The sequence below is a fragment of the Streptomyces sp. NPDC029044 genome (genome assembly GCF_040637495.1).
Classification (GTDB): Bacteria; Actinomycetota; Actinomycetes; order Streptomycetales; family Streptomycetaceae; genus Streptomyces.
In genome coordinates this window covers 1-113,009 of the sequence record NZ_JBEZWN010000018.1, presented here as the reverse complement: position 1 = coordinate 113,009, position 113,009 = coordinate 1, and the positions used below count along the sequence as shown (strand labels likewise).

General features: G+C 72.1%; 102 protein-coding genes and 4 pseudogenes (1 of these 106 running past the window's edge). 47 read left to right on the top strand and 59 right to left on the bottom strand.

What is annotated here, in order from left to right:
* A protein-coding gene (locus AB0E85_RS17545; RefSeq protein WP_361927585.1) for an aldo/keto reductase crosses the window boundary here: on the top strand, positions 1-819 show its 3' portion. 48 nt of this gene lie to the left of the window's left edge; 819 of the gene's 867 nt are visible here — the last part of the coding sequence; its start codon lies off the left edge, out of view; its stop codon occupies positions 817-819.
* Positions 820-1,307: 488 nt separating this feature from the next.
* Here AB0E85_RS17545 and AB0E85_RS17540 read toward each other — a convergent pair whose 3' ends face one another.
* Positions 1,308-1,520, bottom strand: a complete 213-nt coding sequence (locus tag AB0E85_RS17540; RefSeq protein ID WP_033312487.1) for a hypothetical protein — start codon at positions 1,518-1,520, stop codon at positions 1,308-1,310.
* A 183-nt stretch (positions 1,521-1,703) separates the two neighbouring features.
* On the opposite strand from AB0E85_RS17540, the gene AB0E85_RS17535 reads away from it, so the two are divergent.
* Positions 1,704-3,431, top strand: a complete 1,728-nt coding sequence (locus AB0E85_RS17535) for a hypothetical protein (RefSeq protein WP_361927583.1) — start codon at positions 1,704-1,706, stop codon at positions 3,429-3,431.
* 60 nt (positions 3,432-3,491) lie between these two features.
* On the opposite strand, the gene AB0E85_RS17530 is transcribed toward AB0E85_RS17535, so the two are convergent.
* From AB0E85_RS17530 to AB0E85_RS17505, 6 genes are all read right to left on the bottom strand, one after another.
* On the bottom strand, positions 3,492-4,133 hold the full coding sequence (locus tag AB0E85_RS17530) for a cutinase family protein (protein WP_361927581.1): 642 nt from the start codon (positions 4,131-4,133) through the stop codon (positions 3,492-3,494).
* A gap of 150 nt (positions 4,134-4,283) precedes the next feature.
* The gene (locus AB0E85_RS17525; protein WP_361927578.1) at positions 4,284-5,504 is read right to left on the bottom strand and encodes a helix-turn-helix domain-containing protein; all 1,221 of its coding nucleotides are present in this window, start codon (positions 5,502-5,504) and stop codon (positions 4,284-4,286) included.
* Between the two features lie 122 nt (positions 5,505-5,626).
* Positions 5,627-6,577, bottom strand: a complete 951-nt coding sequence (locus AB0E85_RS17520; RefSeq protein ID WP_361927575.1) for an alpha/beta hydrolase-fold protein — start codon at positions 6,575-6,577, stop codon at positions 5,627-5,629.
* A gap of 21 nt (positions 6,578-6,598) precedes the next feature.
* Entirely contained in the window at positions 6,599-10,567 is a 3,969-nt protein-coding gene (locus AB0E85_RS17515; RefSeq protein ID WP_361927572.1) for a type I polyketide synthase, read from the bottom strand.
* Positions 10,564-12,321, bottom strand: a complete 1,758-nt coding sequence (locus AB0E85_RS17510; protein WP_361927569.1) for a fatty acyl-AMP ligase — start codon at positions 12,319-12,321, stop codon at positions 10,564-10,566. Before AB0E85_RS17510 ends, AB0E85_RS17515 begins: the two co-directional genes overlap by 4 nt.
* 60 nt (positions 12,322-12,381) lie before the next feature.
* Complete coding sequence (locus AB0E85_RS17505) at positions 12,382-13,944, bottom strand: acyl-CoA carboxylase subunit beta (RefSeq protein WP_361927566.1); 1,563 nt, start codon at positions 13,942-13,944, stop codon at positions 12,382-12,384.
* Positions 13,945-14,209: 265 nt separating this feature from the next.
* On the opposite strand from AB0E85_RS17505, the gene AB0E85_RS17500 reads away from it, so the two are divergent.
* The 3 genes and pseudogenes from AB0E85_RS17500 (at position 14,210) to AB0E85_RS17490 (ending at position 15,581) form a co-directional block, all read left to right on the top strand.
* The gene (locus AB0E85_RS17500) at positions 14,210-15,067 is read left to right on the top strand and encodes an aldo/keto reductase (RefSeq protein ID WP_361927564.1); all 858 of its coding nucleotides are present in this window, start codon (positions 14,210-14,212) and stop codon (positions 15,065-15,067) included.
* A gap of 49 nt (positions 15,068-15,116) precedes the next feature.
* A pseudogene (locus AB0E85_RS17495) lies at positions 15,117-15,218 on the top strand (ABC transporter ATP-binding protein); the annotation flags it as partial.
* 111 nt (positions 15,219-15,329) lie between these two features.
* Entirely contained in the window at positions 15,330-15,581 is a 252-nt protein-coding gene (locus tag AB0E85_RS17490; protein WP_062930948.1) for a DUF5133 domain-containing protein, read from the top strand.
* A gap of 49 nt (positions 15,582-15,630) precedes the next feature.
* Here AB0E85_RS17490 and AB0E85_RS17485 read toward each other — a convergent pair whose 3' ends face one another.
* A complete protein-coding gene (locus tag AB0E85_RS17485) occupies positions 15,631-16,602 on the bottom strand; it encodes a helix-turn-helix domain-containing protein (RefSeq protein WP_361927561.1) in 972 nt (323 codons plus the stop codon).
* A 184-nt stretch (positions 16,603-16,786) separates the two neighbouring features.
* On the opposite strand from AB0E85_RS17485, the gene AB0E85_RS17480 reads away from it, so the two are divergent.
* Complete coding sequence (locus tag AB0E85_RS17480; RefSeq protein ID WP_361927558.1) at positions 16,787-17,236, top strand: hypothetical protein; 450 nt, start codon at positions 16,787-16,789, stop codon at positions 17,234-17,236.
* 141 nt (positions 17,237-17,377) lie between these two features.
* A complete protein-coding gene (locus tag AB0E85_RS17475; RefSeq protein ID WP_361927555.1) occupies positions 17,378-17,581 on the top strand; it encodes a hypothetical protein in 204 nt (67 codons plus the stop codon).
* Between the two features lie 43 nt (positions 17,582-17,624).
* On the opposite strand, the gene tgmB is transcribed toward AB0E85_RS17475, so the two are convergent.
* From tgmB to AB0E85_RS17460, 3 genes are all read right to left on the bottom strand, one after another.
* Positions 17,625-18,608, bottom strand: a complete 984-nt coding sequence (tgmB, locus tag AB0E85_RS17470) for an ATP-grasp ribosomal peptide maturase (RefSeq protein ID WP_361927553.1) — start codon at positions 18,606-18,608, stop codon at positions 17,625-17,627.
* A 16-nt stretch (positions 18,609-18,624) separates the two neighbouring features.
* Entirely contained in the window at positions 18,625-18,816 is a 192-nt protein-coding gene (tgmA, locus tag AB0E85_RS17465; protein WP_031111424.1) for a putative ATP-grasp-modified RiPP, read from the bottom strand.
* Positions 18,817-18,936: 120 nt separating this feature from the next.
* Positions 18,937-19,260, bottom strand: coding sequence for a YkvA family protein (locus AB0E85_RS17460; RefSeq protein ID WP_361927549.1), 324 nt, complete (start codon positions 19,258-19,260; stop codon positions 18,937-18,939).
* Between the two features lie 254 nt (positions 19,261-19,514).
* Here AB0E85_RS17460 and AB0E85_RS17455 point away from each other — a divergent pair, with 254 nt between their 5' ends.
* Positions 19,515-21,212, top strand: coding sequence for a hypothetical protein (locus tag AB0E85_RS17455; protein WP_361927546.1), 1,698 nt, complete (start codon positions 19,515-19,517; stop codon positions 21,210-21,212).
* A 31-nt stretch (positions 21,213-21,243) separates the two neighbouring features.
* On the opposite strand, the gene AB0E85_RS17450 is transcribed toward AB0E85_RS17455, so the two are convergent.
* From AB0E85_RS17450 to AB0E85_RS17430, 5 genes are all read right to left on the bottom strand, one after another.
* A complete protein-coding gene (locus AB0E85_RS17450) occupies positions 21,244-23,343 on the bottom strand; it encodes a xanthine dehydrogenase family protein molybdopterin-binding subunit (RefSeq protein WP_361927544.1) in 2,100 nt (699 codons plus the stop codon).
* The gene (locus tag AB0E85_RS17445) at positions 23,340-24,344 is read right to left on the bottom strand and encodes a xanthine dehydrogenase family protein subunit M (protein ID WP_361927542.1); all 1,005 of its coding nucleotides are present in this window, start codon (positions 24,342-24,344) and stop codon (positions 23,340-23,342) included. The genes AB0E85_RS17450 and AB0E85_RS17445 overlap by 4 nt, the downstream gene beginning before the upstream one ends.
* Positions 24,341-24,871, bottom strand: a complete 531-nt coding sequence (locus AB0E85_RS17440; protein WP_361927539.1) for a 2Fe-2S iron-sulfur cluster-binding protein — start codon at positions 24,869-24,871, stop codon at positions 24,341-24,343. The genes AB0E85_RS17445 and AB0E85_RS17440 overlap by 4 nt, the downstream gene beginning before the upstream one ends.
* Positions 24,872-24,965: 94 nt before the next feature.
* Positions 24,966-26,111, bottom strand: a complete 1,146-nt coding sequence (locus tag AB0E85_RS17435; RefSeq protein WP_361927536.1) for a hypothetical protein — start codon at positions 26,109-26,111, stop codon at positions 24,966-24,968.
* A 450-nt stretch (positions 26,112-26,561) separates the two neighbouring features.
* A complete protein-coding gene (locus tag AB0E85_RS17430) occupies positions 26,562-27,470 on the bottom strand; it encodes a helix-turn-helix transcriptional regulator (RefSeq protein ID WP_361927533.1) in 909 nt (302 codons plus the stop codon).
* 135 nt (positions 27,471-27,605) lie between these two features.
* On the opposite strand from AB0E85_RS17430, the gene AB0E85_RS17425 reads away from it, so the two are divergent.
* The 4 genes and pseudogenes from AB0E85_RS17425 (at position 27,606) to AB0E85_RS17410 (ending at position 29,987) form a co-directional block, all read left to right on the top strand.
* Positions 27,606-28,880 carry an MFS transporter gene (locus tag AB0E85_RS17425; protein ID WP_361927530.1) on the top strand — a complete coding sequence of 425 codons (1,275 nt, stop codon included), beginning with the start codon at positions 27,606-27,608 and terminating at the stop codon, positions 28,878-28,880.
* 74 nt (positions 28,881-28,954) lie between these two features.
* Positions 28,955-29,074: pseudogene (locus tag AB0E85_RS17420) on the top strand (IMP dehydrogenase); the annotation flags it as partial.
* Between the two features lie 100 nt (positions 29,075-29,174).
* Positions 29,175-29,612, top strand: coding sequence for an ATP-binding protein (locus AB0E85_RS17415; protein WP_361927625.1), 438 nt, complete (start codon positions 29,175-29,177; stop codon positions 29,610-29,612).
* 12 nt (positions 29,613-29,624) lie between these two features.
* Positions 29,625-29,987, top strand: coding sequence for a hypothetical protein (locus AB0E85_RS17410; RefSeq protein WP_361927527.1), 363 nt, complete (start codon positions 29,625-29,627; stop codon positions 29,985-29,987).
* A 46-nt stretch (positions 29,988-30,033) separates the two neighbouring features.
* Here AB0E85_RS17410 and ppk2 read toward each other — a convergent pair whose 3' ends face one another.
* The 5 genes from ppk2 to AB0E85_RS17385 form a co-directional block, all read right to left on the bottom strand.
* On the bottom strand, positions 30,034-30,990 hold the full coding sequence (ppk2, locus tag AB0E85_RS17405) for a polyphosphate kinase 2 (RefSeq protein ID WP_361927524.1): 957 nt from the start codon (positions 30,988-30,990) through the stop codon (positions 30,034-30,036).
* A gap of 338 nt (positions 30,991-31,328) precedes the next feature.
* The gene (locus tag AB0E85_RS17400) at positions 31,329-32,069 is read right to left on the bottom strand and encodes an SDR family NAD(P)-dependent oxidoreductase (RefSeq protein WP_361927521.1); all 741 of its coding nucleotides are present in this window, start codon (positions 32,067-32,069) and stop codon (positions 31,329-31,331) included.
* Between the two features lie 239 nt (positions 32,070-32,308).
* Positions 32,309-32,707 (bottom strand): hypothetical protein, encoded by a 399-nt coding sequence (locus AB0E85_RS17395; protein WP_361927518.1) that lies wholly within the window; start codon positions 32,705-32,707, stop codon positions 32,309-32,311.
* A gap of 122 nt (positions 32,708-32,829) precedes the next feature.
* Positions 32,830-33,774, bottom strand: a complete 945-nt coding sequence (locus AB0E85_RS17390) for an MIP/aquaporin family protein (protein ID WP_361927516.1) — start codon at positions 33,772-33,774, stop codon at positions 32,830-32,832.
* 154 nt (positions 33,775-33,928) lie between these two features.
* On the bottom strand, positions 33,929-34,273 hold the full coding sequence (locus AB0E85_RS17385; RefSeq protein WP_361927513.1) for a hypothetical protein: 345 nt from the start codon (positions 34,271-34,273) through the stop codon (positions 33,929-33,931).
* A gap of 106 nt (positions 34,274-34,379) precedes the next feature.
* Here AB0E85_RS17385 and AB0E85_RS17380 point away from each other — a divergent pair.
* Positions 34,380-34,511 (top strand): annotated as a pseudogene (locus AB0E85_RS17380) (GTP cyclohydrolase I); the annotation flags it as partial.
* Between the two features lie 39 nt (positions 34,512-34,550).
* Here the strand turns inward: AB0E85_RS17380 and AB0E85_RS17375 are convergent.
* The gene (locus AB0E85_RS17375) at positions 34,551-35,912 is read right to left on the bottom strand and encodes an aminotransferase class V-fold PLP-dependent enzyme (RefSeq protein WP_361927510.1); all 1,362 of its coding nucleotides are present in this window, start codon (positions 35,910-35,912) and stop codon (positions 34,551-34,553) included.
* A gap of 170 nt (positions 35,913-36,082) precedes the next feature.
* Between AB0E85_RS17375 and AB0E85_RS17370 the strand changes: the two genes are divergently transcribed.
* Positions 36,083-36,565 (top strand): MarR family transcriptional regulator, encoded by a 483-nt coding sequence (locus AB0E85_RS17370; RefSeq protein ID WP_361927508.1) that lies wholly within the window; start codon positions 36,083-36,085, stop codon positions 36,563-36,565.
* 21 nt (positions 36,566-36,586) lie between these two features.
* Here AB0E85_RS17370 and AB0E85_RS17365 read toward each other — a convergent pair whose 3' ends face one another.
* Positions 36,587-38,413, bottom strand: coding sequence for a rhamnogalacturonan lyase (locus tag AB0E85_RS17365; RefSeq protein ID WP_361927623.1), 1,827 nt, complete (start codon positions 38,411-38,413; stop codon positions 36,587-36,589).
* 231 nt (positions 38,414-38,644) lie between these two features.
* Here AB0E85_RS17365 and AB0E85_RS17360 point away from each other — a divergent pair, with 231 nt between their 5' ends.
* The 3 genes from AB0E85_RS17360 to AB0E85_RS17350 all read left to right on the top strand — a co-directional run bounded on the left by AB0E85_RS17360 (position 38,645) and on the right by AB0E85_RS17350 (position 40,521).
* Entirely contained in the window at positions 38,645-38,911 is a 267-nt protein-coding gene (locus tag AB0E85_RS17360; protein ID WP_361927505.1) for a hypothetical protein, read from the top strand.
* A gap of 188 nt (positions 38,912-39,099) precedes the next feature.
* Positions 39,100-39,651 (top strand): DinB family protein, encoded by a 552-nt coding sequence (locus AB0E85_RS17355; protein ID WP_361927502.1) that lies wholly within the window; start codon positions 39,100-39,102, stop codon positions 39,649-39,651.
* A 162-nt stretch (positions 39,652-39,813) separates the two neighbouring features.
* Positions 39,814-40,521, top strand: a complete 708-nt coding sequence (locus tag AB0E85_RS17350; RefSeq protein ID WP_361927620.1) for a GNAT family N-acetyltransferase — start codon at positions 39,814-39,816, stop codon at positions 40,519-40,521.
* A 73-nt stretch (positions 40,522-40,594) separates the two neighbouring features.
* Here AB0E85_RS17350 and AB0E85_RS17345 read toward each other — a convergent pair whose 3' ends face one another.
* From AB0E85_RS17345 to AB0E85_RS17335, 3 genes are all read right to left on the bottom strand, one after another.
* Entirely contained in the window at positions 40,595-43,243 is a 2,649-nt protein-coding gene (locus AB0E85_RS17345) for a SpoIIE family protein phosphatase (RefSeq protein ID WP_361927618.1), read from the bottom strand.
* A gap of 252 nt (positions 43,244-43,495) precedes the next feature.
* Positions 43,496-44,584, bottom strand: coding sequence for an extracellular solute-binding protein (locus tag AB0E85_RS17340; RefSeq protein WP_361927500.1), 1,089 nt, complete (start codon positions 44,582-44,584; stop codon positions 43,496-43,498).
* A 182-nt stretch (positions 44,585-44,766) separates the two neighbouring features.
* Positions 44,767-45,798 carry a saccharopine dehydrogenase NADP-binding domain-containing protein gene (locus tag AB0E85_RS17335; protein WP_361927498.1) on the bottom strand — a complete coding sequence of 344 codons (1,032 nt, stop codon included), beginning with the start codon at positions 45,796-45,798 and terminating at the stop codon, positions 44,767-44,769.
* Positions 45,799-45,899: 101 nt separating this feature from the next.
* On the opposite strand from AB0E85_RS17335, the gene AB0E85_RS17330 reads away from it, so the two are divergent.
* Positions 45,900-46,844, top strand: a complete 945-nt coding sequence (locus AB0E85_RS17330; RefSeq protein ID WP_361927496.1) for a helix-turn-helix domain-containing protein — start codon at positions 45,900-45,902, stop codon at positions 46,842-46,844.
* An 11-nt stretch (positions 46,845-46,855) separates the two neighbouring features.
* On the opposite strand, the gene AB0E85_RS17325 is transcribed toward AB0E85_RS17330, so the two are convergent.
* Positions 46,856-47,512: a 1,4-alpha-glucan branching protein gene (locus tag AB0E85_RS17325; protein WP_361927494.1), complete on the bottom strand. Its 657-nt coding sequence runs from the start codon at positions 47,510-47,512 to the stop codon at positions 46,856-46,858.
* Between the two features lie 130 nt (positions 47,513-47,642).
* On the opposite strand from AB0E85_RS17325, the gene AB0E85_RS17320 reads away from it, so the two are divergent.
* The gene (locus AB0E85_RS17320) at positions 47,643-48,263 is read left to right on the top strand and encodes a dihydrofolate reductase family protein (RefSeq protein WP_361927491.1); all 621 of its coding nucleotides are present in this window, start codon (positions 47,643-47,645) and stop codon (positions 48,261-48,263) included.
* Here AB0E85_RS17320 and AB0E85_RS17315 read toward each other — a convergent pair.
* From AB0E85_RS17315 to AB0E85_RS17305, 3 genes are read right to left on the bottom strand one after another with little or no spacing between them, the layout of a single operon-like run.
* Complete coding sequence (locus tag AB0E85_RS17315; RefSeq protein WP_361927489.1) at positions 48,245-48,562, bottom strand: hypothetical protein; 318 nt, start codon at positions 48,560-48,562, stop codon at positions 48,245-48,247. The two genes, AB0E85_RS17320 and AB0E85_RS17315, sit on opposite strands and share 19 nt — an antisense overlap.
* Positions 48,559-49,107 (bottom strand): sigma-70 family RNA polymerase sigma factor, encoded by a 549-nt coding sequence (locus tag AB0E85_RS17310; RefSeq protein ID WP_361927615.1) that lies wholly within the window; start codon positions 49,105-49,107, stop codon positions 48,559-48,561. The genes AB0E85_RS17315 and AB0E85_RS17310 overlap by 4 nt, the downstream gene beginning before the upstream one ends.
* Before the next feature lie 14 nt (positions 49,108-49,121).
* Positions 49,122-50,663, bottom strand: a complete 1,542-nt coding sequence (locus AB0E85_RS17305) for a sodium:solute symporter (protein WP_361927486.1) — start codon at positions 50,661-50,663, stop codon at positions 49,122-49,124.
* Positions 50,664-50,890: 227 nt separating this feature from the next.
* On the opposite strand from AB0E85_RS17305, the gene AB0E85_RS17300 reads away from it, so the two are divergent.
* Positions 50,891-53,044, top strand: coding sequence for a carbon starvation CstA family protein (locus AB0E85_RS17300; RefSeq protein WP_361927483.1), 2,154 nt, complete (start codon positions 50,891-50,893; stop codon positions 53,042-53,044).
* Positions 53,041-53,229, top strand: a complete 189-nt coding sequence (locus AB0E85_RS17295) for a CstA-like transporter-associated (seleno)protein (RefSeq protein ID WP_107457937.1) — start codon at positions 53,041-53,043, stop codon at positions 53,227-53,229. The genes AB0E85_RS17300 and AB0E85_RS17295 overlap by 4 nt, the downstream gene beginning before the upstream one ends.
* A 49-nt stretch (positions 53,230-53,278) precedes the next feature.
* Here the strand turns inward: AB0E85_RS17295 and AB0E85_RS17290 are convergent, their stop codons facing one another.
* Complete coding sequence (locus AB0E85_RS17290; protein WP_361927480.1) at positions 53,279-53,782, bottom strand: acetoacetate decarboxylase family protein; 504 nt, start codon at positions 53,780-53,782, stop codon at positions 53,279-53,281.
* A 533-nt stretch (positions 53,783-54,315) separates the two neighbouring features.
* Between AB0E85_RS17290 and AB0E85_RS17285 the strand changes: the two genes are divergently transcribed.
* Positions 54,316-54,684, top strand: a complete 369-nt coding sequence (locus AB0E85_RS17285) for a hypothetical protein (protein ID WP_361927477.1) — start codon at positions 54,316-54,318, stop codon at positions 54,682-54,684.
* 10 nt (positions 54,685-54,694) lie between these two features.
* Here the strand turns inward: AB0E85_RS17285 and AB0E85_RS17280 are convergent, their stop codons facing one another.
* From AB0E85_RS17280 to AB0E85_RS17265, 4 genes are all read right to left on the bottom strand, one after another.
* Positions 54,695-55,414 carry a response regulator transcription factor gene (locus tag AB0E85_RS17280; protein WP_361927475.1) on the bottom strand — a complete coding sequence of 240 codons (720 nt, stop codon included), beginning with the start codon at positions 55,412-55,414 and terminating at the stop codon, positions 54,695-54,697.
* Between the two features lie 23 nt (positions 55,415-55,437).
* The gene (locus AB0E85_RS17275; protein WP_361927472.1) at positions 55,438-56,619 is read right to left on the bottom strand and encodes a histidine kinase; all 1,182 of its coding nucleotides are present in this window, start codon (positions 56,617-56,619) and stop codon (positions 55,438-55,440) included.
* A gap of 91 nt (positions 56,620-56,710) precedes the next feature.
* Positions 56,711-58,906, bottom strand: a complete 2,196-nt coding sequence (locus tag AB0E85_RS17270) for an MMPL family transporter (RefSeq protein ID WP_361927470.1) — start codon at positions 58,904-58,906, stop codon at positions 56,711-56,713.
* A 205-nt stretch (positions 58,907-59,111) separates the two neighbouring features.
* A complete protein-coding gene (locus AB0E85_RS17265; protein WP_361927467.1) occupies positions 59,112-60,470 on the bottom strand; it encodes a lipase family protein in 1,359 nt (452 codons plus the stop codon).
* A 436-nt stretch (positions 60,471-60,906) separates the two neighbouring features.
* Between AB0E85_RS17265 and AB0E85_RS17260 the strand changes: the two genes are divergently transcribed.
* The 5 genes from AB0E85_RS17260 to AB0E85_RS17240 all read left to right on the top strand — a co-directional run bounded on the left by AB0E85_RS17260 (position 60,907) and on the right by AB0E85_RS17240 (position 64,833).
* Complete coding sequence (locus AB0E85_RS17260; protein ID WP_361927465.1) at positions 60,907-61,347, top strand: hypothetical protein; 441 nt, start codon at positions 60,907-60,909, stop codon at positions 61,345-61,347.
* Positions 61,344-62,186, top strand: coding sequence for a hypothetical protein (locus tag AB0E85_RS17255; RefSeq protein ID WP_361927462.1), 843 nt, complete (start codon positions 61,344-61,346; stop codon positions 62,184-62,186). Before AB0E85_RS17260 ends, AB0E85_RS17255 begins: the two co-directional genes overlap by 4 nt.
* A 38-nt stretch (positions 62,187-62,224) precedes the next feature.
* Positions 62,225-62,746 carry a roadblock/LC7 domain-containing protein gene (locus tag AB0E85_RS17250; protein ID WP_361927459.1) on the top strand — a complete coding sequence of 174 codons (522 nt, stop codon included), beginning with the start codon at positions 62,225-62,227 and terminating at the stop codon, positions 62,744-62,746.
* Positions 62,747-62,835: 89 nt separating this feature from the next.
* Positions 62,836-63,210: a hypothetical protein gene (locus AB0E85_RS17245; protein ID WP_104782382.1), complete on the top strand. Its 375-nt coding sequence runs from the start codon at positions 62,836-62,838 to the stop codon at positions 63,208-63,210.
* 108 nt (positions 63,211-63,318) lie between these two features.
* A complete protein-coding gene (locus tag AB0E85_RS17240) occupies positions 63,319-64,833 on the top strand; it encodes an FAD-dependent monooxygenase (RefSeq protein WP_361927456.1) in 1,515 nt (504 codons plus the stop codon).
* Here the strand turns inward: AB0E85_RS17240 and AB0E85_RS17235 are convergent.
* The 6 genes from AB0E85_RS17235 to AB0E85_RS17210 form a co-directional block, all read right to left on the bottom strand.
* A complete protein-coding gene (locus AB0E85_RS17235; protein ID WP_361927454.1) occupies positions 64,830-65,804 on the bottom strand; it encodes an alpha/beta hydrolase in 975 nt (324 codons plus the stop codon). The genes AB0E85_RS17240 and AB0E85_RS17235 overlap by 4 nt on opposite strands.
* A 93-nt stretch (positions 65,805-65,897) precedes the next feature.
* Positions 65,898-66,392: a lamin tail domain-containing protein gene (locus AB0E85_RS17230; RefSeq protein ID WP_361927451.1), complete on the bottom strand. Its 495-nt coding sequence runs from the start codon at positions 66,390-66,392 to the stop codon at positions 65,898-65,900.
* Between the two features lie 156 nt (positions 66,393-66,548).
* Positions 66,549-67,913, bottom strand: a complete 1,365-nt coding sequence (locus tag AB0E85_RS17225) for an FAD-dependent oxidoreductase (protein WP_361927449.1) — start codon at positions 67,911-67,913, stop codon at positions 66,549-66,551.
* Positions 67,914-68,041: 128 nt separating this feature from the next.
* A complete protein-coding gene (locus AB0E85_RS17220; protein ID WP_361927446.1) occupies positions 68,042-70,777 on the bottom strand; it encodes a SpoIIE family protein phosphatase in 2,736 nt (911 codons plus the stop codon).
* A 151-nt stretch (positions 70,778-70,928) separates the two neighbouring features.
* Positions 70,929-71,465: a hypothetical protein gene (locus tag AB0E85_RS17215; RefSeq protein WP_361927443.1), complete on the bottom strand. Its 537-nt coding sequence runs from the start codon at positions 71,463-71,465 to the stop codon at positions 70,929-70,931.
* Positions 71,466-71,493: 28 nt separating this feature from the next.
* A complete protein-coding gene (locus AB0E85_RS17210; RefSeq protein ID WP_361927441.1) occupies positions 71,494-71,958 on the bottom strand; it encodes an ATP-binding protein in 465 nt (154 codons plus the stop codon).
* A gap of 359 nt (positions 71,959-72,317) precedes the next feature.
* Here AB0E85_RS17210 and AB0E85_RS17205 point away from each other — a divergent pair, with 359 nt between their 5' ends.
* Together AB0E85_RS17205 and AB0E85_RS17200 are read left to right on the top strand one after the other, a co-directional pair.
* Positions 72,318-72,548: a DUF397 domain-containing protein gene (locus tag AB0E85_RS17205; RefSeq protein WP_062930994.1), complete on the top strand. Its 231-nt coding sequence runs from the start codon at positions 72,318-72,320 to the stop codon at positions 72,546-72,548.
* 153 nt (positions 72,549-72,701) lie between these two features.
* The gene (locus tag AB0E85_RS17200; protein ID WP_361927437.1) at positions 72,702-73,616 is read left to right on the top strand and encodes a helix-turn-helix transcriptional regulator; all 915 of its coding nucleotides are present in this window, start codon (positions 72,702-72,704) and stop codon (positions 73,614-73,616) included.
* A 66-nt stretch (positions 73,617-73,682) separates the two neighbouring features.
* Here AB0E85_RS17200 and AB0E85_RS17195 read toward each other — a convergent pair whose 3' ends face one another.
* Entirely contained in the window at positions 73,683-74,510 is an 828-nt protein-coding gene (locus AB0E85_RS17195) for an SAM-dependent methyltransferase (protein WP_361927435.1), read from the bottom strand.
* A 232-nt stretch (positions 74,511-74,742) separates the two neighbouring features.
* On the opposite strand from AB0E85_RS17195, the pseudogene AB0E85_RS17190 reads away from it, so the two are divergent.
* Positions 74,743-74,988: pseudogene (locus AB0E85_RS17190) on the top strand (hypothetical protein); the annotation flags it as partial.
* A gap of 126 nt (positions 74,989-75,114) precedes the next feature.
* Entirely contained in the window at positions 75,115-76,788 is a 1,674-nt protein-coding gene (locus tag AB0E85_RS17185; protein ID WP_361927432.1) for a hypothetical protein, read from the top strand.
* A gap of 9 nt (positions 76,789-76,797) precedes the next feature.
* On the opposite strand, the gene AB0E85_RS17180 is transcribed toward AB0E85_RS17185, so the two are convergent.
* Both AB0E85_RS17180 and AB0E85_RS17175 read right to left on the bottom strand, forming a co-directional pair.
* Positions 76,798-77,439 (bottom strand): hypothetical protein, encoded by a 642-nt coding sequence (locus AB0E85_RS17180; protein WP_361927429.1) that lies wholly within the window; start codon positions 77,437-77,439, stop codon positions 76,798-76,800.
* A 67-nt stretch (positions 77,440-77,506) separates the two neighbouring features.
* Positions 77,507-78,214 carry a 2-oxoglutarate/malate transporter gene (locus AB0E85_RS17175; RefSeq protein ID WP_361927426.1) on the bottom strand — a complete coding sequence of 236 codons (708 nt, stop codon included), beginning with the start codon at positions 78,212-78,214 and terminating at the stop codon, positions 77,507-77,509.
* A 49-nt stretch (positions 78,215-78,263) separates the two neighbouring features.
* On the opposite strand from AB0E85_RS17175, the gene AB0E85_RS17170 reads away from it, so the two are divergent.
* The 3 genes from AB0E85_RS17170 (at position 78,264) to AB0E85_RS17160 (ending at position 82,797) form a co-directional block, all read left to right on the top strand.
* On the top strand, positions 78,264-78,890 hold the full coding sequence (locus tag AB0E85_RS17170) for a helix-turn-helix domain-containing protein (RefSeq protein ID WP_361927424.1): 627 nt from the start codon (positions 78,264-78,266) through the stop codon (positions 78,888-78,890).
* Positions 78,891-78,991: 101 nt separating this feature from the next.
* A complete protein-coding gene (locus tag AB0E85_RS17165; protein WP_078625313.1) occupies positions 78,992-79,165 on the top strand; it encodes a CsbD family protein in 174 nt (57 codons plus the stop codon).
* 455 nt (positions 79,166-79,620) lie between these two features.
* Positions 79,621-82,797, top strand: coding sequence for a glycoside hydrolase (locus AB0E85_RS17160; protein WP_361927421.1), 3,177 nt, complete (start codon positions 79,621-79,623; stop codon positions 82,795-82,797).
* 58 nt (positions 82,798-82,855) lie between these two features.
* Here AB0E85_RS17160 and AB0E85_RS17155 read toward each other — a convergent pair whose 3' ends face one another.
* The gene (locus tag AB0E85_RS17155) at positions 82,856-84,301 is read right to left on the bottom strand and encodes a glyceraldehyde-3-phosphate dehydrogenase (protein ID WP_361927418.1); all 1,446 of its coding nucleotides are present in this window, start codon (positions 84,299-84,301) and stop codon (positions 82,856-82,858) included.
* A gap of 160 nt (positions 84,302-84,461) precedes the next feature.
* Between AB0E85_RS17155 and AB0E85_RS17150 the strand changes: the two genes are divergently transcribed.
* From AB0E85_RS17150 to AB0E85_RS17135, 4 genes are all read left to right on the top strand, one after another.
* Positions 84,462-85,331: a hypothetical protein gene (locus tag AB0E85_RS17150; RefSeq protein WP_361927416.1), complete on the top strand. Its 870-nt coding sequence runs from the start codon at positions 84,462-84,464 to the stop codon at positions 85,329-85,331.
* A 184-nt stretch (positions 85,332-85,515) separates the two neighbouring features.
* Entirely contained in the window at positions 85,516-85,953 is a 438-nt protein-coding gene (locus AB0E85_RS17145) for a Fur family transcriptional regulator (protein ID WP_361927413.1), read from the top strand.
* Between the two features lie 77 nt (positions 85,954-86,030).
* The gene (gene katG, locus AB0E85_RS17140; RefSeq protein WP_361927410.1) at positions 86,031-88,256 is read left to right on the top strand and encodes a catalase/peroxidase HPI; all 2,226 of its coding nucleotides are present in this window, start codon (positions 86,031-86,033) and stop codon (positions 88,254-88,256) included.
* Between the two features lie 177 nt (positions 88,257-88,433).
* On the top strand, positions 88,434-89,213 hold the full coding sequence (locus tag AB0E85_RS17135; protein ID WP_361927407.1) for a carbonic anhydrase: 780 nt from the start codon (positions 88,434-88,436) through the stop codon (positions 89,211-89,213).
* 46 nt (positions 89,214-89,259) lie between these two features.
* Here AB0E85_RS17135 and AB0E85_RS17130 read toward each other — a convergent pair whose 3' ends face one another.
* Both AB0E85_RS17130 and AB0E85_RS17125 read right to left on the bottom strand, forming a co-directional pair.
* On the bottom strand, positions 89,260-90,651 hold the full coding sequence (locus tag AB0E85_RS17130; protein WP_361927405.1) for a Tat pathway signal sequence domain protein: 1,392 nt from the start codon (positions 90,649-90,651) through the stop codon (positions 89,260-89,262).
* A gap of 116 nt (positions 90,652-90,767) precedes the next feature.
* Entirely contained in the window at positions 90,768-92,486 is a 1,719-nt protein-coding gene (locus AB0E85_RS17125) for a VanW family protein (protein WP_361927403.1), read from the bottom strand.
* Between the two features lie 217 nt (positions 92,487-92,703).
* On the opposite strand from AB0E85_RS17125, the gene AB0E85_RS17120 reads away from it, so the two are divergent.
* From AB0E85_RS17120 to AB0E85_RS17110, 3 genes are all read left to right on the top strand, one after another.
* A complete protein-coding gene (locus AB0E85_RS17120) occupies positions 92,704-93,969 on the top strand; it encodes a glycosyltransferase family 4 protein (protein ID WP_361927400.1) in 1,266 nt (421 codons plus the stop codon).
* On the top strand, positions 93,966-94,898 hold the full coding sequence (locus AB0E85_RS17115; RefSeq protein WP_361927397.1) for a transferase: 933 nt from the start codon (positions 93,966-93,968) through the stop codon (positions 94,896-94,898). Before AB0E85_RS17120 ends, AB0E85_RS17115 begins: the two co-directional genes overlap by 4 nt.
* A 190-nt stretch (positions 94,899-95,088) precedes the next feature.
* Entirely contained in the window at positions 95,089-95,748 is a 660-nt protein-coding gene (locus tag AB0E85_RS17110; protein ID WP_033308879.1) for a YceI family protein, read from the top strand.
* 15 nt (positions 95,749-95,763) lie between these two features.
* Here the strand turns inward: AB0E85_RS17110 and AB0E85_RS17105 are convergent, their stop codons facing one another.
* The 6 genes from AB0E85_RS17105 to AB0E85_RS17080 all read right to left on the bottom strand — a co-directional run bounded on the left by AB0E85_RS17105 (position 95,764) and on the right by AB0E85_RS17080 (position 100,795).
* Positions 95,764-96,261: a molybdenum cofactor biosysynthesis protein gene (locus AB0E85_RS17105; RefSeq protein ID WP_361927394.1), complete on the bottom strand. Its 498-nt coding sequence runs from the start codon at positions 96,259-96,261 to the stop codon at positions 95,764-95,766.
* Between the two features lie 59 nt (positions 96,262-96,320).
* Positions 96,321-97,325 carry an MASE1 domain-containing protein gene (locus AB0E85_RS17100; RefSeq protein ID WP_361927392.1) on the bottom strand — a complete coding sequence of 335 codons (1,005 nt, stop codon included), beginning with the start codon at positions 97,323-97,325 and terminating at the stop codon, positions 96,321-96,323.
* Between the two features lie 51 nt (positions 97,326-97,376).
* Positions 97,377-98,207 (bottom strand): PP2C family protein-serine/threonine phosphatase, encoded by an 831-nt coding sequence (locus tag AB0E85_RS17095; RefSeq protein ID WP_361927389.1) that lies wholly within the window; start codon positions 98,205-98,207, stop codon positions 97,377-97,379.
* A gap of 123 nt (positions 98,208-98,330) precedes the next feature.
* Positions 98,331-99,134 carry a DUF817 domain-containing protein gene (locus tag AB0E85_RS17090; protein ID WP_361927386.1) on the bottom strand — a complete coding sequence of 268 codons (804 nt, stop codon included), beginning with the start codon at positions 99,132-99,134 and terminating at the stop codon, positions 98,331-98,333.
* A 28-nt stretch (positions 99,135-99,162) separates the two neighbouring features.
* Positions 99,163-99,777, bottom strand: a complete 615-nt coding sequence (locus tag AB0E85_RS17085; protein WP_361927383.1) for a hypothetical protein — start codon at positions 99,775-99,777, stop codon at positions 99,163-99,165.
* A 19-nt stretch (positions 99,778-99,796) separates the two neighbouring features.
* On the bottom strand, positions 99,797-100,795 hold the full coding sequence (locus AB0E85_RS17080) for an inorganic phosphate transporter (protein WP_361927381.1): 999 nt from the start codon (positions 100,793-100,795) through the stop codon (positions 99,797-99,799).
* 139 nt (positions 100,796-100,934) lie between these two features.
* On the opposite strand from AB0E85_RS17080, the gene AB0E85_RS17075 reads away from it, so the two are divergent.
* The 3 genes from AB0E85_RS17075 to AB0E85_RS17065 all read left to right on the top strand — a co-directional run bounded on the left by AB0E85_RS17075 (position 100,935) and on the right by AB0E85_RS17065 (position 103,794).
* Complete coding sequence (locus AB0E85_RS17075) at positions 100,935-101,534, top strand: DUF998 domain-containing protein (RefSeq protein WP_361927378.1); 600 nt, start codon at positions 100,935-100,937, stop codon at positions 101,532-101,534.
* Positions 101,535-101,631: 97 nt separating this feature from the next.
* Positions 101,632-102,837 (top strand): glycoside hydrolase family 64 protein, encoded by a 1,206-nt coding sequence (locus AB0E85_RS17070; protein WP_361927376.1) that lies wholly within the window; start codon positions 101,632-101,634, stop codon positions 102,835-102,837.
* A gap of 285 nt (positions 102,838-103,122) precedes the next feature.
* Complete coding sequence (locus AB0E85_RS17065; RefSeq protein ID WP_361927373.1) at positions 103,123-103,794, top strand: hypothetical protein; 672 nt, start codon at positions 103,123-103,125, stop codon at positions 103,792-103,794.
* A 93-nt stretch (positions 103,795-103,887) separates the two neighbouring features.
* Here AB0E85_RS17065 and AB0E85_RS17060 read toward each other — a convergent pair whose 3' ends face one another.
* The 5 genes from AB0E85_RS17060 to AB0E85_RS17040 all read right to left on the bottom strand — a co-directional run bounded on the left by AB0E85_RS17060 (position 103,888) and on the right by AB0E85_RS17040 (position 108,728).
* Positions 103,888-104,307: a DUF6003 family protein gene (locus tag AB0E85_RS17060; protein WP_361927370.1), complete on the bottom strand. Its 420-nt coding sequence runs from the start codon at positions 104,305-104,307 to the stop codon at positions 103,888-103,890.
* Between the two features lie 106 nt (positions 104,308-104,413).
* Complete coding sequence (locus AB0E85_RS17055) at positions 104,414-105,781, bottom strand: cell filamentation protein Fic (RefSeq protein ID WP_361927367.1); 1,368 nt, start codon at positions 105,779-105,781, stop codon at positions 104,414-104,416.
* A 97-nt stretch (positions 105,782-105,878) separates the two neighbouring features.
* Positions 105,879-106,649, bottom strand: coding sequence for a restriction endonuclease (locus tag AB0E85_RS17050; protein ID WP_361927364.1), 771 nt, complete (start codon positions 106,647-106,649; stop codon positions 105,879-105,881).
* Between the two features lie 117 nt (positions 106,650-106,766).
* The gene (locus AB0E85_RS17045) at positions 106,767-107,102 is read right to left on the bottom strand and encodes a hypothetical protein (RefSeq protein ID WP_361927361.1); all 336 of its coding nucleotides are present in this window, start codon (positions 107,100-107,102) and stop codon (positions 106,767-106,769) included.
* Positions 107,103-107,579: 477 nt separating this feature from the next.
* On the bottom strand, positions 107,580-108,728 hold the full coding sequence (locus AB0E85_RS17040; RefSeq protein ID WP_361927359.1) for a serine hydrolase domain-containing protein: 1,149 nt from the start codon (positions 108,726-108,728) through the stop codon (positions 107,580-107,582).
* Positions 108,729-109,200: 472 nt separating this feature from the next.
* On the opposite strand from AB0E85_RS17040, the gene AB0E85_RS17035 reads away from it, so the two are divergent.
* Positions 109,201-109,908: a hypothetical protein gene (locus tag AB0E85_RS17035; RefSeq protein WP_361927357.1), complete on the top strand. Its 708-nt coding sequence runs from the start codon at positions 109,201-109,203 to the stop codon at positions 109,906-109,908.
* 174 nt (positions 109,909-110,082) lie between these two features.
* On the top strand, positions 110,083-110,391 hold the full coding sequence (locus tag AB0E85_RS17030; RefSeq protein WP_361927355.1) for a hypothetical protein: 309 nt from the start codon (positions 110,083-110,085) through the stop codon (positions 110,389-110,391).
* Positions 110,392-110,456: 65 nt separating this feature from the next.
* Here the strand turns inward: AB0E85_RS17030 and AB0E85_RS17025 are convergent, their stop codons facing one another.
* Positions 110,457-112,088 carry an FAD-binding oxidoreductase gene (locus tag AB0E85_RS17025; RefSeq protein ID WP_361927353.1) on the bottom strand — a complete coding sequence of 544 codons (1,632 nt, stop codon included), beginning with the start codon at positions 112,086-112,088 and terminating at the stop codon, positions 110,457-110,459.
* Positions 112,089-112,153: 65 nt separating this feature from the next.
* On the opposite strand from AB0E85_RS17025, the gene AB0E85_RS17020 reads away from it, so the two are divergent.
* Positions 112,154-112,795: a TetR/AcrR family transcriptional regulator gene (locus AB0E85_RS17020; RefSeq protein WP_361927350.1), complete on the top strand. Its 642-nt coding sequence runs from the start codon at positions 112,154-112,156 to the stop codon at positions 112,793-112,795.
* The last annotated feature ends 214 nt before the right edge of the window (positions 112,796-113,009 follow it).

Here is a 113,009-nt window from a genome sequence, read left to right as displayed (position 1 = left end):
GGTTTCGGAGCCATGCACTTGCCCACCGACCTCGGCCCCGGCCGGGAGAACGCCCTCGCGGTGGCCCGGCGGGCCGTGGAGCTGGGCGTGACCCTGATCGACACGGCACATCTGTACGGCGGCGGTGCCAATGAGGAGCTCCTGGCCGAAGCCCTGCACCCCTACCCGGAGGGCCTGCTGATCACCACCAAGGTCGGTGTCGCGCGCACCGGCCCCGGCGGCGACTGGAAACTCGACGGTCGGCCGGAGATCCTGCGCGACCAGGTCAGGCAGGCCCTGCGCCGGCTGCGGACCGAGCGCATCGAACTGCTCCAGCTGCACCGCATCGACCCCGACACGCCGCTCGCCGACCAGCTCGGCACCCTGCGGGAGCTCCAGACCGACGGCCTGGTCGGCCGGGTCGGGCTGTCGGAGGTCACCGTCGAGGAGCTGGAGCGGGCCAGGGAACTCGTCGACGTGGTGAGCGTGCAGAACCGCTACAACCTGCTCGACCGGGAGCACGAGCCGGTGCTCGACGCGTGTGCGGCGGCCGGTATCGCGTTCCTGCCGTGGCGGCCCGTGGCCTGGGGGACGACGGGAGCCGAGGGCGAGATCGCCGCCGTGGCTGCCGAGCTCGGGGCCACGCCCACGCAGGTCTCACTCGCCTGGCTCCTCGACCGTGCACCGGTCGTCCTGCCCATCCCGGGCACGGCCCGGATCGAGCACCTGGAGGAGAACCTCGCAGCGGCCGGCCTGGAGCTGACGTCAGCCCAGCGGACCCGCCTCGATCGGCTCGCCGGGGCGGCACAGGCCGCGACAGACCGAGGAGCCGGGGCGTGACCTCACGGGCGCCCTGGAACGACCGGCTCGGCAGGGGCGTGAGTGGTACCCCTCAACGGCGCTTGCCCGTGAGGAGGCCACTTAGGAGAGGGGGGTGCCCCCCTAGCGCGATCCCCCGAACCTCGGCACGACTGCTTGCGGCTTGCTCACTTGCATTCCGTTCAGCTTGCCATCCGTCTGCGGAATCCGGCATGGAGCGCCCTGGGTTGCGCCTGAGCAGAACGATGCTCAGCAACGCGGCAAGAGCGCCCATGCCGGCGAACAGCGCAATGATCGTTCCCATGCTCACCCCTCAGCTCCGAGCTGACACCGGGGCAGGGCGGCAGGCGGGCCCCACTCGTCGCCTGATGATCGCATCAGCCGGGAAGGGCGGGGGTCAAGGCGGTCTTGCGTCATGTGGGCACCGGCGGTCGGCCGAAAGCCGTCTCTGAGCCGCTCGCGGTCGAACAGGGCCGGAGCCGGACTCGTGCCGTCGGTGCGGACAGCCCCTAGTTGTTCCAGTCGTACGGGCCGCCGCCCTGCCACTCGATCAGCTCGGTGTCGTCGACGGCCGTGTCCGTGGTGGGCAGGCCCTCGCGGTGCAGCAGGTCCAGTACGTCGAAGAGGCTGTAGGCGACGCCCATGCGCTCGCCGTGGATGGTCACCAGCCGTCCGCCGTCCGTCGCGGGCGGCTGCACGACCACAGGGGGTTGACCGTCCATAGCCCCACCATGCTCCCGAAACGGCCGGTTCGCAGCTCGGTGGCGTCCAGAAGCGGTACGGACCCGTTCTCCCCGTGCGGGGCGCCGGTCGCGCTGTGCCCCGGTGACAAGGCGCGATCCGGAAGCTGAGTTCTCATCAGCACTCCCTGAGAGCGCCTCCACCCGCGCCCTAGCGTCCGTGGCATGGACATGAATCGTACGCACAGAGGGAAGTGGCGCGGTGCCGCGCTGGCCCTGCTGCTGAGCGCCGGAACGCTCACGGCCGCCACCCCGGGCGCTCACGCCGACGGGGCGCGCACCGAGACGCCGGTGAGGTCGACGTCGCCGGTGACCGGAGTGACGGAGTCGATGGTGCGGGTGAAGGTGCCGCTGCCGGAGTCGTCGGGGCCCCGCCCGGCCGCCTGCGACTGGCTGTCGTACCTGCGCTACCGCTCCGCCGCCGGGCCTGCCGCGTCGGCCGACGCCGACCGGATCCTCATCGCCCAGCCCGGGATCCTGGAAGGCGCCGGGGCGTTCGACAGCGTCGCCCGCAACACCGTCGCACGGGCCGCCGAGCAGGGACGGCACATCGAGTTCTGGGCGCTGGACCGGCGCTCCAACTGCCTGGAGGACCGCACCGGCATCGCCTCCGGCGACCAGCACACCGCGGTCGACTACTACTACCGCGGCAAACAGGTCGGCGGCCGGACCTTCGCGGGTTTCACCGGCAACGCGCAACTGGGCTGGATGGCGAGGCTCGGGATCGAGCAGACCGTACGCGACCAGTACGACCTGCTGACCGCCGAGTTGCCCTCCCCGGCGCAGCGCAAGCAGAAGGTGCTGTGCGGCGGGCACTCGCTGGGCGGTGTGATCACCGGGTACTTCGCCGCGGCCGACTTCGACGGCAACCGCGCCACCACGGCGGACGCCGGCTACAACCAGTGCGCCGGCTACTTCGCCCTCGACACGACCGTCTCCACCTCCCTGGCGGACCTCAGCGGCAGCATCCCGGGAGACACCAACCTGCCCGACATCGGCCTGGGCCACGGCGTCGTGCAGGCCGGGCTGGACAGCGGGGTGCTGCCGCGCACCCTGTCCGCGCCGGTGCTGCTCAACCCCGAGACCATGACCCTGCTCGGCATCGCCGGACTCGGTGTCCTCGACGACCCGGAGGGCGAGGCCGACCTGCCCCGCTACCTGCCCTCCAACCTCAACACCGAGGCCACCAACCGTTTCCTGTTCGCCAAGGACACCGCCGCCTTCCTCAGCGGCAAGCCCTCGGTGAAGGACTTCCGGCTCACCAACGGGGCCGTGCTCGGGGCCCTGCTGGACGACAACTCCGTACCGCTGGCGTTCCTGCAGACCAGCGTGGGCTTCTTCGACGGCGGTCCGGTCGCCGACAAGAGCTTCCCCGTCGCCAACGGCGGTGACCAGCAGGCCGGGCCCTACGGCACCGCCTACAAGGCCATCCCGGACCGGCCGCAGGGCCCGCTCTACACCTGGCGCACCTACGACCGTGTCGGCGACCCGGACGACCCCGGCCACCGCTCCGCCGACGGCACCCCGTTCACCGGCGCCGGCGAAGAGGTCACCGACCTACGGCAGTTGGCCCGCAGCCTGGCCGAGCAGCCGCTGGACTTCACCGAGCAGTACTTCCCGACCAAACTGGTCACGGACCTTCAGCTGGCCACATCCCCGCAGGTGAAGAGGCTCGTCGTGCACCCCGAGGGGCTCAAGGCCAACCCGGTGCTCACCGTGCTCGCCGGTGAGGGCCTGCTCACCGGCCGGGTCCCGGCAGAGCTGCATCCCGTGGTCGCCGACGGCTACCAGCACCTCGACGTCCTGACCGCCGCGCCGGTGCAGAACAACGGCCGGCCGGAGCCCGTCTCCACCGGCCTCGCCGACTTCGCACGATCACCGAGCCGGCCCTGACCGGGCACACGCCCGGGGCCCGGGAGGATCTCCTCCCGGGCCCCTTCGCGTGACGTCGGCTCAGAGCCTGCCTGCGGCGAACGTGGCCGCCTCCTCGGCGTCGTCCCGGTAGCTCAGATGCGCCCCGACGTCGCCGCCGCCGTTCTCGCAGACGGGGTCGCCCTGGGCGCACAGGTCGAGCGTGCGGCTCTGGTACGTGCCGGTGACGCTCTTACCGAGCGCCCGGATCGGGTTGCCGAACAGCAGCACCGCGGCGACCTTCGGCTCCACCGCCGCCGGCAGCGTGGCCACGATGGGGCTGCCGACCACCGCACCGGCGCTGCTGATGCCGATCGAATTGTCGACGACGTTCGCGCCCTGCGAATAGCCGACGAGAACGAACTTCTGCCCGGGACAGGCGGCGGCCTGGCTCTTCACATGGTTCACCAGATCCAGATTTCCCTGTGCCGCGGACGTGGGGGAGAGGTCGGCGGGGTAGTTCACCTTGTAGCTGGACAGGCTTTTGCCCGCCGCCTTTTTCTGGAGCGCCGAATACACCGGGTCGCCGACGATGAAGCCGAGCGTGCCCGGCTCGAAGGTGCCACGGGCCGCGACGACCTCGACGTCAGAGCAGGCCGCGGCCACGGCCGGGGGAGCCGCGAGGGTGGTGAGTCCGGCCCCGCCGGCCAGCGAGAACGCCGCGAGACACATACGGATACGCATGGGGATCCTCCGCGTGAAAGGCGCGTGCAGCGCCTGCGAAAAAGGACGCCCCGAACGTATGGGCTTTTCCCCGCCCGCTGTTATGGACAGGATTATGGAAACCCCGCCGGTTTTTGTCGCCGATTGAGTACGCCGCCCGGGCCCGGGGAGTCAGTTCTGCCGCGCGTGCAGGGATTCCGCACGCAACGCGAGAATGAGGTCGAGGCGGGTCTCCGGGTCGTGCAGGGAGTCACCGAAGAGCTTCTCCAGCTGGCGCAGCCGGTAGCGGACCGTCTGCGGGTGGATGTGCAGCCGTACGGCGACGTCCGGCACGTTGCTGCCACTGAGCAGCCAGGCCAGCAGGGTCTCGGCGAGCCGGTCGCGCTGCCCCGCCGAGACCGTGTCGAGAGGCGCGAGGACCCGCGCCCGGAGGCGCTCCAGCAGCGGCTCGTCACCGTGCAGCAGCAGCGTCGACTGATGCTCGGAGCAGCGCACCACGCCCTGGCGGGGGAGCACCCCACGGCCCATCAGCCCCAGCGCCCGGGTGGCCAGGCGCAGCGAATGGGCGGCCTCGGTGACCGCGACCGCGGGGCCGATCGCGGCGGGCCGGCCGCGCAGCGCGAGCGTGAACGCCCGGCCGCCGATGCCGCCCGGACCCTCCGGGTCGGGCACCAGCATGCGCGGCGGCCGGGACCCCATGTCCACCAGCGCGCCCGCCGCCGCCAGCGGCCGGTCCTCCTCCCGCCGGTCCGGCGCCGCCGCGAGCGCCACGACGGCGACCGTCCGCGGCACCGGCCAGCGCGCACTGTGTGCCAGGTCCTGCACGGCCTCCAGCGCCACCGGCCCGTCCTCCAGCAGGAGGTCGAGCAGCCGCTTGCGGCGCCGTTCCAGCTCGTCGGAGCTGCGCAGCTGGGCCTCCGCGTAGCCGGAGGCGGCGGCTTGGGCGACCTCGTGCACGGTCCGGAACGCCAGCTCCCCCAGCGCGGCCACGAGCGTGGAGTCCAGCCCGAGTTCCTCCGCCGTGCGGCCCATCTGCCGCCAGGCGCACATCCCGCCGACGCGCAGCGCGGACTGGAGGGCGTCCAGACTGCGTCCCTCCAGGGCCTCACCCCGCCCGAGTTCGTAGTACGTCGCGGCGATCGCGCCCCCGTCGTCGCGCGGATCGGCGATGTGGTCGACGAACAGGGTCAGCGCCTGCACCACCCCGGACCTCAGGTTCTGGAGGTACACGCCGTCGGCGGGCCGGGCGTACTCGGGGACCTGGCGGCGCACCTCCTCCTCCACCTCGTCGGCGACGGCCGCCAGGTCGGCGCGCAGCACCTTCGCCAGCTCAGGGGGGAACTGCGGCGCGGCGGGACGGTCCGGCACGCCGTGCGGGGTGGGCACAGCCATCACGGACACTCCTTTCGACCGGAAGCGGCTCACCCGCGGGCTGTCGCCCGTGGGGCGAGTGGGGAGTCCTGTGTGGGACGGACGACCCCTCCGCTCCGTTCCGTGCCCCGACGGCACCCCCGTCACTCTGGCACACCCAGCGCACGGGCGAGGACAGGCCACGAGGCCGTGAACTCCGGCTTCCAGTGCGCCCAGTCGTGCCCGCCGCCCCCGTAGAGGTGGGTGGTGGCCGAGACCCCCATCAGGGCCAGCGTGCGGGCGAAGCCCTGGGCCGAGGGCCACAGGGCGCTCTCCAGGATCCCGGGCAGCGGATCGCCGCCACCACCCACCCCGCTGCCCTGCGACACGTACAGGGCGGTGCCGCGCAACCCGGCGGCGCGGGCGCGAGGGTTGAAGTCCCGCCAGGTCAGGAGGTTGAACAGCGGATTGCCCCACAGGGACGCGGCCGGCAGGTTCTCGCGAGCCACGATCGCGTCCATGATGGCGGGAACCCCGGGGGCCGTGGTGTCGAGGATGCCGCTGTAGGAGGCCGCCGCGGTGAACGCCCCGGGGTGGCGGGCCGCGTGCGCCATCGCCCCGTAGCCGCCGGTGGAGACGCCGGCGACCGCCCGTACGCCGGAGGCCCGGTAGTCCCGGGCGAGCAGTGCCGGCACCTCCTTCACCTGGAACGTCTCGTAGTCGGGGCCGCCGCGCCAGACGCTCGGGATGCCGGTGGGACCCGCGTCCGGCATCGCCACGATCAGGTCGCGGCCGGCCGTGAACGCCTCGATGTCCGTCTCGCGGGTCCAGGACGTGTAGTCGTCGTGGGCGCCGTGCAGCAGGTACAGCACGGGGTACTTCTTCTCCGGGCGCGCTTCGAAGTCCGACGGCAGGATCAGCCGGACCGGCGCGCTGCGGCCGAGCGCGGCGGAGACCACGGACACGTCCCGGGTACGCGGCCCGACCCGGGTGGCCGCCCGGGCAGGCGCCGTGGCCGCGGCCCCGAACAGGGCGGCGAGACCGGCGGCGGCCGTGGCTCTGGCGACGGTACGCCGGGACACTCCGGCGGCGGGCTTCTGCGGCAGGTCGGGCATGACGGCTCCTCGGGTTCCATGTCAGGAGGACGGCTCGGCGAGCGTCCGGATCAGGTGGGTGGCGATCTCGTCGACGTGCGGCGGATCGAGCAGCGACAGATGGTGACCGGACACCGGCACCACCTCCAGGCGCGGGCACACCTCGTCCCAGCCCAGGGCCGCGTCGTCCCGCTCGTACGCCGGGTCGCGCACGGTGTGCGGCGCGGGTTCGGTGGCCCGGTAGAGAAGGACCGGCCCGTCGTGGCCGCCGGGGCGGTGCGACTCGCCGATGCCCATGTCCAGGTAGGAGGCGCGCTGGTGCTCCAGGGCCGCGGACGGCACGCCGGCGGCCTCGCGCAGGGCCCGCAGCACGGCGTCGATGCGGGCCGCGTCGTCGTCGATGGCCACGAGTTCGTCGTAGGGCAGCTCCAGGCGCACGCCGTAGGTGTCGGTGACATGGCGGGCAAAGCCCTCGAAGTGCGCCCGGATCCGGTCCGCGCGGGTCAGCCCCGGGCGGGGGAGGGGCCGTACGGAGTCGATGAGCACGACCAGCCGCACTTCCCGTCCGGCGGCGGCCAGTTGCCGCGCGGTCTCCTGGGCCACGAAGCCGCCGAAGGACCAACCCCCCAGCAGGCAGGGGCCGTCGGGGCGGACGGCGTTGATCGCCTCGGTGTAGCGCCGTGCCTTCTCGGGCACGGTCCGGGCCTCGTCGATCCGCTCCAGCCCGTACACCGGCTGGTCCTCGCCGAGGAGTTCGGTGAGCGTCCGGTAGACGCTGACCGGACCGCCGGCGGCGTGAACGAGGAACAGCGGCGGCCGCGAGCCGGTGGCGCGCAGCGGACGCACGGGGGTGTCGTCGCGGGGCAGGGCCCGCTCGATGCGGGCTGCCGCCTCCTCCACGGTGACGGCGGCGAACAGCTCGCGCAGGGACAGTTCGACGCCGAACTCACGCTCCACCGCCGTGCGGACGCGGACGGCCATCAGCGAGTCCAGCCCGAGGTCGGCCCATGCGGTGTCCGGGGCGATACGGGCGGGGGAGTGGCCGGTGACGGACGCGGTGTGGTGGGTCAGACGGGCCAGCACCGAGGTGGGTTCCGGCACTACGGCAGGAGGTTCCTCCGGCGGTGGCGCGGTGTGAGCGGCCCGGCCGTCCGTCCACCAGTGCCGTACGTGCCGCCACCGGGGCAGCGGCAGGTCGATGACCCGCCCCGGCGGCAGGGGAAGCCGCTGTCCCGCCGCGTACAGGGCGCCCAGCTGCCCGGCGAACGCCTCCGACCCGTCGGCGTCCCGGCGCAGCGTGGCCAGGGCGAGCGCGCCGGGCACGGTGTCGGCGACGGCCCCGGTCAGCACCGGGTGGGGGGAGATCTCCACGAAGGCCGTGCGGCCCTCGGCCGCGGCCGACGCGAGGGCCCGGTCCAGCCGTACCGGCCGCCGCAGGTTGGCCGCCCAGTGCGCGGCGTCGAAGAGGCAGTCCCCGCGCGGGTCGTCGAGGACCGTGGAGTGGACCGGAACCCGGGGCCGGCGTGCCCGGATCCCGGACAGCGCCTCCACCAGCTCCGGCAGCAGCCCGTCCACCTGCGGCGAGTGCCCGGCGCCGACCACCCGCATGGCCCGCGCCGCCCGGCCCCGCCCCTCCAGCCGGCGCACGAGACCGGCCACCGCCGTCTCCTCACCGGTGACGACCTTCTGCCGGGGAGAGGAGTGCACGGCGACATGCACCTCCGGGAAGTCCCGTGCCAGCGCGTCGAGTTCGTCGTCGTTCAGGTCCACCACGGCCATCGCGCCGCCGCGCAGGCCACTCAGCAGCCGGGCCCGTACGGCGATGACACGTGCCCCGTCCGCCACGTCCAGCGCGCCCGCGCACACGGCCGCCGCCACCTCGCCCATGGAGTGGCCGATCACGGCGGCGGGCTCGACACCGTAGGAGCGCCACAGTTCGGCGAGCGCCAGCTGAAGTCCGAACAGGACCGGCTGGGCCACCTCCAGACGGTCGAGACCCTCACCCGAGGCCAGCCGGTCGTACAGGGACAGGCCGCACTCCGGGGCGAGCTGCGGGTCGAGTTTCTCGACGGCGGCGGCGAACGCGGGTTCTTCGGCCAGCAGCCGGCGCCCCATGCCGGGCCACTGGCTGCCGTAGCCGGAGAACACCCATACCGTGCCGCGCCCCACCCGGTCGCGCACAGCCGTCGTCACCCGGGCGTCCGGACGCCCGGCCGCCAACTCATCAAGGGTGTGCACCAGTTCGGCCCGGTCTCGGGCGACCACCGCGGCGCGCACGGGGCCCCGGCCCGTGCGGCCGGCCAGGGTCCGGGCCACGTCGGCGGGGTGTGCGGGACTGTTGCGCAACCGGTCGGCGAGCCTGCCTGCCGTGTCCCGGAGGCGCTCGGTGTCGAGGTCGGAGAGCAGGTGCACGCGGGCGGCCGGTTCCTCGGCCGGTCGCGCCGGAACCAGGCCGGGCGGTGCCTCCTCCAGCACCACATGGGCGTTGGTGCCGCCGAAGCCGAACCCGGAGACGCCCGCGACCGCCGTGCCGCCGTAACGCGGCCAGGGTTCCGGCTCGGTCACCACCCGCAGCCGGGGGTCGGTGAGCGAGCTGCCCCGCTCGCAGTGCAGGGACGGCGGGATGCTGTCGTGGTGCAGGGCCAGCACGGTCTTCACCAGCCCCGCGATGCCCGCCGCCGCCTCCAGATGACCGAGGTTGCCCTTGGCGGACCCCAGCAGCAGCGGCTGGTCGGGGTCCCGGCCCGCGCCCAGCACCGCGCCGAGGGCGCCCGCCTCGATCGGGTCGCCCAGCGGCGTTCCGGTGCCGTGCGCCTCCACGTAGTCGACATGCTCCGCGGGAAGTCCGGCCTGCGCGTACGCCCGCTCCAGCAGTGCCTGCTGGGCGGCCGGGTTCGGTGCCATGAGACCGTTCGAGCGGCCGTCGGAGTTGACGGCCGTGGCGCGGACGACGGCCAGCACCCGGTCGCCGTCCCGCTCGGCGTCGGACAGCCGCTTCAGGATCACGGCCGCGCAGCCCTCGCCGCGGCCGATGCCGTCGGCCGCCGCCGAGAACGGCTTGCACCTGCCGTCCGGTGCGAGGGCACCCGCCCGCCGGAACGCGACCGTGACGGCCGGCGACAGCAGCAGGTTGACCCCGGCCGCGATCGCCGTGTCGCTCTCGCCCGTGCGCAGACTGACACAGGCCTGGTGCACCGCGACCAGCGAGGAGGAGCAGGCCGTGTCGACGGCCAGGCTCGGCCCCCGCGTGTCCAGGACATAGGCGAGCCGTCCCGCGGCGACACCGAGCGCGCCCCCGGCCGGCGCCCAGGGGTCGACGGCAGCCGGGTCGGCGCCCGTCACCTGCCCGTACTCCGGCGCCGAGATGCCGACGAACACGCCGGTGGCCGTGCCCGCCAGGGACCCGGCCGGCACGGCGGCGTGGTCGAGCGCCTCCCGGACGACCTCCAGCAGGATCCGCTGCTGGGGATCCATCACCGCGGCCTCGCGCGGGGTGATGCGGAAGAAGTCCGCGTCGAACCCGGCGATGTCGTCGAGATAGCCGCCGTACCGGTGGGCATCGGCGGGCGGGAACGCCGTGAAGTCGCGCCAGCGGTCCTCCGGAACCTGCCGGACGGCGTCGGTACCCTCGCTGAGCAACTGCCAGTAGCCGTCCGGGCCGTGCGCCCCGCCGGGCAGACGGCAGCCGACCCCGACGACCGCGACCGGCTCGGCCGTCCCGCCCGGCACCGGGGCACGCGGCACCTCGGCCGCCTCGGTCCCCGGGGCCGCGTCGGCGCACAGCCGCGTCACCAGCGCCTCTCCGGTGGGTGCCTCCCACAGCAGTGTCGTCGGCAGCTCCCGGCCCGTGGCGCGGGACAGCTCACCGGCCAGGGCGACGGCGTCCCGCGAGGCCATGCCGAGGTCCGCCAGCGGCCGGTCCATCGGCACGTCGTCCGGGGACGTGCCGTTCCATGCGGCCACCCGCTCGGCGAACAGCCGGCGCAGCGCGGCCTCGTCGACGCGCCTCATCCCGCGGCACCAGCCCGTGCCTGCTCCCCGTAGGCGCCCTCCAGATACCGGGCGCGGGTCAGCGCCCGCGACACCTTGCCGCTGGAGGTGCGCGGCACCGTGCCCGGTGGCACCAGGACGACATCGGCCAGCCGCAGCCCGTGCCGGGCCGAGACGGCACCGCGCACGGCGCGCACCACGGCCGCCACGTCCAGCTCGGCGAGGAGCGCGGTGCGCGCATGCTCCGCCACGACGACCGCACACTCGCCGCCGGCGCCACCCGGCGCGGCGAAGGCGGCGAGCCGGTCCCGGCGGACCGCGTCGTGCGCCTCCTGGGCCGTCGCCTCGACGTCCTGCGGGTAGTGGTTGCGCCCGTCCACGATGATCAGGTCCTTCAGCCGTCCCGTGACGACCAGTTGCCCTTCCAGCACCGTCCCCAGATCACCCGTCCGCAGCCAGCGGCCCGGTCCGGCAGCGGGGTCCGCGAACTCCGCGCCGAAGGCCTCCCGCGCGTCCCGGTTCCAGTAGCCGCGGCCCACGTTCGGCCCCTGCACCCAGATCTCCCCGACCTCGCCCTCCGACAGCAGGGCCCGTGACACCGGGTCGGCGATCCGGACCCGCTGGCCCGCCGGGGTGCCGCACCCCGCCAGCAGCACCGCCCGGGGATCGTCGGGCCGGGCCGGCAGGGCCTTGCCGGCCGCCAGGGCGTCACGGTCGAGCGCGAACCTGCTGAGCGGTTCACCCGGCCGGGCCGCGCACACGAACACCGTGGCCTCCGCCAGCCCGTACGAGGGGCAGTGCGACCCGGGCGCCAGACCCTGATCCGCGAACGCCGCGTGGAAACGGTCGGCCGTGCCCGGGCGGACCGGCTCACTGCCGTTGATCAGCGCGGTCACCTTGTCCAGCCGCAGATCCTCCTTCTGCTCCGGGGTGACGGTCGCGACGCAGTAGTCGTAGGCGAAGTTGGGCGCGGCGCTCACGGCGTCGGGATGCGCGGCGAGCAGCCGCAGCCAGCGCACCGGCTCGTGCAGGAACGCCGCCGGGTCCATCAGCACCGACAGCGCCCCGCGTGCCACCGGCGCCGCGACACTGAGCACCAGCCCCATGTCGTGGTACAGCGGCAGCCAGCCCACACTGGTCATCGGGCGGGTGTCGAGGCCGTAGGCGGACAGTGCCTGGCGGGCGTTGGCGACGACATTGCCGTGGCTGATCTCCACACCCGCCGGGGCGCGGGTCGAACCGGACGTGTACTGGAGGTAGGCAGTCGCCCCGGCGTCCGGGGCGGCCTGCTCCCGGCCCCGGCCCTCCTCGTCGGGCACCTCGTCCGCGACGACGATCCGCGGCCCGCCGGCCCCGAGGAAGTTACGCACCTCGTCCCGCGTCCGGCTCGTGGTCACCACCACCGCCGGGCGCGCGTCGGCCAGGACGCCCGCGAGCCGGTCGGCGTGCCCGGGCAGGCCCGGGGTGTACAGGGGCACGGCGACCAGCCCGGCGGCCAGGGCCGCGAGGAAGGCCGTCACGTACTCCGTGCCCTGGGGGCACAGCAGCGCGACCCGGTCCCCGGGGTCCGTCTCGTCCGTGAGGCGTGCGGCGAGCGCCCGCACCCGCACGTCCAGACGGCGCCAGGTCAGGGTGCGGTGGACGCCGCGCGAGTGCTGTGCCGGGTGCTCGACGAAGGTGAACGCCCGGCGGTCGGGGGTGGTCCCGGCCCAGTGCCGCACGTACTCCGGCAGTGTGGGGCACGCGGGCGCGAGCGGGGGGCGGCGGCTGTCCATCAGGCGGGGCTCCTCACGGCGCGGATCGGCCTACGGGTCGCGAAAGAAGGGGTGGGGTGGCTAGAGGGGGATGTTGCCGTGCCGGCGTTCCGGCATCGGGGCACGTTTGCCGCGCAGCGCGCGCAGGGCGCGGCAGACCTGCTCCCGCGTCTCGCGCGGCGCGATGACGGCGTCGACATAGCCGCGCTCGGCGGCGAGGTACGGGGTGCCGTGGGTGCGTTCGTACGCGGCGAGGAGCCGGGCACGCAGCCCCTCCGGGTCGTCGGACGCGGCGAGTTCGCGCCGGTGCAGGACGCCCACGGCCCCCTCGGCGCCCATCACGGCGATCCGGGCGGTGGGCCAGGCGAGGTTGACGTCGGCACCGAGGTGCTTGGAGCCCATCACCGCGTATCCGCCGCCGTACGCCTTGCGCACCACGACCGTGACCTTGGGGACGGTGGCCTCGGCGTAGGCGTACAGCAGTTTCGCGCCCCGCCGGATGATCCCGGCCTGCTCCTGCCGCACCCCGGACAGATATCCGGGCACGTCGGCGAAGGTCAGCAGCGGGATGCCGAACGCGTCGCAGAACCGCACGAACCGCGCGGCCTTCTCGGACGCGTCGATGTCGAGGACCCCGGCGGCGTGCAGCGGCTGGTTGGCGACGACGCCCACCGAGCGGCCCTCGATCCGGGCCAGCGCGCAGATGATGTTCGGCGCGAACAGCTCCTGCACCGGCAGCAGTTCACCGTCGTCGACGACCGCGTGCAGGATGTCCCGCATGTCGTAGGCCGCGCCGAGCCGGTCCGGGACGACCGCGTCGAGCCCTGCCCCGGACGGAGCGCTCCCGGGGGCGTACTCCGGCGGCCGTTCCAGGTTGTTGGCCGGCAGGTACGACAGCAGGTCCCGCACGGTGTCCAGGGCGTCCTCCTCGTCGACGGCCAGGAAGTGGGCGTTGCCGTTGACGGTGTTGCTGGTGCGGGCGCCGCCCAGCTCCTCGGCGGTGGTGCGCTCGCCCGTGACCGTCTCGATGACGTCGGGACCGGTGACGAACATGTGCGAGGCGCCGTCCACCATCACCGTGAAGTCGGTGATCGCCGGCGAGTACGCCGCGCCGCCCGCGCACGGGCCCAGGACCACCGAGATCTGCGGGATCACCCCGGATGCCTTGACGTTGCGCCGGACCAGCTCGGCGTAGAGGGCCAGCGCGGCGACACCCTCCTGGATCCGGGCCCCGCCGGAGTCGTTCAGGCCGATCACCGGGCAGCCCGTCTTCAGGGCCAGCTCCATCAGGGCGACGGTCTTCTCACCGAAGGCCTCGCCCATGCTGCCGCCGAACACCGTGGAGTCCTGCGCGAACACGCACACCGGGCGGCCGTCGACCGTGCCGTACCCGGTGACCACCCCGTCGCCGCAGGGACGGCGGGCGTCGTGTCCGGTGGGCCGGGCCCGGACGAACAGGCCGGTCTCGGTGAAGGAGTCCTTGTCCAGGAGCCGGTCGATCCGCTCCCGGGCCGAGAACTCCCCGCGTCTGCGCGGCCCGCCCGGGGCCACCGCCCGCTCCCGGCGCTGCTCAAGGCCGGCGACGCGCTCCGCGGTGCCTCCGGGCGGGGGCGTGGCCGTCTCCCCCGGACCGGATGTCGTCACCTCTGTGCTCACAACCACCTCCGAAGTGGCTCTCGAATATGGCAGCGAGGCGGGGGAGTGCCCTACGGATCGACGTTCTGTGTGGGGGAGGTGAGTCCTCGGGCGCCGGCTTTCATCCGGGTGTGACAAGGGAGCTTCGAGGGCCGGGGCGCGATTCAGCTGCCCGGGTGCTGAATGCGTTCTCCTTCTTCTATTGGACCCCCGGCCGCGCGGCGTCCAGGCTGGAATGCACCATCGCCCGACAGCCGGAAGAGGTCACGAACCCATGCACAACCGCCGCATCGGTGACGTCGAGGTCAGCGCGATCGGCCTGGGCGCGATGCCCATGTCCATCGAGGGACGACCGGACGAGGAACGCTCCCTCGCCACCATCCACGCCGCACTCGACGCCGGTGTGACCCTGATCGACACCGCGGACGCCTACCACCGCGACGCCGACGAGGTCGGTCACAACGAAACCCTGATCGCCAAGGCCCTCGCCTCCCACGACCGCGGCGGTGACGTCCTGGTCGCCACCAAGGGCGGCCACCAGCGCCCCGGCGACGGCAGCTGGACGCTCGACGGCAGCCCCCGCCACCTCAGGGCGGCCTGCGAGGAGTCCCTGCGCCGGCTCGGCGTCGAGGCCATCGGCCTCTACCAGTTCCACCGCCCCGACCCGCGCGTCCCCTACGCCGAGTCCGTCGGCGCGGTCCGGGACCTGCTCGACGAGGGCAAGATCCGCATGGCCGGCATCTCGAACGCGAACCCGGAGCAGATCCGGCAGGCCCAGGAGATCCTCGGCGGGCGGCTGGTCTCCGTGCAGAACCAGTTCTCCCCGGCCTTCCGCTCCAGCGAGCCGGAACTGCGCCTGTGCGACGAACTCGGCATCGCGTTCCTGCCCTGGAGCCCCCTCGGCGGGATCTCGAAGGCGGGTGAACTCGGCTCGGGCCACGCCCCCTTCGCCCGGATCGCCGCGGCGCGCGGGGTGAGCCCGCAGCGCGTGTGCCTGGCCTGGATGCTCGCCAAGTCGCCGGTGGTCGTCCCCATCCCGGGCGCGAGCCGGCCCGAGACGATCCGCGACTCGCTCGCCGCCACCGACCTGACCCTGACCGCCGAGGAGCTGGCGGAGCTGGACGCCGCCTGACCAGCCCCTCAGACCCGGGGACGGCCGCACGCCGCCCCCGGGTCTCAGGGTGGTGCTGGGCGACGGCCGCATCGAGGAGATCGGCACCGACGAGGAGCTGCTGCGCAAGGGTGGGGCATACACCGCTCTGCACAGGGGCCAGCTCACCTAATACCGGTCGCAACCGATCAGTTCTCGTCAAATCCGCTACAGGTGAGAAAATCGTGTGAATGTTTCCGCGTGGTTCGGGCATACGCAGCGAAAACACAGAGAGGGGCGCTACGTGCTTGTACCGGACCGGAAGATCGTCAGGGAGCTGCTGACGCGGTACGCGTCGCTGAGGATCGCTCAGTCGGAGAGGCACGTGCCGAAGGCGGCACGCGAGCTGGAGGACGTCAGCTACACGCTGTGCGTGATGATGGGGACGTCCGACATCAGTGACGCCATCGCCAAGGCGGATGTCCTGCTGCTCACCGAGGGGCGGCCGCACGCCGCCGACGCGGACGGGGAGAACGGCCTGACGCTGGTCGGCTGACCGCTGACGAAAGGCCCGGCGCGGACCGGGCAGCACGCCTCGGCGGCCCCTAGGAAGGGGCCGCCGAGGCGTTCGTCCGCCCGTGGAACGCGGCGCGGTAGGCGTGCGGCGTGGTGCCGGCCACCTTGCGGAACCGCTCCCGGAACGCGGTCGGCGAGCCGAAGCCCGCCTGGCGCGCGATCCGTTCGACGGAGTGGTCGGAGTTCTCCAGCAGGTACTGGGCGCGCCGCACCCGCGCCCGCAGCAGCCACTGCAGCGGGGTGGTGCCGGTCTGCTCGCGGAAGCGGCGGCTGAAGGTCCGCTCGCTCATCCCCGCGCGCGCCGCCAGCGCGCCGAGCGTCACCTCGTGCGCGAGATGGTCCTCGATCCACTCCAGCACCGGTTCGAGCGCCGAGCCCCGGGGCACGGGGGGATGCTCGTGCACGATGAACTGGGCCTGCCCGCCCTCCCGTTCCAGCGGCATGACCGACATGCGGGCCGTGTTCGCGGCCACGGCCGACCCCAAGTCGCGGCGGATCATGTGCAGGCACAGGTCCAGCGCCGCGGCCGCACCGGCCGAGGTGAGGATCGGCCCGTTGTCGACGTACAGCACGTCCGGCTCCACCTCGACCCGCGGGAAGCGCCGGGCCAGTTCGCCGGCGGCCACCCAGTGCGTGGTGGCGCGCAACCCGTCCAGCAGCCCCGCCTCCGCCAGCACGAAGGCCCCCACGCACACCGACGCGATCCGGGTCCCGGCCTCGGCCGCCTCCCGCAGGGCCGCCAGCACCCGGGCCGACGGCGGCGCCGCATCGGGGGAGCAGCCGGGCACGATGACGGTGTCCGCCTCCGCCAGCGCCTCAAGACCCCGCTCGATCCGCAGGGTGAAGCCGCCGTCCGCGCGCACCTCGGGGGTCTCGGCACATAACCGGACCCGGTAGGCGGGCCGCCCGTCCGGCATATGGGTCCAGGCGAACGTCTGCTGGGGCGCCGCCATGTCGAAGGGCACGACGCCATCGAGGACCAGGATCGCCACAGAGTGCATGACCGTCACCCTAGGCGGGTTCCCGCCGGCCCGGTGACGTGGGGTTCGCGGCGGCACGGTGGCGCGAGCGCAGGTCGGACGAGTTGGCGGGAACCCGTCGGAAGCTGTCGTTCCAGCCCCTGGGGGATCACGCCGGAGGGGTCCTAGCGTGGGCTCGTCGACCGCATTCACGGAAAGAGCCCCGGTGACCAAGATCCTGCTGTCCCTCCATGTCCTGGCCGCCGTCATCGCCGTCGGTCCCGTGACCGTCGCGGCCAGCATGTTCCCGCCGGCCGTACGCCAGGCGGGTCCCGCCGACGCGGGCACGGCGGCGCTCCTGCACCGCATCTGCCGCGTCTACGCCAAGGTCGGACTCACCGTCCCCCTCCTCGGGTTCGCCACCGCGGCCGCGATGGGCGTCCTCGGCAGCGGATGGCTCGTCACCTCCATCGCCCTCACCGCGGCGGCCGCCGGCGTCCTGATCGCCTTCGTCCTGCCCCGCCAGGAAGAACTCCTCGGCCGACTGACGGACGAGCAGGGCGTCGACCGGCGGAGCACCGTCCGACTGGCCATGTTCACGGGCGTGTTCAACCTGCTGTGGGCCACGGTCACCGTCCTGATGATCGTCCGTCCGGGTTCCACCACGGGAGCCTGAGAGAAGTCCCGCGATCGCCTGTCACGGATGTCCGGTCTGCGTCAAGTCATCCCAAGGAATTCACACTCCGGGACACCGTGCCGCCTACACTCGCAGTCTCGCCCCCGCACGGGGCCGACGAGCAGAAAGGCACGTTGACGGGTGTTCCAGGATTCCCCCATCTACGACCGACTCATCGCGGAGCGCGGCGACGTACCCGCACAGGTGCGCCGCGAGGCCGAACGTGTGAGCAGGGAACTGGAGCTGGTCATGCGGCCCTCACAGTCCCTGGGCTACGACCGTCCGCAATCCCCCGGAGCGGGCTGGCAGCGCGCGGGCATGCTCCCCGGCCCGCGGCCGCAGTGAACCGGCCGTCGGGCCCGGGCCCGGTCTGCACCGGGCCCGGAGCTCAACGGAGCGTCGTGTTCGCTCCGTTGACGTGCAACGGCTGGACCGGTACGGGCCGGGCCAGCCACTCGGCGATGGTCCGGGCGATCGGCTGAGCCGTCTCCACCTCGACGAAGCCGAACTGCCCCGACTGGTTGCACTCCAGGAACCACCAGGTCCCGTCGGAGTCCTCCACGAAGTCGAAAGCCCCGTAGGCCAGTTCCGCCTCACGCAGATAGGACAGGGCCCCCGGCGCGATGCAGGACGGCACATCGACGGGCCGCCACGGCGAGCCGGGCGCGGCGAACCGCACGTCGACCTCGTCCGGGTCCGCGTCCTCGGCGGTCGCCTTGCGGGCGGCCAGCATCCGCTCACCCACGACGGTGAGCCGGATGTCGGCCCGCTTGGTGATCCGCCGCTGGAGCAGCGTCGGCCCGAACGCGACGGCGGAGAAGTCCGCCTCCGGCGCGACCCGGCTGGTCGGCACCGCCCGGGGCGGGTCCTGCGGATGCGCGCCCGACACCGGCTTGACCACCAGCTCCGGGTAGCGCTCCGCGAACTCGCGGGCGGCGCGCGGGAAGGTCGTGATCAGCGTCGCGGGCACGGGCAGGCCGCATCTCTGGGCCAGGCGCAGCTGCCACGGCTTGTGCCGGGCCCGGCGCGCCGCGTCGGGATGGTTCATCCAGCGCGCGTCCGAGCCCCGCAGCATGCCGTAGAGCGCCTGGGCGGCCTCCTCGGTCAGCCATGCGGACGGCTGGGCCGCCCGCGCGGCCGGTACACCGGGCCGGCGCACCCACACGGACCGGAGCCCCCCGATGCTCACCAGCCGCCCCCCGGCGGACAGATGGCCGCGGAACCGGCCGTGCACGAACTCCCCCGACAGCGCGACACCACCGGTCAGGTCCGCGGGATCGACCCGGACCACCGGAACCCCCGTCGCGTTGAGATGCACGACGACCATGTCCGCGGTGACGTCCTCCTCGCAGGTGAGGATCAGTACGGTCATCTTCGGCGGTCCGTGGTCAGTCGTCGAAGTGCGTCTTGGAGCCGGCGGTCGACGTCGTGGTGCCGAACTCTCTCAACAGGGCGAAGTCGGAGGCCGCGACCCTTCCGTCGCGGAGCACGTTCAACTGCTGTCCGGCGTCGTACACGTACGGAATGGCAGCTTCCAACTCCACTGCCGGGCGCGCGTAGTTGAGCGCGAACGGTTGCATCGTCTCTCCCTCGTCGGTACTGCGCCGAGCAGTCGGTGACCCCCCGGGCGTCGCCACCCGGTCCACCGGCCTGTTTCGGCTTCCAGAGACTTATACGAATCGAACGGGTGGTTGGTTTCCTTACTTTCCGTAGTTATTTGCCGGTTGCCGGTCCGGCCGGTGTGCCGTACTGCGCTCCCGTTCGCCGAGGGAGCCGCGGACGGTGCGCAGAGCGAGCAGCAGGACGCCGATGTCGTCCAGGTACACCGGATCGGGCACCAGGTCGGTGGGCAGCACCAGATAGAGCACCGCGCCCCAGAAGACCCAGCGCGGTCCCGTGGGAAGCCCCGCGCGCTTCAACTCGCGCCGGGTCCGTACCAGCCGCACGAGGACGACGACGGCGAAGACGAGGACGACGGCCGCGAGAGCCGCGGCCAGAACGATCACCTTTGTGGTCGTATCCACGGGTTGCCCTCCTCCTGGCATGCCGTGACACGGGACCTCCCGAACACCCCCTGAATGGATTCCCGTTTCCGGCGGCTGTATTGCGGCCGGGCCCGACATGTCGGCGAGTCGGCGGATTTCCCGTGCGGCGGTCATCCCGGTGGCTCACCCGAGTGGCACGGGGTGACGGTGGCGCCTAGTAATGGTCTGCGTAACGTCGCTCGTCACACGACGGGGGGCGCAGGAGCGGCCGCACTCTTCCCACGGAGGCGAGTATGACCACCTGCTCTTCATCACCCCGCTCGAACGAACCTGCCATACCCAACGAGCCGAACGGGTCCGCCCAGCCGTCCGCCGAGACGACCGTCGCCACCGGCACGCACCAGGTGGAGCAGACGAGCGCGCAGCCCTCCGGCCCGTACGACACGTACCGGACGGGGTACCCCCAGCCCGCCGCCGCATCCCACCAGGCCGGCCCGGCGGCCGCCGAGCCCGTCGCCCTCGGCTCCCACCCGGCGGCCGGGGCGGAAACGCGGCAGCCGGCCGCCGGACCGGACGGCATGGCCGCCCGGCCCGTTGTCCCTGACCCGGCCGAGACGGACCCCTCGGCCGCCCAGCCCCCGGACACCGGCCCGGGCCGGGCGCCCGCGCGGCCCGCCGTCGCCGGGACGGACGACGCGGACCCGACCGCCGTCCCCACCCCGGACCGGCCCTCGGCGCAGCCCGTCCCGCTCGCCGATGACTGGCGGGATCCCGCGGAGGCGCGGCCTGCTCCGCCCGTACCGGACCGGACGGACCAGGCGGAGGAGTACTCCCCGCCCGCCCATTCGGACACCGCCGGCCCGGACGAGACGTATCCGCCCGCCGGACCCACTGCGGGCGACACCGACCAGCCGGCGCGTCCGTTCGTCATCCGGTCGCTCGACGACAACCCGGTGGAGCTGCGGCCCGGCACCGGGCCGGCCTCCGGCGCGCCGTACGGCGACGCCGTCAGCGACCTGGTGCACGCGGCCGTGGCCGACCGGCCGCTGGAGGAGGTCGTCGACCTCATCGTCTCGCTGGAGGAGTCGCCCGACCACACGCAGGCGAGGGTCGACGCGCTCCGCACCGCCGGGGTGAGCCGGTCCGTGGAGGACGTGTCCCGGCTGATCGCCCTGCTGACCAAGCCTCCGCGTGACGCCGAGTGCGCCGACGAGGCGATCCGGGCCGCGGCAGCCCACCGGCCGGTGGAGGAGGTCACCCGGCTGGTGACCCTGCTGCACAAGGAGCCGCAGGAGCCCCACGTCCGCGAGGAGGCACTCCGTGCGGCCGCCACCGGCCGGTCCGTCGGGGAGCTGGTCGAGCTGATCGACCGCCTGGGCCTGGAACGGCTGGACCGCAACGGCCGTCAGCCGCACGGGACTTCGCGCCCCGAGGGGGAAACCGGTGAGCCCGGGACGCCCCACCGGGCGGGCAAGCGCCGCACGGCACGCCCGGACACGGACCGCGACACGCACCGCACCCCGGACGACGCACCGCCGGACCGGCAGCGTGCCACGGACCGGTTCGCCCGGTCCGTGTCCTGGTCGGGCTGGCTCGCCGCCCTGGCTCTCGCCGTGTGCGCGGTGGTCCACTTCCCGCTCCAGCGCGGCGACGCGTCCCTGCGGCTGCACGCGTTCGCCCTCGGCCTGTCGGTGCTGTGCACGGTGCTGGCACTGCTGCTGGCGCTGCGCCCCGTGGCGCTGGTGCTGGCCGGGTCGGTGCTGGTGCCCACGGTGCTGGCGGGGGCCCAGGCGTACGGGAGTTCCTTCCCGTCGGCGTCCCTGTCCCGGGCCGTCGACCTGGCGCTCGCCCCGCCGTGGCTGGCCGCCTCGGTCGCCGGATGCGCGGCTCTGCTGTCCCTCGTGGCGCTGGTCTTCCGGGTGCTGGCGCCCATCGCCGCCCGGCAGTGGGCGGCGGCGCCCGCGCCCGAGGCACGCGGCGTGACGGAGTGAGGCCTCGGCCGGGCCCGGCCGGCGGCCCTGCTCAGGTCCGTCGGTCGAGCAGCCCGGTCAGCACCCGGTCCGGAGTCAGCGGGAGTTCACGGAGGCGGACGCCCGTGGCGTGGTGCACCGCGTTGCCGATCGCCGCGGCCGTCCCGACGATGCCGATCTCCCCGATCCCCTTGCTGCCCATGGGATTGAGACGGGAATCCTCCTCGTCCAGCCAGTGCGCCTCGATCCCGGCGACGTCGGCGTGCACGGGCACGTGGTACGACGCCAGATCCGACTCGGTGAAGTCGCCGAACGCGGCGTCCATGGTGCTGCCCTCGGTCAGCGCCATGCCCAGCCCCATCGTCATGCCCCCGACGAACTGCGAGCGCGCCGTACGGGCGTTGAGGATGCGGCCCGCCGCATAGACCCCGAGGAGCCGGCCGACGCGGACCTCACCGGTGACCGTGTCCACGGCGACCTCGGCGAAGTGCGCCCCGAAGGCGTGCCGCGCGAAGTCGCTCTCGGCGTCCGCCGCTCCCGTCGTGTCGGCGCGGTGGTCGAGGCCCTGCTCCGGGAGCGGCCCCACGTGCCCGGCCAGCCGCCGGGCCAGTCCGGCACAGGCGTCGTGCACCGCCCAGCCCCACGAGGCGGTCCCGGACGAGCCGCCGGCCAGCGGCGCCGACGGAAGTTCCGTGCTGCCGACCTCGATCCGCACCCGCTCCAGCGGCACCCCGAGGGCATCGGCACCGACCTGAGCGAGCACCGTCCGGGCGCCCGTCCCGATGTCGGTGGCGTTGATCCGCACCAGGAACGAACCGTCCGGCAGCGCACGTGCCGTGGCCGTGGAGGGCCCGACCATGACGGGATACGTCGCCGCCGCCACGCCCGTCCCGAGCAGCAGGGGGCCCTCCCGGCGGACGGCCGGGCGGGGATCGCGCCCGGCCCAGCCGAAGCGCCGGGCGCCCTCACGCAGACACTCGACCAGCTGCCTGCTGCTGAACGGCCTGCCGCTGTCGGGCTCGACGTCCGGTTCGTTGCGGACGCGCAACTCGACCGGGTCCATGCCGAGTTCGGTGGCGAGTTCGTCCATGGCGGACTCCAGCGCGTACATGCCCGGCGCCTCGCCCGGCGCCCTCATCCACGACGGGGACGGCACGTCCAGTGCCGCCACCCGGTGGACCGTACGGCTGTGGGGTGCGGCGTACATCACCCGTGCGGGCACAGCCGCCTGCTCCACGAACTCCTTGATGCGGGAGGTGTGCGTGGTGACCTCGTGCGTCAGGGACGCGAGACGGCCCTGAGCATCGGCCCCGAGCCGCAACCGGTGCAGGGTCGGCGCGCGGTGCCCGACGACGGCGGGAAGGTAACGGCGCGGCAGGGCCACCGTCACCGGCCGTCCCGTCTCGCGTGCCGCCATGGCGGCGAGCACCACGTCCGGGCGTGGCGTGCCCTTGGACCCGAAGCCGCCACCCACGTGCTCGGCGGTGACCACGATCCGGTCCTTGGACAGACCGAACAGACCGGCGAGCACCGCCCGCACGGTGCCGGTGCCCTGGCTGGAGGTGTGCACGGTGAGCCGGCCGTCCTCCCACCGGGCGGTGCTGGTGTGCGGCTCCATCGGGTGGTTGTGCAGCGGCGGCACCCGGTACGCGACGTCCACCCGGACGTCCGCGGCACCCAACGCCCCGTCGGGGTCGCCCTGTTCACGGACGGCCGGATGACCGCCGTTGGCCTCCTCGGGCACGTACACACCCGGATGCGAAGCCGTGAGGGTCACGTCGTGCTCTTCAGTGTCGTAGGTGACACGGACGGCTGCGGCACCGGCGCGGGCAGCCTCCAGGGTCTCGCCCACCACGAGCGCCACGAACCAGCCGCGGTGCGGGACCCGCGCGTTCTGCAGCAGCGCGAGCGTGGGATCGTCCGGTTCCGCGAGCCGCGGCGCGTTCTCGTGGGTGAGGACGGCGATCACGCCGGGCACGGCCAGGGCGGCCGCCGTGTCGACGCCGGTCACCCGGCCCCGGGCCACACCCGCCGGCACGGGCCATGCCTGGGCCCGGCCGGGGGCGTGGAACTCGCCGGCGTAGCGGGCGGTGCCGCTGACCTTCTCCCGTCCCTCCCGCCGCTCGGCGGGGGCGCCCACGCTGCCGGTCATGAGGCCCTCCCGGTGAGTGCGGTGTCCGTGAGCCGGGACAGCACGTCCACGGCGAGATTGCGGGCGAGCGGCACCTTGTAGGCGTTGTCCCGCAGCGGTTGCGCGGCGGCCAGTTCGAACTCGACGGCGTGCTCGAAGGCGGCCCGGGTGGGAGCCGCGCCCAGCAGCGCCTCCTCCGCCCGTCGTGCGCGCCAGGGCCGGTGCGCCAAGGCCCCGAAGGCGACCCCCGCGTGCCCGATCACACCGTCCTCCAGGCGCAGCACGACCGCGACGGACGCGAGGGCGAAGGCGTAGGAGGCCCGGTCGCGGGCCTTGCGGTACGCCGACGGCAGCCCGGCCGTCACAGCAGGGAGGACCACGCCGGTGACCAGTTCGCCGGGGCGGATCTCGGTGTCCTGCTCGGGGCGGTCCCCGGGCAGCCGGTGGAAGTCCGCCGCCGCGACACTCCGGGCCCCCTCGGGGCCCACCAGTTCGACCCGCCCGTCGAGGGCGGTGAGTGCCACGGCCATGTCCGACGGGTGGGTGGCGATGCAGTGCTCGGAGTGCCCGAGTACCGCGTGGTCGCGGTGGACGCCGTCCCGTGCTCCGCAGCCGCTGCCCGGCTCGCGTTTGTTGCACGGCTTCGACAGGTCCTGGAAGTACGGGCACCGGGTGCGCTGGAGCAGGTTCCCGCCGGTCGTCGCCGCGTTGCGCAACTGCCCGGAGGCACCGGCGAGCACCGCCTGCGACAGCGCCGGGTACCGGTCGCGGACGAGCGGGTGGGCGGCGAGGTCGCTGTTGCGGACCATCGCCCCGACGCGCAGCGCACCTGTGGGCAGCTCCTCGACCGTGTCCAGGGGCAGCCGGGTGACGTCGATCAGGGCGGCGGGGGTCTCGACGCCGAGCTTCATCAGGTCGACGAGGTTCGTGCCGCCCCCGAGGTAACGCGCTCCGGGGTGGGAGGCGTACGCGGAGGTCGCCTCCTCGACGCTGCCGGCACGGACGTAGGCGAACTCCTTCACGGGATCACGTCCTCCACGGCCTCGGCGATCCGCGGATACGCACCGCACCGGCACAGGTTGCCGCTCAGCCGTTCCCGGATCTCCTCCCGGTCCAGCGGCACCGGTTCGCCCGAGGGTGCCGCAGGGTCGGTGACGTGCGAGGGGTGGCCGGCCGCCGCCTCGGCGAGAACACCGGCGGCGGAGCAGATCTGGCCCGGGGTGCAGTAGCCGCACTGGAACGCGTCGCGTTCCATGAAGGCCCGCTGGAGGGGATGCGGTTCCTCCCTGTCGCCGGAGAGGCCCTCGACGGTGGTGACCTCGCAGCCGTCGAGGGCGACCGCGAACAGAAGACAGCTGTTGACGCGCCGCCCGTCGACCAGGACCGTGCAGGCCCCGCACTGGCCGTGGTCACAGCCCTTCTTGGCGCCCGTGAGGTCGAGATCCTCCCGCAGGAGGTCCAGCAGGACCCGGCGGTGGTCGACGGTGAGGGTGTGGGGTTTGCCGTTGACGCGGAGCGTGGTCTGCGAGTGGTGCCGATGGTTGCCCATGTCGTGGAGGACCTTCCCGGGCGGGCCGTGATGCCGTACGGACCGCGTATCCAGCAGGACACGACTGACACCTGCGCCCCACCAGCCCGCGCCCCTACTGCTCCGACGTCACGCGCTGGGCGGCGGTCCCTTCATCGGCGGGCGGGGTCGCGGGACGCTTGACCTTGAAGCGTTCGAACGTCCGTGTGAGCTGCTGGAGCGGGGACGCGGCCGGCGGATCGGACGGCTGAGGTCTGACGGGGGCCGTCTCGGCGGACGCCTGGTAGGCGGCCAGGGCCTCGTGGGCGCTCTCGGCCGCCTCCCGGTACAGGTCACGGGACTTCGTCATGGCCTCCAGCGCCTCGGCGTACATGGCCACCAGACCGCGCTGGCGCTCCAGCTCCTCCTGGAGCGTCAGCAGGTGCCAGTCCTCGCGGAGCGCGGTGAGGGCGTCCTCGGCGCCGTCGGGCAAGGGCCTCGGCAGCGCGGCGAACCGCGTCACCGCGTCGACGAGGTCGGCGGGCTCCGAACCGTCGAGGAACACCGCGCGCACGGAGAAGTCCTGGGCGTCGTAGCCGTCCGGCGCGGGGACGCCCGGCAGCACCACGGCTCCGCCGCGCGGCACCTGGACGCCGGAGTCCCGCAGGGCCCAGTTCAGCCCGCGCAGCTGCTGCGGGGCCGCGTGGTGTTCCACCACACGGTGCCGCAGGCCCGGCGGCAGCCACCGCGCGAGCGGCGTGCGCCCCCGGTCGTCGGTGCTCATCGCCTCGTGGACGACCACGTGGATGTGCCATCCGCCGCGCACCGCGTTCCTCAGCAGGCGGCGGATCTCCTTGTCGTCCTTCGGCAGCGGGTTGATCTCACCCGGGGTCAGGCGTGTGCCGGCGTCCTCGTCCCAGGCGGTCTCCGGCTCCTGCGGCCAGAACAGGCCGGTGGGGGAGGGCCACGCGTGGTCCCACGGCTGCTCGGCCTCGGCGACCAGCATCCACTCCTGCCCGGCCCCTTCGCCCACGCCGGGTTTCAGGCTCAGCCGGGCACGCACGGTCACGTCGTCGCCGACCCGCCAGCGGGCCTCGAAGACCCGCTCCCCCGGTCCGGTCTCGTCTTCGGGCAACTCCAGAAAGTCGTCGATGGCCTGTCTGTCCTTGCGCTGCTTCAGCGAGCGCCGGAGAACGTCTTCCGCGTCACCCGCGGCGTGGCGGCCGCGCGCCGGCCACACCGTGGCGGGAGTCATGGGACGGACGGTGAGGGAGGTCTGCATGGGTCCATCTGTGAACGGGGGTACGTGCGTCTGCCAGTATCGTCGCCGCAGGCCGACGGGTGCTACCCGGGGTCGCACCCGGCCGGGGGCGGCGGCGTACGTGTCCACGAGCCTTCACCTCCCGGGCCGGCCGCGGCGTGCGCCGTCGGTCATGGCCACCGCCTACCCGGGCCGGCCCGGGCCATGTGACGCAAGGGCGGCCGTGTGGGGCGACCGTCCGGCGCGATGGGGCACCGGGCCGCGCGATCCGGCACCGGCGGCGCTCCGGAGCGGGGCCGGGCGCACGGGATGTGCGCCATGCGCGCGGGGTGTGCGCGCCGCGCGCGCACCGGAAGGACACACGCATGGTCCGGCCGCCGCGCGGTCCCGACAATGGTGCGCACGAGCAGGGCCCGCCCACCATCCGCATCGGGGCGGGTCCTGCTCGCTCCACCACGCGCGGGGCGCCGTTCAGCGCTCCGTGTCACCGGCGGGGTTCACGGCCTCGGGACCGGTCGCCGCCCAACTGGCGAGGACCTTCAGCCGCTCCTCGTACGCGGTGCCGGGCTCTGCCGTGTAGAGGGTCAGGGAGTGGGCCTCGTGGGCGGACACGGGCAGGTCCAGGGGCTGATACGTCAGTTCCAGGAAGCCCGCCTCGGGGTGGTGGAAGCGTTTGACCCCGCCGTGGTGGATCCGCACGTTGTGGGCCGCCCAGCGGGTGCGGAACTCGTCGCTGACCGTGCACAGTTCACCCACGAGCTCGCGCAGGGCCCTGTCGTGGGGGTAGCGGCCCGCCTCGGCGCGCAGCAGCGCGACGGTGATCCTGGCGCCGGTGTCCCAGTCGTCGAGGAAGTCGCGCGAGCCGGGTTCGAGGAAGAAGTACCGGGCGAAGTTGGGCCGGCCGCGCTCGACCGTGACCCCGCTGTCGAACAAGGGGGCGAACAGGGCGCGGGCGAGGGCGTTGGTGGCCACCATGTCCAGCCGGCCGTTGGTCACGAACGCCGCGGACAGGGTCACCGAGTCGAGCAGCCACTGGACGTGGGGCGGGATCTCGGCGGGCTTGCGGCGGCGCCGGGTCACCGGCCCGGGCTGGGCCGCCTTGGCCAGGTCGAACAGATAGGTGCGTTCGTCCTCGTTCAGTTGCAGCGTGCGGGCGACCGCGTCGAGGACCTCCTCGGAGACACCGCCGATGTGCCCCCGCTCCAGCCGCGTGTACCACTCGGTGCTCACACCGGCGAGAACCGCCACCTCCTCCCGGCGCAGTCCCGGCACCCGGCGCCGGCCGCCGGAGGGCAGCCCGACCTGCTCCGGGGTGAGCTGGCCGCGCCGGCGGGCGAGGAAGTCACGGATGTCGGCGCGGTTGTCGGAGCGGTGGTCCATGTCCCCCACGCTAAGCCCGGGAACCGGGGCGAGGGGGGTTGAGCTTGTACCCCCCATGAACGCGGCCTCCCGCGCCGGCGGGAAGCGCGGTTTCGTGGGACACGCACATCGATCTCGATCGTTCGGAGACGACGCATGACCACGCGAGGAGGAACCCTCCACGCCCCCGCCGAGGCGCACACCGGCCACCACGAGCATCCGCCCACCCGGCTCCCGCTCGTCGTGTACGTCCTGGCTCTCGGCACCTTCCTGATGGGCACGACCGAGTTCGTCGTGGCGGGACTGCTGCCCGAGATCGCCGGGGACGTCGGGATCGGCGTCGCCCGGGCCGGCCTGCTCATCACGGTCTTCGCGGTCGGGATGATCGTCGGTGCCCCGCTGATGGCCATGCTGACGCTGCGGCTGCCCAGGCGGCTCACGCTGATCCTCGCCCTGGGCGTCTTCGCGGCCGGGCACGTCGTCGTCGCGCTCGGCACCGGCTTCGGTGTCCTGCTGGCGGCCAGGTTCCTCACGGCGCTGGCGACCGGGGCGTTCTGGGCGGTGGCCAACGTCGTGGCCGCCCACGCCGCCGGTCCCGCCGCGAGCTCCCGCGCCCTCGGCGTGGTGGGCGCCGGCGCGATGCTCGCCAACGTCGTCGGTGTACCGCTCGGTGCCTTCGCCGGACAGCTCATGGGCTGGCGGGGACCCTTCTGGGCCCTGGCCGTCCTCGGGGCGGCCGCCACGGTGCTCATCGCCCGCCACGTTCCGCGCGACACCGACGGCCACGGGGCGATCTCCGTCCGCTCCGAGCTGTCCGCCCTGCGCTCGGGCCGCCTGTGGCTGGCCCTGGCGGCCTGCGCGACCACGACCGGCGGCGTGCTGTCGACGTACACCTACATCTCGCCGCTGCTGACCGGCCGGGCCCACCTGGCCGCCACGCTCGTGCCCCTGGTGCTGGTCGGATTCGGCGCCGGCGCCCTGGCGGGTTTCCTGGTGGGCGGCCGGCTGGGTGACCGCCGCCCGTACACGACGACGATCGCCGCCGCCGCGGTGACCACGGTCCTGCTGCTGGCGATCTGCCTGCTGTCCGCCCACCCGGTGCCCACGATCGCGCTCGTCGCCCTGCTGGGTCTGTTCGGTCTCGGCGCCAACCCGGTGCTGATCTCCCTGGGCGTCCGTTTCGCCGGCCGGGCACCCACCCTGGGCTCCGCGCTGACCGTGTCGGCGTTCAACCTCGGCACCGCCGCCGGCTCCTGGATCGCGGGCCTCGCCCTCGACTCCCCGCTGGGAGCCACGGGGCCGGCCGCCGTCGGCACCGCCATCGCCGCGCTCACGCTGGTCCCCACGATCGCCATCGCGGTCGTCCAGCGACGCCGGTCCTCGGCACACACCGGTGCGATCGTCCACCGTTCAGCACCCGAGAACGCCTGAAACCCCCATGTCACGAGCCGTATCCGGCTCACCACCCAAGGAGCGGACCCATGCGCGCTGCTGTTCTGCGTGCCTGGCAGCGGCGGATCAACCCCGGCAAGGTCTTCGACCTCGTCGTCCCGCTCGACGAGGCCGCCGAGGCCTACCGGGCCATGGACGAGCGCCGTGCCGTCACGGCCGTGCTCACCCTCTGACCCACCCACCCGCCGGCAGCTCCGCAGGCCTGACCAGGCGGGGGCCGGGTACACGGCCCGTGCACGAGACGGTGTGGACGCAGGAGAGGGGACCGGGGGAGTGTCGGTGAAGGCGATGGGCTGGGCGCATTCGTTCCGGATGTCCGAAGGCGTGCGCGCAGGACGGGAATGGACGCGCAGACGTCTCGACTCCCTGCCCTGGGCCGCTGCCGAGCCGGACACGGTGGACGCCATCGTGCTGGCGGTGTCGGAGCTGATCACCAATGCGCACATCCACGCGCACAGTGACGCGCACCTCGTCCTGACCTGGGACGGCGACTGCCTTCATGTCAGCGTCCACGACGAGGACCCGACGCTGCCGCGCCAGCGCGATCCCGAGCCGGGCGAGGTCTCCGGCCGCGGGGTGGCGATCGTGCGCAAGCTCGCCGACGAGTGGGGGATGAGGTGCCAGCGGCACGGCAAGACGGTGACGGCATGCTTCCGTCCCGCCGACCCCGACCCCGACCCCGACCCCGGTGCCGGTACGGCCCGCTCCTGAAGGAGAAGCGTCGTGTACCTGGCACGTGGGTCGAGTGACGACCCCTATCTCTGGCTCTGGGTCCTGGGCGCTGTCGCGCTGTACGCACTGATCAGCTACGCACTGGCGTACCGCGCCCGCGCCCGGCGCGGCTCCGCGCACCCGGCCCATGACGCCCTGCACGACCTCAAGGACCGGGAGGATCCCCAGCCGCCCGAGAACCGCTTCGTCAGCCGTCTGATCATGCTGTCCGGAGCGGTGCTCACGGGTCTCGTCGCCTACCTGACCGGCGGCGTCGTGCGGATTCTTGCGGCCGCGTTCACCGCCGTTGCCGCGGTGAGCGTCTGGGCGTACTACGACCACCGCACGCAAACACGTGCGGCGGCCGGGCGGTAGCGCTGACCCGGGCCCCCTCGTGCCTGCGTGAGGGGGCCCGGGGGCGTCAGTCGTTCTCGGGGTGTGTGCCGGGCCCGTGGACGCCGGGGGACAGCGGGGTGGGTGACAGCGCGGAGTCCTCCTCACCCGGTTCCAGCAGGGTGTCGGCGGCGCCGACGATGAGGCGATCGGGCGTGCCGACCGCTTGCCCGTCCTTGCTGGCGTAGTCCACGCGCGACAGCAGACTGCGCATGGTCTCCAGCCGGGCGCGCCGCTTGTCGTTGCTCTTGACGACGGTCCAGGGGGCGTGGGTGGTGTCGGTGGCCCGGAACATGTCCACCTTCGCCTCGGTGTACTCGTCCCAGAGGTCCAGCGAGGCCAGGTCGGTGGGGGAGAGCTTCCACTGGCGCACCGGGTCGACTTGCCGGATCGCGAAGCGGGTGCGCTGCTCGGAGCGCGACACGGAGAACCAGAACTTCACCAGCAGGACGCCGTCGTCCACCAGCATCCGTTCGAAGGCCGGGCACTGGTCGAGGAACAGCTCGTACTCGTCCTTGGAGCAGTAGCCCATCACACGTTCCACGCCGGCCCGGTTGTACCAGGAGCGGTCGAAGAAGACGATCTCCCCGGCCGTCGGCAGATGCGCGATGTACCGCTGGAAGTACCACTGGCCCAGCTCGCGCTCGGTGGGCTTGTCCAGGGCGACCACACGGGCGCCGCGCGGGTTGAGCCGCTCGGTGAGCCGCTGGATCGTGCCGCCCTTGCCCGCCGCGTCACGCCCCTCGCACACGACCACCACGCGGGCACCGGTGTCCTTGACCCACCGCTGGAGCTTGAGCAGCTCTATCTGCAGGATGCGCTTGGTCCGCTCGTACTCCTTGCGGCTCACCTTGCGGTCGTAGGGGTAGTTCTCCCGCCACGTCCGGATCGGGCGTCCGTCCCCGTCCAGGACGATCGGCTGCTCTCTTCTGCTGGTGTCGACGGTCAGCCCGTCCAGCAGCTTGTCGGCGTCTTCGGCGCTCATCACTCGACTCCCCGTTCGGCTCGCACCCGCAGGTCAACGGTCTCACGTGTGCCCCGCATGGCCCCTGACATGTGAGCTCCCTGCCGGACGCCGGTGCCGCGCTGTCGCGGACGCGTAGCCTCCTACCGGTTGTCTCCCTCCGGATCCGAGCATCTGCCGAACTCGCCGCGCCCGACGTCACGTACCTGTCCACCGAGGCCGCCGGCGGCTTCACGGGCCGCGTCAGCGGCATGTACGCCGCTGCGGGCACCGTCCACTTCGACCGGTTCGGCTACGGGCCGGCCGACGGCGACGGGCCGGGCCGGACGGCTCCGCGGGCTGAGGACGGGCCCTGCCGCTCACAGGGCGGTGCCCGTCTCCTCGGCCAGGGCCCGCACGAGGCGGTCCTGGAACGCCTCGTCGTGGACCGCGCGGTGCGGCTGCAACCGCCGGCCGTGGTACCAGTACCCGCCGGCGGTCAGGGCCTCCGGATCGTCGCTCGACGCGAGCCACTCCTGCGTCTGGTGGCCGAGCTCCAAGTCGTCCGGCGCGCTGGGCCCGCCCATCCGCGTCGGCACCCAGCCGGGGTCCACGGCGTTGCTCAGCACTCCGGGGCGCAGCCGGGCCACCGCCGTCGCCAGCGTCGTCACGAAGAGCTTGCTGTCGGCGTACGACCCGGGGCTCCCGCCCCGCCAGTCGGCCCCGTCCAGCGACGACGGATCCCCGCCGAGATGCGAGCCGCTGCTCAGGTACACCAGCCGGCGCGGCCCGCGCAGCAGGGCGGTCAGGAGATAGGGCGCGACGATGTTGACGGGCATGACCGCCCGTCCGCTCCACACCCCGGCATTGTGGATGACGGCGTCGAGCGGCGGCGATCCGTCCAGCTCCTCGGCGACCCGCCGCACGGCGTCACGGTCCGCGAAGTCGCCCACCACGATCCGCGCCCCGCGGTCGGCGAACGGGCCGAGCGCCGCCGCCCGCTCCTGGTTCCGCGCGTGCACCACGACGTCGTGCCCCGCGGCCAGCAACGCCTGAGCCGCGGCCCGCCCCAGCCCGTCCGCGGACCCGGTCACCAGGATCCGGTTCCGTGCTCCTCGCATGAGACTGCCTCCTTCCGCCGGATCCGCGCCCCGCGAGGAGACGCGCACCGGATCACACGGCTGTTGAGCCCGGGCACCCGACGTGGCCGTCGAAGGCCGGCCCTCAGTAGCCGACGCGGAAGGTCGCGTCCTGCCGGTCGGTCGTCGTGGAGACCGGGTCGATGCGCAGTGTGCTCGCCCTGCCGCGGACGCACGGCACCGTGAGGGCCCGACCGCCCGCTACCTGCCCCGCACGGCTGTCACGGGCTGGGAGGGGACTGGATCCGCATGCCGGGGCGGCGGCGGTGGACCGTCACGTACGTCAGACCGCCCTCGCCCGCGGTCACGTTGCGGACGCTGCCGTGCGGCAGCCAGACGAGGCTGCCGGGCTCCACCGGGTGCGGGCCGTCCGCGGCACCGAGCGTGCCGTCACCGGCGACGACGAGCAGCAGGACGTCCAGGTCCGGTTCGGCGTGGGTGTCGATGGTTCCCCGGGGCGGGACGCGGATGAGGTTGGCGTCCAGCTGCCGGCCTGGCTCGGCCAGGCGCCACAGGGCGCCGGCCGATCCCGGGGCGGTCGCGGCGAGCGACTCGGTGTTGCCCAGGATCCGCGGAACGGGAGCATCGGCCGCGCCGGGGAACCCCTCCGGGTCAGTCATGGATCGTGCCACCGTCCGATTCGGGCCTGCTCCGGGCCGGTTCACCTGTCCGGGAGGCGATCCGCACCGCCCGGGGGCGGATGCCCCGAGGAATCTAGCACCGCCCCGGCCCGGGGCCCCGGTCACTCCTCGTCGGACGTGGTGGGGCGCGTCCGCCCGGGCTCCGGTGCCTCGCCCCGCTGCGCGCGGGCGTGCAGCACGTCCCCGATGAACAGGTCGTACACCAGCACGCCGATCACACCGCCCACGAGGGGCCCGACGATCGGGATCCACCAGTAGTCGCTGAACGCCCCGGCCAGGCTGCCCGGAAACGCGAGGTCCTCCCATCCCGCCATCCAGGTGAACAGCCGCGGGCCGAAGTCGCGGGCCGGGTTGATGGCGTACCCGGCGTTCGCCCCGAAGGACATGCCGATGGCCGCCACGACGAAGCCGATCACCAACGGGCCGAGGTTGGCCTTCACGGCCGTGTTGCGCAGGTCGATGATCGCCACCACCAGCATGACCAGGAACGCGGTGCCGACGATCTGGTCGACCAGCGGACCCCACACACCGCCGTTGAAGTACGGCGCCGGGAACGTGGCGAAGATGGAGAACGACGCGAGGGTGTGCCCGTTCGTCTTGGGCCCCTGCATGGCGTCGTCGAAGGCGTTGATGGCGTCGTGGTACACGGCGTAGACCAGTGCGGCCCCGGCCAGGGCCCCGAGCACCTGGGACACCCAGTAGGGCACGACCTTGGCCCAGGGGAACCTGCGGCGCACGGCGAAGGCCAGGGTGACCGCCGGGTTGATGTGCGCTCCGCTGACGCCGCCGGCCACGTAGATGCCGAGGATCACGGCCATGGCCCAGCCCCAGGTGATCAGCAGCCAGTCCCCGGCGCCGAGGAAGAAGACGGTGGGTCCCTCGGTGCGCCCCGAACCGGGCAGTGCCGCCACCGCCATCGCCACCACACCGCAGCCGAAGGCGATGAGGACGAACGTCCCGAGGAACTCCGCCAGGCACTCGCCCGCCAGACCCGCGCGACGCCTGAGCCGTGAGGGTTTCACCAGAGGCCTGATCTCCACTGCCATGTGATCTCTCCAGGGGTCGCCGCGATCCCGGCTGACGCGCGGTAGTCATGTCGTAACCCGGCGCAAGGGTCACGGCAACCGCGGGAGACCCGCTGCCGGCTCACTCACCGGGCCCGCCGGACGAACCGGCGCCGGTGCGCGGCGACAGCGATCCTCACCGGCCGCCGGGCGTCCCGTCCGCTGCGGCCACGTCCTCGTCGGCCTCGCCTGTGCCCAGCCGGACGCAGCATTCCCCCGGTTCCGGCGCCAGCACCGCGCGGACGCCGTTGACGTCGAGGCCGCCGAGGTAGCCGCTGAGGAACGCGTGGTTCATGCCGCACACCAGGTCCGGAGCCTTCGTGGCCAGTGGATGGAAGGGGCAGTTGCGCAACCGGGGCCTGGTCGGGGTCACCCGTTCGGGTTCGTAGCCGTACTGGTCCAGCAGGCGCTCGCAGGCGGTCAGTCCGCGCTCGGGGCCCAGCCGGCCCGGGCGGGTCTCGTGGCGTGCGGCCTCGCCCACCTGCCGGCCCGCGCTCCCGCGCGGCGCGCATCGCCGCCTGCGTGGCGTTCTCGCCGGCCCGCTCGGTGCGTACCGCGTTCGCGGCACACCCGGCCGGATGGCCCGCGAGCACTCCTGCATGACGCTGCGCGGCGTGCAGGCCACCGGCTCCGACACCCTGACCTCCACCCTGCTCGGCCTCCTTCGCTCCGACGCCCGCTCGCGCAGCAACTTCCTCGCCCTGACACACGTGACCTCCTGGCGGCGGCGCGGCGCCCGGCTCCGCCGGGGCCGGGGGTCACGGCCGGGCGAGACGCGTGACCTGGTCGTGCAGGCGCTGTACGTGGTCCTCGGACTCGGGCTTCATCAGGACGCTGCGCAGGATGCGGGCGCCGTCGGCGTCGGCGGTGACCTCCGGGTGACGTGCGGTGAAGGCGTCGCGGTCGGCCTTGAGGGTGCTCAGGAACACGGGATCGGTTCCCGCCATGCCGTCGGCCAGGACGCGTGCGGACGCCGCGTCGACACCGCTGAGGGTCGCGGGCTCCACCGAGGGGAAGTAGCCGACGATGTCCAGCTCGGGTTGCTGGTACAGCTCCAGAGCGTCGGAGGCGGTGATCAGGTCCGCCCAGCGCAGGGCGGCCCGGCGGCCGGCGCCGAGGACGCGGCCGAGTCCGTCGGGGGTGGGCGGGAGGACCTGGAAGGTGAGCCACAGGGCGGCGGCCGATGCGCCGGCGCGGGAGCATTCCAGGCTGATCTCGCCGAGGTGCAGCTCGCTGGAGGTGAAGTAGGTGTAGGGCGAGTCGTGCAGGTAGAACCGGCCCACCTCGGGGTCGCGGAAGAGGACGGCACCGCAGCCGTAGGGCTGGAGTCCGTGCTTGTGCGGATCGACGACGATCGAGTCGCACCGGGCGATCGCCCGCCAGGGCTCCGCGGGGAGTCCTTCCGGGCCGTCGGCGCCGGCGAGCAGGGTGAAGAACCCGCCGTAGGCCGCGTCGACATGGAGCCGGACCCCGTAGCGGTCCCGGAGGGCGAGGGCGGAGTGGACCGGGTCGACGGCTCCGAGGCCCGTGCTGCCCGCGGTGAGCACGACCGTGCCCACTTCGCCCGTGCGCAGGATGTCTTCGAGCGCGTCGATGCTGATCCGGCCGCGGTCGTCGGTCGGTACGGGGTACCCCTTCATGCCCAGGACGTGGCACATGCGGCCGTGGGTGTAGTGCGCGTCGGCGCTGTAGGCGATGCCGCGGCCGGGGTGGAGCTCGCGGGCTACGAAGAGGGCTTCGAGATTGGCGATCGTGCCGCTGGTGGTGAGGTGGCCGAGGTGGGTGTCGTAGCCGAACATCGCGGCCAGCTGGGCGACGGCCTCGCGTTCCATGCGGGCGGTGGCCGGGCCGCCGTCCAGGGCGTGGTTGTTGGGGTTGATCAGCATCGTCGTGAGGTAGCCGACGACCGCCGCCGGGTGCGGGGGCTTGAGCATCTGCCCCGCGTAGCGCGGATGGAAGAAGGGGTAGTTCTCCTTCAGTCTCCCGGTGAGTTCCCCGAAGGCGACGGCGAAGCGGTCGTCGTCGACGAGGAGGGACGGGTGCTGCTCGTAGGGGCCGAAGGTATCGGCCCACTGCTGTATCGCGTCGTTGGCCCGGCCGAGCCAGTGCTGCACGTCCACTGATCTCCCTCTCTGCCGACGTGGTGGGTGATGGGTGTCCCACCATAGAGAATCATTGACTGGTCAGCAATTGACTGTTCAGCAATTGAGACGGCAGTAGGTGACTGTGCAGTAGATGAGGAAGCAGTAGGTGAGGAGGCGGTGAGTGAGGAGGCAGTAAAGTCGGCCCGGTGAACCCCGCGAACCGAGAGAACGACGAGGCGGCCCGCGCCGCCGGCAGCAGCCTCGTGCAGGACTTCGGGCTGCTGATCAAGGCCGCCACCCGCCTGGAACAGCGGATCGACACGGCCCTGCGCAGGGAGTGCGAGGTCAGCCACACGATGTTCGAGGTCCTCATCCGGCTGTGCCGCCGCCCGGACGAAGAGATCTCGCAGCGCCGGCTCGCCGACGACCTCACCCTCACCAGCAGCGGCATCACCCGCCTGATCGACCGCATGGAGGGAGCCGGTCTGGTGCGGCGCGGCCCGGCTCCCCAGGACCGCCGAAGCGTCCTGGTCGAGGCGACCGATCACGGTCGGGCGGTGTTCCTGCGGGCATCCGCCGTCCACGCGCAGGTCGTCGAGCGGTACTTCGTGGCGCCGGTGGCCCGCGCCGACTACGCACGACTGACCCACGCGCTGGGCGAGATCGACAAGGCGCTGCGCGACAGCTGACAGCGCCGGAGGCGCCCCGGGTCAGGGTGTGTAGACCGAGGGCCGGGGCGCCGTCGGCATGGCGCCGCCGATGAAGAAGCTCGGGTGCGGGGGCTGGTTGTAGGCGGTGTTCTGCCAGGCGAGCGCCGTGCGGTACTGGGCGTCGTGGAGCAGGGTGGTGATCTTCGTGCTGGTCTGGTGCGGCGTGGAGTGGATCCGCAGTGCCTTGTTGTCACTCGTGCGCCAGATCACCTCTTCGCGCCAGTCGCCCAGGATGTCGCCGGACAGGACCGGCGTGGACTTGGTGCCGTTGTTGGAAGCGACGCCGGAGCCGGTGAGCAGCCGGGTGTCGCCGGACGTGCCGTACTTGTCGATGCGGGTGCCGTCGAGGAGCTCGCGGACGGGGTCACCGTCCCACCAGGACAGGAAGTTGACGCTGGAGGGCTCCCGGCCCAGGGAGGCGCCGGTGGCCGAGCGCAGGGTGGTGTCGGCGGCGGACCACGCCTCCGCGCCCGCGCTGCCGGCGTAGACGTCGGCGGCGACGCCCCGGCCGTTGTCGGAGCCCGACGCGGTCTGCCACAGGATCTGGCCGGTCCGGGCGTCGGCCATCCAGGAACCGGGCTTGCTCGCGTCCTCGGAGACCTTGAAGTACTCAAGGCCGGCGCGGCCGGGGTCGAGGTCGCCGACGTGGCCGGCGTCGCCGTGGCCGAGCCGGGTGGTCCACAGCCCGCTGCCGGTGTCGTCCACGGTCATCGCGCCGTAGACGATCTCGTCCCTGCCGTCGGCGTCGACATCGGCGATGGACAGACTGTGGTTGCCCTGGCCGTCGTAGCCCTTGCCGCTGTTGGTGGAGGAGGTGGTGTCGAAGGTCCAGCGGCGGGTGAACGCGCCGCCCCGCCAGTCCCAGGCGGCTATCACCGTGCGGGTGTAATAGCCGCGCGCCATGATCAGGGAGGGGCGGGCGCCGTCGAGGTAGGCGGTGCCGGCGAGGAAGCGGTCGACGCGGTTGCCGTAGTTGTCGCCCCAGGAGGAGACGGTGCCGCGGCCCGGGACGTAGTCGACGCTCTGCATCGCCTTGCCCGTCAGGCCATTGAACATCGTCAGGTACTCGGGCCCGGACAGGACGTAGCCGCTGGAGTTGCGGTGGTCGGCCGAGGAGCTGCCGATGACCGCGCCCGTGCCGTCACGGGTGCCGTCGGCGGTCTTCATGGCGACTTCGGCCTTGCCGTCGCCGTCGTAGTCGTAGACCTGGAACTGCGTGTAGTGGGCGCCGGAGCGGATGTTGCGGCCCAGGTCGATGCGCCACAGCCGGGTGCCGTCGAGCTTGAGGCCGTCGACGACGGTGTTGCCGGTGTAGCCGGACTGGGAGTTGTCCTTGGCGTTGGTGGGCTGCCACTTGAGGACCAGATCCAGGACGCCGTCGCCGTCGAGGTCGCCGACGGAGGCGTCGTTGGCCTCGTAGGTGTAGGCCGAGTTGCCCGGGGCGGTACCGCCCGCGGGCGGGGAGATCGGCACGTCCTTGTAGCCCGAGCGGAACTGGACCGCGGGCGCGGACGCGGCCTGCTCGGAGCCGTTGACCACGGCGCGGACCGTGTAGTCCGCCGAGGCCGCGCCGCCCGCGTCGAAGTAGTTCGTCGAGGCGGTGACGGGGGAGGAGTTGAGTCTCGTGCCGCCGCGGTAGACGTTGAACGACACGTTGTCGGGGTCGGTCGCCAGCCACCGCCACGCCACCAGGTTTCCGCTGCCGGTGTGCACGCTGGTCAGTCCGCGGTCGAGCTTCTCGACCTGCCGGGCGGTCGCGGCGTTCGCGCTCTGCGGCAGCGCGACGAGCGCGGAGACGGCCAGGGCTGCGGCGGAGACGCAGCCGATGAAGCGGGCGCCCGGGCGGAAGGACGTTCGCCGGGGGCGTGGCGCGGTGCGGGGGCGCCGGTACGGATCGGTCACGGTGGCCTCCGGGGCGTGGGGGGTATGGGAACGCTCCCATGGGGTGGGAGCGTAAGAATGAGCTGATGCCTCGTCAAGGATTCTGTCCAGTCTGCTGTTCGGCCCTGTGCGGGTCCGTGGCTTTCCCGGTGTCCGGGAACCGACGGTCGTCGACGCGTGACGGCCCCGGCCCCTGGGAGGGCTCAGCCGGCCGGTGAGGAAGGCGCGCAGACGGTCCGGATCCTGCACGGTGACGTGCGGGAGGAAGTCGTCGAACAGGGCACGCCTGACCAGGAGTTCTCCCGCGCCCTGGGCGGCGTGTGCGTCGAGAAGGCGCCGGTCTCGCCCCCCGGCGGGGTATCGTCCCGGCCGGCCGGATCCGCCGCCGGGCTCCGCTTCACCTGGGCCGACACCTCGCTGCTCGCGCAGCCCGGCGGCCGGTGAGAGGCAGCGACGGCATGGAGGAGCGCGCCTCGACTCCTGGCAGGGCGGCGGCCGTCAGCCCCTGCGGACGGCCGCTCGCCGAGCATCACACCCGGTTGCCGCGCGACGGCTTGCCCGCGCGCGACCGCGGCGGTCCCAGCCGCGCGGAGGGCGTCAACAGCGTGTACGACACGAGCGGAAGGGCGGACATGACCGAATCCACCAGAAGAGCCGAGCTGTTCGGCGGCGCCGGCAGCGGACCACGGTTCACCGGCCCGACGACCGGCGACGAACGGCGGATGCTCGTCGACGTACTGAAGGCCCAGCGGGCCACGCTCCGGCTCAAGTGCTCCGGCCTGGGGCCGGAGTTGGCCCTGCGGTCCGTGGCACCGTCGACGCTCTCCCTGCTCGGTCTGGTCCGTCACCTAGCCGACGTGGAACGCCGCTGGTTCCGGCGGGTCCTGGCCGGACAGGACGCGCCGCCCCTCTTCTCGTCGGCCGCCGACCCCGACGAGGACTTCCACGGGGCAAGTGAGAACCCCACGGGCGTCGCCGCGGCCTGGGAGGCGTGGCGGACCGAGGTGGCCTTCGCCGAACGGTTCGTCACCGAGGCCCCCGATCTCGACGTCGAGGGCGACGACTCCTGGCGCGGAAGGGTCTCGCTGCGCTGGGTACTCATCCACATGATCGAGGAGTACGCCCGTCACAACGGCCACGCCGACCTGCTCCGCGAGCGCATCGACGGAGCGATCGGCCTGTGATGCCGGGAACCGGCCCTCGACGATGCCGGGAACCGGCCCTCGACCGAACTCGCCCCGCCCACCGACCTACGCGGTCACCGCACTAGCATGGCCGACGGCATCCGTACGCCGCCGGCCTCCGGTCCGGCCGGCACCGACCGAGGGCAGGGAAGGCGCACCACGATGACGGGGCTCAGCGACGCCGACGCACTCGACGACCCGGTGGGCCAGTCCCTCCGCGGGCACCACGCACATCTCGCCCGCCGGCTCGGTGACACCGCCACCTACCTGCCCGGGGTCGCGACCTTCTCCGCGGTGCCCGCCGAGCCGGACGCGGCAGCATGGGCCGACCTGGCCAAGCTGCTGGGTCCGGGCGAGTTCGCCGACATGTTCAGCTGCCCGGCGATTCCGCCGCCGCACTGGGAGCCGGTCTTCGTCCTGGAAGGCCGGCAGATGGTCTGGGTCGGCCACGACGGCCCGGATCCGTCCGGTGCCGGGGTCGACTCCGGCATCGTCGAACTCGGCGCGGAGAGCGTGCCCGAGATGCTGGACCTCGTCGAGCGGACCCGGCCGGGGCCGTTCTGGCCCCGCACGCACGAACTCGGCACCTACCTCGGCATCCGCGACGGCGGCACGCTGGTGGCGATGGTGGGGGAGCGGCTGAGGCCTCCGGGATGGACCGAGATCAGCGCCGTCTGCACCGCCCCCGAGGCGCGCGGCCGGGGCCACGCCGTCCGTTTGCTGCGCGCCCTCGTGGCACGTGTCGTGGCGCGCGGCGAACGTCCCTTCCTGCACGTGGCCGAGGAGAACAGCGGCGCGCTCGCGCTGTATGCACGGCTCGGCTTCGAGACGCGCAAGCGCGTGACGTTCCGCGGTTTCCGTACGCCCTGAGGCACGGGACCGGCGGGCACGGCGCTCCGCCGTGGGGAGGGGCGGGTGCAGCAGCGGCAGGTGACGGCGTGCCTCACCAGGCCGCGTCCTCCCACTGGTCCAGCAGGGCGTCGGCCGACAATTCCTCGGGCTCGACCTCCGGACTCCGGGTGGACTGTTCGGTCCAGATCACCTTGCCGCGGGCCATGTAGCGCGTTCCCCACCGCCGGGCGAACCGGGCGACGAGGAACAGCCCCCGCCCGCCCTCGTCGGTGATCGCGGCCCTGCGCAGGTGGGGTGAGGTACTGCTGCCGTCGGCGACTTCGCAGATGAGGCTGTCGCCGTCGCGCAGCACCCGCAGCCGGATCGGTCCGATGCCGTAGCGGATGGCGTTGGTGACCAGCTCGCTGACGATCAACTCGGTCGTGAAGGCCAGCTCCTCCAGTCCCCAGATCCTGAGCCGCCCGGTGACGTCCGCCCTGATGCCCGCCACGACCGCCGGATCGCCGGGCACCTCCCACTCGGCCACCCGGGAGGGATCCAGCAGCCGGGTGCGGGCGACGAGCAGGGCGATGTCGTCGCTCGACCGGGCGGGAAGCAGCGCGTCGAGGACGTCCTCGCAGGTCTCCTCCGGAGTGCGGCGAGCGCCGGCCAGAGCGTGCCGCAAGGCCTCCAGGCCGGTGTCGATGCCCCGCTCCCGGTCCTCGACCAGGCCGTCCGTGTAGAAGACCAGCCGGGAGCCCTCGGGGAGAGTGACCTCGGCGGTCTCGAAGGGTTCGGCGCCGCCCAGACCGAGCGGCGGTGAACCGGGCACCCGCAGGTACTCCACGGTGCCGTCGGGGTGCACCAGGGCCGGCTCCGGATGCCCGGACCGGGACAGGCAGCACTTCCCGGACGCCGGATCGTAGACGGCGTAGAGACAGGTGGCGCCCGCGACGCCCTCGCGGTCCCGCTCCCCGTGCTCGTCGTTCTCGTCGCTGTCGATCCGCGCGACCAGCTCGTCCAGGTGCCCGAGGAGCTCGTCCGGCGGCAGGTCGAGGGCGGAGAAGTTGTGCACCGCGGTGCGCAGCCGGCCCATCGTGGCCGCGGCGTGCAGGCCGTGCCCCACGACGTCGCCCACCACCAGGGCGACCCGGGCCCCGGGCAGCGGGATCACGTCGAACCAGTCGCCGCCCACGCCCTCCAGCGCGGGCAGGTAGCGGTGGGCGACCTCGACGGCCGAGTGGTCGGGCAGGGAGCCCGGCAGCAGGCTGCGCTGGAGTGACTCGGCCAGGGTGTGCTCGCGGGTGTAGCGGCGGGCGTTGTCGACGGCGACCGCGGCCCGGGCGGCCAGTTCCTCGGCGAAGGCCAGATCCTCCCTGCCGAAGGGAGCGCCCTCGGAGCGCCAGAAGCTCGCCATGCCCAGCACCACACCGCGGGCCTGGAGCGGCACCGTGATCAGGGAGTGGAAACCGAGGTCCAGCACGCGCCGCGCGCGAACGGGGTCCTGGGCGCTCATCCAGCCATCCGGAGCGGTCAGGTCGACGTCCAGGACCGCACGGCCGCGCTCGGCACCGACGGCCGCCGGCGACGAGGGGACGAAGCGGATCAGCTCACCCACCGGATAGAGGGACCGGGCGCCGTCCACGCCGTGCACCGCCACCCGGCGCATCTGCGGACCGGGCCCGGCCGACACCGCACCGCGCAGGATCGGATCCAGCAGGTCGACCGTGGCGGTGTCGGCGAACCGGGGGACCGCCACCTCGGCCAGCTCCTGCGCGGTACGCACGACGTCCAGCGTCGTTCCGATCCGCACCCCCGCCTCGTACAGCAGCCCCAGCCGCTCCCGGGCCACCTCCGCCCGGCCGGCCAGCGCCCGCAGCTCCGTCGTGTCGCGCAGGGTCGCCACGCTGCCCGCCGTGCGGTCGTCCGGGTCGACCGGCCGCACGTTGACCGCCAGCAGCCGGTCACCGGCCAGGTGCACCAGGTCGGTGGCCGGCCGGCCCGAACCCAGCAGCTCGGCGGTGCCCGCCTCCAGACCGAGATCCGTCACCCGGCGCTCCTCGGCATCCGCGGGCAGGTCCAGCAGCCGCCGCGCCTCGTCGTTCGCGAGCAGGAGCCGGCCGTCGCTCCCGATGATCAGCACGCCCTCCCGCACCGCGTGCAGCACCGCGTCGTGATGCTCGTACATGCGCGTCATCTCGGACGGATCCAGGCCGCGGGTCTGCCGCCGCAACCGCCACGAGACCAGTGCGGTGCCGCCCGCGGCCACCGCCAGCGCGGCTCCGGCGAACCCCAGCAGCTGCGGCAGCTGATCCTGCACCACGTCGTCCACGCTGGCCACGGTGACCCCGACCGACACGAAGCCGACGATGGTGATCCCGTTGGTGTCGTAGACCGGAACCGTCGTGTCCACGGCCAGACCGAGGCTTCCCTCGAAGGTCTTGGTGAAGGGCCGGTCGGCGGCGCCGCCCTCGCGTACGGCGTAGATGTGCTTGCCGATCAGTTTCGGATCGGGGTGGGTCCAGCGGAAGCCCTGGGGGTCGAAGGTCACCACGTAGTCGACGCCCGTGTTCTTCCGGGCGTCCTCCGCGCGCGGCTGGAGCAGTTCGGTGGGGTCGCCGGACTTCATGGCGTCCAGGGTTCCCGGGGCCCGCGCGAACGATTGTGCGACGCCCCTCGAGAGCTGACGCGCCTCCTGCGTGCTCGACTCCCGCGCCTGCACGACGAGGGCTCCTCCGGCGGCGGCGGCGAACAGCACCATGATCACCGATTGCAGCAGGAACACCTGGCCGGCGACGCTGCGCACCCTCGGCAGAGTCCGCCATCGCGCTCCCGGAGACCGGGCGCCGGACTCCTGTCGCGCGTCGTGCCGCCCCGGCCGCCGTGAGGCCGACCGGGTACGCCCCCCGCTGCGCGGGGAGAAGCGGAAGGCCGAGAATCGACCGGGGTGCCGGGGCATACCGACTCTTTACCATGCACGTTCATATTCAGCCATATGGCTGCATTCAGTCGGTCACGTGCGAGCCCACTCCTGCCAGCGCCTGGTCACGGCCTCACGGTTCTCCAGCCACCAGTCGATGTCCAGATCGAAGCCCGACAGCAAATGGCCGGGAGTACTCGCCAGATGCACCGCGGTGGACTCGGTGAGATAGCCGTAGGCCGCGGGCACTACGGGGCCGTCGGGGTAGATCCGGGCCATGTGGGCCTGCACCTCGGGCCGCAGCGCGAAATCGATCAGCCGGTAGGCGGCGTCCGGGTTCGCAGAGCCCTTGGGAATGCCGAAGCCGTTGCTCTGCCTGCGGGCGCCGTTCCACTCGTAGGCGAGGGGAGCTCCGCGCCCGAGCAGGCCCCGGAGCCGGCCCGCCCAGGTGCTGCATGCCACGACACTGCCGCGGGACAGCAGCTCACCGGGCTCCGCGCCGTACTCCCAGAACGTCCGCACGGAACCCCTGATCTCGTCCATGACCTTGAACGCGCGGTCCACGTCGAGGGGGTAGAGCCGGTCGAGCGGGACACCGTCCGCCAGCAGCGCGAACTCCAGTTCCGGATAGTCCACCTCGCCCTGCAGCGCGCGGCTGCCCGGGAAGCGCCGGAGGTTCCAGAAGCCCGTCCACGAATCGGGCCTCCTCCCGCCGAACACGTCGGTGCGGTAGGCGAGGACGCTGGCCCAGTAGCTCTTGCCCACGCCGTTGGGGGTGAGCAGCGACTGGGCGATGCCGGCGTTCCTGGTGTTCTTCAGCCGGCCGTAGTCCAGCGGCTCGGAGGCGCCCTCGTGCTCGAAGAGCACCAGATTGGACATGTCGATGTCCATGACGTCGAACCGCGGACGGCCCTCCTCGATCTGGGCGAGCATCTGCTCGTGCCCGAAGTCCACGACGTCGATCCGGATGCCGGTTTCCCTGGTGAACGGGTCGTAGACGGCCTTCCGGTTCGCCTCGCCGTAGGAACCGCCGAAGTTCCGCACGACGAGCACTCTGCTGCTCTCGGCGGCACTCCGCCCGGCGCGGGCCTCACACCCCGTGAGCGATGCCGCGGCCGCGCCGGCGGCGAGCCCTCCGATCCCGGCCAGGAAGGCTCTGCGGTCGAGTGCGACGTCTCCCACCGGCTGCCTCCTGCCCTATGGATGATCCGTGACGGAGGGTGTCTCCCGGTCGGCCTGCTTCCGCGTGCATCTTTGGTCTGTGTTTACCAGGAAAAGTACCTTCTTCACAGAGTCTGGGGGGCGGGATCCCGGGCGGCCGTCTGTGCCCCGCACGGCCACCGCACCCTCCCCGGCGGGCCCCCTCAGCGGCGCAGCTCCACCGAGAGGTGTGAGGACAGCGAGCGGAGGAAGTCGGCCGCGTCGAAGATCTCGCCGGCGGAGACGACACCGGCCGTCCGGGTCCGCCCGGTGAGGATGCGGTGCACCGCCTCGACCGCGAGCGGCGCCGTGACCGCGTAGATGTCCCGCCCCCTCGCCACCGCACGCCGTTCGGCGCCGCCCGAGCGCACGACGACGTCGACGAGGAAGGTCTGTGCGGACCGCCCGTGCTCGTCGACCGCGGTCGGCGTGGGGGTGCCGGGGGCCGACACGTCCCGAGCGGCCTCGGCCGTCATGTGGGTGCGCACGTCGGGGACGGCCAGGTGGCTGGGGATGGTGACGACGTCGGCCATCGTGAACTCCCCGACGACCGCCCGGGAACCCACGGGCTCGGGGAAGGGCCACTGGAGCGTCGTCGCCTCGTCCCGGCGGTAGTCCAGCCGACCGTTCCGGTACACCACGCGCGCACCGCCGCGCCGCTCCCGGGAGACCGCGCCGGCGGCCCGTGTCCCGTCCGTGGGCTGCCAACCGCTCAGCGCGTACGCCACGTGCGCCTCGTCGGCCGCCGTCCAGTCGCCCATCGCCGCGGTGGCCAGCAGGTCACCGAGTCCGCCGAAGAAGGCCATCGCCGGGACGACCACCGCTCCCGCGGCGCGGACGCGGTCCGCGAAGTGCGCGAACGTGTCCGCGTTCGCCTCGATCTCGGCGGCCACATCGACATACGGGACGCCGGCGCGCAGGGCCGCCTCGATCACCGGAGCGGCCGTCGTGGCGAACGGCCCGGCACAGTTGACCACCGCCGCCGCCCCGGCCAGCGCGCGGTCGAGCGCGTCCGGATCGTCGACCGACGCCGGACGGACCTCCAGCCCGGGGTACGACACCGCCAGCGCCTTCAGTTTCCCCTCGTCGCGGCCCGAGAGGACCGGGACGAACCCGCGCCCCAGCAACTCCGCCACCATGAACCGCCCGGTGTGCCCGTACGCACCGAACACCGTCACCGTCTGACCCGGTCCCATGAGCTCTCCCCTGTGCTCGACTGATCAACAGTGGCCATCCTGCCCGGGATGATCACGCGACCGTGAGTGTCCGGAACGACACGCCCCATACAATTACGGACATGACCACTGTCGCGCTGGCCGCCACCGGCGGAATGCTGCACTTCGAACTGGCCCTGGCACACGAGGTGTTCGCCGCCGCCCCGGCCGGGGCGGCGGGCCCCTGGTACGACCTCACCGTCTGCGGCCCGGCCGCCGTGCACATCGGCCGGTTCCGGCTGGAACCCGACACCGGCCTCGAACGGCTGCGCCAGGCCGGCACCGTGATCGTCCCCGGCTGGGCCGACGTCGACGAGGACCCGCCCGCAGACCTGGTCGAGGCGGTGCGCGAGGCCCACGAGGCGGGCGCGCGGGTGGTCTCCCTGTGCACGGGCGCGTTCGTACTGGCCGCGGCAGGGCTTCTCGACGGGCTGCGCGCCACCACACACTGGGCGCACACCGATGAACTGGCCGCCCGTCACCCCCTGGTGGAGGTCGATCCGGACGTGTTGTACGTGGACAACGGCAGGGTGCTCACCTCCGCCGGCAAGGCCGCCGCGCTGGACCTGTGCCTGCACCTCGTCCGGCTCGATTTCGGATCGTCGGTCGCCAACGCCGTCGCCCGCCGCCTGGTCGTACCCCCGCACCGGGCGGGCGGCCAGGCCCAGTTCGTCACCGCCCCGGTGCCCGACCGGGACGACCACCCGCTCGCCGCCCTGCTGCCGTGGATCATCGAGCGGCTCGACCAGCCGCTGACCGTGGAGGACCTGGCCCGCCGGGCCGGAATGAGCTCTCGTCACCTGGGGCGGCACTTCCGAGCGGTGACCGGCACGACCCCTCTGCAGTGGTTGCTGACCCAGCGCATCCGGCATGCCCAGGAACTGCTGGAGAGGACCGACGACAGCGTCGACACCATCGCGGCGGCCACCGGCATGGGGACCGCCACGACGCTGCGCCGCCACTTCAACCGCACGGTCGGCGTGCCCCCGGACACCTACCGCAGGACGTTCCGCTCGCGGACGCGCTGATTCCGGAGGATCTACGCCCGGCCGCCGCCGTTCAGGACGGCGAACGCTCCCTGCGCGCGGGTGCCGTCCGGTGCCTTCCAGGAGCCTGCGACATGGCCGATCGCACCCTGCGGCGGCACGAACGGGCCGTCCGCAACGGGCCGCAGCGCCCGGTGCAAGCGGAGGACCGTCCCCTGCGGTGTGGTCAGCGCGGTGCCTTCCCGGTCGTCGGTGACGGTGAAGTCCGTGGCGAGGGGACCTCCAACGGCGGGGGAGACGACGACCTCCTCGGCGGGGGTGTCGCTGACGTTCTGGTCCTGGGCCTGCGCCCGCCCTTCGACCAGGGCCGTCAACCGGGCGACCAGTACGGGATCATGACAGCCGTCGTAGGCCCAGCGCTGTCCCAGCACTCCGTGCTCCATCGTGCCGACGAGGGCGTGCTCCGCCCCTTCGAGCGGGGCACCGCGATAGGCCAGAGGCACCAGGTACGCGACCGGCCGAGGGCCGGAGGCGTCGGTGACCACCATGAACTCGATCCCCACCTCGCCCTGCGGATCGTCGAGCCGGAAGCCCCCCGCCTTCGCCAACTCCGGTTCCTCCGTGCCGCAGTACCACGGACGGGACGGCAGCCAGGCGGTGAGCAGTTCCAGCTTGGTCGGCTTCAGGGTGGTGTGGTGGATGACGGCCATGCCGGGGTTCCCTTCCGATGCGTCGTACGGGCGATCACACTTTCGCATCCGCGCGGCGCGGTCAGGTCCCGAAGACGGCAGTTGGTGCGCGTAGGTTCGGACGACCGGACGCCATGAGGAGGGCAGGGAGATGACCCCATCGACGGGCAGGGCGGTGTGCGACATCACGATCTCGGCCGACGGCTACTCGGCCGGGCACGGACAGACGGAGGAGCGGCCGTTCGGGGACGACGGCGGCGACGGCTCGGGTGAACAGCTGCACGCCTGGATGTTCCGCACACCCCATGAGAACCGGGCCGAGATCGAACGGCTGAACACGGCCGGTGCGTTCATCATGGGACGCAACATGTTCGGGCCGGTGCGCGGCCCGTGGGACCGGCCCTGGAACGGCTGGTGGGGTGGCGATCCTCCGTTCCACGCGCCGGTGTTCGTGCTCACCCACCACCCGCGCGAGCCGCAGCCCATGGACGGTGGGACGACGTACCACTTCGTCACCGACGGCATCGCCTCGGCGCTGGCCCGGGCGCGCGAGGCGGCCGGGGACGGCGGCGTCACCGTGCTCGGCGGCGCGACCACCGTCAACCAGTACCTCGCCGCCGGCCTGATCGAGGAGCTGCGGCTGCACATCGCGCCCCTCACGCTGGGCGCCGGCACGCGGCTGTTCGAGGGCGTCCCGCCGCTGAGACTGGAGCAGGTGACCTCGCGGGCGGCGAGCGGGATCACGCACGTGACCTACCGCGTGCTGACCTGAACGTAGGGGAGCCCGGCGTCCGGCAGCCCGACATCCGGGAGCCCGGCGTTCGGGAGACCGGAGAAGATCACTCCCGACGGGGACGGAGCCTCGTTCAGCACCCACAGGCCGATCAGTGTGGCGAGCGCGAACACGACGGTGATGAGCACCGCGAGGACGAGCCGGCGACGGCGTTCACGTCGCAGCCATGTGCCGCGTGCCGTGCGGTAGGCGTCAGGGGCGGCCCGCACCCCGCCGGCGAGGGCGGCCAGCGCCTCGGTCAGCTCCCGCTCCGTGCGGTCCGGATCGGTGTGGTTCATCGCCGGGCCTCCATCGCCTGGGTCAGTGCGGCGAGACCGCGCGCCGTGTGTGTCTTCACCGAACCGGAGGAGATGCCCATCGCGGCCGCGATCTCACCCTCCTTCAGCCCGAGCCAGTGCCGCAGCACGAGCGCCTCGCGCTGCCGGGCCGGCAACTGCTGGAGCGCGTCGATGAGGACGCGCTGGTCGTCGCGGAGCAGCGCCGCGCTCTCGGCGGAGACGACGGTCTCCTCGGGCGGGCTCTCCGCGTGCTTGCGGGCGACCTGGAGGTGCCGGATCCGCATCCGGGTCAGATTGCACACCGTGGAGCGCAGATACGCCTCCGCCGCCTCGATGTCCCTCAGCCGCCGCCACTTCCGGTAGATCTGGTAGTACGCCTCGGCCACCACGTTCTCCGGGTCGTCCGCGCCCAGCAGCACGGCCAGGCGCAGCATCGACGCGTAGTGCAGCTCGAAGAGCCCCGCGAGTCCGGCCTCGCGCTCCCGTTCCGCCGGGTCGGCCGGCGCGGGCGTCAGCGCCTCGACGTCGGGCTCCGGCACCGGTATCGGGTGTCTGTGTCTCACTGGTGGTTCGCTCCCGTCTCCGGACGCCGCCTGACGGTCAGGCGGGACGGCAGGTCGGTCAGGTCGGCGCCGCGCGGGACGCCGAGACGTTCGAGTACGGCGGTGCCGGCCACCGCGACGATCAGGTTGAGCAGCAGGGCGGCGAGCCCGGCGTAGATCTCCAGCGGCCCGGAACCGAAACCCACGATGGACGAGAAACCTTCGCGGACGACCAGGTACGTCCCGGCCACCATGCCCGCCGCCCACCCGGCGAGCAGCGCCCGTGGATGCAACCGTCCCGTGAACAGGCCGACGGCGACGGCGGGGAAGATCTGCAGGATCCAGACCCCGCCGAGCAACTGGAGGTTGATCGCGTCCTGGTCGCGCAGCCCGAAGACGAACGCGACCGCCCCGGCCTTCGCGATGAGCGAGACGGCCTTGGCGATGCGGACCTGCCGTTTGGGCGTGGCCGTCGGATGCACGTACTCGACGTACACGTTGCGGACGAAGCTGGTGGCGGCCGCGATCGACATCACCGCCGCCGGGACCAGCGCCCCGACGGTGATCGCGCCGAACACCAGCCCGGCCAGCGGCCCCGGCATCAGCCGGTCGACGAGCATTGGCACGGCCGCCTCTGCCCCGCCCTCCGGCGCCCGCACCCCGGCCGCGAGCGCCGCGAAGCCGAGGACGCCGAAGAGCGCGAGCAGTCCCGTCCAGGCGGGCAGCGCCACCGAGACCTTGCGCAGGGTGCGCGGCCCGTCGGCGGCGAAACCCGCCGTCAGCACGTGCGGGTACATCAGCAGAGCGAGCGCCGAACCGAGCGCGAGCGTCGCGTAGGCCGGTTGCTGGGCCGGGGTCAGCACCAGCGCGTCGCCGCCGAGCCGCCGGGCCGCTCCGTCGAAGACGGCCCCCGGCCCGCCGAGCCGCTCCAGGACCAGCCAGGTGACCGCGGTGAGCGACACGAAGACGGCCATCGCCTTCAGTGCCGAGATGACGGTGGGTGCCCGCAGCCCGTGCCGGTACGTGGCCACGGCGAGTCCCGCGAACAGCGCCACCATCACCAGATCCCCGGCGGCACCGCGCGGGTACACCCCGCCGGCCGTCAGCACGGCCCGTATGCCCAGCAGCTGGAGCGCCAGGTAGGGCATGGTCGCGAGGATCCCGGTCAGCGCGACGACCAGGGCGAGCGGCGGCGACCCGTACCGCCCGCGGACGAAGTCGGCGACGGTGATGTAGCCGTGGGCGCGGGCCACCGTCCACAGACGGCCGAGCAGCACGAACGCGAGCGGGCAGAGGATCACGGTGTACGGCACGGCGAAGAAGGCCGCGGCGCCGTTGCCGTACGCGAGACCCGGCACGGCGGTGAAGGTGTACGCGGTGAAGATCGTGCCGCCCAGCAGGAACCAGGTCCACACCGGGCCCAGGCTGCGGTCGGCCAGCGCCCAGCCCTCCAGGGACGGCAGCCGGCCGCTGGGCCGCAGACGCCGTGCGGTGACGGCGAGCAGCGACGCTCCGCCGATCACGGCGAGGAACGTCGCGGTCATGGTGCCGTCGGCCATGGGTCACCGTCCTTGGTGTGCCTGATCCCTCGCGCAAGAGTTGCGCGGCGGCCCGGATCGGAGGACACGGAACCGGCGGGGAATCCTCTGGAATTTCGCTGTCAACCGGTTCCGGGGGGTGGGCAACTCTTGCACAGACCCACAGCGAGCGGGAGAGCCGCCGCTTCGCTGATCCCCGGGCACCTCGGATCGCGAGGTGTCCCGCACCGCCCTGGTGAGGAGCCGCCATGCCTGCGTCCACCCTGCCCGAATCCGGTCTGCCCGCGCCCGAAAAGTCGCGTATATCACTTCGATCCGCCCTGCTGTGGACCGGTGTCGCCCTGCTCGGCGCCGTCGCCTGGGGCGTCCTCGCGCTCGCCCGGGGCGAGGAGATCTCCGCGGTCTGGCTGGTGGTCGCCGCGCTCGGCTCGTACGCCATCGCCTACCGCTTCTACGCGCGGTTCATCGCCCGCCGGGTACTCCGGCCGGACGACCGCCGGGCCACGCCCGCCGAGCGTCTCGAGGACGGCGTCGACTTCCAGCCGACCGACCGCCGGGTGCTGCTCGGCCACCACTTCGCCGCGATCGCCGGCGCCGGGCCGCTGGTGGGACCGGTTCTCGCGGCCCAGATGGGCTATCTGCCGGGCACGCTGTGGATCGTCGCCGGGGTGATCTTCGCCGGGGCGGTTCAGGACATGGTGGTGCTGTTCCTGTCGATGCGCCGGGACGGCACGTCACTGGGCCAGATGGCCCGCGACGAGATCGGCCGGGCAGGCGGGGCGGCCGCCCTGGTCGCGGTGTTCGCCATCATGATCATTTTGCTCGGCGTGCTGGCGCTGGTCGTCGTGAACGCTCTGGCCCACTCCCCGTGGGGCACGTTCTCCGTCGCGATGACCATCCCCATCGCCCTCTTCATGGGCTTCTGGATGCACCGCGTCCGCCCCGGCAGGGTCGTCGAGACCAGCCTCATCGGCGTGGCGCTGCTGCTCCTGGCGATCGTCGGCGGCGGCTGGGTGCAGAACTCCTCCCTCGCCGACACCTTCACCCTCAGCCCCACCACCCTGGTCTTCTGCCTGATCGGCTACGGCTTCGTCGCCTCCGTGCTGCCGGTGTGGATGCTGCTGGCGCCGCGCGACTACCTCTCCACCTTCATGAAGATCGGCACGATCGCCCTGCTCGCGGTGGGCGTGATCGTGGCCGCGCCCGTGCTCCGGGCCGACGCGGTGAGCGACTTCGCGACGTCGGGAACGGGCCCGGTCTTCGCGGGGGCGCTGTTCCCCTTCCTCTTCATCACGATCGCCTGCGGCGCGCTGTCCGGCTTCCACGCCCTGGTCTCCTCCGGAACCACCCCGAAGCTGATCCAGAAGGAGTCCCAGGTCCGGCTGATCGGCTACGGGGCGATGCTGATGGAGTCGTTCGTCGCGATCATGGCGCTGATCGCCGCGGCGACACTGGAGCCGGGTCTGTACTACGCGATGAACGCCCCGGCGGGTCTGCTGGGCACGACCGCCGAGTCCGCGTCCCACGCGGTGGCGTCCCTCGGCTTCACCATCACCCCCGACCAGCTCACCCAGGCCGCGAAGGCCGTCGAGGAACACACACTGATCGCCCGCTCCGGCGGCGCCCCGACCCTCGCGGTCGGCATGTCGGAGATCTTCTCCGGAGTGTTCGGCGGGGCCGCCATGAAGGCCTTCTGGTACCACTTCGCGATCATGTTCGAGGCGCTGTTCATCCTGACCACGGTGGACGCCGGCACCCGCGTCGGCCGCTTCATGCTTCAGGACATGCTCGGCAACGTCTACAAGCCGCTCGGCCGCGTCAACTGGAAGCCCGGCATCTGGCTGTGCAGCGGCCTGGTCGTCGCCGCCTGGGGCTACTTCCTCTACACCGGCGCCACCGACCCGCTCGGCGGAATCAACCAGCTCTTCCCGCTCTTCGGCATCGCCAACCAGCTGCTCGCCGCCATCGCCCTCGCCGTCTGCACCACCGTCCTCGTCAAGTCCGGGCGGCTGCGGTGGGCCTGGGTCACCGGCGTTCCCCTCGCCTGGGTCACCGCGATCACCTTCACCGCCGGCTGGCAGAAGGTCTTCTCCGCCGACCCGAAGATCGGCTTCTTCGCCCAACGGGCCCACTACGCCGACGCCCTCGACGCCGGCCAGATCCTCGCCCCCGCCAAGACGACCGCCGACATGCACACCGTGGTCACCAACTCCACCGTCGACGGCGTCCTCATCGCGCTCTTCCTGCTCCTGGTCGCGGTGGTGATCGGCAACGCGGCGGTGGTCTGCGTGCGCGCGATACGGTCCAGCACGCCGCTGCCGACCACCGAGGCGCCGTACGTCGAGTCCCGCATCGACGCACCCGGCGACTCCGTCGAGCCCCTGGCCGGAGCCCGCTCGTGAGGATCCGGCACTGGGCGCGGGCGGTGCGCTGGTATCTGCGCGAGCTGACCGGGGAGGCCGAGTACGACCGCCACTGCGAGCGGCACCGGCGTCACCACCCGCTCGCCCCGGTGCCCACCCGCCGGGAGTACCAGGTGCTGCGCACCCGGCATCAGGAGGCCCGCACCCACAGCCGCTGCTGCTGAGCGGCTCCTGCGGCGCCCGGGAACGGGCGCCGCAGGAGGGCCGTACGGCTCACCTGCCCACGACACCGCGGAAGTCGCGGAGGGCGACGGAGATGAGCGGCCGGTGCCGGGCGAGGGCGGACAGCGGAGCGCCGGCCCCGGTCGTGACGCGGCTGCGGCCGAGGGCCGGCCGCCCGCTGATCCGCGCGGGTACGCGGCACTCCGTACCGTCGGGCCGTTGCTGGACCAGGTGGGAGCGGGCGGGCAGCCGGAAGGGCAGCCGCAGCACGTCCCGGTACGCGACGCGGACCGGCGGCATGCCTGCGGCCGTCAGCTCGCCCCGGCTGCCCCGGCCGTCCGAGCTGAGCGTGATCGCGCCCAGCTCCTTCGGGATGCCCCACAGGGCGCGTCCCCCGGCCCGGGACTGTTCGTCGTCGACCCAGGCCGCCACGGTGCTGCCGGCGAGGCGGCGTCCGTGGCGGACGGCCAGGGCGATGAGGACTTCGCGGTAGGCCCGCCGGGCCGGTAGTCCACCCAGAAGGTGAGCAGGGTGGCGCGGCAGCGTACGACCCACGGTCGGACCCCGCGCGGCAGGGGCCAGGGCGGCAGGTCGTCCCAAGGGACGCGCCACAGCGAGACGACCATGTCGCCTGTGAGGTGCCAGGGCGAAGGAGGAAAGGGCACGGCTGCTCGTTCCACGGCGTGATGACCGACTTCCTCGGCTCGGGTTCGTACGGCCGATTGTCCCACCGGAGACGGTCCGGACCCGCGGTGGATGTCCTGCGCGACGGGTGCGGCTCGTGCCGCCTGAGGTACGCGGCGGAGACCGGCCTGCCCGGGGGAGTGCAGCCGCCGCGCCCTCATGACGGTGCGAGCCGAAGCGCCCTGTCTCGGCGAGGTCACCACCGCGGCACGCCTCTCTTCGTCACCAACACGGGGGGCGCGGTTCTCGGAACGCGGTCTCGGGCGCGGCTGCGGGGATCGGCCATCCGGCCGAGGGAGAAGTGCGACAAGCCCTCACAGCCGGCCGATCGGCCGAGGCCGGCGCCGCTTCCGCCGGGAGATATTCGATGCCGCAACCCCGTCTCTCTCCCTGAGGAGTACCCCATGGAACGCAAGCCTGTCATCGTCACCGGCGTCGCGGTGGCAGCGGTGGCCGTAGGCGGCGGAGCCCTCACCTTCGCCATGAGCGGTACGGAGTCGACCACCGGGCTCGACAAGTCCACCACCGTGACCGTGGACGGCCACAAGGCGCTCAGCGGAACCGTCGTCGCCGGGCGCACCTCGTCGAAGTACAGTCCGCTGCCATGGATCGGTGGCGACACGTCCGTCGTGAAGTGCCCGGATCTCAAGGCGGTGGCCGGCGCGATGGTGACCTGCACCGCCAAGGACGGCGACGGCAAGGACCTCTCCATCCCCGTCACCGTCGTCGAGGCGGACGCCACCAGCGTCACCTGGAAGTTCGAGCGCGTCTAGCCTTGCGTGATCAGCGACCGGGGCACAGGCCGAGCCACCCCGGGGAGGGAGCTCCTGTCAGCCGTTCTCCGGCTCGGACCAGTCCGGTCTCGTAGGCGATGACGACGAGTTGGGCGCGGTCGCGGGCGCCGAGTTTGGCCATCGCCCGGTTGGTGTGGGTCTTGACGGTGACGGTGGCGACGAAGAGACGTTCGGCGATCTCGTCGTTGGACAAACCCGTGCCCACCAGGGTCAGCACCTCGCGTTCCCGCGGAGTCAGCGTCGCCAGCCTGCGTGGGTCGGCGAGGTCACCGGGGGAGGGCTGGGCGAGGACGCGGGCGATGAGTCCCCTGGTGGCCGCGGGGGAGAGCAACGCCTCACCGGCCGCGACCAGACGGACGGCGTCGAGCAGCTGCGCCGGTTCGACTCCCTTGCCCAGGAAGCCGCTCGCACCGGCCCGGAGGGCCTCGACGACGAGCTCGTCCTCCTCGAACGTGGTCAGGACGAGGACCCTGACCCCGGCCAGGTCCTCGTCCTGACCGATCCGCCGGGTGGCCTCGATGCCGTCGACCTCGGGCATCCGGATGTCCATGATCACGACGTCGGCGCGTCCGGAGCGTGCCAGCCGTACCGCTTCCCGGCCGTTGGAGGCCTCCCCGACGACCTCCATGTCCGGCTGCGCGTCGATGAGCAGTCGGAAGGTGCCCCGGAGCAGGGCCTGGTCGTCGGCGAGCAGAACGCGAATCGTCATGGACGGATCTTCCTCATGGTGTGTCAGACAGGTGTGGGGGCGAGCGAGAACGGCAGTTCGGCGATGACCCGGAAGCCCCCCTCGGGCCGCGGCCCGGCGGTCACGGTGCCGCCGATGGCGGTGGCCCGCTCGCGCATGCCGATCAGCCCATGGCCGGTGCCCGCCCCTTTGAGCGTGCCCGGACGTCCGTCGTCCGTGACGGTGACCCGCAGTGAGTCCACGCCGTAGTCCAGCACCACCGCGGCCCCGGTCGCGCAGGCGTGCTTGTGGGTGTTGGTGAGGGCCTCCTGGATGATGCGGCACGCGGTCAGCTCGGTGGCGGGCGCCAGCGGTGCGGGAGTACCGGTACGGGCCACCTGCACGGACAGCCCGCTCGCCTTGAACCCGCCGACGAGGGCGTCGAGATCGGCAAGCCGGGGGACCGGGGAACGCGAGCCGGGCGCGTCGTCGGGCTGACGCAGCAGACCGACGGTGGCGCGCAGTTCGTCCAGCGCGGCGCGGCTGTTGTCCTTGATGTGGGCCAGCGCCTCGTAGGCCTGTTCCGGGTTGGCGCGCATGAGGTGATGGGCCACCCCCGCCTGTGCGTTGACCAGGGTGATGTGGTGGGCGACCACGTCGTGCAGGTCACGCGCGATGCGCACGCGTTCCTCGGTGACCCGGCGCCGGGCCTCCTCCTCCTGCCGGCGTTCGGCGGTCTCAGCGCGTTCCCTGGCCGCAGCGAGGTTCTCGCGACGGCTGAGGACGGCGCGACCGAGCGCCGTGGCCGCGATCGCGAAGTCGAAACGCAGCAGGCTGGCTCCCCCCACCACGGACTCCATGTGGGTGGCGGCGTGCACACCCGTGATCGCCACGGCGGCAACGCCGCCGACGAGCCACGCGGTGCGCCGGCTGCCGAGGGTGGCGAGGGTGTACAGGGCGACCAGACTCGCGGCCGGGGTCGGCGCGATGTGCGGGGCGACGGTCATCAGCGTGAGGTCGCCCAGCACGGTGAACAGGGCGATGCCCAGGGGCCGGAGGCTGCGGAAGGCCAACGGCACGCACGACAGCGCCGTCCACGCCACCTCGTCCCAGCGCGGCTCGTGCCAGTCGGACGTACCGACGGCGGTGGCCGCCACGGCGATGACGATCAGGGGAATCGCGGGCAGCGCGTCTTTGATCCTGTCGTGACGAGCCAGCCACTGTCGCCACACCATGGGCTGTTCCATTCCCTCACTCTAGGCAGCGCCGGTCGGCGGAAGGCGGGGCCACCTCGCCTTCCGCCGACTTACGCCGCCGCGTCGGTCGTCGTCGTGCCGGTCAGCCGGCCAGGCCGGCGGTCTCCGGTTCACGCACCGCCCGCCGCGCCGGGGCCGGCTCGTCGGCGGGGCCTTCCACCGACACGTCGGGCAGTGCCCGGTCCAGCCGGCGGGGCAGCCACCAGTTCGACTTCCCGCACAGGTGCATGAGTGCGGGGACGACGATCATGCGGATCAGCAGGGCGTCCGCGGTGACCGCCACCGCGAGGCTGACGCCGAACTCGGAGATCACCCGCATCCCGCCGAACACGAAGGAGCCGAAGACGCAGACCATGATGGTGGCGGCGACGGCGATGACCTTGCCGGTCTCGGCCTGCCCGACGCGGACCGCGCGGTGGCTGTCCCCGGTGTGGGCCCACTCCTCACGCATCCGGCTGACCAGGAAGACCTGGTAGTCCATGGAGAGGCCGAACATGATGCCGACGACCAGGATCGGCACGAACGACTCGATCGGACCGGCGGCCCCGAGCCCCAGCAGTCCGGCGCCGAAGCCGTACTGGAAGACGACCACGATCGCGCCGAAGGCCACCCCGATGCTGAGGATGTTGAGCAGCGCGCCGACCGCGGGGATGAGCAGGCTGCGGAAGGCGATGGTCAGCAGCAGGAAGCCGAGTGCGGCGATCACCAGGACGAAGACGGGGAGCTTGCCCATCAGGACGGACGCGAAGTCGTCGTTGCTCGCGGTGACACCACCGACGTAGACCTTCATGGACGTGCCCTGCTCGGCCTGCGGGATCACGTCGTCCCGCAGGTGGTGGATCAGGTCGGACGTCGCCGCCGACTGCGGGGAGGTCGTCGGGACGACGGAGATCACCCCGACGCTCTGCCCGTCCTTCATGGGCGGGGCGTCGGCACTGGCGACACCGTCGACCTTCCCGAGGGTCGTGACCAGCTTCGCCTCGGCCGCCCTGTCGGCGGCGGTGGGGGCCTGCACGGCCAGGACGAGCGGGCCGTTGAAGCCGGGGCCGAACCCGTCGGCGATCATGTCGTACGCCTGACGGTTCGTCGAGGACGTGGGCAGGTTGCCGTCGTCGGACGCGCCCAGCCGCAGGGAGAGCGTCGGGAACGCGAGCGCGGTCAGCACGGCCAGGGCGACCAACCCCAGGGTCTTGGGCCGCGCCTGGACACGCTCGGCCCACCGGCCCCACAGCCCGGTGCGGTCCGAGGCGTGCGGCCACGACCGGTCGGCCACCTCGCGGCGTTCCCTGCGGCTGAGGACACGCGGACCGATCAGGCCGAGCATCGCAGGCAGGAGGGTGATGGCGGCCAGGACGGTGAGCACCACGGTGACGGCGGCGCCGATCGCCATGCCGTTGATGATGCCGACGTTCAGGGTGAGCATGCCGAGCAGCGCGACGACGACGGTGAGTCCGGCGAACACCACGGCCCGGCCGGAGGTGTTGAGGGACTTGGCGACCGACTCGGCCACGCTCATGCCGGCGAGGAGGTTGGTGCGGTGGCGGTTGACGATGAACAGGGCGTAGTCGATGCCCACGCCCAGGCCGATGAGCGAGCCGAGGGTCAGCGTGGTGTCGGAGAGCGTGATGACGTGGCTGAGCAGGATCACCGTGACGGCGGAGGCGCCGACGCCGACGACGGCCGTGATGATGGGCAGCGCCGCGACCCAGATGGCCCGGAAGACGAACAGCAGCACGATGAAGGCGAGGACGATGCCCATGGCGTCGGCGACGGCGTTCGGTTCGGGATTGACGGTGAACGCCTGCCCGTTGAAGGCGATGTGCAGGCTGTCCGGCCCCGGGTCGGCCGCGAGTGCCTTCACGTGGTCGATCTGGGCGTCCGAGACGTCCCGGTCGAACGCGACCGTCGCGTAGGCCGTCCGGCCGTCCTCGCTGATCTGCGCCTTGCCGGCGGGCGTGTAGGGGCTGGTCACCGCGGCGACGCCCGGCGCGTGGGCGATGTCCCTCAGTGTGCCGGTCATCGCCTTCTCGGCGGCGGGCTCGGTGACCCCGCCGCCCTCGACCTGCCAGACCACCCGGCCGCTCTTGCCCGCGGCGCTGTTGGACGCCTCCTGCAACAGGGCCGTCGCCCTGGCCGAGTCGGTGTCCTGTGAAGTCGGGCTGTTCCCGAAGGCGCTGCCGGCGGCGCCGACTCCCCCGCCGAGGGCGACCAGCAAGGCCACCCAGACCAGGACGACGGCGAGCCGGTGCCGATGGCACCAGCGGGCGAGAGAGGACATGGACGAGCCTTTCCAGGGGTACGGCACACAGCCGGGCCGACGATCACGGCCCACCCCTACGCTCGCAATTTCCGTGCCTCTCGTCGTTGGCCGATCGCAGACACTTCCGTCTACTGCGATCGCAGTAGACCGGGTGGCGCCGCCTTCGCCAGGGCGGCCCCGGCCCCGTCCGGCGAGCGGGTGGGCGGGGCCGCTCATGGCGCGGTCAGCGCTGGAAGGGCATCGTCCAGCAGTTGGACGTGGCCGGTTTGCCCTCCAGACGGTCGGTGAGCCAGGAGATCGCCGCTGTCTGGTCGGTGATGAGGGGGGCGAGGTGATTGGTGAGGAGCCTGTCGCCGAGGTCGGGCAGGTCGACGGCCGTGTATGTGACGGCACCGCCCTTGCGGCACCAGTCCACGGCCAGTCGGCGAGCCTGGGCGTGCGGAACGATGTCGTCCTGGATGCCGGTCGCCACCCGGACCGGACCGGCCGGCTTGAGCGTTCCGATGCGCTGCTCGTCCAGGACGGCCCGGGCGCTCGGCTCGGCGGCGATGATCTCGGCGACGGTCTTGCCGCTGGTCGTCCACGCGCTGCTCCGCGCGAAACCGTAGCGGATGACCGCTTCGCCGACGCACATGGTCGAGGTGTCGGCGAGGGCCTTGCGCCCCGCGTCGCTGAGGTTCGCCTCGGCGACGTCGCGCATGCCGGGGTAGGCCTGGGCGAAGCCGTTGATCGCCCAGCCCAGGGCAGCGGCCAGAGCGCTCCCGTCGATCCCCTTCATGACGGCGATCAGGTCGGCGGGCGGTGCCCCCGCGTAGGTGCCCGCCAGGTGGACGTCGGGCGCATAGGTGGGCTGGAGTTCGGCCGCGGCCGCACTGGCCCCGCCGCCCTCGCTGTACCCGTACAGGCCGACGCGGGAGCCGGAGGTGAGGGACGTGCCGGGCAGAGCGCGCGCCGCACGGACGGCGTCCAGCACGGCGTGCCCCTCGTCGAGGCGGTTGACGTAGGTGTGCAGTCGGTCGGTGGCGCCCAGCCCGACGTAGTCGGTGACGACGACGGCCGCTCCGGTGGCGAGGAGCCGGTAGATCGCAAGGTTGTCGTAGGCGATGGACAGGGTCTGCCCGTTGACGGTGAGGGGGTGCTGAAGGGCGAAGGAGGGTGCGCACTGGTCGCCTTGGCCCATGGTTCCCGAGGCCACCGCCACCAGAGGGCGGGGCCCCTCGCCCTTCCACGCCGCCGACGGCTCGATGTAGGCGCCGGTCACCGCGACGGCCCGGCCGTCGGAGTCGGTGGACTTGTACATCAGCCGGGTGGCGGTGCCCGGCAGGGGACGGCCGTCGAGGCCGGGCAGCGAGAGCCCCAGGGAGAGGGGCTCGTGCCGGATCAAGGCACCGTTGGCAGCGGGCAGTTGGGTGGGCGGGGTGTAGAAGTCCGGGATGTCGACTCCACGGGACACGACGGGTTCGGTGTCGGTCGTCGTGGCGTCGGCCGTGGTCGCACCCGCGCAGACGCAGGCCGCGGTGGCGAGCGCGGCGGCGGTCAGACGGGTGAAGGGGGAAGCCGGACGGCTTCGGTAACGGCTCACAGTGCACTCCTCGCGCTGCTGCGTTGCATGGTGCGCGAAAAACTAGCACTGGTAGTTACCGCTGGTAACGCGAGTGGTGGTTACGGTCCAGTAACCGTTTGCCGGAGCAAGTGTGGGCGTGGTGGAGGCGGTCTGCGTGAAGGACGTGCTCGCCGACCGGTTCGGCGGTCTGTCGGGGGGTGCCCTGCTGTCGGCGTCGGCGCACTGGACGGCTCCCTCGATCCGGAGGGCCATAACGGCAGGTCAAGTCGCCGGCCCGCATCCCGTCCCGAGTGCTGCGACGCTTCCTGCTCGCTTTCGTCCGACCTTGGTCATCTTCCGCTCGCTTCCTGCACATTCCTTTGGAAAATGCCAAAGCGTTCACCTGCACCGAGCACCGTGCGTAGTGTCGTGCTCACGTTCGCGGGAACGGCCGTGCAGGGGGAGGGGATTCGGCGTGCCCGGAATCGACGAGAGTCTGCTGGACGCCATGCGGCTGCAAGGTGCCCGAGGGGCTTCGGTGGTCGATTGGATCAGTGGTCTTGCGCTGGGAGCGGTCGGTGACGCACCCGGTGGCGACGTGGAGGCGACGGCTGCGGAAACCGCCGAACTCGCCCGCCTCGCCACCGAGAGCGGCGCCCTCGCCCTGACCGGCAAGGGCCCGGGCGGGCCGCCCGACGACGACTCGGGCGGGCCGTCCGGCGGAGCGTCCGGCAAGGAGCCCCCCGTACAGGACCTGATCATCACCAACGCCGACTCGTACCACCTGCTCAGGTTCGTCACCACGACCTTCGACAGCACGGTGTTCGTGCACCTGTGGCTCGACCGTGACGAAGGGAACCTGGCCCTGGCCCGCATCCGGCTGGCCGAGATGGCGGACCGGCTGGTGCTCGGATGACCCCGCCGACCGGGACCCTGCGCACCGGCGAACCCGCCTCGGCCCGACTCGGCACTCTCGCCGAGCAGGGCGCGACCGGCGCCCTGTCCACCGAGACGGGGATCGTCTACCTCGCGGCGGGACACGTCGTCCACGTCGAATCCGCCGTCACCCCCGACCTCGGCGACCTGCTCACCCACAGCGGCGCACTCGCCCCGGACGGCTGGTGGAAGGCGATCGACCAGGCCGGCCGCCGCTGCCGTGTCGGACGGCAACTGGTCGACAGCGGCCACCTCGCGGCAGGCGCGCTCGAACTGTGCCACCTGGGCGCCCTCTTCGACGCGGCGTACTTCGTCCTCGCCCATGACGGACCGGCGCTCCGCTTCCGGCCCGGAGCCGCTCACTGGCTCGGCGCGGTCCGGTCCGTACCGGTGGACACCGTCCTGCGCGAGTCCAGACGCCGCCGCGAACTGCTGCACCGCATATGGCCCGAGCCCGCCGTCGACCGCGCGCCGCTCGCCCGGGTGCCCGGACCGGACGCCGCCGACCTGCCGGCCCGCCGCGGGCGGACCCTCGCCGAGGTCGACGGTGTCCGCACCGCCGCCCAGATCGCCACCGCCCTCGCCTGCCGCACCTTCCACACGCTCGTCGAGCTCCGCCGCCTCGCCGCCGCCGGGCTGGTCACCCCCGTGGCCCCCCTGGTCCCCGCCCCCACCTCCGCCCCAGCCCCAGCCCCAGCCCCAGCGTCCGCCCCCGCCACCGTGTCCGCCGAGCCGGGCCCCTCACCTCGTCCCGCGGCACCGGACGAGCCCGACACCGCACTGCTGCGACGGCTCCTGCACGCCTTGGAGGCACTGTGATCCGCGCGCGAAGACAGCGTGCCGAAAGGAGACTGCTCATGGCCGTCGAGACCGACGTCCTGGACGAACTGCGTCGGCTCCGCACCCGCATACCCCGGCTGACGGGCTCCCTCGCGGCCACCGTCGACGGACTCGTCCTCGCCCACGACGTGCCGGGCACCGAGCCGGAGGGTCTCGCGGCGCTCACCGCCGCCGCCCTCGGCGTCGCCTACCGCACGACCGACGCCGCAGCCCGCGGCGACTTCCGCGAACTGCTGGTGCGGGGCACCGGAGGCTACGTCGCGACCTATGCCGCCGGAACGACCGCCGTGCTCACCCTCCTCGCCGAGGACCGCGTCAACGTCGGCCGCCTGCACCTCGAAGGTCGCCGCAGCGGCGCCCGGATCGCCGACCTGGTGGCCACGGGCGTGGGCCCGGGCACCGGCCGCCACGCAGACCGGCCGGCACCGGAAGAGCCCCTCGCCACGGTGCCCCCGGCCACGGGCCGCCCCATCGGCACCCTCCCGGTACGCACCCCGCAGCGGCCCGCACACCGGCCGCGCCCGCAGACCGGCATCTGAGCCACCCGACCACCCGACCACCAGACCGCCAGACCCACCGAACCTTCCGACCCACCGAAGTAGAAGACCGAAGGAAAGGAACCGAGCGCATGGCCAACACGGAGACCGCGCTGAAGGAATGCCTGAGCTCCATCGACGGAGCGACGGCCGTCGCACTCGTCGACTACACCAGCGGCATGGCCCTCGGCACCCTCGGCGGCACCAAGGACTTCAACCTGGAGGTCGCCGCCGCGGGCAACACCGACGTCGTGCGGTCCAAACTGCGCACCATGGAGCACCTGGGACTGAAGGAGGAGATCGAGGACATCCTCATCACCCTGAACACCCAGTACCACCTCATCCGCCTCCTGAAGGGCCGCGGCGGCAGCGGACTCTTCCTCTACCTCGTGCTCGACGGGAGCCGGGCCAACCTAGCCATGGCCCGCCACCAGTTGCGCCGCATCGAGGCCGACCTGGAGGTCTGATCCGGCAGCACCCGACGGGAGCCCTCCGCCACGGACACGTAGCGGAGGGCACCGGCACGCCGCACGGCGACGGCTCACACGCAGCCGGCCGCGTCTACGGTGGGTGCCATGACGGCACCCCTGGACGTGCTCGTGGTGGGCGCGGGCCCCACCGGGCTCGCCCTCGCGACCCAACTGCGCGCCTGTGACACCCCGTTCCGGATCGTCGACCGGTCACCGGACCGCGCCCGGGAGTCACGCGCCCCCGCGATCCAGCCCCGCACCCTGGAGATGCTGTCCGCGTTCAGCGTGGCGGACGACCTCGTCGAGCGGGGCACTGCGGCGGCCCGGCTGCACCTGCATCTGCCCCGACGGGTGCTGCGCGTCCCGGTGTTCGACGTCGGCTGCGACGACACGCCGTACCCCTTCCTGCTGTTCCTCCCGCAGTCGGAGACGGAGGCCGTCCTGGCGGCTCATCTGGCCGAGCGGGACGTGACGGTGGAGCGGGGCACCGAACTGCTCGGCGCCGAACCGGAAGGTGAGTACGTCACCTGCCGCCTGCGCCGCCGCGACGGGACCGAGGAGACCGTACGGGCCCGCTACGTCGTGGGCTGCGACGGCGCACACAGCACCGTGCGCGCCCGGGCGGGCATCGCCTTCGAGGGGTACGCCTATCCGCAGACGTTCCTGCTGGCGGACCTGGAGGCCGACGGACTGGAGCAGGGCACGGCCCACACGTACATGACCGCGGCCGGGCTGCTGTTCTTCTTCCCGCTCGGTACCCCTGCCACCTGGCGGATGATCGCGATGCAGCCGCCGGGCGCCCCCGGCGGCGAGGTGACCCTGGACCTTCTCCAGCGGATCGCCGACGGCTGGACGCCCGACAAGCCGTCCCTGCACGACCCGGTCTGGATGACGAGTTTCCGCATCCACAACCGCGGAGCCTCCCACTACCGCAAGGGTTCCTTCTTCCTCGCCGGCGACGCGGCGCACATCCACAGCCCGGCCGGGGGGCAGGGCATGAACACCGGCATCCAGGACGCGCTCAACCTCGGCTGGAAACTCGCCCACGTCTGCCGCCGGGCCGCCCCCGAGGAGTTGCTGGACACGTACGAGGCGGAACGGGCCCCGGTCGGCCACGGCGTACGCCGGCTCACCGACCGCGCGTTCACCGTCGGCACCAGCGGCCACCCCGTACTGCGGCTGGCACGGACGCGTCTCGCCCCGCACCTGGCCCCGCTGCTCCTGCGCGCGACCGGTGCCCGGGCGCGCCTGTTCCGCACGGTGTCCGAACTCGGCATCCACTACCGCCGCGGCCCCGCCTCCGCCACCGGGCCGCACCTCCCGCGGCAGGGCCCCCGCGCGGGAGACCGCCTGCCCGACACCCCGGCCGGGCTCCAGCGGCGCATCGCCGGACCGGGCTACCACCTCCTGCTCACCGGCCCCGCTCACCACTGGCCCGAGGATCTGCCGCTGGGCGAGCGGCACGGCTTGCTGAGCGTGCACCGCCTGGGCACGCGGAGCCCGTGGCCCGGCGTCGCCCAGGCCCTCGTACGGCCCGACGGGTACGTGGGTCACCTGGCACGCGGCACCGACCTCACGGCCCTGCGCGCCCACCTGGACCGCTGGCTGCCTGCCTCCTAGGAGGGGAGGCCGGCGAGCCACCCGGTCAGGAGCCGGTTGGTATCGGCCGGCCGCTCCTGCTGCACGAAGTGACCGCAGCCGTCCAGGATGTGCGAGGCCTTCAGCCCGGGCAGCGTGGTCGGGAACGCGTCGATCGCGTCGGCCAGCCAGGTCGTGGAGGCGTCCAGGCCGCCCCCTATGAACAGCGACGGCTGGGTGACGGGGGCACCGGCGAAGTCCGCCAGGTCCTGCCAGTCGCGGTCCATGTTCCGGTAGCGGTTCAGGGCCCCGGTCAACCCGGTGCGTTCGAACTCCGCGGCGTAGACGTCGAGGTCTGCCTCGCTCATCCACCCCGGCAGCCGGCCGGCGGGGAACCGGTCGCGCAACCGGCCGCCGCGGGCCACGAAATGGGGGTCGGCCCCGGGCGGTGCGTCCGCCGACAGGGCCGCGTAGAAGCCCGAGAGCCAGCCGCGCACGTCGGGCTCGATCTCCGCCTCGGCCCGGCCGGGCTCCTGGAAGTAGGAGACGTAGAACTCCTCCTCACCGCCCATCCGCGCGAAGACCTCACTCGGTCGCGGCCCGCCGGGCGGGGTGTAGGGCACGCTCAGCAGTCCCACCGCGCGGAAGATCTCCGGCCGGACCAGAGCGGAGGTCGCCGCGATGGTCGCGCCCCAGTCGTGCCCGACGAGCACGGCGGACCGCTCGCCCAGGGCCTCCACCACGGCGACGTTGTCCTCCACGAGCTCCAGCATCCGGTACGCGTCCACCTCCGGAGGCCGGGACGAGCGTCCGTAGCCGCGTACGTCCACGGCGACCGCGCGGTAGCCGGCCGCGGCCAGCGCCGGCAGCTGGTGGCGCCAGGCGTACCAGGACTCGGGGAATCCGTGCAGCAGGAGGACGAGCGGTCCGGCGCCCTGCTCGACGAGGTGGGTGCGGCCGGCCGGTGTGGGCACCAGGCGGTGCGTGCGGCCGGCGGCGGACGTCTGCGGCATGGATCCTCCCGCGATCCGAGGGGCGATCGGTCCAGCGATCATCCAGCGCCCGCCGCGAAGCACGCCAAGCCTGTTGCCGGATCGGCAAAAGGCTCAGCCGTGGAAGGTGATGTATCCGTTGCGGTCCGGGTCGGAGCCGCTCCTGGTGTACGAGTGGACGTCGGCACGGCTGCCGGACGGCTTGTACACGTAGATGGTGTCCTTGTCGTTGTTCCACATGAAGTTGCAGTTGTCGCGGTAGACGACGTTCTTGCTGTCGGAGTCGGCCCCGTTGCCGCCGCGCAGCTTCACGTAGTCACCCGGCTGAAGGGTGTGGCTCGCGGTGAAGGTGAACTTGTTCCCCGCGGCGTCCTTCACGACGTACCCCTTGAGGTTCACGGTCGTGGAGCGCGAGTAGTTCTTGATGGTGAGGTACTCCTCGGCGGTGTTCCCGCCCGAGCAGCGGTTGGAGTCGCGGCCGGGAGCGTCGTACTGGATGCCCCGGATCTTCAGCGCGGAGTTGTACTCGGCAGCCTGGGCCGGGACCGCCGACAGGGCGGTCAGGGTTCCGGCGGCGAGGGCCGTGGTGGCGACAAGGCGTATACGCATGGACGTTCGTCCCCCCTGCATGGCCTTCGGGTGAAGGCGATGTGATGGTTCGGTGAAGCATCCGGATCGTACACGCTTCAAGTACGCAGCAGGGCGGGTCCGGTGACATTGCCACCGAACCCGCCCCGCGGGAGGTAAAGCGCCGGCTGCGGGGCGTCAGGCGCCGCTGGCCCGCAGCATGTCCTCGCGCTCGACGATCTTCACGCGCTCGCGGCCCTCGGGCTCGCCGAGAGCCTTCTCCGCGGCGTCCAGCCGGTACCAGCCGTCCCAGGTGGTGAAGCGGATGCCGCGCTCGGCCAGGAACGCGTCCACGGCTTCGGGGCCCGGGGCGGCCGGCGTGTGCAGCCTGCCGCCCGCGTAGTCCTCCAGCAGGTTCTTCACCGTCTCGTTGGCGTCGCCCTTGGTGTGCCCGATGAGACCGATGGGGCCGCGCCGGATCCAGCCGGTGACGTACGTGGACTGAAGGTGCTCGCCCGACTCCTGCATGACCCGGCCGCCCTCGTCCGGAACGGTGCCCGAGTCGATGTCCCAGGGCAGCTTGGGGAGTTTGTCGGACAGGTAGCCCACGGCGCGGTACACCGCGCCGACGTCCCAGGTGTTGAAGGTGCCGGTGCCCTTGACGTTGCCGGTGCCGTCGAGTTCCGTGCGCTCCGTGCGCAGGCCCACGACCTTGCCGTCCTCGCCGAGGACCTCGACCGGCGACTCGAAGAAGTGCAGGAAGAGCTTGTGGGGCCGGTCGCCGACGTCGCGGATCGCCCAGTTCTCCAGGGTCTTGGCCACCATGTCGGCCTGCTTGTTGCCGCGCCGCGTGGTGATCGAGCCCTCGTCGTAGTCGATGTCCTCGGGGTCGACGATGACCTCGATGTTGGGGGAGTGGTCCAGCTCCCGCAGCTCCATCGGGCTGAACTTCGCCTGCGCCGGGCCGCGTCGGCCGAACACGTGGATCTCCTTGGCCCGGTTGGCCTTCAGACCCTCGTGGACGTTCGCCGGGATCTCGGTCGGCAGCAGTTCGTCCGCCGTCTTGGCCAGGACGCGCGCGACGTCGAGGGCGACGTTGCCGACGCCGAGCACGGCGACCTTCTCCGCCTCCAGCGGCCAGGTCCGCGGCACGTCCGGGTGCCCGTCGTACCAGGACACGAAGTCCGCGGCGCCGTACGAGCCGTCCAGGTCGATGCCCGGAAGGGAGAGCGCCCGGTCCGCCGTCGCGCCGGTGGCGAAGATCACGCCGTCGTAGAACGCGCGCAGATCGTCCAGGCCGATGTCGGTGCCGTAGTCCACGTTGCCGAAGAGCCGGATCTGCGGTTTGTCGAGCACCTGGTGCAGGGCCGTGATGATGCCCTTGATCCGCGGGTGGTCGGGCGCGACGCCGTAGCGGATCAGGCCGAACGGCGCCGGCATGCGCTCGAAGATGTCGATGGAAACGCCGGGTTCGGCGGCCACCTCGGACTTGAGCAGGGCGTCGGCGGCGTAGATCCCGGCGGGGCCGGATCCGACGATGGCTACCCGCAGGGGGCGGGGCATGGTCAGGTTCCCTTCGAGCGGCGACAAGCGATCTCGACGGGAAGCCTAAACTAAGGCATGCCTAAGTCGGTACGAGGGTCCGGTCTATGAGCTCATAAGGCTACTTTATGGGGAGTGCATGGTCCCGCTTATGGCAGGGGCTGCTCCGCCCAGATCACCTTCCCCGCGGGCAGGTAGCGCGTCCCCCAGCGTTCCGCGAGCTGCGCGACCAGGAACAGGCCACGCCCGCCCTCGTCCGTCATGGTCGCGTACCGCAGGTGCGGTGAGGTGCTGCTGCTGTCGAAGACCTCGCAGATCAGGTTGCGGTCGCGCAGCATCCTGACGCGTATGGGGCCGCCGCCGTACCGCAGCGCGTTGGTGACCAGCTCGCTCAGGATCAGCTCCGTGCTGAACGTCAGCTCGTCCAGGCCCCAGGCGGACAGCTGCCGGCTGACGGCCGCCCTCACCTCGCCCACGGCCGCCGGGTCGGCCGGCACCGGCCACTCGGCGACCTGGTCGGCGGCCAGCGCCCGGGTGCGCGCGACGAGCAGCGCGATGTCGTCGCTGGAGCGGGCCGTGAGCTGCGAGTCGAGCACGACCCGGCAGGTGTCCTCCGGCGACTGCCCCGCCCGGCCCAGCGCCTCGCGCAGCATCTCCAGACCCACGTCGATGTCCCGCTCCCGGTCCTCGACCAGCCCGTCGGTATAGAGGACGAGCCGGCTGCCCTCGGCCAGCTCCAGCTCCGCCGTCTCGAACGGCAGACCGCCGAGTCCCAGCGGGGGACCGGCGGGCACGTCGGGATACTCCACCGTGCCGTCCGGGTGGATCAGCGCAGGCGGCGGATGCCCGGCCCGCGCGACGGTGCAGCGCCGGGACACCGGGTCGTAGACGGCGTACAGACAGGTCGCGCCGGTGACCGGGGCGCTGCCCTCGTCCTCCGTCTCGTCCTGGTCGATACGGCCGACCAACTCGTCCAGCAGGGCGATCAGTTCCTCGGGCGGCAGATCGAGGGCGGAGAAGTTGTGCACCGCGGTGCGCAGCCGCCCCATCGTGGCCGCGGCGTGCAGCCCGTGACCGACGACGTCGCCGACCACGAGAGCCACCCTGGCCCCCGACAGCGGCAGCACGTCGAACCAGTCACCGCCCACCCCGGCCTGCGCGGGCAGATAGCGGTAGGCGATCTCCAGGGCACCCTGCTCCGGCAGGTTGCGGGGGAGCAGGCTGCGCTGGAGTGTCACCGCCATGCTGTGCTCGCGGGTGTAGCGGCGCGCGTTGTCGATGGAGACGGCGGCCCGCGCGACCAGTTCCTCGGCCAGGGCCAGCTCGTCCGGGTCGAACGGCTCCGGCTTCTCGCAGCGCCAGAAGCTGACCACGCCCAGCACCAGGGTGCCGGCCCGCAGCGGCACCGTGATCAGCGAGTGGATGCCGTACGCGACGATCTGGGCCGAGCGTTCCAGGTCCTGTGCCTGCCAGCCCGGAGCCTCGCCCAGCCGGGGCTCCAGGACGGGGCCGCCGGTGGCGAGACTGCGGCCCTGCGGCGAGGACTCGACGAACCTGATCCGCTCGCCGGCCTGGTAGAGCGGCGCGTCCTTGCGGATCCCGCTCACCGCCGTCCGGCTCAGCGAGGCCGCCGCGTTCGGCTGGCCGCCGCCCAGCACCGCGTCGAAGAGGTCCACGGTGACGAAGTCGGCGAACCGCGGCACGGCCAGCTCGGCCAGCTCCTCGGCCGTGCGGGTCACGTCCAGGCTGGTGCCGATGCCCACCCCGGCGTCGTACAGCATGTTGAGCCGTTCCCGGGCGGTCTCGGCCCGCCCGGACAGCGCCCGCAGTTCCGTGGAGTCGCGCAGGGTGGCGACGCTGCCGGGCGGCACCCCCGCACGGTCCGTGGTCCGCTGGTTCACGGCGAGGAGCCGGTCCCCGACGAGGTGCACCTCGTCCGTGGCGACGCGTCCGGAAGCCAGCAGGTCGGCGATGCCCGGGTCGAGGCCGAGACCGAGGACGTGCCGGCCCTCGGCGTCGGCGGGCAGCCCGAGCAGCCGGTGCGCCTCGTCGTTGGCGAGGACCAGGGTGCCCCCGTCATCGACGATGAGAACCCCTTCCCGGACGGCGTGCAGCACGGCGTCGTGGTGTTCGTACATCCGGGTCATCTCGTGCGGACCGAGCCCGTGGGTCTGGCGCAGCAGCCGTCGGCTCACCAGCGCGGCACCCGCCGTCGCCAGGACGAGCGCAACCGCGGCGGCCGTGAGCACGAGCGGCAGCTGACGGTCGGCGGTGCCGCCGACGTTCTGGGTCGTGATCCCCGCCGAGACCAGGCCCACGACCCGGCCGTCCGGGTCCTTCACGGGCACCACGGCCTGCACGAGCGGACCGATCGTGCCCTCGATCTCCTCGGTGAACGACTTCCCGGCCAGCGCGGGCGCGAGCGTCCCGACGAACTTCTTCCCGATCCGGTCCGGCTTGGGGTGGGTGTAGCGGATCCCTTCGGTGTTCATGACGACGATGAAGTCGACCTTCGACCGCTCCCGTGCGGCCTCGGCCCGGGGCTGGAGCACGGCGGTGGGATCAGGGCTCTGGAGCGCCTCGACGGTGCCCGGCGCGTTGGCGAAGGTCTCCGCGACGGCGAGCGAACGGTTGCGGGCCTCCTGCGTCGTGTCGTGCCGCACCTGTAGCACCAGGGCCACGACGGCCGCCACGACCAGCAGCAGCACGATCACCACGACGAGCAGGAACACCTGTCCGGCGACGCTGCGTCCGCCCAGCACCGACCGCAGCCCCGCCCCCGGTTGCCACCGTGGCGAGCCCGCCTCCCGCCGCTGCCGTGAGGACGGCGCAGCGCCGGGCCGCAGGGGCGATCGAGTCCCGGATCGACCCAAGAGTCGGACCATGTGCCATGTCTACACTGCCCGGCCCCGGGAGGCGAGGGGCATCACCCATGGTGACAGGGGGTCCTCACCGTTTCGTCACGTCTGCGGGCCGGACGGGCTCGCCACCCACCGGTGAACGCGCGACCCGCCCACCGGAGAACGTACGGCAGTCTCAGGCGCCCAGCGAGCGGGCCAGCTCGGTCGTGGCCCGGGCGATCTCGCCGTCCTCGTCCGCCATCAGCCGGCCGAGCTCACCGCGTCGGGAGCGCACCGCCTGGCGCGCCGCACGCTCCCACACCACCGGGTTCTCCCGGTGGTTCAGCAGCTTCGGATAGACGGCGGCGGTGCTCTCCCACTGCCGTGCGTCCGCGATGTTCTTGAGCAACTGGATGATCTGGGCGCGGCAGGTCACCTGCGGCAGCTTCGCCAGCTCCCACAGGAAGGGAACCGTGGCCGCGGTCGCCTGCTCCACCACGAAACCGAACTGGCAAATCCGTTTCCGCAGGTCGTCGAGGGCGGAGCGGGCGGTGTCGGCGTCACCCCCCGCGATGCCGGTGAGCAGGTGGGGGATGGCCGCAGCCGAACCGGTGGAGTCCTGGATGTCGCCCCACGGCACGCGGTCCAGTGCTGTGAGCGGCGTGTTCCGGGCCGGGGCGGCGGGGCGCTGGGGGCGCTCGCCGCTCGGGTGTTCCGTCGAAGCGCTGCGCATGGCGAGGGGCCTTTCCGCGGCAGTGGTGTCAGATGGGTGGACAGGGTGGGGCGGGCCGGGTCGACATCCTGGCCCAGACCGTCTTGCCCGCCGGGGGACTGGGGGCCCAGCCCCACTCCTCCGACAGGGCGTCGACGATGCACAGCCCCCGGCCGTGCTCCTCGAGGTCGATGCCCGCCGGCCGGTACACGGGCGGGTGGTCGTCGGAGTCGGAGACGGTGACCAGCAGATGGCCGGGGTCCAGGAGGAATCCGAGCCGGATCTCCGGGACGCCCGGCGCGTCCGAGGCTCTCGGCGCCGCGTGCGTCGCGGCGTTGGCGGTGAGCTCGGTGATGACGAGGGTCGCGTCGTCGCAGCGGTGGTCGAGTGACCAGCCGCGCAGGGTGTCGCGGGTGAAGGACCGGGCTCGCGCGAATCCCTCCCGGCTGCACTCGACCCGCAGTGCGGCCGAGGCGGACAGGGCACCCGAGAACTGCGGCAGTGTCCTCGGCACCGAGGGCGGAGCCCCGTACGGCGAGGCCGGGTGCGGGCCGGCCGGGAAGGCGGGGTCCGCCGCGGGTGTGCCTGCGTGTGCCGCAGCCCCACTCGGCGGCCGGAGCACGTGCTGCGCAGGTGATGACACGGCATCTCCCCGATGCGACGTCAGGACGCGGCGCCCGCCCGGGGGTTGACGCCGCAGCTATTATCCACGCTGAAGGCGCTCGCGTGCAATTGCACGAGAAATTGCGTGAGAATCGAGCCGTCGTGGGTACGCAAGCCGGGACGAGTGCGGTCGAAAAACGCGCCCGCCACTCGTCCGGACGGCCGGGCACACCGTGCGCGGCGGGGAACGAGAACAGCGAGGAGACTGCGGTGCCACCAGTGCAGAACGGAGTGCGGGCGAGCTCGTTGGAAGCCTGCTGGATGAAGAGCCGGCACAGCAACGCCGAGGGCAACTGCGTCGAGGTCGCCCCCCTCGTCGACGGCGGGATCGCCCTGCGCAACTCCCGCGACCCCGACGGGCCGGCCCTCGTCTACACGTCGGCGGAGGTGGCGGCCTTCCTGGCCGGAGCGAAGGACGGCGAGTTCGACCACTTGCTGTGAGGGACGGTTCCGTCCGCACGCGGCGCGTGATGCCCTCGCGGAGAAGCGGAGTCCAACTCCCTACTTCTGCGGGGGCTTTGCCGGCGGATGCGTGAAGGCCCGGTGAAGTGCGATAGTGTAAGTCGCCCTTGTGCCGGTCTGCTGGGAGTCAGGATGTCCGCCGCGTCGCATCGCATCTCCCGTCTGGAACCCTACCTGGACAGGCGCGAGCCGGCGCCGACTCTGCTGAAGATGCTGGTCGGTGTACAGCTCGCCGGCTTCCGCGAGGACGCCGGGCTCGCCCAGGACCAGGCGGCGCGCGCTGTCGGGTTCAGTGCCGCGAAGTTGTCCCGCATCGAGTCGGGCAAGGGCCGCCGCCCACCGACGGAGAACGACGTCCGCGCCCTGCTGGAGCTGTACGGCACCGACGACTACGAAGTCTCGGTGCTGCTCAAGCTGCTGCAACGGGCCGGCGAGCCCGGCTGGTGGCAGCGGTACGACAAGCGGCTGATGCCCGAGTGGTTCGACCGGCTGGTCGGGCTTCAGGAGGCCGCCGCCACCATCCGTACCTTCGAGATCCAGTACGTGCCCGGCCTGTTGCAGACACCCGCCTACACCCGGGCCGTGGTGGAGCGCGGCTTGCCGAACGCGCCTGCGAGCGAGGTGGAGCGGCGCGTCGAACTGCGCAGGCACCGGGCCCGGTTGCTGTCGCGGAGCGACGCCCCGCAGTTGTGGGCGATCATCGACGAGTCCGTGCTGCTGCGCGTCCTGGGCAGCATCGACGTGATGCGGGAGCAGCTCGCGCACCTCGTGGAGATGGCCGGACGCTCCCATGTGACGTTGCAGATCGTGCCGTTGAGCGTCACCAACGCCTCGGCGCCCGCCATCCCGATCACATACCTGCGCTTCGGCGGTCTCGATCTGCCCGACGTGGTCTACCTGGAGCACATCAAGAGCGCGAACTTCCTCGAGGACCGCGACGAGACCGAGGAGTACCGGATCGCGCTGGACCGGCTCGCGGACGAGGCGCTCAAGCCCCGTGACTCGATGGAGCTGCTCCGGCAGACGATGGAGCAGCGCTACCCGTGACCCGCGGAACCTCGTGAGGGGCGACGGCCGTCCCGCACGAGGCACCGCTTCGGTCGCGTCTCCGGGTCACTTCTCCAGGGGGATCCGCCCGACACCGCCGAACTCGATCCACTCGTGGGTGAGCTGACGGGGTGCCACCTCGGTGTCCGGACGCCAGGTCGACACCTCGACCAGCCCCGGCTCAAGGATCTCCAGGCCCTCGAAGTACGTCTGCACGTCCTTCGGTTCGCGCACGCGGCCCCAGTGTCCCTGGGTCGCCTGGTCCATGAAGTTCGTGACGAAGGCACGGACCTCGGGGTCCTCGCTGACCAGCTGGCACATCACCATGAAGCTGCCGGGCGCGAGCCGTTCCCGCACGCGCCGGGCCACCGCGAGCGGCCCGTCGGTGTCGCTGTCCGGGATGCAGTGGAACACCGAGTTGAACAGCACGCACACCGGCTCGTCGAAGTCGATCAGCCGCTTGGTGTCGGCGTGGCCGAAGATCTGGTCGGTCTCGCGCATGTCCGCGTGGATGACGGTCGTCCGCTCGTCCTGCTCCAGCAGCGCGCGGCCGTGCACCAGCACCATCGGGTCGTTGTCGACGTAGACCACGTGGGTCGTGGGGTCGATGCGCTGGGCGACCTGGTGCACGTTGTCCTGTGTCGGCAGGCCGGATCCGTGGTCCAGGTACTGGCGGATGCCGTACTCCTCGGAGAGGGTCCTCACGACCCGCTGGAGGAAGCGCCGGTTGTTCAGGGCCAGGCGGCGCGTGCTGGGGACGACCTTGTCGAGCTGCTCGCACGCGGCGCGGTCCGCCGCGTAGTTGTCCTTGCCGCCCAGGTAGTGGTCGTACATGCGCGCTGCCGTCGGCACGTTCGCGTCGATCTCGGTGGACAGCTGCTTCTCGGAGTGCATCGTTCCCCCTGCAAGGTGCCGCGCCAACGGACTGGCTGGACAGGAAGTACATCCTAGGGAGCGGGAGTTGGGCGGTGCCAGCCCACCGGCGAAGGTGCCCACGATCGAACGACAAGATGATCGCGTCCGCGTGGGCCTATGTGCCGTATGTAAGCATATGTGCACTTTGTGTCACCGGCGCTTCAGGCGGGTACTCGCCGACGGCAGTGTCGTCCCTCGTGGGAGGCGGGCCATGGACACATCGGCCGACCGGATCACGGACGTCTGGGGCTCGCGCACGCCGTACGGGGCAGGCGCGTCCTGGCCGTCCCGGACCGACACCCGTCTCGCGGCGGGCTTAAAGGAGCGGCGCGAGGACGACCGGCTGGTGGAGTGCGACCGGGACACCGCCATGAACCGGATCACGGCCCGGACCAGGGAGCTGCTGGACGTCGGCGGGCCCGGCTCGATCGGCCTTTACACCAGCGGGCAGCTGTTCAGCGTCTGACCCGGCGGTTCACCGCGGTCGAACCGTTAATCTGGAAATACGAGAAATGATCGGACGTCGAAGGAATGCCCGCAACCGCTATTCTCACGGCCCCGGCCGCATTTCCAGGAGAAACTCATGGGCGACTATTACGACCTCGGAACGCACAGCCGTCCCGTCACCACGTCCTCCGCCGACGCTCAACTGTGGTTCGACCGCGGCCTGGTGTGGACGTACGCCTTCCATCACGAGGAAGCCGTCGCCTGCTTCGAAAAGGCGGCCGAGGCCGATCCGGAGTGCGCGATGGCGTATTGGGGAATCGCCTACGCGCTCGGCCCGAACTACAACAAACCCTGGGAATTCTTCGACGGTGAGGAACTGGTGCGGACCGTCGAGCGCACGCACGCCGCGGTGGAACGCGCTCACGAGAAGGCCGCCCGCGCCACCCCGGTCGAACGGGCCCTCATCGGCGCCCTGCGGGCCCGCTATCCGCAGCCGGAGGCCGTCGAGGACTGCTCGGTGTGGAACGAGCCCTACGCGGACGCGATGCGCGTGGTGTACGAACTGGCGCCCGACGACCCGGACATCGCCACCCTGCACGCCGACGCCGCGATGAACCTCACCCCCTGGCAGCTGTGGGACCTCAAGACCGGCCGGCCGGCCGAGGGTGCCCGGACCACCGAGGCCAGGGCCGTGCTGGAAGGCGCCCTCGCCACCGAGGCCGGCGTACGGCACCCGGGGGTCCTGCACCTCTACATCCACCTGATGGAGATGTCCCCGACCCCGGAGCAGGCCCTCACCGTCGCCGACCGGCTGCGCGGCATCGTGCCCGACGCCGGGCACCTGCTCCACATGCCCTCACACCTGGACGTCCTGTGCGGCGACTACCGCCAGGTCGTCGCTGCCAACAGCGACGCGATCGCCGCCGACGAGAAGTACCACCGGCAGGCCGGGGCGATGAACTTCTACACCCTCTACCGGGCGCACAACCACCACTTCAAGATCTACGGCGCCATGTTCCTCGGTCAGGCGCAGGTCGCCCTGGACGCCGCCGCCCAGCTGGAGGCGGCCATCCCCGAGGACCTGCTGCGCGTGCCGAGCCCTCCGATGGCCGACTGGCTGGAAGCCTTCCTGGCCATGCGCGTTCACGTCCTGATCCGCTTCGGCCGCTGGGGCGAGATCCTCGAACTGCCCGCCCCGGCCGACCCGGAGCTCTACGCGATGACCGTCGCCATGCGGCACTACGCCCGGGGCGTCGCGCTCTCCGCCACCGGCGAGGTCGACCGGGCGGAGGCCGAACGCGAGCTCTTCCGGGCAGCGGTGAGCCGGGTGCCCGAGACGCGGATGCTGTTCAACAACACCTGCCACGACATCCTCGCCATCGCCGCGGCCATGCTGGACGGCGAACTCGAATACCGCAGGGGCAACCACGACCTCGCCTTCGCGGCCCTGGAGCGCTCCATCGAGCTGGACGACAACCTCCCCTACGACGAGCCCTGGGGCTGGATGCAGCCCACCCGCCACGCCTACGGCGCACTGCTGCTGGAGCAGGGCCGCGTGGCGGAGGCCGAGGCCGTCTACCGCGCCGACCTCGGCCTCGACGACACCCTGCCCCGGCCTCTCCAGCACCCGGGCAACGTCTGGGCGCTGCACGGCTTCCACGAGTGTCTGCTCCGCACCGGCAAGACCGGCGAGGCGGCCCTCGTGGCCCACCAGCTCAAGATGGCGAGCGCACTGGCCGACGTACCGGTCCGGTCGTCCTGCTTCTGCCGCATGGATGGGGCGGAGCCCGCCGACGGGTGCTGCCACTGACGCCCGTGGTCAGGGCCGGTTCAGGCGCGCGAGCTCCAGTGCCCGGGTCATGGCGGGCCGGTCCCGCTGCCGCCACTGAGGGGTGCCGGTGAGGGAGAGCAGGAGATCCGGGGTCAGCCGGTGGCCCTCGGCATGCGCCAGCAGGGCCTCGGCCTCGCGGGGCGACGTGGCGGCGTGGTCCTCGTCGGCGATCGTGCGCAGCACATCGTCGCGGTCGGTGAAGCGGCTCATACCGCAGTCGAGGCCGTCGTCGTCCAGGGTGCCGGGGTACGGGGCGCGGGCCCAGGCGCCGTTCTCGTACCAGTAGACACAGCCCAGCTCATGGCCGCTCAGGTAGTCCCCCAGCTCATCGTGGGGGAGCCAGGCGGGGGCCCCGGCGAGCAGGTCGACCGGCGGCTGGTGCCACTTGCATCCGCTCGACTCGTCCTCGCCGAAGAGCACGTACCGCCCCGCGCCCCGCATGGCCAACCCCCACCATGTGCAACCGGCATCGTCCAGGCGGAGCCCCGTGCCGTCCACCCAGGTCCCCGTACGGTGGTACGTCCCCTCGTCCGCCGTGGTGGCCTCCAGTACGGCGATGAGCGCCCAGCGCGCCCACAGTGCCTCCGCCGGCGGCAGATCCCCGGGCAGCCCCGGCCGGTTGATGGTCATGCGCCGTCCCCGCTCGTCCCACCGATCAAGATCGCGCCCAGCCTCTCACAAGGTGAACGGCTCACGGTCAACGGCCGGTTGGCCGTCCCGGCTCGGCGCGCAGCAGGACGATCCCGTAGACGACGATCCACACCACCCACGTCAGCCATCCGGCGAGCCCGAGAAGTCCGAGCGGACCCGGGCGGTCGACGACCCAGGGCGTCAGCCCGGCCGAACCGAGCATCAGGGCGGCCGACACCAGACCCCACCTGCCGTGCCAGGGACGGACCAGCCCGGTCCGCAGCCCGCCCAGGGACAGACCGACCAGGGCCAGCGCGAGGAAGGTGCCGTTGAGGGTGAACAGGGCGTCGTGGAGTGCCCACAGGCCGGTGTCCGCCCCGACGCCGTCCGCAGCCGTCGACGCGAGGGCCAGCCGTATGGCGATGACGCCGGCGAAAGCCGCGTTCTGCAACAGGAGCCCGGCGAAGCCGACCAGTGCCCATGCCGAGCCGTGCTCCCCCTCGGCCCGCCACAGCGCCCGGACCGCTCCCGCGCCGAACACCGTGGCCAGGACCCAGGCCGCCGGTGTGAGCGCGGAACCGATGCCGACCAGGTCGTGGTGGGCCCGGAAGAACCCGTCAACCTCGTCGATGCCGGCACCGGTGCGCGGCAGGCCGGCCGGGACCAGGACCGCGTTCCCGGCGACGATCAGGAAGGCGAAGCCCAGCCCGGCCAAGCCGCTGACACGGGTGAAACTCATGGCGGCCGGGGCGCTTCTCGGCAGTGTACGTAACATGTATTGATTATAAGTACCGTAAACCCAAAGTGTGGAAGGGGCCGGAGCCATGAGTGAGGAGCCGGGTCGACGGCGGTACGACTCGCTGCGCCGGACGGCACAGGCGCAGCAGACCCGTGCCGACATCGCCCGCGCAGCGTTGCACCTGTTCGTCTCCCGGGGATGGGCGGCGACCACGGTCCGGGACGTGGCACGCGAGGCGGGAGTGTCCGTGCCGACCGTCTATGCCGCGTACGGCAACAAGTCGGGCCTGACCCGGGCGTTGGCAGATGCGGCCGACCTCCCGGCCGATGTGCCGCGGCTGGTCGCGGCGCTGGAGTCACCCGGCGCCGACCCCGCAGGCCAGCTCGCCGCCATGGCCGGCTACGACCGGCGCCTGTACGAGCGCGCCGGCGACGTCATCACCCTGGTGCGGGAAGCGGGCCGCTCCGAGCCGGAGCTCGCCACGCTGTACGAGGACAGCCGCCGGCGCGGCGACCGGACCCGGGTGCAGGTCTTCTCCTCCTGGCCGCCGGGTGTCCTGAGACCGGGACTGGACGTGCCGTCGGCGGTCGACGTCTACGCGGCGCTGTGCAACATCGACGTGTACGCCGTGCTGACCGGCGAGCGCGGGTGGTCAGCCGACCAGGTGGAAGAGTGGTGGTGCGGCGCGCTGGTGCGCGAGCTGCTCCCGTAGGCGCCGGTGACGGACGTGGAGCCGTGACACGTTTGGGCTGCGCCTCCACCGGTCACTCGTGCGGTGACCCGTAGTCGAACACGACGTGGAGTGAGCGAACCGTGGCTGGAGATCAGAAGGGCAAGGCGAAGGCCGAGCAGGCCAAGGGCAAGGCCAAGGAGACGATCGGCCGCGCGGTGGGCAACGAGCGGCTGGAGGCCGAGGGCCGGGCGGAGCAGTCGAAGGGTGACGCCCGCCAGGCCAAGGAGAAGACCAAGGACGTCTTCAAGCACTGAGTCGCTTGCACGAGAACATCACATGGCTGTGCCGCGTCCCGTGGGGGACGCGGCACAGCCATGTGCGGACCCGTACGAGCCAGGACCGGCCCGTCAGGCCGCTGAGGCGGGCGGGCCCGGCCGGGGTGTGGAGGCGGACCGACGGGTCCTCGGCGGTGCCCGTGCGGCCGGTGACGGGGAGTGTGGTGTCCTTCCGTACCCCGGCGGCGTGAGCATCCGCGACGGGTCGCCGGGGCGGGGGGCGGGGTCGTACGGCCGTCGGCGCCATGCGCGGGGTGCAGCCGGTGCCGCCCCGCCGGGGCGAGCTGCCCGTTGGGCCGGCCGGTGAACACGGCTGCAAGGGGTGTGCGCCGGTTCTCAACTCGCCCCAGCTCTTGACGTGTTGATTGCCGTCCTAAAACATGCGGGAAACTCGATTGATTCTGCGCGGTTCTGTTCGCTCTCGAAGGGAATCCATGTCCAGCAGACATCGCCTCGCCCGGACGGCACTGGCGATCACCGTCCCGCTGGCGCTCGGTGCGGGCCTCATGGCCGTGCCGCCCGCCGCCGCTGCCGCCGACCCGCCCGCCGGCGCGGTCACGGTACGGATCGATCCGTCCTACCGGCAGCAGGAGTTCGAAGGGTGGGGGACGAGCCTCGTCTGGTTCGCCAACATCACCGGCCGCTACCCCGAACCCATCCGGCAGAAGCTCGCCGCCATGCTGTTCGGCGAGGACGGACTCCGCCTGAACATGGCGCGCTACAACATCGGCGGCGGCAACGCCCCCGACGTCCGCAAGGACTACATGAAGACCGGCGCGACGATGGACGGCTTCTGGAAGGCGCCCGCGGGCACCACCCGGGAGGACACCGACTGGTGGAACCCCGACGACCCGGAGCACTGGGACTGGTCCGCCGACCCGGGCCAGCGCTGGTGGGTGGACCGCGTCAAGAGCAAGGTGACCCGCTGGGAGGCGTTCAGCAACTCGCCGCCCTGGTTCCAGACCGTCAGCGGTTACGTGTCGGGCGGCTTCGACGCGAACACCGACCAGATACGGGCGGACCGCGTCGACGACTTCGCCACCTATCTGGTCAAGGTCACCGATCAGCTGGAGAAGAAGCACCGCATCCGGTTCGACACCATCGCCCCGCTCAACGAACCCAACACCAACTACTGGGGCACCCAGATCGGCCCCGACGGACAGCCCACCGGCGGCCGACAGGAGGGCGCACACGCCGGCCCCGAACTCCAGCAGAAGGTCGTGCTGGCCCTGCAACGCGCGCTGGAGAAGGCGAGTACCCGCGCCACGATCTCCGCGATGGACGAGACCAACCCCAGCACCTTCGTCCGCAACTGGAACGCCTACGACAGCACCGCCCGGGCAGCCGTCGACCAGCTCAACGTGCACACCTACGGCACCGGCATGCGCACCAGCGCCCGCGACAGCGCCAAGGCCGCCAACAAGCCGTTCTGGATGAGCGAGGTCGAGGGCACCTGGGGGACCGGCACCGACTTCACCGGCATGGAACCGGGACTCGGCATCGCCACCCGGGTCGTCGAGGACATGCGTGAACTGGAGCCGTCCGCCTGGGTGTTGTGGCAGCCGATCGAGGACTCCATCCCGCAGGCGCAGGCCGGCAAGAACTGGGGCAGCATCCACGTCCCGTTCAACTGCACCGCCGGGGACACGCTGGAGACCTGCCCGGTCAAGGCCAACACCAAGTTCCACACCCTGCGCAACTTCACCCACCACATCCGCCCCGGCGACCACTTCGTCAAGGCCGACGACCCCTCCAGCGTCGCCGCCGTGCGCAAGTCCGGCCGCGGTGCGACGGTGGTGCACGTCAACAACGGCACGACCCCGCGCGCGGTGACCCTGGACGTCTCGAAGTTCCGGCGGATCGCCCCCGGCGCGACCGTGACCCCTGTGGTCACCAGCGCCGACGGCGCGCTCGTCCGCGGCGCGCCCGTCAGGGTGAAGAACGACTCGGCCACCGTGACCGTCCCGGCCAAGTCGGTCACCACCCTCCTCGTCGACGGCGTGTCCGGTACCGCCGCCGACGCCGGGCTCGTCCGGCCGGGCCATGTCTACCGCCTCCAGGGCGCCCAGAGCGGCAAGTCCCTCGCACCGTCCGCCGACGGCGACGGCGTCGTCGTCCGTACGGCGGACCCGGCCGCCGAGTCCCAGCTGTGGCGGGTGAAGCAGCTGACCCGCGGCGAGGGCAACCGTGAACGCTACGCCCTCGTCAACGCCGAGAACGGCAGGCGTCTGGCCGTACGCGACGACGAGGCCGTGCTCGAAGACGGTGCCACACCGGCCGCCCAGTGGATCATGTCCACCACCGGCGACGGCACCTGGACCTTCGTCAACGCCGCGACGGGCCGCCTCCTCGACGTCGTCGGGCAGTCGACCGCGGACGGCGCCCGCGTCTCGGCCCACCTCCCGACCTCGGGCGCCAACCAGCGCTGGGGAGTGATCGACGAGACGGTGCTCCGTACACAACCGGCGAAGGCGTTCACCGTGCCCGGGCGCGCCCCCGACCTGCCCGGCACCGTGACACCCGTCTTCCGTGACGGTGCCCGGGGTGCGCTCCCCGTGCAGTGGACGCTGCCCTCGGACGCCCGCTGGCGCAAGCCCGGAACGGTCCGCGTCAAGGGCCGGGCCACCGACGCCCTCGGCCGGACCGTCCCGGCCGAAGCGGTCGTCACCGTGGACACCATCGCCGCCACCCTCCCGGCCCGCGCCAAGGCCTACACCGGCGGACGGCCCTCCCTGCCCGCCATCGTGACCGGCGTGGGACGGCACGGAGGCACCGCCGAACTCCCGGTCACCTGGGAGCCCGCACCCGAAGGCGCCTTCGACGACACCGGCGTGGTGACCCTGCGCGGCACTGCCCGCGTCCCGGGCGCGGACCCGGCCGCTGCGACCGTACGCGTCCAGGTCACCGCACCCCGGGAGACCGGCGCCGCGCGTGAGGAGGGCGTGACGGTCGGCGCCACCTACACCGAGAGCGGCTACTCCGCCGACGGCCTGCGCAACGGCATCACGTCCGAGAAGGCCTGGTCGAACTGGAGGTCCGGCACGAAGAACCCCTCCGACACCATCACCTTCACGCTGCCGCAACCCCGCGATGTGAGCCGTGTCGTGACCCACTTCCACCGTGACGGCACCAACGTCAGCTTCGCGGAATCCCTCACGGTGCAGGTGCGGGGCTCCGACGGCACCTGGTCCGACGCGAGCGGCCGGATCGCCGTCGGCAGCGAGGGGACGCCCGTGGCCGACGTGCCGCTGCGTACGGCCGGCCCGGTGACGGGCGTGCGCGTGGTGATGACGGCCCGTCCGGGCGGCTACATCACCCTCGGGGAGATCGAGGTCCTCGCCAAGGCGCCGGGCGCTTCCACCGACGCCGCGGCATCGTCGATCGAGGTGGACGGCACGTCCCTGAGCGGCTTCGAGCCGGACCGGACGAGCTACCGGGTGGCGGTCGACCGCCCGGACCGCGCCCACGTCACCGCCACACCGCGTGACCCCTACGCGCAGGTGACGGTCGGCAGGGACACGGCCGGGGGCAGGACGGTCCACACCGTGACCGTGACCGGCGAGGACGGTTCACAGACGCGGGAGTACAGGATCGAGCTGACCCGCCGCTGAACGCACGGAAGCGCGGGGCCCGCACGCCCCGCGCTTCCGTCTTCCGGGACCAGGCCGATCAGACCGCCGGGGCCGGGTACGTCGGGTACTCCACGCCGGACACGTGCTGCACGACACGGATGACCTGGCAGGAGTAGCCGAACTCGTTGTCGTACCACAGGTAGAGGATCGCGTTGTCGCCGTCGACCTTGGTCGCGCCGGCGTCGACGATCGAGGCGTGGCGCGAGCCGATGAAGTCGCTGGAGACCGCGTCGGGAGCCGTGGTGAAGTCGATCTGGCGCTTGAGCGGCGAGGTCAGGGAGACGTCGCGGAGGTGGTCGAGGACCTCCTCGCGGGTGGTCTCACGGCCGAGCCGCAGGCTGAGGATCGCGATCGAGACGTCCGGCACCGGAACGCGGATCGAACTGCCCGTGATGGGCGCCTTGAGGTCGGGCAGCGCCTTGGCGACGGCGGAGGCGGCACCGGTCTCGGTGATGACCATGTTGAGCGGCGCGGACCGGCCGCGGCGGTCGGCCTTGTGGTAGTTGTCCAGCAGGTTCTGGTCGTTGGTGAACGAGTGAACCGTCTCGACGTGGCCGCGCAGCACCCCGAACTCGTCGTCCATCGCCTTCAGCGGCGGCACGATCGCGTTCGTCGTGCAGGACGCGCAGGACAGGATCTGCTCGTCCGGCTTGATGGTGTCGTGGTTGACGCCGTGCACGATGTTGGGGACGTCGCCCTTGCCGGGGGCGGTCAGCACGACCTTGTCGATCCCGGGGCGCAGGTGCCCGGACAGGCCCTCGCGGTCGCGCCACTTGCCGGTGTTGTCGATGAGGATGGCGTCCTTGATGCCGTACGCGGTGTAGTCGACCTCGGACGGGTCGTTCGCGTAGATCACCTTGATCGCGTTGCCGTTGGCGACGATCGTGCTGTTCGCCTCGTCGACGGTGATCGTGCCCTGGAACTGGCCGTGGATCGAGTCGCGGCGCAGCAGCGAGGCACGCTTGACGATGTCCTGCTCGCCGCCGCCGCGCACGACGATGGCCCGCAGCCGCAGACCGTTGCCCGAGCCGGACTTCTCGATGAGCAGCCGGGCGACGAGCCGGCCGATGCGGCCGAAGCCGTAGAGGACGACGTCCCGGCCCTCACGGCGCTCGATCTTGTCGGCGCCCGTGGCACCGGCGACGGCCTCGGCGGTGAACTCCGCGATCGACAGGCCCCGGTCGTCGGCCTGGTAGGCCTCGGCGAGCAGGCCGATGTCGATCTGGGAGGGACCGAGGTCGAGCGTGGTGAGAGTCTGCAGGAACGGCAGGGTGTCGGTGACCGACAGCTCCACGCCGGCGATCTGCCGGGCGAAACGGTGGGTCTTGAGGATGCTCACCACCGACTTGTTCACCAGGGAGCGGCTGTGCAGCAGGACGGTCACGTCCCGCTCACGGTGCAGCTTCCCGATGATCGGGATCATCGACTCCGCGATCTCCTCGCGGATCTTCCAGTTGGTGAACGAGTCGTCGTTGACAGTCACGAGTCCATCTTTCGAGCTAGGCGGCGCTCATATGTTAAACCGTCGATTCCTCGACCTCGCAGGGGGTGCCTCCCATCCCCTGTCCGCGGTCCCTCCGCGCGCCCCGCGGGGCAGGGCTTGAGACGATCGAAAACGGATCTTCCGCGCGAAAGGGGCACCCATGGACTACGACTCCGTCGCCGACGAGCTGTACGCCCTGCGCCCGGAGGAGTTCACCGCCGCCCGCGCCTCCGCCATGGCCTCCGCCCGAACCGCCGGTGACCGGGAACTCGCCGGACGGATCGGGGCGTTGCGCAAGCCCAGCCTCGCCGCCTGGGTCAGCAACCTGCTGGTCCGCAACAGCCCCGGGGAGGTGGAGCCCCTGCTGCGCCTGGGGGAGTCGCTGCGGCAGGCCCACCAGGACCTGGACGGCGCACAGCTGCGTGAGCTGAGCCGCCGGCAGCACGCGCTCATCCGGGCCCTGTCGCTTCAGGCCCGGCAGCTCGCGAAGGAGGCAGGCCATCCGATCGGCGAGGGCGTGCAGCGCGAGGTCGAGAACACCCTGCACGCCGTCCTCGCCGACCCCGAGGCCGCGCGGGCCTGGGCGGGCGGCCGTCTGACCAAGCCGCTGGACGCGGCCGTCGGCTTCCCCGCCGTGGCCGCGGGCGCCCGGCCGCAGCGCCCCGCGCCCGCTCCCGCCCCCTCCCGCCGCCCGGACAGGAAGACGGGCGAGCAGCGGCGACGCCGGCTGGACCGGGCCCGCGAGGAGGCCGAAGCCGCCGAGCGGGAGCTGCGGGAGCTGCGGGACGAGGCGGTGGCGGCAGGTCGGGCGGCGGAGGAGGCGAAGCGGCAGGTGGACGCCCTCCAGCGGCACGTGGAGGAGCTCACCGGCGAGCTGGAACGGATCAGGGGCGAGCACCAGCAGGCCCGCTTCGCCGAACGGACGGCCCGGGAACGGGCGCGCACGGCCGACCGGCGGGTCCGTGAGGCCGGACGCAAAGCCGCGACGGCCGCCGCCCAGCTCGAACGCCTCACCTCATCGGACGCCTGACACCTGATCGACGGACCGGCACGGCGGTGCGCGCCTCCTGACGCCTGCCGGGACGCGATCATGCCCCTGTGACTGAACTCACATCCCTCAAGTAAGCCGTCCCACACGGCTCCACACGCACGACACCAAAATTGAACCGTTCGTTTTCTTGAACAGGTCGTGTTTGTGTGCCTAGGTTGTCCGCATGACCGCATCCGGGAACCCGACCACCGCCGAGGAGCTGCGCGGTGCCGGCCTGAGGGTGACGGCCGCCCGCGTCGCGCTGCTCGAAGCCGTACGGGACGGTGACCACCTCGGTGCCGAGGCCATCGCCTCCGAGGTGCGCGGCCGCGTGGGCCACATCTCCGTCCAAGCCGTCTACGAGGGGCTGCACGCACTCACCGCGGCGGGACTGATACGCCGCCTCGACCCACCCGGCAGCCCGGCCCTCTACGAGGGGCGGGTCGGTGACAACCACCACCACCTCGTGTGCCGGTCGTGCGGAGCCGTCGCCGACGTCGACTGCGCGGTGGGCCACGCCCCCTGCCTGACCGCGTCCGACGACCGCGGCTTCGCCGTCGACGAGGCCGAGGTCATCTACTGGGGCCTGTGCCCCGCCTGCTCCACCGTTCGCAGTACCTGAGCACGTGATCCACCGCAGCGTTCCTGAGTACGTGATCCACCCGAGCACCGTGATCCACCCCGTCCGGAAGGATTTCCATGACTGAGAACCACGACGCGATCGTCACCGACTCCAAGTCGGAGGAGACGGGAGGCGGTTGCCCCGTGGCGCACGGCCGCGCTCTACACCCGACCCAGGGTGGCGGCAACCGCCAGTGGTGGCCCGAGCGGCTCAACCTGAAGATCCTCGCCAAGAACCCCGAGGTGGCCAACCCCCTCGGTGAGGACTTCGACTACGCCGAGGCGTTCCAGGCCCTCGACCTCGCCGCCGTCAAACGCGACATCGCCGAGGTGCTCACCAGCTCGCAGGACTGGTGGCCGGCCGACTTCGGCAACTACGGCCCCCTGATGGTCCGTATGGCCTGGCACAGCGCGGGCACCTACCGCATCAGCGACGGCCGCGGCGGCGCCGGTGCCGGCCAGCAGCGCTTCGCCCCGCTCAACAGCTGGCCGGACAACGGCAACCTCGACAAGGCCCGCCGCCTGCTGTGGCCCGTGAAGAAGAAGTACGGCCAGTCCATCTCCTGGGCCGACCTCATGATCCTCACCGGTAACGTGGCCCTGGAGCAGATGGGCTTCGAGACCTTCGGCTTCGCCGGCGGCCGCGCGGACGTCTGGGAGCCCGAGGAGGACGTGTACTGGGGCCCCGAGACCACCTGGCTCGACGACAAGCGCTACACGGGCGACCGCGAGCTGGAGAACCCGCTCGGCGCCGTCCAGATGGGCCTCATCTACGTCAACCCCGAGGGCCCCAACGGCAACCCGGACCCGCTCGCCGCGGCCCGCGACATCCGCGAGACGTTCCGCCGCATGGCGATGAACGACGAGGAGACCGTCGCCCTCATCGCGGGTGGCCACACCTTCGGCAAGACCCACGGTGCCGGCCCGGCCGACAACGTCGGCGCCGACCCCGAGGCCGCCTCCATGGAGGAGCAGGGCCTGGGCTGGCGCAGCACCTACGGCACGGGCAAGGGCGGCGACGCCATCACCTCCGGCCTCGAAGTCACCTGGACCAGCACTCCCACCGCGTGGAGCAACGGCTTCTTCAAGAACCTCTTCGAGTTCGAGTACGAGCTCGAGCAGAGCCCGGCCGGTGCCAACCAGTGGGTCGCCAAGGACGCCCCGGAGATCGTCCCGGACGCGCACGACTCCTCGAAGAAGCACCGTCCGAAGATGCTCACCACGGACCTGGCGCTGCGCTTCGACCCGATCTACGAGCCCATCTCCCGCCGGTTCTACGAGAACCCGCAGGAATTCGCGGACGCCTTCGCCCGCGCCTGGTTCAAGCTGACCCACCGTGACATGGGCCCGAAGTCCCTGTACCTCGGCCCGGAGGTCCCGGCGGAGACGCTGGTGTGGCAGGACCCGCTGCCGGAGGCCGAGGGCGAGAGCATCGACGGCGGCGACATCGAGACCCTCAAGACCAAGCTCCTGGAGTCGGGTCTGTCCGTCTCGCAGCTGGTGTCCACCGCGTGGGCCTCGGCGTCCACCTTCCGCGGCAGCGACAAGCGCGGCGGCGCCAACGGCGCCCGTATCCGCCTGGAGCCGCAGCGCGGCTGGGAGGTCAACGAGCCCGACGAGCTGGCGCAGGTCCTGCGGGTCCTGGAGGGCATCCAGCAGGAGTTCAACTCCGGTGCCGGTGCCAAGAAGGTCTCCCTGGCCGACCTGATCGTCCTCGGCGGCACCGCCGCCGTCGAGAAGGCCGCCAAGGAAGCCGGCTTCCAGGTGCAGGTCCCCTTCGCCGCGGGCCGTGTGGACGCCACGGAGGAGCACACCGACGCCGAGTCGTTCGAGGCGCTGGAGCCCACCGCCGACGGGTTCCGCAACTACCACGGCAAGGGCAACCGCCTGCCGGCCGAGTTCCTGCTGCTCGACCGGGCGAACCTGCTCACCCTCAGCGCCCCCGAGATGACCGTCCTGGTCGGCGGCCTGCGGGTGCTGGGTGCCAATTACCAGCAGTCCCAGCTCGGTGCCCTCACGAAGACGCCGGGCTCGCTGACCAACGACTTCTTCGTCAACCTGCTCGACCTGGGCATCGAGTGGAAGTCGACGTCCGAGGACCAGACCACGTTCGAGGGCCGCGACGCGGCCACCGGCGAGGTCAAGTGGGCCGGCTCCCGGGCCGACCTGGTCTTCGGCTCGAACTCCGAGCTGCGCGCCCTCGCCGAGGTCTACGCGAGCGACGACGCCAAGGAGAAGTTCGTCAACGACTTCGTCGCGGCGTGGGTCAAGGTCATGAACCTGGACCGGTTCGACCTGGTCTGATCACCTCCGCACGACAGGACGCCTCGGGCCCTCGGCCCGGGGCGTCCCGCGTTGTCCCGGCAGCGTTGCCTGAGGGATCGTCAAAAACCGTTCAAGGTAAGAACATCACTTACCCAACTCTCACCATGAAAGGGCAAGGAACGCGATCGCACGCCGGGACGGGCATACGTTCGGGTCGTGAACACAGATTCCGCTTCCCACAGAGGCGCCGGCCGTGCGCCGCACCCCGCCGCCGCACGGCCCACCACCGGCGGTACCGTCCGCCGCACCCTGCTGCGCACCGCCCTGACCGGGGCCGCGGTGCTCGGCGCGGGCCTCGGCGCCGCCCGGCCGGCCACCGCCGCCACCCCCACCCGGGACCCCCACCCGAGGCCCGGCACCCCCGCCGAAGCCCTGCGGGAACTGGCCGCGGGCAACCGCCGCTGGCGCGCCTGCCAGGAACGCCACCCGCACGAAGACCCCGCCCTGCGCCGGACGCTGGCCACCGGCCAGCACCCCTTCGCGGTCGTCCTCGGCTGCATCGACTCGCGTGTGCCCCCGGAACTCGTCTTCGACCAGGGCCTCGGCGACCTGATGACCGTGCGCACCGCCGGCGAGGTGCTGGACGAGGCCGTCCTCGGCAGCGTCGCCTACGGCGTCCTGGAACTCGCCATACCCCTGGTCGTCGTCCTCGGGCACCAGTCGTGCGGCGCCGTCCGGGCCGCCGTCGAGGCGGAGGAATCCGGGACGAAACTGCCCGCCCACATGCAGTACCTCGTCGACCACATAGGCCCGGCCATCGATCACGGCAAGGAAGGGGACGCCCGGATCGACGCGACCGTGAGCGCCAACGTCCGGCTCGTACGCTCCCGGCTGGCCGCCGAACCCGAACTGGCCGCCAGGATCGGCGCGGGCAAGCTGGCGATCGTCGGTGCCCGCTACGAACTGACCACCCAGGCGGTCCACCGCCTGGCCTGACCACCCGCCCGGTCCGCTGCAAGAGACAGCGGACCGGGCCGCTCCATCACGCCCGCAGCGGGTTGTACCGTGCCGCCGCCATCACGTACCAGGCGGTCGCCCCCGTGTGCCGGTACGGGTAGTAGCCGAAGCCGAATCCGGTGTCCAGCGGACTGCTCGCGGACACCACCCCACAGCGCTCGGGCAGTGCCTTCCCGCCGACGGTCTGACCGCCGCCCAGCAGATCCTGGGCCTGCTCGGTGGACGCGATCAGGCGCCGGGCGCGCCCCTCGTCCCCCCGCGCCCCCCGGTCGCGCAGGGCGAGCGCGAGGTGGGCCGTCCCCTCGAACCACACGCCGTTGCGGTCGGGCTTCGGCTGGCCGGCTGCGATCGGGGTGTCCTCGTTCGCGAGGAGGCTCGCCGAACTGAAGGTGACACCCTCGTACGACTGCCCCGCGGGCACCGTGCTGTTGACGCGTCCGGAGTGGTCCGTGACGGCCAGCTCGGCCGCGGCCCAGTCCAGCGAACGGGAGAAGCGGCGGGAGCCGAGCGCGAGGTGCGTCCAGGTCTGGGTGTCCTCCGGGACCGGGGACTTGTTGACCGTGACACCGTCATTGGTGCCCGTGTAGAAGAAGCCGCCGGACGGCTCCCACATCCGCCGCACGAACGCCTCGGCCTGCCCCCGCCGTTCCAGCCACACCCGGTCGCCGGTGAGCCGGGCGAGCCGGCCGAAGAGGCAGATCAGGTCGGTGTTGTGCTCGGTCGAGGTGAACGGCAGCTTCTGATTCGCCCCGTCGACCCCGAACTTGAAACCGCCGAGGGGCTCGTCGGTCCGGCCGTTCCGCTCGATCCACCCGCCGATCCGCACGGCACCGTCCAGGAAGCGGCGCGCACCGGTACGCCGGGCGAGGGCGCTCAGCGCGATGCCGGCCCAGGCCATGTCACCCACGGCGGTGCCGGTGAAGCCGAACTGCATCCCGACGTTGACGGTCCCGTCCGCCCGCACGAAGCCGTCGGGCTGGAGCGAGCCGTCGTAGAAGGTGTACGGCCCGACGTTGTAGGCCTGCCGGAGCCTGCCGTCGTCGTACGCCGGGTCGTGGCCCTGGGCGTGGAGCAGCGCATCTCCGAGCGCCTTGGCCCTGGTCAGGCCGGCCGAGGTCCGGGCCGCGAGGTGGGCGAGGATCGCGAGGGCGTTGTCATAGGTGAACGCGGTGCTGAACAAGCCGGCCTGGTCGGTGTAGCTCTGGGCCAGACGCAGGACGCCGTGGTCGGGGTAGGCGTCCATGGCGGCGGCGAGGAAGGCCAGACCCCGCGCCGGGGCCGATGCGGGGCGCGCACCGGTGGCACCGGCCGCGAGGGCCTGTCCCGAGCCGGCGGCGGTGAGCCCCGCGGCACTGATGCCGAGTCCGGCACCGATGAGCGAACGCCGGCTGAGCGCCGGGCCTTGTCTGCCAGTCATGGATCTCCCTTGAGAGCGCTCTCAATCAGTGCGCGCTCATTGTGCTGGCGCTCCGGGGTGGGGTCAACGCTCCGGTCGGAAGGGAGAGTCGGCGGAGAAGGCGGAGGGGAAGCGGATCACTCGCAGACGATCTCGTCACGCGGCGTGTAGTGCGTGCGGTACGGCTCCCGCTTCACTTCCCGGCCGTCGTCGTAGAAGACCCGCTCCACGGTGACGTCGAACCCTTCGAGCGGTGTCTGCGGGACGCACTCCTTGTCGTCGCTCACCTTCTTCTCCGGCTTCTTCACCTCGGTGCGCGGCCCCGTGACCGACTTGATCTCGTCGTACTTGCGGGTGCCGAGGAAGGAGACGGTGACGGAGGTGTCCGTGGACTCGGCCTGGATGTAGACGGAGTTGCCGGAGTCGTTGGCGAACCGCAGGTCCAGGCTGCCCCAGGCGACCGTCGCCTCGCGGCCCTCCGGGTAGCGCTCGATGTAGAACGAGTGGGCTCCGTGCTCCACGGGCTTGAGCCCCGCGAAGAACAGCGCGTTGTACACGGTCGTCGCCACGGACGAGACACCGCCGCCGGAGGCCTTCGTGAACTTGTCGTCCAGGATGATGATGCCGTCCATGAAGCCGTTGGCCTCGGTGCGCTCACCGACGGTCCGGTTGAAGCTCCAGGTCTCGTCCGGCCTGACGAGCGAGCCGTTGATGAGTTCCACCGCCCGGCCTATGTTCTTCGTGCGGTACTCGGCCGGTTCGAAGTGGACGGTGAAGGAGGACATCTTCTCCGTCAGCCCCAGCTCCGCGGCGTTCTCGCGGGTCACCTCCGGCCGGGTCTCACGGACCTCCACCTGGCCGCTGCGGGCGGCGCCCGACGCGGTGAGCAGCGGCAGTACGGCCTTGCCCAGCGCCTTGTCGGTGACCGACCGGCCCACCGTGGCGTCCTCGGCCACCACGGCCTTGTCGCCCTCCGGCCGCAGCTTCGCGTTCTCGGCGGTCGTGGTGATGTCGTCCAGGGGACCGGCCACGGACGGCTCGGCGCGCAGCCCCTTCACGTCCAGGTCAGGTCTCAGCCCGCCGCTGCCGTCCGGCCGCATGGTCAGATGCTCGCCGAGCACGTCCTGGCCGACCGAGAACCGCCGGCCTGCGGCGGTGAGCGTGACCGGGCCCGACATCGCCGGCTCCGCGAAGGTGCGTACCGCTCGCTCCACCGCGCCGGCGGCCACCTCCGGGCGGGTCTCGCGGGTGGGCAGGGAAGTGGCCGTACCGGTGTCACCGCGCAGGAAGGAGTCGCGCAGGGGCCGGACCGCGGCGTTCACGTCCAGCGCGTACCCCGTCCGCGGCGTGACCGCCTTCACCCGGCCGTCGTCGAACGCGACGCCGCCGTCCCTGACCTTCTGGTCGAGGCCCTTCGCGAGCTGTCCGAGGGCCCTCCGGGCCTGGTCCTCGTCGAGGTCCACGACCGGCTCGATGTCACCGCCCGAGCGGAAGAACCCGCCGAACACGCTGACCGGATCGGCGCCGGTGCGCGCCGCACGGTCGACCGTCTCCTCGACGTCGTAGGAGAGGCCGGCGCGCTCCGGATCGAGCCGGCCCGTGCGGTCCCCGACCTCGACGGGCAGCTCCCGGGCGCCGGCCGCGCCCAGCTCCCGTTCCAGCTTCCGCACCGCCTCCGCGCGGCTCAGCCCTCCGATGTCCACTCCGCGCACGGTCGTGCCGGAGTCGATCTGGCCGCCCGTGAGGAGCAGCCCGGCGAGATACAGACCACCGACCCCCACGGCCAGCGCGCCGCCGGCCAGGGCGACGGGCGGGAGGGAGGTGATGCGCGGGACAAGGGTGGTACGGGGGCGCATGGGTCTCCAGAAGATCGATACGAGGGTGCACCCGATGACGCGACGATGCGCGGGCAAACACATCAAGCTATCCATACATCGGGGGCGAACCGGTATGGCCCAGACCACTTATGTCCGAGATCATTCCGGAATCGGCCGGACCGGCCCGGCCGCCGGGCACGGGCACAGAGTGGTAACGACGGACAACGGTGGGGACGTTGACACGGTCTAGGCCACCATGAAGATCTCTTTCCTGATCCACAACGCCTACGGAATCGGAGGCACGATCACCACCACGTTCAATCTGGCCGGGGCCCTGGCCGAACGGCACGACGTGGAGATCGTCTCCGCGTTACGCCACCGGGAACACCCCAACCTGGTCCCGGATCCGCGGGTGCGGCTGCGGGCGCTGGTGGACTTGCGCAAGGAGGCGGACCATCCGCTGCACCGGAGACCCGCGAAGGTGTTCCCGCCCGCCGAATACCGTCACCACCAGTACAGCGAGCTGACCGACCAGCGCATCGGCGAGTGCCTCGCGGCGCTCGACGCCGACGTCGTCATCGGCACCCGCCCGGGCCTCAACGTGCACATCGCCCGCCAGGCCCCGCAGCACGTCCTGCGCGTCGGCCAGGAGCACCTCACGCTCGACAACCACTCGCCGCGGCTGCGCACCGCCCTGCGCCGCGCCTACCGCCGTCTCGACGTGATCACCACCGTCACGGAAGCGGACGCCGCCGCCTACCGGCGCAAGATGTGGCTGCCCGGCGTCCATGTGGAGGCCCTCCCGAACAGCGTCCCCGACCCCGTCCTGCCTCCCGCCGACAGCACCGCCAAGGTGGTGATCGCCGCGGGCCGCCTGGTTCCGGTCAAGCGCTACGACCTCCTCATCGAGGCGTTCGCCCAGGTCGCCGCGGCGCACCCGGACTGGCAGCTGCGCATCTACGGCAAGGGCGAGGAGCAGCCCAGGCTGCGGGAGCTCATCGAGCGGCTCGGCATGTGGAACAACGTGTTCCTGATGGGGGCAGCCACCCCCATGGAAGCCGAGTGGGCCAAGGGCTCGATCGGCGCGGCCGCTTCCAACTTCGAGCCGTTCGGCATGACCATCGTCGAGGCCATGCGCTGCGGACTGCCCGTCGTCAGCACCGACTGCCCCTACGGCCCCGGCGAGATCATCGCGGACGGCACCGACGGCAGGCTGGTGCCGGTCGGAGACCGTGACGCGCTCGCCGCAGCCCTGCTGGACCTCGTCGGCGACGACGAGCGCCGCCACCGCATGAGCCGGGCCGCCCTGGACAACGCGCGCCGTTTCGCCCCCGGCCCTGTCGTCGCCCAGGCCGAACGCCTCCTGGAGGCCGCCGCCGAGGCCAGGAGCACCGGCCGGACGGCCACCCCGCAGCACCACCGCACCCAGAGCGCCCTGACCGGCCGCGGCCACGCCGCCCGCGACGCCGCCCACGCCGCCGCCTCCGGCGTGCTGCGCTCGATACGGAAGGGACGCCGATGAGTACACCGGAAGACAGGACGCCGGGGGAGCCGCGAGAGGGCGTGACGCCGGGCGCGCAGCAGAGGCCGCCGGGCATGCGGCACGAGGGCGGGACGCCGGGCACGCCGCACATCACGACGACGAGCCCGCAGCACGGCTCCCCCCTGCGCGCCGACTGCGCGATCGACAGCGACGGCCGGATCACTTTCCGTCTGCCGTCGGCCCCCGGCGCACGCCCCCGGCTGCTCCTGAGGCTGCGGCCCAAGAAGGGGCGTTCTGAGACGACCCGCCACCTCCTCGACCTGGAGCCCGACCGGTCCGACGGCCACCGGCACGCCGTACTGGAACCACACCCCGTCCTCGACGAGGGCCGCTGGGACCTGTACCTGCTGCCGGAACCCGATGCCGAGCGCCGGCGGCTGCGCCCGGGCCTGCGGGACCTGCGCAGCCTCGTCGACGGCCACCTGCGCGACCGCGCAACGCCGGTCGCGGTCAGGATCCCGTACGTCACGAAGGACGGTTTCCTCGCCCTCAGGGCATGGCGGCGCCCCGCTCACGCGGAGGCCCGCGCCATCGAGGTCACCGACCGGGACATGACCGTCACGGGCCGTCTGCACGGCGCCGAGCTCCAGGCGGACGCCGCCGTGCGTCTGCGCCTGCGCGGCACCGACACCGTACGGACCGTCCGCCCCCGGACCGACGACGACGCCAGGGGCTTCTCCTTCACCGTCGCTCCCGGGGACCTGGCGGGCGGCGGTGGGGGAGCGGCCCGGGTCTGGGACGCCTTCGTGCGCCCCACGGAGGGAGCGCCGCCGATCAGGGTGGGCCGGCTGCTCGACGACGTGGCCGACCGCAAGCACGTGTACGTCTACCCGGCGATCGAAACGGACGGTTCCGCTCTCCGCCCTTACTACACCGTCGACAACGACCTCGCGATAGAGGTGACGTAAGGCCGATCCGCCGAAATGCCCGAAATGAAAATCCCTGGAGTTTGGGATGGTCGTTTCGGTGATGCGCCGCGACAGCGATGTGTGGATTTTGTGCATAGCGGCGGCAAAAAGGGTCAGGGGCTTGTTCTCAACAGCCGCAAATCGGGGAGGGACTTGCGGCTATAACCAAATTCAAGTACCTAGATGAATCATGAACCTGTTCAACCGCGTTGTGCCGTCCCGCCGGCAGGCACAGCTCCCCCCACAGCGTCCCGTCGGCGCACCGGCCTCCTCCACTGCCGTGCTGCCGGACCCCAACCTGGCCGATCTGTCCGGTGAATGGGTCGTCGACCCCGCGCACAGCAGGATCGGCTTCTCCGTCCGGCACGCCATGGTGACCACCGTGCGCGGTTGTTTCCTGGAGTACGAAAGCCGGCTCTACTTCGACGCGTACGACCCCACACGGTCACGGGCCGACATCACTCTGTTCACCGCCAGTGTGGATACCGGGGTGGAACAACGCGACGCGCACCTGGTCGGCCGTGACTTCCTCGACGCCGCGACCTATCCGCGGATGCGCTTCACGAGCACCGGGGTGCAGCAGACGGGCGCCGACCTGTTCAGCATGTCGGGAGAACTGACCATCAAGGGGGTCTCCCGTCCCGTCGTACTCGACATGACCTATATCGGGAATGTCACCGACCCCTTCGGCTACGACCGGGTCGGTTTCGACGGCACCACCACCATCAACCGCTCGGACTGGGGCCTGACGTACAACAGCAGGCTCGCCGAGGGCGGCGCGATGGTGAGTGAGAAGGTGCGCCTCCAGCTCGACATCGCCGCCATCCGTACGCCACCCGCGGGCGGCTGACCGCGCCAAGGCACTTCACGACGGGGCGTCGGCCCCGGCCACGACCCGGAATGTGGCCGGGCCGAGCGTGAGCACCCCGTCGCTCAGGGGGGCGCACCGCACGCCGCCCCGGCCGCGCAGGGCCCGCTGCGCCCCGGGGCCGACGGTCACGTCCATCCACGCGCAGGGCCGGGCGGGCCGCCGCACGGCGAACAGCACCGGCCCGGTGCCGCAGTCGAGCGAGACCGTCGCACCGACGTACGCATCGATGTCGACGCCGCTGAGCAGGATGTTCCGGCGGGTGTGGCGCAGATCGGCGTCGGGCGGGAGGTTCTCCGCCGCCATGATGGTCACCGCCGCGTCGCGGTGGGCGGGCCGGGCGTAGTAGCGGTCGCCGACCAGTCCCAGCCCGCTGCGCACCTCCACCCGGGTCACCCGCTCGTCGGACGGGCCGGGGGACACACCGTCGGACGGCCGTCCGGACATCCGGTGCGTGGGCGACACCAGGAGCTGACGTACCTCCACCTCGGTCATGACGCCCACCCTACGTTTCGGTAACCGGCCTCCGAGCGGCGAGGCCGGGCCTCAGCCGGTCACTCCCGCGGCCCGGGCCCGCGGTCCTCCAGCGGAGCCCGGCCGTCCGCCGCCTCGCCCGCGGTCAGGTGCTCCAGGACCTCGACCAGTTCCTGACAGGCGCGCTCCACGGAGCGCCGTGTGTAGATCTGCTCGGTGATCACCGCGGACAGGATCAGGGCCGTGAGGGCCATCGCCCCGTTGAAGGCCTGGAGCTTCATCATCACCTCGATCCGGCTGAGCCGTTCGAACGGCCCCACCCGGTCGGTCGCGGCCACCGTGGTCATGACCGAGGCGAACAGGGCGCACAGCAGGCTGCCGGCCAGCTGGAACCGCAGGGCCGCCCAGATCAGCAGGGGGTAGACGAGGAACAGCAGGCTGACGGAGCTGTGCGCGGCCAGGGGCACGAGGCAGCAGGCGATGACCGCGAGCCCCAAGGCCTCCTTCCAGCGCGACAGGGGCAGCGGCAGGCGGATCCGGGACAGCAGGAGCAGTACCGGCGTGACGATGAGCACGCCCATGGCGTCGCCGACCCACCAGGCCAGCCAGACCGCCCAGAAGCCGGACTGTTCGATCCTGTCCGTGGCGAGCAGGGTGCCGGCGCCGGTGGTCGCACCGATCAGCATCGCGGTGAACGCGCCCAGGAAGACCAGGGCCAGACCGTCCCGCAGCCGGGCGAGATCGGTGCGGAAGCCGGCCCGTCGCAGCAGCAGGTACCCGACGACGGGGGCGGCCGTGTTGCCCGCCAGGACGCAGAGAGCGGACGGCGTCAGGGAGGTGAGGGAGAGGATGACGAAGAAGGCGCCCAGGGCGATACCGGGCCAGCAGCGCAGCCCGAGGAGGAGCAGGCACGCCACCGAGACGCCGGTGGGCGGCCAGATGGGGGTGACGACCGCGCCTTCGACGACCAGTTCCCGCAACAGCCCCAGCTGCGCCGAGACGTAGTAGCAGGTGGCGACGGCCAGCGTCTCAAGAGTGACGACGACCGGTGTACGCAGACCCTTGCTACCCACCACAGCAGCCATCAGACACCGGGGCCGCCGCCTCGGCGAGGTGGGAGCCGGTGTCGTGCGGCCCTATGGCTGAGCGTCCGGCCCGTCGAGGCCGACCACCAGGACGGCGGCGTCGTCGTCGTGCCCCACACGCTCGGCCCCCTTGATCACGGCGGCCGCGAGCGCGTCCACGTCCATGCCCGCCACCGCCGCGATGCCAGCGAGACGCGTCACCTGGTCCAGGCCCTCCTCCAGCCGCATCGAGGGGCCCTCCACGACACCGTCCGTGAGCAGGACGAACACGCTGCCCGTGGTGAGCTCGTACCGCGTCACCGGGTACGGCATCCCCGCCTGCACCCCGAGGGGCGGTCCGCCCTCGTCCTCGGTGACGCCGGACTTCCCGTCCGCCGTGGCCCAGATGCAGGGCAGATGGCCGGCCCGCGCGCTCTCCAGCACCCCGGCACACGGGTCGAGCCGCATGAACGTGCAGGTGGCGAACAGGTCGGAGCCCAGGGACAGCAGGAGGTCGTTGGTCCTGGCCAGTACTTCGCCGGGCTCACCGGTGACGGAGGCCAGCGCCCGCAGCCCCGCCCGCACCTGTCCCATGAAGGCCGCGGCCTCGATGTTGTGGCCCTGGACGTCACCGATGGCCAGACCGATCCGGCCGTCGCCCAGGGTGAAGGCGTCGTACCAGTCGCCTCCCACGTTCAGGCCCTGGCACGCGGGTGTGTAGCGCACGGCCAGATGCAGCCGGCGGGCGACGGGCAGGTCCCGCGGCAGCATGCCGCGCTGGAGCGCGATCGCCAGCTCGACCCGGGACCGCTGCATCTCGGCGTGTGCGCGCGCCTGAGCGGTCAGGGCCCCGAGCCTGGTCAGCAGCTCGTCGCCGTCGTCCGTCGTGCCGGTGCGGGACATTGATCACTCCGGCGAGCATGGCCACGGTAGGTGACGACCGAGAGGGCACATCACCCGATTTACGTCCATAGGATGATACGCAGGTGAACGCTTTCGCGACGACTCCACGCTCTCCCCAAGCCCTCACGGAGCTGCCCTTTCCGCCTCCGGACCCGTCCGCCGCCCCACCGCCGCCAGCACGAACGTCACACTGATGAGCAGCGCCCAGGCCCCGAACTTCTCCACCCCCACCGGCTCCCAGCCGTGCTGCTGATACGGATAGCGCCATGCGCCGACCAGGGTCGCCAGATTCTCCGCCACCCACAGGAAGAACCCGATCAGCACGAACGACAGCGCCAGCGGCATCCGCCGGCGTACTCCCCGCACGGTGAAACACACCGACGTCCGCAGCGTGACGGCCACGAGCAGCCCGGCCAGCACCCAGCGCGCGTCGGGCAGCCAGTGGTGGCTGAAGAAGTTGACGTATACGGCCGCGGCGACCACGGCCGTGGCCCGTGGCCGATACCGCACGAGCCCCAGATCGAACAGCTGCCAGGCCCGGCAGACGTAGCTGCCCACGGCCGCGTACAGGAACCCGCCGTACAACGGGACACCGGCGAACTTCAGCACCGCCGGCTCCGGGTAGCTCCAGGAGCCGAGCGCCACCTTCACCAGCTCGAAGGCCAGACCGATGACATGACAGGCGGCGATCACGGCGATGTCCCGCCCGCTCTCCCAGCCGCGAGCCCAGAACAGCAGCGTGAGCAGCACACCGTAGACGACCAGCAAGTCGTAGCGCGCCACCGGCAGTTCGGGCAGCAGAGCGGACACGGCCACGCCGGACAGCAGGGCGAGGGCGAACGCGCAGGCCCGCGTCTGTGTCCAGGCGAACGCGAGCAGGTGGCGAACCGGAGCGGACAAGGGGCCGGCGATGCTTGCAGGGATCATGGTGCCCTGTAGGACGGGGCCGGTGCGGCTACCGGTTGCATTGGACCTCCCTGCACGCAGCCGGGACGCCCGTGGTCCCCTTCGCCTGAGTCACAACCTGCCGCAGCAGCAGGGACAGCAGCCGGTCGGCCTCCGGCGCGGCGCACAGCACCCCGAGCGCCTGCTCCAGGCGCCGCCGCCCCGGCCCGCGCCACCACAGCAGATCGGCGGTCCGGACCGCCGGACCACCCGCAGGCGCGTCGGCGAGTCTGTCCGCCCTTAGCCGGCACGCACGGCCGTTGCGCGCCAGACGCCGTGACGCGGGACACACCCGGCGTGCCGCGTCCACGACCGTTCCGACGAGCAGCGGTGCGTAGGAACGGCCCGCCGGGCGGGCGTCGGCGAGGTCGGTGGCCAGCGGCCACAGCGCATGCCGGGTGTCGTCGGCGACGTTGTCGTTGACCACCCGGGCCAGGGCCGCGAGGGCCGGATGCGTACCGGCCGGACTGTCGGTGAAACGGCCGGTGCCCAGCAGCGCGGCGGCCTCCATCAGACAGGCACCGTCGTCCGGGTGCAGATGGGCGAAACGCCCCGGCGCCGGAAGGCCGGACGGGCCCCCGGCAGGCGACTCCACGGGCGCCCGGTGGCCGGGAAGAGCGATCATGGGCGGCCTCCGGCTGTGCTCACACAGGGGTGACGGCGTGCAGGAAGAGGTAGAGCGCCGCGGCCGGGATCCCCGCGCCGGGAAACGTGAGGAGCCAGGCGGTGCCGATCGAACGGGCCACCTGCCAGCGTACGGCGGAGAAGCGCCGGGTGGCACCGGAACCCAGGATGGCGGCGGTGATGGTCTGCGTGGTGGAGATCGGCGCCTTCACCAGGAACGCGGTGGTGTAGAGGACGGCCGCGGCAGCGGTCTCGGCGGCGAAACCGCGCGGCGGATCGAGGTGCACGATGCGCCGCCCCAGGGTGGTGATGATGCGACGCCCGCCGGTGTACGTACCGGCGGCCATGGCGGCCGCCACGGCGGCGATCACCCACACCGGCACCGAGAAGCCGTCCTGCCAGCCGGCCGTGACCAGCGCCAGCACGATGACCCCCATGGTCTTCTGAGCGTCCTGCAAACCGTGCCCCAGCCCCATTGCGGCGGCGGAAACGGTCTGCGCCACGCGGAACCGCCCCATGGTGCGCCGGGGTGTCGAACGCCGGAACACCCACAGGATGCCGGTGTGCAGGAGGTACCCGAGCACCACGCCGACCAGCGGGGACAGCAGCATCGGCAGGATGACCTTGTCCAGGATCCCCGACCAGTGCACCGTGGCGGACGCGGCGAGCGCGGCCCCGACCAGCCCGCCGATCAGGGCGTGCGAGGACGACGTGGGCAACCCCCGCCACCAGGTGAAGACGTTCCACCCGATGGCGCCGATGAGCGCGCACAGGACGAGCAGCAGCCCTGAAGTCGCCTCGGGCGCCCCGATGATGCCGCTGCCGACGGTCTGGGCGACCCCGGTGCCGAGGAAGGCGCCGAAGAAGTTCATGACCGCGGCCATGGCGAGGGCCACACGCGGCGTGAGGGCCCGGGTGGAGATGGAGGTGGCGATCGCGTTCGCGGCGTCGTGGAAACCGTTGGTGAAGTCGAAAGTCAGTCCCACGATGATGATCAGCACCACGAGGGTCAGCTCCATGTCCGATCACCTCCCGACGCCCGGCCGCAGGCTTCCATCGTGCGCTCCCCGGGCGGTGAGGGGCTGCGCGACTACGCCACGCGGGGCGAGCCGCCCGACGGGACCCGGGGAGACGGATGCCCCGCTTTACGGTGTCGTGATGCGATCTGTTCCTCCATGGGCTCTGGTGTCATCGGGGTGTGCGCCGCTCTTCCTCATCGTGGGCTGGGTGGTGGCGGCGTCACTGCAGGGTCCGCCCTACGACCCCGCCTCCCAGACGATCAGCGTCCTGGCAGCGCCCGGGAACTCGGGGTCCTGGGTGATGACGGCGGCGTTCATCGCGCTGGGGTTCTGTCACCTGCTGACGGCCTGGGGCCTGCGGCCGGCCGCGACCGCGGGGCGGACGGCCCTGGCGGCCGGAGGTGTGTCGGCGCTGGCGGTGGCCATGTTCCCGGCGCCGAGCAGCGGCGGGTCCCTGAGTCATGGTTCCGTGGCCGCCGTCGGCTTCACCCTCCTGGCGGCCTGGCCCGTCCTGGCCGCCCGGGCCGGTACCGCCGTGCCGTGGGCCCTGCGGCCCTTCCCCTCTCTGGGGGCGACCGCGGTCATGGCGGCCGGCGCGGCCTGGTTCCTGATCGAGCTGCACCTCCGCGGCGTGGCCGGTGTGGCCGAGCGCGCGGTGACGACCCTCCAGTCGGTCTGGCCCTTCGTGGTCGTCCTCTCCTGCCTGCGCGCATCCGTGCGCGGCGGGGCCCCGCGCTGACCGAGCGGTCCCAAGCATTGACAGGTACGGACCAAGAGGTGACTCTGAGAGCGCTCTCAAAGTTTCGAATCGGCCAACTTTCGAACGGAGGCAGCGCGTGTTGCGAACTCTCAGGCGCCGGGCCACGGCCGCGGGGCTGTCCCTCGCCACGATCCTCGCCGGCTCACTGCTGGCGACCGGAACGGGCGCTTCGGCCCACGCCGCCGTCCCGGCGACGATCCCGCTGAAGATCACCAACAACTCGGCCCGCGGCGAGCAGTTGTACATCTACAACCTCGGCACGGAACTCTCGACCGGTCGGCAGGGCTGGGCCGACGCGGCCGGCACCTTCCACCCGTGGCCGGCCGGCGGCAACCCGCCGACCCCCGCTCCCGACGCCTCGATCCCCGGCCCGGCCGCGGGCCGGTCGGCCACGATCCGCATGCCGAAGTTCTCCGGTCGCGTGTACTTCTCCTACGGCCAGAAGCTGGTCTTCAAGCTCACCACCGGAGGCCTGGTCCAGCCGGCGGTGCAGAACCCGTCCGACCCCAACCGGAACATTCTGTTCAACTGGTCGGAGTACACGCTCAACGACTCCGGCCTGTGGATCAACAGCACACAGGTCGACATGTTCTCCGCTCCCTACGCGGTGGGAGTGCAGCGAGCCGACGGCAGCACCGTGAGCACCGGCCGGCTCAAGCCCGGCGGATACAACGGCTTCTTCAACGCCCTCAGGGGGCAGCCCGGAGGCTGGGCCAACCTGATCCAGACCCGATCCGACGGCACCGTGCTGCGCGCGCTGTCACCGCTGTACGGTCTGGAGACCGGCGCCCTGTCCGCCACCGTCATGGACGACTACATCAACCGCGTCTGGCAGAAGTACTCCTCCTCGACCCTGACGGTCACCCCCTTCGCCGACCGGCCCGGCACGAAGTACTACGGCCGGGTCTCCGGCGGCGTCATGAACTTCACCGACAGCGCCGGTGCTGTCGTCACCAGCTTCCAGAAGCCGGACGCGTCCTCCGTGTTCGGCTGCCACAGGAGGCTCGACGCCCCGAACGACCAGGTGCGCGGGCCAATATCACGCACCCTGTGCGCCGGCTTCAACCGCTCCACGCTGCTGGTCAACTCCAGCCAGCCCGACGCCAGTGCCGCCGACTTCTACAAGGACAACGTCACGAATCACTACGCGCGCAAGATCCACGCCCAGATGGCGGACGGAAAGGCGTACGCCTTCGCCTTCGACGACGTGGGCCACCACGAATCGCTCGTGCACGACGGCAACCCGCGCCAGGCCTACCTCACGCTCGATCCCCTCAACTGAACGGTCCGACATCGCCGCCGACACCGCGAACCGAACGCGGTGGCGGCGGCTTTGCCGTGTCCCTGCGAGGGTGAGTCCTTGTCATGGGGCAGGAGCCGGTCGAGTGCGACCACATAGTTGGCTGTTCATCAGTTTTGAAAATCAAATACAACTTTGCCATCCCTTGGTGTAGCTCGCCCGCCGATTACGTGAGCCTCATTGGCATCACCCGGTGACCACAACCCCGCCTAAGGCAAGGGCAGTTGTGGTCACACTCCCCCCACGCTCCGGTGAGAGGCACCCACGATGACGATGAACCACGCCCTGCGGTACGGCAGCCGCACGCTCGCGTTGACGGCGACCGCACTCGGGGTGATCGCTGCGGCGGTCCCGGCCGCCGCCGAGGAACAGCCCACCGCGGAGCAGATCCTGGCCGATTGCGCTTCCGGCCAAGGCAAATGCAGCTTCAACTCACCGCAGCTCGGCAAGGCCTACCTCGGTGAGCCCCGTCAGGTCTCCGAACTGCTCTTCAACTGCACCGACTCGCCCGCCTCCCAGTCGATGTCATGGGCCGACACCGTGGGCTCATCCCACTCTGTGGGAGGCTCGGTCACCGTGGGCGGCGGTATCGAGGGCATCATCACGGCCAGCGTGACCGCGACGTACAACTACACCTGGCAGAGCTCGCACACGGAGACGAGTTCCTTCACCGTCACCGTGAAGCCCGGAGAGGTGGGCTGGATCTCCCGCGCCCAGGTCATGCGGCAGATATCCGGCACGTGGCAGACCCACTACGACGACCCCAAGTGGGGCCACTACTACTGGTTCGTGCCGGACACGGTCACCGGCCCGGCCCCGAACGGCACGGACGGCAAACACAGCGCGGTCGTGGTCAAGTCCCGCACGATGACCTCCGACGAGAAGAAGCTGTGCGCCGGCGGGTCCACCCAGGACAAGGTCTTCACCCGCAGCCACTGATCCGGCCCGCCGCGACGCCCACGGGTGCGACACACGCGCCGGCGACCGGCCCCGTCGGATGGTTCTCGTCCGGCGGGGTGCACCGCAGCGGCGTCAGCTCGCGGCGGTCACCGTGGCGGGATCCACCCCGGTCAGCTCGACGATGCGGTGCGGTGCCACACCGGCGGCCAGCGCTCGTCCGATCAGGCCGTCCCGCCCGTCCGCGCAGTCGCGGTAGGCGAGCAGCTCCTCCTCCACCCGGGCCAGCGGCTCCGGCGCCATCTGGTGGCGGAGTCGGTTCAGCTCCTCCTCGCTCAGCGGGACGGGCAGCCGTTCCGCTCCCTCGGGCACGGCCCCCCTCTCCTCGGGCGGCAGCAGACGCAGGTACGGCGAGGTGGGCGTGCTTACCTGGGCGTCGAGCCAGGCGCGCACCGCGGGAGTCTCCATGCACGCCAGTTCACCGACGGCCGCCGGAACCACTCCGAGCTGCGCGGACGCGTCGTCAAGCAGGAACAGGTAGGCGTCGTCGGTCATCCTCGGCTCCTTGTCTCCAGGGTGCTGATCGACATCCCATTACCCCGCCGCGCCCGGAATACCGCCCGATCACCTCGGAGAGGGAACACCACTCGGATGACGGGGCTCATGCGGGGGAGGCGGCCCGGCGCCGGGTCTCGGTGAGGTGGGTGCTGATGTACGAGGCGAGGACGAGCGCGTCCCTGGGTTCGTCGGCGCGGAAGGCGATGCGGCGCAGCAGGGTGACGCCGTCGAGGGCGATGCCTTCGCGGGCGAGGACGAAGACCAGCGTGAGGAAGGCGGCGCGGGCGTTGCCGTCGTCGAAGGGGTGGAAGAAGCAGACGTCGAGGTAGGCGCGGGCGGCGCGAGCGGTCAGGGGAAGGGGCCGTGCGGCGTCGCGTGCGCTCTCGGCCAGGCAGGCGTCCAGGCGGGCCCGCATGCCGGGGCCGAGGCCGTAGCGCTCCCGCCCGCCCTTCGCGAAGGCGGGCCGGCTGCGCAACGACGGCGGCTCCTGCGCCCCCAGGACATGCAGCTGCCAGCGCTGTAGCAGCCCGAAGTCGAGGCGGGCGCCGCTCGCGGCGTCGGCCCGCAGCAGCTCCAGCGCGGTCAGCAGGCCGCGGGCCCGGTCCGGGGCCAGGGGGCCGTCGAATGCGCGGACGTCCTCCGCCGCGCCGTCGCGGGACGGGGTCACCGGTCCGTACTCCCCGCTGTCCGGGGCCTGCTGCCACGGCACGCTCTCCCGTACGGCGAGCCAGCGCTCCAGGTGGTCCGGCAGCGGCTCGGGGGACGGTGCCCGGTCGGCCGGCCGCAACGACTGCGCGAGCCGCTCCGCGACGTCGTCGACCAACGCAGCGTCAGGGCCGGTCCAGCTCAGGAACCGCCCGCCGATCGCACCCTCGACCAGTTCCTCCGCGATGTCGGGTGCGACGGCCCAGCGGTCGAGGAACCAGGTGAGCACCTGGTGGCAGTGTCGGTGCCAGCCGCTGCCGCAGCCGGTGCGGTCGGTCACCTGGAGGATCAGGTTGCGGGCGGCCCGGTCCCACAGGATCCGGTCGTCCTCGACGGTGTCCAGGTCCAGCGGGTACGCCTCGATCCAACCGGCGAGACTTTCGAGCCATGCGCGCCATTCGCACAAGGCCGCGACCACGCGGGTGAGCGTCTCCTCGGGGGTGGTGATCGAGTCGCGCGGGCAGCACCAGTGCCCGACCGGCCCTCCGTCGAAGTCGCCTTCGTCGTGCGACCAGCGCCAGCCCGCCGCCCAGCGGCCGTAGTACTCCATCAGGGCATGGGACATGGCATCCGCCCACTGCCTGGCCTCACCCCAGCTCCAGTCGCTCATCACCGGATCGGCGAACGCGACATCCGGCCGACGCGGCACACACCGGGCCGGCCCGAGCGAGCGAACCACCTGCTCCGCGGACGCGGCGTCGAAGGGGTGGCGGGCGGGGTCCACCTCGTCCCAGCTCAGGAACCCAGGTGCCGGCACAGGTGTCACCGCACAAGCCTGCCACGCCCGCCCCGCGCCGGATCAAGCGAATATCCGCCGGGACCTCGCGATCCGGGTGGGCACGCGGGCACATGGGCGGCGCACCTCAGGACCCGGCACCGGCTGTCTCCCAGCCGACCGCCCCACCGCCCGTGGCCGCGTCCCAGGGCCGGGGACCGGTGCCGTGCGTCCAGGCCTCCAGCATCTCCCGGTCCACGCACACGATCCCGCACTGCTCGGCGTACTCCAGCGCCGGCGCCGTGAAGTCGCTCGTGCTGACCAGCACGGCGACGTCGGCCTCGTGCACGGTGAAGCACGTGCCGCCGAACCGCTGCAGATCCTGGGAACCGACCCGGTGGGACTCGCCGTACTGCTTGCACTGGATGACGACACGGCGCCCGTCGGGCGTCGCCGCCACGACGTCGGCGCCCAAGTCCCCGGCACCTCCCACGACTTCGACTCCCGTGCAGCCCTCCCGTGCGCAGAGAGCCGCGATCGCTTCCTCGAACTCCTCCGGTGTCAGGGCGTCGTAGTCGGCGACGGCCTCGGCGGCCGCCCGCCGGCGGGGAACCGGTGGAGCCTCCAGCTCCTCGGCCGCCTCCCTGGCCGCCTCGTCGAGTGCTACGGCGGCCCGGCGTGCCACTCCCGCCACACGCATCCGGCGCCGCAGGCCCAGGCAGCCCGCGACACCTATGAGGACCAGGACGAACACCCAGGCCGGACGCCGCTCGACGGTGTTCGCCGCCACTCGGACGGCGAGGCCCAGGACACTCACGACCACGGCGAGAAACACGAAGAACAGGGCCGTCGACCGAAGATCGAACGGGTACCGGCGGCGGCGCTTGACGAGCCGAGTGTGCTGCGGAGGCACGGTCACGACATCCCCCCTCTTGGGACCAACAGCAAGATCACTCCCACCGTCTTCCCAAGATCACCGGCTTCACCGCTCCTGCCGCCGGGTGCGACACCTGCTCGGGGGTGCCGTCGCCCGGTGTCATCGTTCCCGGAGACGCCACCACCACCAGCGCCCCGCGGTCCACTCGCTCACCCACCCCGGATTCGGCAGCGTGCGCCGCTCGAACTCCGCGTCGATCCGCTCCACCAGGCGGCCCAGATCCGCGCGGGCTCCGGGAGGCAGGTGCCGCAGGACCTCTTCCAGGTCGTCTCGACCGTCCTCGATCTCGATGCCGGGACTTTCGTAAGGGCCTTCCAGGTAACGCCCCGGTTGGCTGAAGGCCCTCTCGAAGCGGCTGAGGGCTACAGCGACGGCATCGGGCCACAGGCGTTCGACTTCAACACGCCGCACAGCGGCTCTGGTTCGGGCCGACACGGCCGGGATCCGGCGGACCAGTGTGTGCTTGGGGGGCCGCCACCGCTGGGCGCGGACGGCCTTCGGGCGCCTACGCGGCATTGCCCTTTCGGATCAGAATCATGACGGCATCCTGCCACAGCCGACGACCAACAGTGCGGTTCAATCAGGTACTTGGGGCGTAGGTGCAGGTGGCCATCGCGGGGGAGGGAGGGCGGTGCCGCGGGCAGGATGGTGTCGATGCCGTAGCGGCTACCGCTCCCTGCGGGGGCGTTCACGCTCTCCAGCCGAGTCGCCGGCCGGAGGCGAAGCTCAACGTCGTCGGGGCGGCCCAGTTGAGCGACGCTGTCCCGCCGGCCGTCGGCGAGAGCCCTCAGTCCGCCGGGCTGTGGGCCCATCGCCGCTCTCGCCCGGCCCTCATGCCGCCGCGGGCGCAGCCGGCCCGCATCGGGGGCCGCGCCCGCAGTTCTGGTCCCTGCCCGTGCTGAGGACCGCGGACTACGACTTGTCGCGTCCACCTAGGGCCCGGACCACCGACCAGAGCAGGCGCTCGTTCTCCGCGGCCGCGCCGCCCGGGTAGGCATAGCGGCGGCGGGTGTACGCGTACGCGTAGCCCTGGCGGGGGTCGGCAAGGGCGAGGGAACCCGCGGCGCCGCTGTGGCCGAAGGCGCCGGCCCCGACGGAGTCGAATTGGCAACCGATGGTGTTGAAGCCCAGGCCGAAGGCCTTCTGCGAGCCGCTCACCAGGTCGTTCCCCTCGGAGTGGACCCGCGCGAACTCCGCGGCGGTGTCCGGCTTCAGGAGCGGGCCGTCCCCGTCCAGGCCGAACGCGGCCGCCGCATACATGCCGGCCAGACCGCGCGCGGAGCCGATGCCGCCCGCCGACGCCTGGCCCTTCGCGCGGACCAGACGCGAGTTCGGGAAGTCCTCCAACTCGACGCTGTCAGAAGCGTGCTCGTTGAACGCGATGCCGCCCAGGCTGTACGGGCTGTACGGGGAGGCGTCGATCTCGGCCTGCTGCTCGGGCGTCGGCAGCATCGGCAGGGTACTGAGGAACCGTGGCTCCTCGGACTCCGGCAGACCCAGCCACAGGTCCAGGCCGTACGGAGCGCGGATCCGCTCCTCGTACCACTCCTGGAGGGTGCGCCCGGTGACCCGGAACACCACTTCGCCGACCAGCGCGCCGATCACGTAACCGTGGTAGCCGAAGAACTGCCCCGGCTGCCAGAACGGGCGCTGCCCGGCCAGCAGGGCCGCGATCGCCCGGTCGTCGGCCAGCTCCTGCGGGGTGAAACCGGCGTCCAGGCCGATCACTCCGGCCCGGTGCGCCAGCAGCTCACGCAGGGTGATCCCGCCTTTGCCCTCGGCGGCGAAGTCCGGCCAGTACGAGGCCACGGTGCGGTCCAGGTCGAGGACGCCGTCCTGGACCAGCAGCGCGGTCACCAGGTACGCGGCGCCTTTGGTGGACGAGAAGACGCCGAGCAGCGTCTCCCCGGTGACACCGTCCGACCACAGGTCCACGACCCGCTCGCCGTGCCGGTGTACGACCATCTGTGCGCCGGGCGCGTGTTCCTCGCCCGCGAGGAAGACGGCGAATTCTTCCCGTACTCCCTCGAAACCGGCGGCCACCGTGCCGTGGACTGCCATGAACCCCTCCCGAACTCCCCTGCGGATCTTGTGCTTTCGGCAACGGGACAGCGTAGGCCCCTATTCCTCGGGCGACGACCGTTCTGCACCCGGGCGAGGGCAGTGCGAGCGAGGGCCGGCCGCCGTCGCGCGACGCGATGTCGGCCTGTCACGGACCTGTCCCTCCGAGAGCGGCCCGCCGGGTAACGTACATCTCTTCGGGCGCCGTTGGGCCCTGGAGTCCAAGAGGTCGACGCCGATGATGTCTGGCGCATTGCCTGTCGTGTGGAGCTTGCCCCCTCAGGATGCCCGAGCCGGATGGCGGGCCTTGTGCTGGAGCGTCGGACCGAGCGACGTACTCGCGGTGATGCTGGTCCAGGAGCGGCACCTGCGCCATTCCCCGTATGTGAAGGGGTGGGTGGGATGGAGCGTTGCGGCTCCGTGTGACGGCGTCCTGGTCGTGGTCTCGGGCGGGGTGGAGCATCGCACCTCCGTGACCGGCATTCCCGCGTGGACCAGCCACCTGGCCCTGCTCCCGCGGTCACGGTTCCTGCTGGCCTCGGGCCGCATATCCCGGGACCGGCACGGGACGTGGGAGAGGAACGCGGTCGTCTACGCCCGTGATGGACGACCGGTGAGTCGCTTCTGCGCCGGCGACGACATCGACTACCTCCTCACCGACCGCGACGGCGGCATCTGGACCTCGTACGGTGACGAGGGCATCTACGGGGGCCACCCGGAGTCGAGTGCCGGCCTTGCCCGCTGGGACGCCGACGGCACCCGCACCTGGGACCCTGGAGGACGACTCCCCGTATGGCCCCTCGGCGGAAACGCGGCCGCCACCGAGGGTGCCGTGACCTGGCTCGCCTGGTACAGCCACAAGGGTGCCTTCCTCTCCCGGGTCGCCCCCGGCACCGGCGACATCACCACCTACCGCAACCCCCTGAGAGACACCGACGGCATCGCCGTCCGCGGCACCCGGATGCTCCTCACTCGCCGCTTCCACGACCGCCCCAGCGTCGAACTGAGCCGCGCGGAGCTCGTCGACGATGCCTGGGTGATCACCACTCAGGAGAAGCTGCGCCTGCCGGGGCCGGTAGTCATGCACTGCGCTCAGGGCCGCGACGGGGTCCTCTGGCTCCGCGCCGGCGACAGCTGGCTCCGCGTCGAAACGTCCGCATCCGCGCGTGCAGCGGGATAGGGTCACGCACATGGAAAACGTGCGTTCGACAGGACCGATGGGCTTCCGGTAGCCCGCCGGGACATACCTGGCGGTGGCTGCGATCGGAGTCCCGTGACACGCACCGCTCATCATCTTCCTCCTGCACACAGCCGGAGTGCACACGCCTGTTCATCAGGAAAGCCCTGGCGCTCCGTGATCCTCTACGACCTCAGGTACAGCGCACGCACCTTCGCCGATGCCGCACGACAGTCCAGGCGGCCCCAACCCCGCACGGTCCGCAGGACGGTTGCGGTCTACTCGTTCGCCCGGTACCAGCGGGACCGCTCCGTGGCCGAGTGGTCCGCGACAGAGGAACGCCGGGCGCGGCAGCGACTGCGAGCCGAAGCCGGCGCTCTCCTGCGGCTGGTGCATTCCACCGCCGGCGAGCTCGCGCTCGATGCGGTGGACACGATCGACATCGTGCCGGCGCGGCATCGGCGCAGCTCGCTCTGGCTCGCATAACGGCCGGCACGCGTATCAGCCCGCACGCATGGCCGCCGCCACCGGTCGGCATCGAGGCGAGCCGGTCAGCTGATCAATACGCCCGGGTTGAGGACGTGGCGGGGATCCAGGGCGTCCTTGGCGGCTCGCAGTGCCAGCGCGAAGGGATCCGGGCGCTGGAGGTCGTAGCCGGGACGGTGGTCGCGGCCGACGGCATGGTGGTGGGTGATGGTGGCGCGGTAGCGGTGCAGTACGTCGCTCGCGGCAGCCTTGATGTCGTCCCAGATCCGCACTTCGTCGTTCGGACGGCCGGCGACTGCCACGGTGAAGTAGGGCGCGGCGCCGTCGGGATAGACGTGCGTCAGGCGGCAGTTGACGGTCGCCGGGTGCCCCGTGGCCTTCGACGCGACGGAGCCCACCTCGGTGCGGACGGCGTCGATCAGGGCCGGAACCCGGTCCCAGGTGGCGGCGGTCTCGAAAGTCTCCACGACGGCGCCCATGCGGGCCAGGCCGTCCCGCAGATAGGGCATGCGCAGGAACGCCGACCGCCAGGCACTCACCGCCGTGTCGGCGGGGTCCTCGCCGTCCGCCGCCGGTGTCCCGCCACGGCTGCCAGGGTCACGGCTGTCCCGGCCACCACGGCCGCCATGGGCGCGGGCCAGTTCCAGGGCGCTCGCGAGCCGGCCGTCGACGGGTGAGGCGGCGGACTCGAAGCCGAGGACCAGGACGGAGGAGCCGTCGTGCGAGGCGCCGGACAGCAGCGCCTCGCCGGGGTCCAGCAGGCGGCAGTTGGCGGGGGAGAGGTCGGCTTGGGCGATGGCGCGCACCGCCTCCAGCGCCTGCTGGAAGTCGGCGAACGTCACGGACGCCGAAGCCTTGTGGCGTGGCCGCTCCTGGAGGCGCATCCACGCCTCGGTGATGATGCCGAGCGCGCCCTCGGAGCCGAGGAACAGGCGGTCGGGTGAGGGACCCGCACCGGAGGCGGGCAGCCGCCAGGACGTGCACGGCCCGGCGGGCGTGACGACACTCAGGGACTGCACGAAGTCGTCGATGTGCGTGCGGCCGGTGGCGTAATGGCCTCCGGCCCGGGTGGCCAGCCAGCCGCCGAGGGTGGAGAACTCGAAACTCTGCGGGAAGTGGCGCAGGGTGAGGCCGTGGGGCCGCAACTGCGCCTCCAGCACGGGGCCGAGCGCCCCTGACTGGATGCGGGCCGAGCGACTGACGGTGTCGACCTCCAGGACCCGGTCCATCGACGTCAGATCGAGTGACAGCACCGCCCGGTGGGTGTCACCGCGGTACTCCACGCCGCCGACCACGGAGGAGCCGCCGCCGAAGGGGATGACGGCCACGCCCCGCCCGCCGGCCCAGTCCAGCAGATCGGCCACCTCCCGGTCGTCGGTCGGGCGGGCGACCAGGTCGGGGATCCGGCCCGGCCGGCCGCGCAGGGCCCGGATGATGTCGCGATAGGCCTTGCCCATGGCATGCGCGGCGCGCACGTCGGGATCGGCCGTGAGGAGGTGCGCCAGCGCTGTCGGAGGTCTCACGCCGGGGCGGCCGATCGACAGGTCGGCGACCCGGGGCAAGGGCAGCGGGCGGGCCGGGGTGCCAGGCAACAGGGCCCCCAGCGCCACGCATTCGGCGTCGTCGGGGTGGGCGTCCGTGTACCCCCAGCCCCACCAGGAGCGGGTGCGGGAGGTGCCGGAGGGTGAGGCGGACATGCGCGCTCCCAGCGAGGCCGGTGAAGTGACCCATCGGAAAATTACCGTAAGGTAATATTGAACGCATGACAATGCCTCCCTCGAAGGCCGGCACCAAGGGGGTCCCCAGGGCCGCCCGCGAACGACAGGTTCTGGACGCTGCGACCGAGGAGTTCGGACGCCGCGGCTACGAGGCCACCACGGTGGCCGCCATCGCCGCCCGGGTCGGCGTCACCAAGCCCCTGCTGCACCACTACTTCGGCAGCAAGCAGGATCTCTACCTCGCGTGTCTGAACCCGGTGGGCGACCGGCTGCTGCACGCCGTCCGCACCGCCATGGCAGGGCCCGCCTCCGCCGCGCAGCCCACCGCCCTGCGCGTGCTGCACGCCCTCTTCACCGCCCTGGACGGGCAGCGCGAGGCATGGTTCGTCCTCTACGACACCACGCTGCCGCCTGACAGCGACGCCGCCCGCCGCGCTGCGTACTACCGCCGTGCCATCGACGATCTCGCCGCGACCGGCACCGCCGACCTCCTGCGGTCGACCGGTTCCGGCGACCCGCTCGACGCGGACGCCCTCGCCCACGCCTGGCGCGGCCTGTGCACCGCACTGGTCCGCTGGTGGGTCGGCCACCCCGACCAGTCGCCCGAAGCCATGACGCAGCGCTGCGCACGACTCTTCACGGCCGGCCGCATCCTCCTCACGGAGCCTTCGAGTGACGTGACGTGACGGAGCGCGGGCGCGGGAGCGCCCAGGTTCGGCCCCCTGCGCCGTTCAGGCGACACGGTGGATCCGAAGGACGTGGCCGGTGACCTCTGCGGTGCGGCTATCCGGTCCGGTCGCCACCCCGGTCTCGCCGGTACGCCGAAGAGGCCCGTGCGGTCGAGGAAACGGTCGCGCCCCGGCCGAAGGTGTGTGGGGGGGGCGCGGGGCGGGCGGGGGC

Bases quoted from the DNA above. Each gene is read 5' to 3' on its own strand.
- AB0E85_RS17280 (WP_361927475.1), bottom strand. From the start codon at position 55,414: ATGACGATTCGCGTTCTGCTCGCCGACGACCAGGCCCTGCTCCGGGGC.
- AB0E85_RS17090 (WP_361927386.1), bottom strand. From the start codon at position 99,134: ATGATCCCTGCAAGCATCGCCGGCCCCTTGTCCGCTCCGGTTCGCCAC.
- AB0E85_RS17510 (WP_361927569.1), bottom strand. From the start codon at position 12,321: ATGGACAGCCGCCGCCCCCCGCTCGCGCCCGCGTGCCCCACACTGCCG.
- AB0E85_RS17200 (WP_361927437.1), top strand. From the start codon at position 72,702: ATGTCCGCCGCGTCGCATCGCATCTCCCGTCTGGAACCCTACCTGGAC.
- AB0E85_RS17185 (WP_361927432.1), top strand. From the start codon at position 75,115: ATGGGCGACTATTACGACCTCGGAACGCACAGCCGTCCCGTCACCACG.
- katG (WP_361927410.1), top strand. From the start codon at position 86,031: ATGACTGAGAACCACGACGCGATCGTCACCGACTCCAAGTCGGAGGAG.
- AB0E85_RS17220 (WP_361927446.1), bottom strand. From the start codon at position 70,777: ATGGTCCGACTCTTGGGTCGATCCGGGACTCGATCGCCCCTGCGGCCC.
- AB0E85_RS17440 (WP_361927539.1), bottom strand. From the start codon at position 24,871: ATGGGCAACCATCGGCACCACTCGCAGACCACGCTCCGCGTCAACGGC.
- AB0E85_RS17275 (WP_361927472.1), bottom strand. From the start codon at position 56,619: ATGGAACAGCCCATGGTGTGGCGACAGTGGCTGGCTCGTCACGACAGG.
- AB0E85_RS17525 (WP_361927578.1), bottom strand. From the start codon at position 5,504: ATGGCTGTGCCCACCCCGCACGGCGTGCCGGACCGTCCCGCCGCGCCG.
- AB0E85_RS17245 (WP_104782382.1), top strand. From the start codon at position 62,836: ATGGCCAACACGGAGACCGCGCTGAAGGAATGCCTGAGCTCCATCGAC.
- AB0E85_RS17235 (WP_361927454.1), bottom strand. From the start codon at position 65,804: ATGCCGCAGACGTCCGCCGCCGGCCGCACGCACCGCCTGGTGCCCACA.
- AB0E85_RS17325 (WP_361927494.1), bottom strand. From the start codon at position 47,512: ATGGCCGTCATCCACCACACCACCCTGAAGCCGACCAAGCTGGAACTG.
- AB0E85_RS17225 (WP_361927449.1), bottom strand. From the start codon at position 67,913: ATGCCCCGCCCCCTGCGGGTAGCCATCGTCGGATCCGGCCCCGCCGGG.
- AB0E85_RS17060 (WP_361927370.1), bottom strand. From the start codon at position 104,307: ATGACCGACGACGCCTACCTGTTCCTGCTTGACGACGCGTCCGCGCAG.
- AB0E85_RS17130 (WP_361927405.1), bottom strand. From the start codon at position 90,651: ATGACTGGCAGACAAGGCCCGGCGCTCAGCCGGCGTTCGCTCATCGGT.
- AB0E85_RS17040 (WP_361927359.1), bottom strand. From the start codon at position 108,728: ATGGCAGTCCACGGCACGGTGGCCGCCGGTTTCGAGGGAGTACGGGAA.
- AB0E85_RS17285 (WP_361927477.1), top strand. From the start codon at position 54,316: ATGGAACGCAAGCCTGTCATCGTCACCGGCGTCGCGGTGGCAGCGGTG.
- AB0E85_RS17425 (WP_361927530.1), top strand. From the start codon at position 27,606: ATGACCACGCGAGGAGGAACCCTCCACGCCCCCGCCGAGGCGCACACC.
- AB0E85_RS17530 (WP_361927581.1), bottom strand. From the start codon at position 4,133: ATGCGTATCCGTATGTGTCTCGCGGCGTTCTCGCTGGCCGGCGGGGCC.
- AB0E85_RS17395 (WP_361927518.1), bottom strand. From the start codon at position 32,707: ATGACTGACCCGGAGGGGTTCCCCGGCGCGGCCGATGCTCCCGTTCCG.
- AB0E85_RS17320 (WP_361927491.1), top strand. From the start codon at position 47,643: ATGACCCCATCGACGGGCAGGGCGGTGTGCGACATCACGATCTCGGCC.
- AB0E85_RS17240 (WP_361927456.1), top strand. From the start codon at position 63,319: ATGACGGCACCCCTGGACGTGCTCGTGGTGGGCGCGGGCCCCACCGGG.
- AB0E85_RS17110 (WP_033308879.1), top strand. From the start codon at position 95,089: ATGAACCTGTTCAACCGCGTTGTGCCGTCCCGCCGGCAGGCACAGCTC.
- AB0E85_RS17250 (WP_361927459.1), top strand. From the start codon at position 62,225: ATGGCCGTCGAGACCGACGTCCTGGACGAACTGCGTCGGCTCCGCACC.
- AB0E85_RS17115 (WP_361927397.1), top strand. From the start codon at position 93,966: ATGAGTACACCGGAAGACAGGACGCCGGGGGAGCCGCGAGAGGGCGTG.
- AB0E85_RS17180 (WP_361927429.1), bottom strand. From the start codon at position 77,439: ATGACCATCAACCGGCCGGGGCTGCCCGGGGATCTGCCGCCGGCGGAG.
- AB0E85_RS17170 (WP_361927424.1), top strand. From the start codon at position 78,264: ATGAGTGAGGAGCCGGGTCGACGGCGGTACGACTCGCTGCGCCGGACG.
- AB0E85_RS17335 (WP_361927498.1), bottom strand. From the start codon at position 45,798: ATGGGACCGGGTCAGACGGTGACGGTGTTCGGTGCGTACGGGCACACC.
- AB0E85_RS17075 (WP_361927378.1), top strand. From the start codon at position 100,935: ATGCGATCTGTTCCTCCATGGGCTCTGGTGTCATCGGGGTGTGCGCCG.
- AB0E85_RS17540 (WP_033312487.1), bottom strand. From the start codon at position 1,520: ATGGACGGTCAACCCCCTGTGGTCGTGCAGCCGCCCGCGACGGACGGC.
- AB0E85_RS17455 (WP_361927546.1), top strand. From the start codon at position 19,515: ATGACCACCTGCTCTTCATCACCCCGCTCGAACGAACCTGCCATACCC.
- AB0E85_RS17315 (WP_361927489.1), bottom strand. From the start codon at position 48,562: ATGAACCACACCGATCCGGACCGCACGGAGCGGGAGCTGACCGAGGCG.
- AB0E85_RS17085 (WP_361927383.1), bottom strand. From the start codon at position 99,777: ATGATCGCTCTTCCCGGCCACCGGGCGCCCGTGGAGTCGCCTGCCGGG.
- AB0E85_RS17095 (WP_361927389.1), bottom strand. From the start codon at position 98,207: ATGTCCCGCACCGGCACGACGGACGACGGCGACGAGCTGCTGACCAGG.
- AB0E85_RS17450 (WP_361927544.1), bottom strand. From the start codon at position 23,343: ATGACCGGCAGCGTGGGCGCCCCCGCCGAGCGGCGGGAGGGACGGGAG.
- AB0E85_RS17330 (WP_361927496.1), top strand. From the start codon at position 45,900: ATGACCACTGTCGCGCTGGCCGCCACCGGCGGAATGCTGCACTTCGAA.
- AB0E85_RS17125 (WP_361927403.1), bottom strand. From the start codon at position 92,486: ATGCGCCCCCGTACCACCCTTGTCCCGCGCATCACCTCCCTCCCGCCC.
- AB0E85_RS17065 (WP_361927373.1), top strand. From the start codon at position 103,123: ATGACGATGAACCACGCCCTGCGGTACGGCAGCCGCACGCTCGCGTTG.
- AB0E85_RS17300 (WP_361927483.1), top strand. From the start codon at position 50,891: ATGCCTGCGTCCACCCTGCCCGAATCCGGTCTGCCCGCGCCCGAAAAG.
- AB0E85_RS17025 (WP_361927353.1), bottom strand. From the start codon at position 112,088: ATGTCCGCCTCACCCTCCGGCACCTCCCGCACCCGCTCCTGGTGGGGC.
- AB0E85_RS17120 (WP_361927400.1), top strand. From the start codon at position 92,704: ATGAAGATCTCTTTCCTGATCCACAACGCCTACGGAATCGGAGGCACG.
- AB0E85_RS17175 (WP_361927426.1), bottom strand. From the start codon at position 78,214: ATGTTACGTACACTGCCGAGAAGCGCCCCGGCCGCCATGAGTTTCACC.
- AB0E85_RS17020 (WP_361927350.1), top strand. From the start codon at position 112,154: ATGACAATGCCTCCCTCGAAGGCCGGCACCAAGGGGGTCCCCAGGGCC.
- AB0E85_RS17145 (WP_361927413.1), top strand. From the start codon at position 85,516: ATGACCGCATCCGGGAACCCGACCACCGCCGAGGAGCTGCGCGGTGCC.
- tgmA (WP_031111424.1), bottom strand. From the start codon at position 18,816: ATGCAACCGTTCGCGCTCAACTACGCGCGCCCGGCAGTGGAGTTGGAA.
- AB0E85_RS17160 (WP_361927421.1), top strand. From the start codon at position 79,621: ATGTCCAGCAGACATCGCCTCGCCCGGACGGCACTGGCGATCACCGTC.
- AB0E85_RS17430 (WP_361927533.1), bottom strand. From the start codon at position 27,470: ATGGACCACCGCTCCGACAACCGCGCCGACATCCGTGACTTCCTCGCC.
- AB0E85_RS17435 (WP_361927536.1), bottom strand. From the start codon at position 26,111: ATGCAGACCTCCCTCACCGTCCGTCCCATGACTCCCGCCACGGTGTGG.
- AB0E85_RS17105 (WP_361927394.1), bottom strand. From the start codon at position 96,261: ATGACCGAGGTGGAGGTACGTCAGCTCCTGGTGTCGCCCACGCACCGG.
- AB0E85_RS17520 (WP_361927575.1), bottom strand. From the start codon at position 6,577: ATGCCCGACCTGCCGCAGAAGCCCGCCGCCGGAGTGTCCCGGCGTACC.
- AB0E85_RS17355 (WP_361927502.1), top strand. From the start codon at position 39,100: ATGACCGAATCCACCAGAAGAGCCGAGCTGTTCGGCGGCGCCGGCAGC.
- tgmB (WP_361927553.1), bottom strand. From the start codon at position 18,608: ATGACCGTACTGATCCTCACCTGCGAGGAGGACGTCACCGCGGACATG.
- AB0E85_RS17150 (WP_361927416.1), top strand. From the start codon at position 84,462: ATGGACTACGACTCCGTCGCCGACGAGCTGTACGCCCTGCGCCCGGAG.
- AB0E85_RS17350 (WP_361927620.1), top strand. From the start codon at position 39,814: ATGACGGGGCTCAGCGACGCCGACGCACTCGACGACCCGGTGGGCCAG.
- AB0E85_RS17400 (WP_361927521.1), bottom strand. From the start codon at position 32,069: ATGCGAGGAGCACGGAACCGGATCCTGGTGACCGGGTCCGCGGACGGG.
- AB0E85_RS17515 (WP_361927572.1), bottom strand. From the start codon at position 10,567: ATGAGGCGCGTCGACGAGGCCGCGCTGCGCCGGCTGTTCGCCGAGCGG.
- AB0E85_RS17390 (WP_361927516.1), bottom strand. From the start codon at position 33,774: ATGGCAGTGGAGATCAGGCCTCTGGTGAAACCCTCACGGCTCAGGCGT.
- AB0E85_RS17305 (WP_361927486.1), bottom strand. From the start codon at position 50,663: ATGGCCGACGGCACCATGACCGCGACGTTCCTCGCCGTGATCGGCGGA.
- ppk2 (WP_361927524.1), bottom strand. From the start codon at position 30,990: ATGAGCGCCGAAGACGCCGACAAGCTGCTGGACGGGCTGACCGTCGAC.
- AB0E85_RS17100 (WP_361927392.1), bottom strand. From the start codon at position 97,325: ATGGCTGCTGTGGTGGGTAGCAAGGGTCTGCGTACACCGGTCGTCGTC.
- AB0E85_RS17270 (WP_361927470.1), bottom strand. From the start codon at position 58,906: ATGTCCTCTCTCGCCCGCTGGTGCCATCGGCACCGGCTCGCCGTCGTC.
- AB0E85_RS17345 (WP_361927618.1), bottom strand. From the start codon at position 43,243: ATGGTGCTGTTCGCCGCCGCCGCCGGAGGAGCCCTCGTCGTGCAGGCG.
- AB0E85_RS17230 (WP_361927451.1), bottom strand. From the start codon at position 66,392: ATGCGTATACGCCTTGTCGCCACCACGGCCCTCGCCGCCGGAACCCTG.
- AB0E85_RS17500 (WP_361927564.1), top strand. From the start codon at position 14,210: ATGCACAACCGCCGCATCGGTGACGTCGAGGTCAGCGCGATCGGCCTG.
- AB0E85_RS17485 (WP_361927561.1), bottom strand. From the start codon at position 16,602: ATGCACTCTGTGGCGATCCTGGTCCTCGATGGCGTCGTGCCCTTCGAC.
- AB0E85_RS17080 (WP_361927381.1), bottom strand. From the start codon at position 100,795: ATGGAGCTGACCCTCGTGGTGCTGATCATCATCGTGGGACTGACTTTC.
- AB0E85_RS17255 (WP_361927462.1), top strand. From the start codon at position 61,344: ATGACCCCGCCGACCGGGACCCTGCGCACCGGCGAACCCGCCTCGGCC.
- AB0E85_RS17195 (WP_361927435.1), bottom strand. From the start codon at position 74,510: ATGCACTCCGAGAAGCAGCTGTCCACCGAGATCGACGCGAACGTGCCG.
- AB0E85_RS17215 (WP_361927443.1), bottom strand. From the start codon at position 71,465: ATGCGCAGCGCTTCGACGGAACACCCGAGCGGCGAGCGCCCCCAGCGC.
- AB0E85_RS17535 (WP_361927583.1), top strand. From the start codon at position 1,704: ATGGACATGAATCGTACGCACAGAGGGAAGTGGCGCGGTGCCGCGCTG.